The sequence below is a fragment of the Cutibacterium sp. KB22876 genome, assembly GCF_059728865.1.
Genome location: NZ_AP040858.1, coordinates 1,376,745 through 1,490,377 on the forward strand (window position 1 = coordinate 1,376,745; position 113,633 = coordinate 1,490,377).

The following is a 113,633-nucleotide window of genomic DNA, read 5'->3' on the forward strand; positions in this document are numbered from 1 at the left end:
TGCTTGCCGAGACCTCGGGATACACCGGCCCATATAAGGGCAAGCATTTGAAGTCCATTGAGACGCCAGACGACAAGACGATTGTCTTCCATCTGAAAGCTCCATTTGGCGACTGGCCATGGATCGTTTCTATGCCCGCGTTTGCTCCGGTTCCCCTCAGTGACAACCCCACGATTTACACCCGTGAACCGGTCGCATCTGGGCCTTATCGTGTGGCTGAGTACAAGCAGGGTGTGGCCGCAACCCTCAAGCGCAACCCGAAATGGACACCGTCCTCTGACGAGGTGCGTACTGCTCTACCTGACACGATTGTGTTTTCCTTGGGCCAGGACAGCCCGGTGATTGCTCAACGTCTCATCTCCGACTCTGGCAATGACCGCAACGCATTTGGGGCGGGGATGGTGCCCCCTGCCCAATTGCCTCAGGTGACATCCAACCCCCAGGCCAAGTCCCGGCTAGCCGTCGGTAGTGCTGGGCCACTGCAGTACTTGGCTATCAACGTTGAGCGCGTCAAAGACGTCAAGGTGCGCCAGGCCATCGCCTATGCGGTGGATCGCAAGGCCGCAGCCACCGCTCTGGGCGGAGAGATCGGTGCAGCCCCAGCGACGACGTACATCACTCCTGGCATCCCAGGACGCCAGGAATACGACCTGTACCCTGAGTCCACCGCAAAGGCTCAAGAACTCCTCAAGGGCAAAGCGGTGGGCCAGCTCGTACTGCTGGTAAGCAACGATGAGGGAACGTTGGCGCTCGCTCAAGCCGTCCAACAGGCACTTCAGAAGGTCAACATCTCCGTCAAGATCAATCCCGTTGAAAGTGAAACCTGGATTGAGAAAGCTACCCAGTCTGATGGTTCCGACTACGACTTGACCATTGCTTCGTGGAATCCCGACTATCCGTCGGCCAATGCCAATTTGCAGCCGCTTTTTGCCTCCAGTGAGATCGGATCAGGCGGCTTCAACCTTGGCCGCTACCACAATGCCGAGGTGGATCGGATGCTTGCCGAAGCGGCCGCCCTATCGATGGATGAGGCCAAGGAGAAGTGGGCGAACATTGATCGACGCATCGCCCAGGACGTTCCCGTCGTTCCGTTGGTGTTCCGGCGCAATGCCTTCCTGCACGGATCAGGTGTGAGTGGTTTCTTCGTCGATCCCTTCCCGGCTTACCCGAACTACCTCGTCGTGGGAGTGCAGAAGTGAGGGGCCAACCCCGACGGAAAGACGCTCCTACCCGGGTGACCGCACAGCAGGATCGGCGGCTAGACGCAGTCCTGAGCCTGCGAGATGTCACGGTGAGATTCTCCGGGTCGCCGGTGGCGGCCTCGGAGGGAGTCGATCTGGATCTGGTGTCTGGACGAGTACTGGCTCTGGTGGGCGAGTCGGGATCGGGGAAATCCGTGACAGCCCTGGGCAGCCTCGGCTTGCTGCCCCAGGCCGCCACGGTCACGGGATCGGTGCTCCTGAGCCGAGATGAACCGGGCAGAAACGCCGGCGAGGCAGCCGTGGAACTGGTTGGGGCTGATAGGTCGGTGCTCGACGGTGTGCGAGGTCGGTTGGTCGGCACCATCTTTCAGGAGCCCTCCAGTGCGCTTGACCCTCTTCTGACCATCGGCGCTCAGATCCGTGAAGTCATCAGGACCCACTCTGACGAGGATCGGTCGCGTTCTCGAATTCGCGACCGAGTACATGAGCTCCTGGGCCGCGTCGGGCTGCCGGACGTAGAGCGGATCGCTGCCTCCTACCCGCATCAGCTGTCCGGAGGCCAGTTGCAGCGAGCATGCATGGCCCTGGCCCTGGCATGCAATCCGAGGGTGATCATCGCTGACGAGCCCACCACGGCCCTTGATGTCACAGTGCAGGCCGGGATCCTCGACCTCCTGCGTCAGCTGACCGATGAAGGTATGGCGGTGCTGCTCATCACGCATGACATGGCCGTCGTGGCTGACATCGCCGACGAGGCTGCCGTCATGAGAAAAGGGCACATCATCGAGCGGGGCAGTGTCGACGCGATCTTCAACGATCCGCAACACTCCTACACCCGCCAGCTCCTCGACGCCGTTCCCCAACTCGATGCGCTACGAGAACTCCATGATCCGCAAACCAATCCTGACGGGGCGAGCGCCGCTAGGTCTGAAACCAGTGATGACCCGGGAACCGTTGAGGTCGTCGGCCCGGCGATCCCTGACGCGACGAACCGAGAGCTGGACCCACCACTAGTTGAGGTTACCGACCTCGACGTCGTCCACCGTGCGCGACGACGCAAGTCTGTGCATGCGGTCCGCGGCGTGAGTCTGGCCATCGCGCCGGGGGAGGTTCTGGGACTCGTGGGGGAGTCCGGGTCGGGAAAATCCACGATCGCTGGCACCCTCACAGGGTTGGTGCCGGTGACCTCCGGGTCGGTGCGAGTGGCTGGGGTCGAGGTCGCCGGGGCCTCTCGGCGTGCGATGCTCCCCGTCCGGCGTAACACCGGAGTCGTGTATCAGAATCCGGCCTCGGCCCTTAATCCCAGGCGCACTGTCGGTGCGTCAATTGCTGAACCCTTGATGCTGCATTCCCCCCTCGACTCGTCGCGGAGGCGCGCCCGGGTGCGTCAACTCCTCGAGCAGGTGGAGCTGCCGGAATCGATGGCTGATCGGTACCCACATCAAATGAGCGGTGGTCAGCGTCAGCGGGTTGCTATCGCTCGTGCCCTGGCCCTGGACCCTCGGCTGGTGGTTGCCGATGAACCTACCAGCGCGCTCGATGTGTCGGTGCAGGCCAAGGTGCTCAGGCTCCTGACGGGTCTGCAAGCTGAACTGGGGTTTGCGTGCTTGTTCGTCTCGCATGATCTTGCGGTCATCGAGCAGATTGCAGCCCGAACAGTGGTGCTCAGCAAAGGTCGCATCGTCGAGGAAGGGCCGACGACGGAGGTGCTTTCGCATCCGCGGGAGGAATACACCCGTGCTCTGGTGAGTGCCGTTCCCATCCCTGACCCGGCGATACAGCGAACCCGCCGAGCCCGGGTGGTCGTTCAACGGTGAGGCCTGTCAGTCCAGGGTCGTGATGATGCGCGCCCCGCCCTTCTCGATGACGAGGGTTTGCTCGAACTGGGCACACCGTGAACCATCGTTGGTGAGGACCGTCCAGCCGTCGTCCCACTGATGATTGGACTGGTCACCGAGAGTGAGCATCGGCTCAATGGTCAGCGTCATGCCCTCCTCGAGTGTGACGTCGTAACGCGGCTCGTCGTAATGGAAGACGACAAGGCCGGAGTGGAAGGCACTGTGGACCCCGTGCCCGGTGTAGTCGCGCACCACGCCGTACCCGAATCGCTTGGCGTAGTTCTCGATGATGCGTCCGATGATGGAGATCGAGCGACCAGGCTTGACGGCCTTGATGGCCCGGTTCATGGACTCCTCGGTGTGCTTGATGAGGTCGAGGGACTCCTGATCGACGTTGCCGCACGGGAAGGTGTAGCAATTGTCGCCGTGCACGTCGTTCTTGTAGGCGGTGACGTCGATTTTGACGATGTCGCCGTCCTCCAGCGGGCGAGCGTCCGGGATGCCGTGGCAGATGACCTCGTTGACGCTGGTGCAGCAGGACTTGGGGTAGTTGCGGTAGTCGAGGGTCGACGGGTAGGCGCCGTGATCGCACATGTACTCGTGAGCGATGCGGTCGAGCTCGTCGGTGGTGACTCCAGGTGCCACAGCCTTGCCGGCCTCGTGCATGGCGCCGCACGCGATCCGACCGGCTTCCTCCATGGCGGCAATCGTCTCGGGAGTCTGCACGTGGGAACCGTCGTAGGTCTCCGGGACGTCTCCCAAACCGACATAGGGAGGGCGAGCAATGCTGCCGGGAACGTGGCGACGAGGACTCTGGGGATACGGCTTGATGGCACTCACGTCGGCCTAGTCTAGGTCGTCAGTGTCAAGACGCCGGATTGGTTCACGTGCGTGTGCCGATGTGCAACGGTCCGGATCAGTGCATGGTCTCGAAGAGTTCCTCGGCGGTCGGGTGGGTCAGGACCCGGTCATGACGATCATTCGCGAGAATGATGACGCGATCTGCGGTGGCTGCGATGTCCAGATCATGGGTGATCATGACCAAAGAGGTGCTGTCGGTCACGGTCTCGCGAAGCAGATCGAGGACGGTCTCCCGAGAGGCGACGTCGAGAGACCCGGTCGGCTCGTCAGCGAAGAGCACCTGGGGAGCCCGGACCAGGGACCGCGCTATCGCCACCCGTTGACGCTGTCCGCCGGACAGGTGGTTCGGGTACTTGTCGGCGCAGGCGGCCAGCCCGACGGTCTCCAGGGCGTGCATGACATCACGTCGGCGCGGCCTCATCCCTGCCAGTCGCGCAGGCAGGCGGACATTGTCACGGACGTTGAGGGAACTGATGAGGTTGAGGTCCTGGAAGATAACCCCGACGTGATCGCGTCGTATCCGTGCGAGTTCAGAACGACTAGCCGGACCGAGGTCGTTGCCGGCCAGGGTGATACTCCCGCCATCGGCGGCGAGGAGACCGCACAAGCAATACAGCAGCGTCGACTTGCCTGCCCCCGAGGACCCGGCGATGGCAACGAACTCGCCAGGATCAACCTCGAGATCGACCCCCTTGAGCACTTCGATCCGCTGGGATCCTTTTCCAAAACCTTTGCGTACCCCGACAGCACTGATCAACGGCGACATCAACGGCCTCCCATGACGATGGTGATGGGGTCCTTCCGCATGCCACTGCGGGTGACGACGAGAAGGAGGATCAAGGTGAGGGTGAACCCAAAGCCGACCACTGCACAGGCCGACCACCCAGGTGGCGTGGCCCTGACATCGGGGACCGGTCCTGCCGACAGCGCAGCCGCCATGGCCAGGTCGTTGACCGTGACAATGGTATAGGAACACACCAGGCAGACGGCTGCGTACACCAAGGCCTCCAGGACGGTCTTGGCGCGTACCAGACCCGGCGTCGATCCTGACACCAGCAACAGAGCATTGTCCTCGCGTCGGTGTGATGAAGTGGCCAGCACGATGGCGGACGCGCACACGCAGGCGACAATGACCGGACCCCCAGCAACAAGGCCATCTGGCGTGGCGGGGCCGACACCGATCCGGATCCGGGGGCGCGGGCTGCCATCACCGTCGTCACCAGGTGGATCCAGCTCGTCATCATTCCGATCGCGGCTGCTGCCAGACTGATCGGCATGACGAGGGCCTGGGTCAATCGCGGCCTGGCCGCTGCCTCACGGCTCGCCAGGAATCCGGGGGTGCCGCCGAGGCCAATGGCTCTGATGAGCGCGACAAGGCCACGGACGACCGGCCCGCAGATCATTGCGAAAACCAGACAGACGAGGAGCCCCATCCCCGGATACGCGGAGAGGACTCCGACGAGGTCGTCTGCGTCGGTGACTGGACTGACGTGGCCAATCGTGAAGTACAGGGTCACGGTTCCCGCGATGAGAAGCACTGTGACGACCACGAAGAGGACGCGGGAATGACGCGGTGAGGACTGTGTCGTCTCCGATGGGCGGACTGCAGTGACGACGTCACCCCGTGCGATCTGTTGCGCCGAGCCCAGACCAGACATCAGACTGACGACGGCCGTCGTCGCGACTCCCGTGATCATCGCCACGACGGGAATCGGATGGGTCAGCACATCACTGCGAGGCAGCCCGCTGGTGGCCACGAAGCCGGCGTACCACGGCCACACGGCCTCCGAGACAAGCGCACCAAGCAGTGCGGACAGGGCCGTGACGAGGAGGATCTCGACGATGAGGATCAAGCGTGCAGTCCGTGGCAGCACACCGACGATCTGCCACAAGGCGACGTCACGTCGTTGCAGGCGCACACAGGTGCCCACGACCAGTCGGAAGGAGGCAAATCCGGTCAGCACCGTGAATCCCAGGGCCACCCCGCCCATGGACGCGTAGGCCTGCTGCGCGTCGCCGCCGGCAGCCACCCCGGCGACTATTAAACCGATGCTCAGGGTGACCACCACCATGAGCACGACCGAGGCGACGATGAGGGAGAGCCAGGAGGATGCGCCCCGAATGACGGAGTTGACGGCGATCTTGAGAGTCATGGTTCAGGGTTTCACAGCGCGGATGGAAAAACGGGACGATCACTGACATCTAGGATGTGAGTCACGATACTGGAGGGGATCACATGGCTGACAAGACCGAATACTTCTGGTGTCTCAAACACCACACCGTCGAGACTGCCGATGACTGCAAGGCGGCCGATCACCTTGGCCCGTACCCGTCTCCTCAGTCAGCGGCGGAGGCTCTTGACACGGTGGCCGCGCGCAACGACTTCTGGGAGAACGATCCTCGTTTCAATGACGAGGAGGACGACGACTGAGCCGTCAGTCCACCTTGAGGGATTCGCGCGCGTGGTCGACGAGGGCCTGACGTGCTGAGTCCCCGATCGTGGCGGAGTTGAAGTACATCCCGAGGAAATCCGTCTGCCCGGTGTTGACCACGACGACGTCGACGACGTCGCCACGCACCTTCGGCAGGTTGGGCAGCGTCACGTAGATCTCGCTGCGCTTCCACCAGGCAGGATGCCCGTCAACGGTGAGGGCCTCCGAGCGAATCTCCTTCTCGCCGGTGTAGCCCATGTAGTAGTCGGAGCTGGCGAAGCAGGACATCATCATCGATGCCGCGGTCTGCGGATCGGAGAATCCTTCCGCGACCGGCAGACCACCCACTCCTGACACACTCATCCACCCGGGGTAGACGTCGTCAATCTGAGCCGACTGACCCATCACCCACGGCAAGGTGAGGTTCTGGCGGCGCCAGTTGGGAATGGATTCCACCGAGACGCCACCGCCATGCAACCGGTCGTCAGCGGTGTCCAGGTTGCCGGGACGCTGGCCTTGCGGGCACCTGACGGCCGATGAACTGGCCGACGGGGTGCTCGATTTCTCGTTCCAGGCAGAGACGGTCGGCGAGGAGGAGTTGAGATCGGGTTCCGCGTGGTGATCGGATGCGGTGCGCTGGCGCAGGCCGAGAGCAGCGATGACGGCGACGACGAGCACCACGGCGATGATCGCCCACACCCATCCGGAACCGTGGCCGCCGTTGTTGCCACGAGGACCCTTTCCGCCTCGCTGTGGAGAGGGCTCTGGGGAGGTGACGGTACGGTCCGTCCAGCGCTCGCCGTCGAACCAGCGATAGCGGTCCGGTGTGTCGTCGGGATCTGGATACCACCCTGCCTGAGGACCCGAAGCCATGTCGGCAGTCTACCGAGGTGATCCAGGGCGCTTGTTACTCACTCGAAACACGCGCCATGCACACTGGAAGGGTGAGCAGGCAGACTGATTTTGTCCTGCGTTCCATGGAGGAACGCAATATTCGTTTCGTGAGGCTGTGGTTCACCGACGTCCTGGGATCACTCAAGTCCGTCGCCATCGCCCCCGCTGAGGTCGAGGGTGCTTTTGCCGAAGGCGTCGGTTTCGACGGTTCGGCTATTGAGGGTTACGCCCGCGTCTACGAGGCAGACATGGTGGCCCATCCTGACCCGGCCACCTTCCAGGTGCTGCCGTGGCGCTCGGGCACCGGCACCGCTCGGATGTTCTGCGATATCACCAATCCCGACGGCACGGCCTCGGCAGCAGATCCGCGTCACGTTCTCAAGAAGACGATGGCCCGGGCCGCTGACATGGGGTTCACCTTCTACGTGCATCCGGAGATCGAGTTCTACCTGCTCAAGGAGGAACACCAGCCCGGTGGAGCACCTGTCTCCCTCGACAATGGCGGCTATTTCGACCACACCACCCTGGGGGCGGGTACCGATTTCCGTCGTGACGCCATCAACGTCTTGGAGCAGATGGGTATCTCGGTGGAGTTCAGCCACCACGAGGCCGCTCCCGGCCAGCACGAGATCGACCTGCGTTACGCCGATGCGTTGACGATGGCTGACAACATCATGACCTTCCGCGTGGTCATTCGGGAGATCGCCTCCCTCAAGGGCATCAAGGCCACCTTCATGCCCAAGCCCTTCACCAACCACGCCGGATCGGGAATGCACGCCCACGTCTCCCTGTTCGAGGGCGACACCAATGCCTTCTACGACGTGGCTGACGAGTTCCGCATGTCGCCGGTGGCCAAGCACTTCGTGGCGGGCCTGCTTCACCACGCTCCGGAGATCACCGCCGTCACGAATCAGTGGGTGAACTCGTATCGACGGCTCTCGGGCGGGGGGGAGGCCCCCAACTACATCTGCTGGGGTCGCAACAACCGCTCGGCCCTCGTCCGGATACCGATGTACAAGCCGGACAAGGCCTCGTCAGCTCGGGTGGAACTGCGTTCCATCGACTCGGCTGCCAACCCGTACCTGGCCTACTCTTTGGTGCTGGCCGCTGGTCTGGACGGCATCGAGAAGGAGCTGCCGCTGCCCGAGGAGGCCTCCGACGACGTGTGGCAGCTGTCGGCCCGGGAACGTCACGCTCTCGGTATCAAACGCCTGCCGCAGAGCCTGGGTGCCGCCATCCGGTGCATGGAGGAGTCGGAGTTGGTGGCCGAGACCCTCGGTGAGCACGTCTACGACTTCTTCCTGCGCAACAAGCGGGCGGAATTCGAGGAGTACAACCGGCAGGTCAGCCAGTTCGAGTTGGATCGTTACCTTCCCCATCTGTGAGCGGTTGACCGGTCAAGTCCCCGAGGCCACTGGTGCAAGCTAACTGTGTCAAAGCACCATCGCCGGCCTTGCCGGGGACACAAGGGGTCAAGCCCGATGATCGTGGTGATCGGGTACAGCCGATCAGTCCTCGGCGAGGATCTCGCGGAGGGCTCCGGCCATGTCCACCACGGGCAGAAGGTTGGCGACGTCGTCGACGTGGGATCCAGACGCCTGGACCCATCCCGCCTCGCGCATCTCCTCCCAGGAGGAGAAGCCGGTGGCCAGCTGCAGGAAGGTGACGGGATCCATCTCGGCCACATTGGGCGGGGTGCCACGGTGATGGCTGGGGCCCGACTCGGTGGCTGCCAGCTGGACTGCACATGCGGGCGGCACCCGCAGTTCGATGGTGCGTCCGCCATGGGTATCGTCAAGGACGGCCGACAGTGTCCGGCAGCTCTCAGTGATGGCTGGCGACGGAACGTCGACGCCGTCGTGGAGACCCATGGCCACCATGGCGAGCAGGGTTGCCCGAAGGTGATCAGTCATGCGAACCGGACCGATGAGGGATTCCACCGTCGCCGAGGGGCCAGGAGTGGCCAGCAGGACCGACTCGACCTCGCTGAGGAGACGCTGCGCCTGGCTGGCCAGACGGGTGGCAGTGTCATCGGCGATGACCTCGTGGCCGATCGCCGCCAGGGTCCCGGTCGCCTTGCTGCGCTCATCGATCACCCTGGCGAGGGTCATCGGCCTGATCGTCGTCGGGGCGGTGACGGTCTGCAGGGTGTCGGTGAGGAGGACCATGAGGTGGGCGATGTGGTGGCGTCCCCACAACCGTGTATCGGCCGACCCGAGGGTGGTGCTCCTGGCCGGGGGCAGCAACGAGCGAGCGGTGGCCACCCATGTCGTCGCCAACCGCCTCACGCCGCGTTCTGCGCGTGCCGCCATAATCGTCACCTCAAGAACACTAGGGGAAACTAGTTGCTGGGACCGTACACCCATTCGACACCGACGTGACGACTGAGCAACACGTCGGTGGCCCTCGTCGGCTAATGTGCCGTCGAGGGGGTGGTCACGGTGGATCGCAAGTCGAGCGTCACGGTGGACCTACTGCGGCTGGGAGTGATGGACACTGAAGCGGCCCTGGCCCACCATCAGCGGATTGCAGAGACGATCGGGGCTGACCCAAGCCGACTGGCCGGGTGGGAACATCACCTGGAAATGTCGTGTGACCCTGATCTGGCCCTCGACACCTTGGCAGATCTCTCACAGAGATCCCCACAGCTTGTCGTCGGCCTCCTCGATGACAACGACTCGGCATGCCGGCTCGTTCGGCTCCTGGGCGCCTCCAGCGAGCTGGGCCGTCACCTCGTCGCCCATCCCGACGACCTGGCCGAGATCGCCCACGATCCCGTGCGTCGCAGCCGTGACGAGATTCGCAACGACCTGCTCGAGGTCGTCGGAGCTCATGAGGATGGTGAGTTCCTGGTGGCCGAGAGGCCCACCGGCCCGGCAGCGGATCGGCTGAGGCTGGCCAATCGGCGTCATCTGGTGCGGATCGCTTCCCGAGATGTCGGCGCGGACGATCCGACCGAGGTCGTCGAGGACATCGCGGGAGAACTGGCAGACCTTGCCGACGCCGTCGTCGCCGCTGCCCTGGCCCTGACCCGCGCAGACTGTCCGGATCATGCCGACGCACGGCTCGCCGTCGTTGCAATGGGAAAGTGCGGGGCTCAGGAACTCAACTACATCTCTGACGTCGACGTCGTCCATGTTGCCGAGCCGGCCCGGGAGGACGTTTCAGCGGCTCGGGCTGTCGACATTGCCACGAAATTGGCAGCCTCGGTGGCGCGGATCTGTTCGGCCCACTCCGGGGCAGGGTCCATCTGGCAGGTCGACGCTGCGCTGCGTCCTGAGGGCAATGCCGGACCCCTGGTGCGAACCATGGACTCGATGCGCACCTACTACGAGAAGTGGGCGAAGAACTGGGAGTTCCAGGCCCTCCTTAAGGCTCGTCCGATGGCCGGCGACCTTGATTTGGGGCAGAGATTTGTCGAGATGGTCTCACCCATGGTGTGGCAGGTGGGAGAGGCGGAGGGCTTCGTCCCGGAAACCCGCGCTATGCGAACCCGGGTCGTCTCCCACATCGCCACCAAGGAGAAGGGCCGTGAGATCAAGCTGGGTGCCGGGGGGTTGCGAGACGTCGAATTCACCGCCCAGTTGCTGCAACTGGTTCACGGACGCCAGGACGAGTCGCTGCGGGTACGAGCCACTCTGCCGGCCCTGCGCGCGTTGGCCGCTGGCGGTTATATCTCCCGAGGTGCGGCCGAACGTCTCGAGGAGGCATACCGACTGCAACGAGTGATGGAACATCGGGTGCAGATGTTCCGGTTGCGTCGTACCCACCTCCTTCCCGACGACGAGCCAGGCTTGCGCAGGCTGGCACGGGCAGTGGGCCTGCACACCCCCGACGAGGTGCGAGGTGTGTGGACGGCGACCTCGAAGGCCGTCCTGCGGGCTCATGGCCAAGTGTTCTACTCGCCCGTGGTCGAGGCTGTGGCTCGCATCCCCACCGAGGATCTGCGGATGGGCCCGGAGGCGGCCAAGGTTCGGCTCGGGGCGCTGGGATTCCACGACGAGGACGCCGGCCTGCGTCACATCGAGGCCCTCACCAGCGGCACCAGCCGAGCAGTGCGTATCCAGACCGCTCTCATGCCGGCCATGCTCGCCTGGCTGGCCGACGGCCCCAGCCCCGACAATGGTTTGCTGGCCTTCCGCCAGGTCTCCGAGGCATTGGGGGAGTCTCCCTGGTACCTGCGCGCGATGCGTGACGAGGGGGCCATGGCCCAGCGGCTGGCAACGGTGCTGTCGACGTCGAGATATGCCGTCGACGTCCTCACCCGAGCCCCCGAGACCGTCCAGGTCCTCGTCGACGACGACCTGACTCCGCTGGACCGCGACGACCTCACCCGCCAGATGAACGCCGTCGCCAGGAGGCACCGCGACGTCGAGGAGGCGGTCGGGGCGATCCGTGCGGTGCGGCGTCGTGAACTGTTTCGGATCCTCGTCGCGAACATCCTCAATGTCACCGGCACGTTGCGCATCGGCCGGGCCCTCACCGACCTGACGGGAGCGACGATCGACGCTGCGCTGTCCGCAGTGTCGCGCGGGGTTGAGGACGCCCCGCCAATTGGCATCGTCGCGATGGGACGATGGGGCGGCCAGGAGCTGTCCTACGGTTCTGACGCCGACTGTCTCTTCGTCGTCGGTGACGGACCAGGTGCCGGGGAGAAGGCATTGCGCATCGTCACCAAGCTGCGGAATCTGCTCGGCAGGAACGGTGCCGATCCCGCGCTGATCTTGGATGCCGACCTGCGTCCGGAAGGGCGATCGGGCCCGATGGTGCGCAGCCTGGAGAGTTATCGCAAGTACTACGGGAAATGGTCGAGCACCTGGGAGTCCCAGGCCCTCTTGCGGGCGAACCACGGGGCCGGTGATCGAGACCTGACGACCGCGCTGCTCGAGTGCGTCGACAACCTGCGCTACCCGGCCGACGGCCTGACGGCCGGTCAGTTGGCCGAGATTCGCAAACTCAAGGCACGAATGGAGTCCGAGCGGATTCCGCGCGGTGTCGATCCCCGGCGTCATCTCAAGCTCGGGCCCGGAGGCCTGTCCGACATCGAATGGACTGCCCAGGTCATTCAGTTGCAGCATGCCGGCAAGGAGCCTGCTCTGCGCACGACCTCGACGATCGAGGCTCTCGACGCTGCCCTGGCAGCCGGTCACGTCGACGAGGAACAGCACCAGGAGCTGCGCGATTCCTGGTTAGCTGCCAGCCGGCTGCGCAATGTGATCATGGTGGTGCGGGGCCGTCCCAGTGACGTCATACCCTCCGACTCAATTGATCTCGACGTCATTGCCCGGGCCCTCGGGATGGGTCGTGGGGCATCTGAGCAGTTGATTGAGGACCATCTGCGGCACGGGCGACGTGCTTCCAAGGTGGTCGATGCCGTCTTCTGGAACCAGTGATCAGTCCTTCTCGGAGAACTTGAAGGCGTGTGGGCTGGGAATGGGGAGGTTGTGTGCCCACGCCGGGTCGGTGCACATCCGGGCCACCGCCAATCCGCAGGCGATGAGGACCAGGGTGAGAACGGCGTCGGCACCGAAGGTCAGCGCCTTCGCCATGTCCTGGGCGTTGAGCCAGTACACAGTGCGGTACATGGAGGCACCGGGCACCATGATGACGCAGGCGGGGACCGTCAAGGTGATGCGGGGCAGCTTAGTCCTGACCGACAACGGGCTGGCCAGGAATCCGATCGCGAGGCCGCCGACCCCGGCTGCCAACTGCGCTGGCAGGTTGGCACCAACCAGGGCCAGGCGGCAGAGATTTCCCACCACTCCCAGAGCGACTGCCCATGCCAGCATCCGCGGCGACGAGTTGAAGATGATGGCGAATCCGGCGACCCCACATGCCGTCGCTGCGGCGTAAGCCAGCCACGCCCAGGGATTCGGCAGCACCGTCTGCGCGGGCAGTGGTAACAGCCCGGTAGCAACCGAGAACACCCAGGCCGACAACGTCGCGGCAAGGATGAGACCAATCGAGTACATTGCGCGGCTCAGACCCGCCGTGAAGTCCATCCGGACCATGTCGAGGATGGAGGTAATCATCGGAAAACCAGGTACCAGGAAGAGCAGAGAGGCCACGTATCCGGGGCCGTGGATCGTGTGAAGCCCAGTGTTCGTGAGGAGGTCGGCGACCACCAGGTAGAGGAGACAGGCCGCTGCAGATGCGAGCGCCGCGACACCGAACTGGTTGAGCCAGCGACGGTTGAGTCGACCACGTACGAACTGGCCGGCACTTGCCGCCAGCAGCACGACGAGTGAGTCGGCCAGCGAGAACTTGTTGAGGATGGCGAATCCGGCGCAGGCAAAACCACCGGCGAGAATGGTCTGCCATTCCTTCCACTGTGGGCGGACGGTCCGGGAGATGTTGTCGAGTCTGGCCTCGACATCGCGGCCTGTCATCCCCTCGGGAAGGTTGTGGGCAAGCTCCTCGAGAGCGGATATCCGAGAGGAGTCGACGCGCACTCGGTACACCTCCCGGGCCACGGTGCGGAAGTTGTCGCCCCGGTGCGCGGTGACCGTGATCTCGGTGAGACCGACGGTGGCGTCGAGGCGGTCCATACCGAGGGCATCCCCTGTGTCCGTCATGGCCCTCTTCACCCGATAGGACCCGGTACCCGACGACAGCAGCATTGATCCCAGACGGATGACCGCCTCGGTGTCGTTGACGAATTCGTGGTCGTGGCGCAGGTCGTCGTCGGAAGTCACGGAATCAGTGCTTGTCACGTCCTGCTATTGTGCCACTGCAGCGCCGAGGGTCCACGGGTCGGTTCGGATGCCCAGATCTCGGCAGGGCAGACCGAGTTCCTCGTGAAGTCGGTGGGCCACGTCAGCACACCAGGGTGATTCGGATGCCCAGTGAGCCGTGTCGACGAGGGCTGGTCCGCCGGCCCGAAGATGCTCGTCGGCAGGATGATGGCGCAGGTCACTGGTGAGGTAGACGTCGGCATTGCTGGCTGCTGCGGCATCCAGCAGGGAATCTCCTGCTCCGGAGCACAGCGCGACGGTGTTGACCGGTTGGTCCGGGTCGCCAGCAGCCCGCACTCCCCAGACGGTACGGGGGAGTCGTTCGGAGACTCGCCGGGTGAAGGACCGCAGTGTCATCGGTTCGTCGAGATGGCCGACACGACCGATACCCGGGGTGGTGGGGCCGGGGCGCGCCCCCGAGTCAATGGTCGTCACGTCGTAGGCGGGCACCTCGTAGGGATGGGCGGCGACGAGAGCCGACCGCACCGCGGAGCGTGCCCAGGTCGGGGCGACGACGTGAATGCGCGCTTCCTCAACGGTCTCCACTTCATGGGCTGTGCCGATGGTGGGATGGGAGCCATCGAGAGGTCGGAACTGGCCGCGCCCGACGGTCTCGAAACTACACTTGTCGTAACCGTCGAACCGCCCGGCCCCGGCATCGAAGAGGGCATTGCGAAGCGCCTCCGAGGAGCCGAGGGGCACCTGGGCTCCCCACAGATCCACGGCTTGGGTGACGGGTTCGAGGGGACGCTCGACGACGACGCCCAGGAGCCTCGCGAGGACGTCATTGACACCACCGACCGCGGCGTCGGCATTGGTGTGGGCACTCATGAGGGCAATGCGATGACGGATGAGCTGGTGAATGATGCGTCCCTTGGCGGTGTCGGCTGCCACCGAGCTGACCCCACGCATGAGAAGTGGGTGGTGGACGACGAGCATGTCCGCGTGTGCTGCGATCGCGGCGTCGACGACGTCGTCGGTGGCTTCCAGAGCGCACACGATGTGATTGACGGTGTCATCAGGGTCACCGCACACCAGACCCGGGGCATCCCACGACTCCGCCAGGGAGGGCGGGTACCACTCATCGAGGATGTCGCGGACCCGACCGACGGTGACGAGGTCGTCGGCGGGTGAGGGGATGGCGGTGTGGGATGTATCAGCTGCCATGGGTTCACGGTAGCTTGAGGGTATGACCGTTCGCCGACCAGTGACGATGTTTGTGTGCCTGGCTGCCGTCGTGGCCGCAGCAGGGTGCGCCGAGAAGACTCCGACCGTCGCCGACATGGCGAACCAGTCCGGGGCGACTCCGATCGCCAATTCCGTTCCGCCCCAGCCGGTGCGGCCGAGACCGTCAAAAGGTGCTTCTGGTGCCAGTACTCCGGCCATGCCGACGTGCAAGGGGTCGACCCCGGTCCTCGAGATGTCTTCGATGAAGACAGGGGACGCGGGTAACTCTGTCGAGCTGATCGTCCGGAACTGCACCGAGAAACCGTTGACCCTGCCTGCCGTGCCGACGATCAAGGTGACGTCCGCAGGCTCGCCCATCAAGGTCGCATGGGAATCGCGCGGTGTCGTCCCGGGAGAATTGCTCAGCGGAATGGGGCGCAAGGTCACCTTGTCATGGCCTGGGCAAGGTGGTTGTGGTTCCCACAGCCAGGTGATGTCGGTTGAGATTGCCGGCGGGGTCGTGAGCGACGAAGGATGCTTCATCCCCACGGTGAAGCGATCGGTCACGCCGAAGCCCGGGGAAGCCGAGAATCCCGAACAGCTGGAATCTCCCCAACCAGTTCACGGATCGGTTGTCTGGTCAGGATGATGCCTTTCCTCTGCCACCGCAATGACGCGGCGGGCACGATACCTCGACGCTCAAGGGATAAAGGATGATCATCGGTCTGGCCGCATGCGTGGCGATCTTCGCCTGCTATGCCTGGTTGTTGGAACGACGCCCCGGTGCCTGGACGAATGGAATCGTGTTGGCTGTCGGCCTTGGGCTGGCGGGACTCACTGCTGTCGGAATTGTTGCGGGTACCGTCCCCGTCCTGGGTCTGGGTGTTGTCATAACCCTTGTGGTCCTTGCCGCCATCGGAACTGCCGTTGCGCCATTCGTGCTCATTGCCAACGGCATTGTGATGCGGCGTAAGGAGGGTGGATCCCTTTCCAACGTCCTGTCTGGCCTCCTCGGTGTGGGGCTACTGGTACTCATGGTGTGGTGTGTGAAGGGGCTTTTCTCCCCGTTTGAACCATGGGCTGTGGTGGGTATTTCGCTGACAATGGTTTTGGGATGGCTGTCTTTTGATTTTCTCGGATACCTGGCGTCGGTTCTGGCTGTCCATCGTGCCAAGCCACTACCGGGAGAGCATCAGATCATCGTCCTCGGGTCTGCTCTCGTCCATGGAAAGGTCCCCAGACTGCTGGCCAACAGGCTGGATCGCGGTATTGACCAGTGGCGTACCGACGACGCCGCCGGATTTCACTCCGTGATTATTCCTTCCGGCGGAAAAGGGGAGGACGAGCCCCGTGCCGAGGGAGAGGCTATGGCCAATTATCTCATCGAGCATGGTATTCCTGGCGAATGCATTGTTGTGGAAGACAAGGCAGCAAATACGGACGAAAACATTTCATTGAGTCGAGAGCTCATGCCAGCCGAGGTGGCTTCGACGTCAGTGCGTCGCACGATTGCGTCGCGTCAGAGTCACAATCCCCCCGTGGTCGTTGCGACGAGCTCCTATCACGCCGTGCGTGCGGCTGAATTGTGTCGTCGTCAAGGCGTGCGAGCTCGGGTCCTCGGGGCCCCGACGGCCACCTACTTCCTGCCCAGCGCGATGCTGCGAGAGTACATCGCACTGTTGATGTCACGGCCATGGATCAACAGCATCATGATGATTCTCGTGGCGGCCTTCTGGCCGATCGTGGCAGGGGTGTTCGGATGAAGGTCTGTCGTGTGCTTGCGGTGGCGGTTGCAGCCACGGCTGTGGCATCGGGGTGTTCACGACCGATCCCAGCGGTTCCCGAGGCTGTCGTACCGACCTCGTCGATGACCTCGACCCCGAAGTATTCCCCCCATCCTCGACCTCACACCAGTCGACCTCAGCCCAGCACATCCCCACAACGGGTGACCAGTGTCGGCGGCGGTGGGACGGCCTTGACATGCGAGCACGGCGAGAAAATAGCGATGGGGTTTGACGACGTCCAGGCGGCGTTGGGGGCACGAGTGACCCGGCTCATGATCCGCAACTGTGGCACGTCCACGCTGACCTTGCCCGTCATGCCGAAACTCCAACAGGCCACCGAGGTAGGGAAGTCCGTGCCGGTGGCATGGCGACCTTATGACTCGAGGACTGCGTCGAGACGGCTGGCTCCCGGAAAGGTTTCGGGTTGGGAACTGTCCTGGCATACCAATGGTGACTGTGAGCACCGCGGAGCACGACGGCTCGTCGCAACAGTGGGGACGACAACGGCCGTCATGGAGGGCTGTCTTGACCTGGGCGACGCCCACGCACTGACTGATGAATCCTCGACGGGGCCGGATGGTTCCGACGCCATCCCGATCCCTCAGGGGACCGTGCGGTTTCTGGACTGAAAAGAACCGCGCCCCACGATTCGCACGCTCTTCGTGTATCGGGCCCAATTCTCCACGACGTGACGAGGGGACGACCGAAGTCGTCCCCTCGTCACGGGATCACGTCACGCCGACTCAGATGTCGTAGTACAGGTCGAACTCGTAGGGATGCGGACGCTGCTGCAGAGCATTCAGGTCACCACGCTTGAGCCCGATCCAGGTCTCGATGAGATCCGGGGTGAACACGTCACCGGCAAGCAGGAACTCATGATCGTCCTCGAGGTGGTCGAGGGCGGCGCCGAGGCTGCCAGGAACGTGATCCATGGCGGCGTGCTCCTCCGGGGGCAGCTCGTAGATGTCCTTGTCAACCGGGGCCGGCGGCTCAATCTTGTTCTGGATGCCATCCAGACCTGCCAGCAACAGGGCGGCGAAGGCCATGTACGGGTTCGCAGAGGGATCGGGGCAGCGGAACTCGACACGCTTGGCCTTCGGGTTTGGACCGGTGATCGGGATACGCATGCAGGCGGAGCGGTTGCGCTGCGAGTACACCAGGTTGACCGGGGCCTCGAAGCCAGGAACGAGACGGTGGTAGGAGTTGGCCGACGGGTTGGTGAAGGCCAGCAGCGACGGGGCGTGCTTGAGGATGCCGCCGATGTAGTAACGAGCCATGTCGGATAGCTGTGCGTAGCCGGACTCGTCAAAGAAGAGAGGATCGCCGCTCTTCCACAGCGAGGAGTGGACGTGCATGCCCGAACCGTTGTCACCAAAGATCGGTTTCGGCATGAAGGTCGCCGTCTTGCCGTGCTGCCAGGCAACATTCTTGACGATGTACTTGAACTTCATGACGTCGTCAGCTGCGCGGGACAGGGTGTTGAAGCGCCAGTTGATCTCGGCCTGGCCAGCGGTGCCGACCTCGTGGTGGGCCCGCTCGACCTTCATGTCGAGGCCCTCCATGATGGTGACGATCTCGTCACGCAGATCACCGAAGTGGTCGGTGGGGGCCACCGGGAAGTAACCGCCCTTGTACTTCACCTTGTAACCGCGGTTGCCGCCGTCCTCAGTGCGTCCGGTGTTCCAGGCACCAGCCTCGGAGTCGATGGAGTAGTACGAGGTGTTCTGGCGAGTGTCGAAGCGAATGTCGTCGAAGACGTAGAACTCGGCCTCGGGGGCGAAAAAGGCAGTGTCTCCGATACCGGTGGAGGTGAGGTAGGCCTCGGCCTTGCGTGCGATGTTGCGCGGGTCGCGGCTGTAGGCCTCCTTGGTGATCGGGTCGTGGACGTTGAAGTTCACGATGAGCGTCTTGCGCTCGCGGAACGGGTCGATCCAGGCGGTCGTCGGGTCAGGTAGCAGGGCCATGTCCGACTCGTTGATCTTCTGGAAGCCCCGGATGGAGGATCCGTCGAAGGCCAGACCGTTCTCGTACTGGTCCTTGTCGAACTCTCGGGCGGGGACGGTGAAGTGCTGCATGACACCGATGAGGTCGCAGAAGCGGACATCGATCATCTCGATGCCTTCCTTCTTGACATAGGCGAGCAGGTCGTCGGGACCTTCGAACATCTTTCCTCCATCAACACGGCTGGTGATGTGTTCACGGTAGTTCGTGCGGGTTGCTCAGCCGTCACCGTTGTGTTTCGAGCGTGTAACAGGTGCTACCGGTAGGATTCCCTGGGTGAGTGGAACCGAGGCAGCGCCAGGCACCTCGATCGGACTGCCCCCGGAAGGGCGCGGATCGCTGGCGAGTTGGGGCAAGCGCATTGGCGCTCTCATCATTGACTGGGGAGCATCCATGGTGCTGGCCAGTGCCATCGTCGGGTCGGCAGTGATTCGCGGTGGAGGTTGGAAGATGTGGATGCCGATGGCGGTCTTCTTCGTCGAGTCGGTCCTCTTCACTGCGATGGCAGGCGGATCCTTCGGCCAGATCGTCGCCCGAGTGGCCGTGGTCCGACTCGATGACCTCGGCCCCATCGGATGGTGGCGATCGGCCGCCCGCACAGCGATGAAGTGCCTCGTCATTCCGGCCCTCGTCATCGGTGCAGAAAGGCGAGGTCTCGACGATCTCGTGCTGGGCACCGTCGTCGTCAATCGCAAGTGAGAGATATGCGCGTTATGGTTTTGGCTCGGGGGGCCCCGAGCCCGGAAGCTCCGCTACGTGGGATCTTCGAGTACGACCAGGCGGTGGCGCTGCGACAACAGGCCCATGAGGTGGTACTGGCCGTCCTCGACGCACGTTCGGCCCGGCACTGGCGGAAGTTCGGAACTCGTGTCGAGCACGCCGTGGAACGCGATGACGGCATCACGGTGGTGAGACTGGATGTCCCGGTGGGGGCCGTTTCCGCGCGGACTGATCATCGTGTTCACGCCTGGGCTGCGCGACGACTTCATCGAACCGTGACCTCCGAGTGGGGAACCCCCGACGTCATCCATGCTCATTTTGCGCGATTCGCGGCCGCTGCGACCCGTGCTGAGTGTCCGGAGCCACTGGTGTGGACCGAGCATGACTCCCACCTGGCGAATCCTGATCGGCGCCTGACCGAGGACATCTCGGTCGCCGGAGACAGGGCCGACGCGGTCGTCAGTGTCTCCCAGGGGCTGAGTTCGCGGCTGGCAGGGCATGGGATCACCTCGACGGTGATTCCCAACATCGTCGACGTCGATCTCTTTGACCGTCCTGCCCGTCGTCATGAGGGAACGGTGGTGGTCAGCGTCGCCACTCTCAACCCAGGCAAGGGAATGGTCGAGCTGGCCCATGCCGTCGAGCAGGTGCCCGGAGTTCAGCTGCGCATCATCGGGGACGGACCACAACGGAGGCCGTTGGAGACCATCGCTGCCAATAACCCGAATATCGTTCTGCTGGGTACCCAGCCGCGCGAGCGCATCGCGGAAGAACTCGCTGGTGCCGACGCCTTCGCCCTGGCCTCCCACTCCGAGACCTTCGGGGTGGTCTGCGCCGAAGCGTTGGCGGCAGGCCTACCAGTCCTGACGACGGAGTGTGGTGGTCCGCAGGAGTTCATCGACGACAGCAACGGCATGGTCGTCCCGGTGGGGGACGTCGACGCGTTGGCAGATGGCCTGCAACAGGTGCTTGGTCGGTCGTGGGACCGAGCGGCGATCGCATGGCAGGCCCGCTCCCGATTTGCGGCCGGGCCCGTCATCGATCAATTGGAGGCGGTCTACCGACAGGCGATCTCCAGCCATGTGACGACCGGTTGAGCCTGGGTGGAAGACTGGCAGGTATGGATCTGACCGCATGGATGGCGAGCGTCAACGGCGTCATCGCGGCCAATGCCTCCCATCCCTGGGTCGTTGCGGCGTTGGGGGGACTGTGCGTCATCGATGGGTTCTTCCCACCCGTCCCCAGCGAATCCCTCGTCGTCGCCCTGGCAGCAGTAGGACACCCGCCGTGGTGGGTCATCGTCCCGGTGGCAGCGCTCGGTGCGATGTGTGGGGACAACATCGCATACTGGATTGGGCATCAGCTCGGCCACACCAAGCTTTTCAACGGTGGACCGAAACGGCAGAGGACCGTCGCCTGGGCCACTCACCAGTTGCTGGTGCGCGGGCCGCTGTGCATCCTGGTCGCCCGATACATTCCTGGTGGACGTGTCATCGTCAACGCCATGGCGGGGGCCACTCGCTTTTCCTATCGCGTCTTCCTCCCCGTCGACGCGTTGGCCGGGGTCCTGTGGGCTGGATATGCCACCGGGATTGGTGCCGGCGCGGCAAGTTTTCTGGGCAACAACCACATCCTCGCCGCGACGGTCGGGATCATCGGTGCAATTGTCATCGGCGTCATCCTGGACCAGGTTCTGCGACGAGTGATGCCCGCTCCGCAGAACGACTGAGGGCAATTGCGGACGACGCCCCCGGCTTGCTTGTGCCGGGGGCGTCGTCACGAGGTGGGGAGGGGTGGGATCAGGCCCGGCCCTCCTTCTGGGCGTTCTCCTTGCCGGTGGACTTGTTGGCGGCGAGCTGAGCCTCGTCGAAGACGCTGGCCCCGGCGTTGGACTCGTCACCCTCCTCCTCGCGGCCAGGGGTGCGCAGATTCCACTTCGTGATGACGAATCGGAACACCACGTAGTAGATGACGGCATAGACGAGACCTATGAGGATGAGCAGCAGGACCTTTCCTGCACCGCCGGACAGTTCAGCAGCTCGTCCGAAGTTGATGATGTAGTCGGTCAGACCGGCCGAGAATCCGAACCCATCCTTGATGCCCAGGGCGTTGCACAGGGCCAGGGAGGAGCCGGTAAGCAGGGCGTGCACGAGGTACAGCGGGAAGGCCACGTAGGCGAAGGCGTACTCGAGGGGCTCGGTGATACCGGTGAGGAAGGCGGTCAGACCGACCGAGAGCATGACGCCACCAGTGATCTTCTTACGCTCCGGCTTGGCGGTGTGGTAAATGGCCAGGGCAGCACCGGGCAGGGCAAACATCATGATCGGGAAGAAGCCGGTCATGAAGGAGCCAGTCCAGGCATTGGTGCCAGCAGTGCCGCTGAAGAAGCAGGTGATGTCGCCGTGCAGGGTCTCGCCAGCAGCGTTGGTGCAGTTACCGAGCTGGAACCACGGCAAGGAGTTGAGCAGGTGGTGCAGGCCGAAGGGGATGAGCAGACGGTTGATGGTGCCGAAGACGAATCCGGTGGCCGGGTTCGACCCGTGGGCCATGATGAATCCGCCGACCTGCTTGTTGAACAGCCAGTCGAAGGCAGGGTAGATGAGGGCCATGATCACACCGGCGACCACCGAGGCCGCAGCAGTGACGATCGGCACGAAGCGACGTCCACCGAAGAAGGCCAGGTAGGTCGGCAGCTTGGTGCGGCGGTACTTCTCGTACATCTTGGCGGCGATGATGCCGATGACGATGCCGCCGAGGACACCGTAGTTGATGACTCCGGTGTCCTTGGCGAAGTACGGGGCCAGTGCGTGCAGGACGCCACCCTGGGTCTTGTCGGAGGTGCCTGCGCCTGTGAAGGTGAGGTAGCCGATGAGGGCGGCCAGTGCGGTGGAGCCGTCGGCCTTCTTGGCGTAACCGACGGCCACGCCGAGGGCGAAGATGAGGGGCAGGTTGTCGAAGATCGCGCCACCGGCGCCGGCGAGTACGTCAGCGACTGGCTGCATCCAGGATGCGTGCTTGGCCACGCCGTCCGCGCCCAGCACGTCGGCCGCTCCGAATCGCATGAGCAGGGCCGCGACCGGCAGGGATGCGATGGGCAGCATGAGGGAGCGTCCGATGCGTTGCATCTGGGAGAACCCGGGTATCTGCCGTTTCTTCTTCGTGCTGGTGGCAACAGCGTCTTTCGCCATGGAGTTCCTCCGCAGTGAGTTCTCATGTCCGACGCCTTCGCCCACGTCGGTTCGGCATCAGGTGGTCCGTGGGGTGGTATGGACCACTTGCGGAAGTATAGGCCACCGGTACTGCCATCACAAGAGGGTGCGCAGAATGTGTGAACGTGAACATTCCGGTCGGGGTTGATCCCCCAACCGGTGGTCAGCCCTGCACCCGGGGCATAATTCACGCATGAAGTACGTGACCGTGCGGGACTACCTCGTCGAGCTCATCGACACCGGTCTGTCGGTCGGGGATGTCGTTCCCAGCGAGCGTGAGCTTGCCGAGCGTTTCGGAGTCTCGCGGATGACGGTCCGCCAGGCGGTGGACTCGCTGGTCAGTAGCGGACGGCTGGAACGTCGCCGGGGGAGCGGGACCTACGTCCGGGCTCCGAAGGTTGATGTCCAGTCACGGATCTCGTCCTTCAGCGAGGAGATGCGTCAACGCGGGATGATTCCCGATACTCGGGTGCTGCGCGGGGAGGAACTGCCGGCAACCCCAGACGTGGCTGTCTGGCTGGGGATTGAGCCTGGGGAATCCGTCCACTTCATCTATCGGGTGCGGCTGGCCGACGGAGTTCCGATGGCAGTCGAAAGAACCTGGATCTCCACGCGAGTGATGCCGGATCTGCTGGCGAATGGCGTACCTACGAGCATTTACGGGGCTTTGGCTGACGCTGGACTGGTCCCCACCTGGGGAGAGGATGCTATCGAGGCCGTCAGTGGCGATGCGGTGATCTGCGAACTGTTGCACCTCCCGGTGGGATCTCCCCTGCTGGCCATCAACCGTCGTACCTATGCCGACGATCTTGCTGTCTCCTACTCCCGGTCCTGGTACCGGGGAGACCGTTACAAACTGTGGGTGCCGATCTCCGGGCCACGCAGGACCCTGTATCCACCTCGAGGAGGTGCGCGATGAAGCGTGTTGAACACATCTTGGCGGCGTTGGGGGGAGTCGACAACGTGGTGTCGATCGAGCCGTGCGTGACCCGCCTGCGCTGCCAGGTCCGAAACTGCGAGCAGGTTGACGAGCAGGCTCTGCGTCGCGCTGGCGTCCACGGTGTGACGATTCAGGGGCAAAGCGTGCAGGTGATCGTCGGGCCTGATGCTGACCTGCTCGCCTCCGACCTGGAGGATCTGTGGGGAGAGGATCACGAGACCTGACCGCTTCTTGACCCTGACCGTCTCTTGACACCGGGCGGCCCGATGGAGTTCAGTGTTAGTTGTCTGGACCACTTGGAAGGTGGGCCAGTATTTGTTCGAGAATCCTCCATGGCGGAGTCCATCTCGAACCAGGACAAGGAGACATCATGAGCAAGGCAGAACAGATCTTGGCGGCCCTCGGTGGTGACGACAACATCGATGACCTTGAGGCCTGCATCACCCGGTTGCGCGTCGAGGTTGACGACCCCGACCTCGTCGACGAGGCCGCCCTCAAGGCAGCCGGTGCATTCGGCGTCGTACAGCAGGGAACTTCCGTACAGGTGGTCGTCGGCCCCGAGGCCGACACCCTCGCTGAGGACATCGAGGACCTGCGCTGATGACCTCAATCGTTTCCCCCCTCAACGGCACCCTGATGACGTTGTCCGAGGTCCCTGATCCGGTGTTTGCACAGGGTCTGGTGGGCCCCGGTGTCGCCCTGCAGCCCACCGGAGACGGCGATGTCACCGCCGTGGCCCCGGTGGCGGGACGCATCGTCAAGCTGCACCCGCATGCCTTCGTCCTTCAGGCGGACGGTTTCGGGGTGCTGGTGCATCTGGGCATCGACACCGTCCAGCTGGAGGGGGAGGGATTCACCCTCCACACCGAGGAGGGGGCAGAGGTTTCCGTCGGGGACGAGCTCATCACGTGGAACCCTGCCCGTATTGTCGAAGGCGGTCGCAGTGCGGTCTGCCCGATCATCATCCTCGACACGACTCATGACAAGCTCGGTGATGTCGCCGCTGCTGGCACGTCGGTGAACAGCGGTGATCAGTTGTTCACGGTGGCGTGATTGAGCGTTATGGGTTTGGGGCGGGCCGGAGACGGTCCGCCCGCCTCATGTCGTGTGACTGATGCATGGTTGTTCCGGGCCAAGGCGAGGAGAGACCCGATACCAAGGATCTCGTAAGGGTCGGTGAGGATTTTCTGCCACCACGGCGCAGCAATTTCTAGGTCATTACCCGCTGGGAACCACCAGACCATCCATGTCAGGGCGGCGAAGGCCCAGAGGAAGGCGAGAATGTGCCGGTCGCGGCGTCGGTCTGCCAGCCCTGCGACGATGAGTAGAGGTGCCCACACCCAGTGATGAGACCATGACACCGGGCTTACCAGACACCCGCAGAGTCCGGCACACAGCAGGGACCACACCTGGTCAGCATCCCCCTGCTGCCACAGCCGACGTGAGGAAATCCCAGCGAACAGGCAACAGACGGCGACGAGAACGAGCCAGATCAGCGTGAGGTCTCCCAGCCCCAGCCGCAACAACATCCCCGAGAGGGATTGGTTGCCGGCCCAAGTGAGCCCGCCCAGCCGCTTTGGGGTGATCATGTAATGGGTCCAGTACTGCCACGACGCCGTGGGTGCGATGGCGAAGCCGAGAGCAATCGTTGCCACTCCGGTGCCAGCGGCTCGCAAGGCTGCCTTGAACTGGCCGGTGACGAGGTACCAGAGTGCGAAGATGCCGGGAGTGAGCTTGAACCCGGTGGCCACACCAACTCCGACACCGCGCCACTTTCGGGGAAGAACGAAGACGTCAAGGACGACCAGGAGAGCCAGCTGAAGATTGACCTGGCCGCAGGCAAAGCTCTTGCCGATCGGTTCGCTAGCCACCAGGATCACGGCGACGACAGCCGTCAGGATGCCCGAAGGTCGACGTCCGCAGCGGCGCCACACCACGTCGATCATGATGACGAGAGCAGTCGCGCTGACAGCATAGTGAAGGATCGTCGCGGCGCGGAACGGCAGGAGGGTCAGCGGGATGAGGGCGATCGCGGCGAAGGGCGGATAGGTGAATCCCAGACCGCTGACCGAGGTGGCGGTGTACAGCGTCTCCGGGGCGTGCAGCATCGCTCGCACACAGTCCCGGTAGATCCTGAGGTCGATCGGGGTAGGAATGATGAGCACCCACGCCACCGTGATGACGAGGGTAGCAATCGTCGGCCACAGCACGGCCAAGGATCTGCGGGGCCGGGAGACGTTGGTGTCATCGTCGTGCAGCGTCACGGATTCTCCACGATGTCGGCGGCCTCCAGCCATTGCTCCTCGAGGTCGGACATCCGTTCGTCGAGGTCATTGGCCTTCATCTGCAAATCGGCGAGGGCCTGGTAATCGTCGGCCTTGGCAGCCATCTCCTCGTGCAATGAGGCGAGTTCGTCGCGGACCTTGCCCATCTGGCGGTCAATCCGGTCCATGTCCTTGCGAGCCTGACGCAGGGCCGCAGTGTTGACCTTCTGCCGGGACCCCTCGGTGCCCACCCGACTCGACTTCGACGGACCGGTCTCACGATTGCGACGGTGCTCCAGGTACTGGGAAACGCCTCCTGGCAGCAGGGCAACCGTGCCGTCTCCCACGAGGGCCCAGACCACGTCGCAGACCCGCTCCAGGAACCACCGGTCGTGCGAGACGACGATCAACGTCCCCGGCCAGGAGTCGAGGTAGTCCTCGAGCAGGCGCAAGGTGTCGATGTCGAGGTCGTTGGTCGGCTCGTCTAGCAGCAACACGTTCGGCTCGTCCATGAGGAGGCGTAACAGCTGCAGACGACGACGCTCCCCACCTGAAAGGTCGCCGACACGGGTGACGAGCTTCTGCCCGGTGAACCCGAATCCTTCCAGCAGGTCCGCGGCGGAGGCGTCCCGGCCGGTGGCCAGTTTCGTCCTGGCCTTGACGTCGTTGACCGACTCCAGCACCGTCACCGTCGTGTCGAGGTCGTCAACCTCCTGACGCAGATGGGCAAGTCGCAGGGTCTTTCCCTGCTTGACGCGGCCCGAGTCGGGTTGCCGGGATCCATCAAAGAGATTGAGTAGGGTCGTCTTGCCAGCACCATTGACGCCGACCAGACCGATCCGGTCACCTGGGCCGATTGACCATGTCACCTTGTCGAGCAGGGTGCGCTCACCCAGCTCGTCGGAGGTCACGGTGACGGTGACGTCTTTGAGATCGAGCACGTCCTTGCCCAGCCGGGTAGCGGAGAAGCGCGCCAACTCCAACTTGTCGCGGGGCTCGGGGACATTGGTGATGAGGGCGTTCGCGGCCTCGACGCGGTAACGAGGCTTGGAGCTGCGGGCGGGGGCACCGCGACGCAACCATGCCAACTCCTTGCGCGCCAGGTTTTGACGCTTGGCCTCGTTGCTGGCAGCGATGCGGGCGCGTTCCACCCGGGCGAGGGTGTAGGCGGAGTATCCGCCCTCATAAGCCTCGACGGTGGCGTCGTGAACCTCCCAGATGTCGGTGCAGATCTCATCGAGGAACCAGCGGTCGTGGGAGACGACGAGCATTGCGACGCCACGTTCCTGGAGGTGGCGGAGGTGGCCTGCCAACCAAGCGACGGCCTCCACGTCGAGGTGGTTGGTGGGCTCGTCGAGGACGAGCAGGTCATGGTTTGCCAGCATAATTGAGACCAAGGCGGCACGTCGCCGTTCACCACCGGACAAGTCGGTCATGGGGCGATCGAGGTCGATGTCGGAGAGCATGTCCTCGACGATGGGGCGAGCTTCGCGATCCGCCGCCCAAACATGATCGGGACGGCCACCGACGACGAGGTCACGGACAGTCTCGTCACCCGTGGGGGTCTCCGCCTGGGCGAGTACCCCGATGGAAACCCCATTGGTGCGCGTCACGACCCCGGAATCGGGCTCCAACGAGCCCGTGAGAAGGGCCAGGAGGGTCGATTTTCCGTCCCCGTTGCGACCCACGACACCGATGACATCTCCCGTTGAGAGTCCCAGGGACACCTCTGAGAGGACCGTCCGGGTGCCCCAGGACTTCGAGATCCGATCGGCGTTGACGAGGTTTGTGCCGGTCAACGGAGGCTCAGCGTCCTCGCATGGCGGCGCGGGCGCCCTTCATGGAGCTGGGCATCGGGCCCTTGGGCAGCGGCACCTTCGGACGCATCGCGTCGAGGGCCTTGAGGCGGTTGATGACCTCGTCCACCTGGGCGGTGTTGAGGGCCTTGGGAAGCTTCTTGATGTGCTTGTCGAGGTCCTCCAGCGGAACTTCACCCTTGCCGTCGCCCATGATGATGGAGGTCACCGGAGTGCCATAGGCGACCTGCTCATGACGTTTGGTCTCGGTGGCCAGCAGATTGCGCAGACCGTTGCCGTGTCCCTCGCCGATGAGGACAATTCCGGCCGGTCCGACGGCGCGGTGCACGACGTCCTGTTGGCGGGTGAAGGCAATCGCCGGGGTGGAGGTCCACTTCTTCTTGTCGAGCAGGGAGAGAGCGACCTCGGCCGATCCGGTCTGGCCCTTGAACCGGGCGTACATGGAATGCTTGGCGCGCCACTGGAACACCCACATGGCGGCAGCAGCACCGGCAAAGATGCCGACGATGAGCCATGCCCACCACAGATCGGTCAGGATGAGACCGAGGACGGTGAACACCACAACGCCCAGGACGAAGGCGCCAATGACCCACCAGAGGAGCCGGGGATCAGCCTGGCGAGTCAGCTTGAAGGTCTCGACGAGCTGCTTGCCGGTGCTCCAGTCCTTGGGATTGTCGGAGTTCTTGCGACGCTCCTTCTCGGCCTTGGCCTGGGCCTTCTGCTTGGCGGCGAGTTCCTTGGCTGCCTGGCTCTTGGGCATTGACACGCTCCCGACGACGTTAATGGACGGACTCCGCGGCATTCTACCGGTTTCGCGACGGTGGCCCTACTTTGGCGTGGTTTCGCTGTATGTACCTCGCGGCGCCGCTGGAATCCTCCTCGTCAGGTTGATCAGGTGTCTCTGATTATTCCTTGGTCGCGAATGGAGCCGGCTTCTCCCCGTCTCGGTACCCGGTGACGATGGTGACCGGCTTCTCCCCGCGAGCCTCCATGGCCTGACGGTAGAGACGTCCGGCGCGGTAGGAGGAGCGCACCAGCGGGCCACTCATGACACCGACGAATCCGATCTCGCGGGCCTCCTCGGCCAGCTCGTCGAACTCCTGCGGGGTCACCCAGCGGTCGATGGGGTGCAGGTAGGCATTCGGCCGAAGGTACTGGGTAATCGTCAGCAGGTCGGTGTTGGAGTCATGCAGGGCCTGCATGGCCTCCGAGATCTCCTCACGAGTCTCTCCCATGCCGAGGATGAGGTTCGACTTGGTGATGAGTCCCGCCTCGTGGGCCGAGTTGAGGACGGACAGCGAACGGTCGTAGCGGAATCCGGGGCGGATGCGCTTGAAGATGCGGGGGACCGTCTCGAGGTTGTGCCCGAAGACTTCCGGGCGTGCCTCGAAGACGACGTCGAGGAGATCCTGCTTGCCGGAGAAGTCCTGAGCCAGCATCTCGACGCCGACTCCCGGATTCACCTGGTGGATCTGGCGGATGGTCTCAGCGCACAGCCAGGCTCCCTCGTCCTCGAGGTCGTCACGGCAGACCGAGGTGACGGTGGCATAGCGCAGTCCCATCTGCTTGACGGATTCGGCGACGCGGCGGGGCTCGTCCCGGTCGTATTCCTCCGGCTTGGCCGATTCGATCTGGCAGAAGTCGCACCGACGAGTGCAGTGGTCACCGCCGATGAGGAAGGTGGCCTCGCGATCCTCCCAGCACTCGAAGATGTTGGGGCAACCAGCCTCCTGGCACACCGTGTGAAGATCACCGTCGATCATTCGGCGTCGCATGTCACGGTACTCAGGGCCCATCGTGGCCCGGGTGCGGATCCAGCGGGGTTTGTCCTCGATGGGGGTCTGGGAGTTCTTGACCTCGACTCGGAGGAGCCTTCTACCGTCTGCTTCGACACTCACGTCGGTCAGTTTAACTGTGTGCACCGAAGTTGCGAAGTCTCAGTGAATGGGTGACGACGAAGAGGCTCGACAAGCTCATGGCTAGCCCGGATATCAGTGGGTTGAGGAGCCCGGCGGCTGCGATCGGGATAGCTGCGATGTTGTAGACGAAGGCCCATGCGAGGTTGCCACGGATGGTGCGCAGGGTGCGTCGTGACAGCCCGATGGCGTCTGGGACGACCCCAAGATGGTGACGCACACAGATGATGTCTGCGCTGCGCATCGCGATGTCGGTGCCGGTGACCATCGCCAGGCCGAGATCAGAGCTGGCCAGGGCCGCGGCGTCGTTGATGCCGTCACCGACCATGGCGACGACGCGACCTCCGCCCCGTAGTTCGTCGATGACCTTGGCCTTCTCGGTGGGCAGGACGTCTGCGAGCACCTCGTCGGTACCGAGTTGGGAAGCGACGGCGTCCGCAGCGGCCTTCGAATCACCGGTGAGGAGGACGGTTCGCAGCCCCATACCCTTGAGCTGAGCGATGACCGCAGGAACCTCGGGCTTGACGGTGTCGGAAATGACGAGTGCTGCCGAGGCCCGGCCATCGATCGCGACGAGAATAGTGGAACGGCCAGTACTGGCGGCCTGATCGACGGTGTCGGTGAGCTCGCCGGGAATGGTGATGCCGGCCTCGGTGAGGAAGGCGGGATTGCCGACCATGACGTCGTGCCCATCGACCTCGCCCTCAGAGCCACGACCGGCGACGGCGAGCGGGCTGGAGCACTCCGGAATCGTGCCCTCGACAGCGGCGACGATGGCCTTGGCCACCGGGTGGGTGGAGTGCTGATCCAGGGCGGCAGCGTAGCGGTGGGCTCGGTCGATGTCCTGTCCGTCGGCGGCGATCCGTTCGGTCAGGGTCATGTCGCCGGTGGTGACGGTACCGGTCTTGTCGAGGACGACGGTGTCGATGCGTCCTGACGCCTCCAGCGCTTCCGGACCCTTGATGAGGATTCCCAGTTGACCGCCGCGTCCCACCCCGACCATGAGCGCGGTGGGGGTGGCCAGACCCAGGGCGCAGGGACAGGCGATGACGAGCACGGAGAGAGCCGCTGACAAGGCATGACGGATTCCTGCCCCGGCGATCCACCATCCGAAAAAGGTGAGGACAACCACGGCCAGCACGGCCGGCACGAAGATCTCGACGACCTTGTCGACCAGACGCTGGACGTTGGCTTTGCGGGCCTGGGCCTCCTCGGCCATGACCGCCATCTGGGCGAGTTGGCTGTGGGCTCCCACGCCGGTGGCCCGCGCCACGATGCGTCCGGTGAGGTTCATCGTTCCGCCCAGAACCGTCGATCCGACGGTGGTGTCGACCGGCATCGGCTCGCCAGTCATCATCGAGGTGTCAACACTCGACGACCCTTCGACGATCTCCCCGTCGGCGGCGAGGGTTTCACCAGCCAGGGTGACGAAGAGGTCACCCTTGTGCAACTTCTCGATGGGCACGAGGGTCTCGACCCCGTCGCGCAACACGCGCGCATTTCTGGCCGCCAACTGGCCCAGGGCCGTCAGCACCGAGCGAGCTGACCTCTTGGCCCGGGCCTCGAAATAGCGCCCGGCCAGTAGGAAACAGGTCACCCCGGCAGCGACGTCGAGGTAGAGGGTGTCGGCGCCAGCAGGGGTGATGCCGTAGCCCAGCCAGTATCCCTCCTCGTCCTGGGCGCCGATGAGGATGGAGACGAAGGACCACCCGAAGGAGGACAACACGCCCAGTGAGACCAGGGTGTCCATGGAGGTCATGCCATGGCGCAGGTTTGACCACGTCGCCTTGTGGAAGGGCCACGCCGACCAGAACACCACCGGCAGGGAGAGCACGACGAGCAGCCAGTCCCAGGCGGGGAAGCGCAGCTGTGGCTCGAGGGCCAGTACCAACCCGATGTCCATGAGGGGCAGGGTCAGCAGGACGGCGACGATGAGACGGCGTCGCAGCATCGTGATGCGTCGCTCTGCCTCGACGGCCAGATCGACGTCAGACAGCGGAGCGGCGGTGTAGCCGACATCCTTGACGGCCGCGATGGCGTCCTCGACGTCGATACCAGTAACCGTCGCCCGCTCGGAGGCGAAGTTGACGCTTGCATGTACGCCGTCAATACGGGCCAGGCGCTTTTCGATGGTGTTGGCGCACGCCGCGCAGGTCATCCCGCCGATCTGGAGCTGGACCGGTGGATGGAGGACCGGCTCGTCGTCACCCTGCTCATCGGTTGTCACCGCGGTCATGGCCGGTTCTCCGGGTCCTGCGGCTTGATCTCCTGGCCAGCCATCCGAGCCAACATGTCATTGTAGGCGGCGAGGGACTCGTCGAGGCTGGCATCCTCGGAGGCGTCGACCCGGCGCTGGTCGCGCCGATCGGAGACGAACCACTGCACGCACAAGGCGATGAGCACCAGGGCCATCGGAATCTCGCCGGTTGCCCAGGTGATCTGGCCGCCGAGGTTCTGGTCGTCGCGCAGATTGGTCACCCACGGGATCGACAGGGCCTGATAGAAGTCCTTGCCAATGATCTGGTGGGCATTCATCGTGATGACGGCGAAGAAGGAGTGGAAGGGCATCGCAGTGATGACGAAGCCCAGCCGACCGATGTGAGGCAGGGAGGCGGGCAGGTCGTCCAGGCCGATGACGTACTCGAAGAGCATGAACCCGGCCATGAGGAAGTGCAGCAACATCCACTGGTGTCCCCAGTGGTAGCGCATCAGGTAGCCGAAGATCGGGGTGAAGTACACTACGTAGAAGCTGGCGATGAAGACAATCCATGCTGCGAATGGGCCGAATAGGATCTTGGTGGGACGCCATTCCAGAGCAGCCATGAGGCAGTCGTGGGGGCCGTTGAGGCCGTCGTCGATGCCATCGCCGGTACGGAAGACCTCCCTCATGAGAGTTACCGGCGCTCCCAGCACCAACAAGGCGGGAACCAGCATGTTGAAGGTCATGTGGACCAACATGTGCCAGCTGAACTGCATCGAGGAGTACTCCCACAGGCCAACGCTGGCCAGGTAGATCACGATGACCCATGCCCCGATCCAAGACCCGATGCGAGCGCCGGACCATTTTTCGCCGCGGTGCTTGATGATGCTCACCGCGAAGAGGTATCCCGCAATTCCCAGGATCGACAGGGTCCAGAAACCGATGTTGGGACGGCCCGGGGCCAGCAGGACACCAGTGGTGGGCGCCGGTGGCAGCTCGTAACCGAGGTAGTTGACGGCGGGGGTCTGCCCGATGAGGTAGCGCGGGGGCACCAGCTGGCTGCTGGCTCCCAGGACGGTCAGGACGATGGTGACCATCCCGAGACGAAGCCACCCACGTACCCGAGACCGAGGCAACCAGCTGAGGACCACCCAGACCGTTGATGTGATCACCAGGACGACCCGGGCCACCCCCCATCGGTCCGACAGCCAGGAATGCCCGGCCTGACCCTGCCAGGTGACGACGATTCCGCCGGCAAGGGTGATGATGGCCCCGACGCGTTCCTGCCAGGACACCCGACAGGTGACAGCGGGGTCGGGCCCATCGAGGACCTCGACGAGAACGCACGCCGCTGCAATCGTCATACCGATGGCGGCAAGAGCCCCGGAGTCGGTGGCGAAGTCGTGGTTGAGACCCACCGAGATGGCTCCGGTCACCGGTATCGGCAGGGCAGCCAGAACCGTCACCAACGTCGCCATGACGAGGCCACCAAGGTGCGTGGCGAGCAGGGCGAGTAGTGCCACCACCAGGCCCAGCACGGCGACGACGAGCCAGGCCGTCACAGAGGGGGTCGAGGTGATGTAGGTCGGCAAGTCGACGGTGGCCTGTTCGAAGGTCAGACCGGCAGAGTCGGCGGACTCCAGCGGGATCATGAGCAGGGCCAGCAACGCCCACATCTGGGCTGCCAGCCAGGCCCGGCGTCCGCGGGTACGGGTGGGATCGACAACATCCCGGTGGGGAGAGCAGAGGGTGGCGCGAATGAGTTCGGCCAGGGTCCACACCAGAGCTGCCCAGAACAGGGTCCCGACGACGGCATGGAGGACGCTGGTGAGTACGTCCGGATTCTCCCTACCCAACAGACGAGGCTCCAGGGGCCGGAGCTGACCGATCACGGCGGCGATGACGGTCATGACGAGACCCGTGACCGCCAGCAGCGGTCCAGTGGCGCGGGCACGGGTGGGATGCGTCACCAACATCTCCTTTGGGGTGGGGTAGGGGGAACTGTAGCCGGGATGACGGACAGATTCACGACATCGGGTGGAGGAACGCCGGGTGCCCCCGCCGCGGGATGTCCGGGCTCATCTCGTAGGGCTGGAAGGACATCATCTCGGTGAGGATGGGCTCGAGCCTGTCCGCCACCTCTAGCATGGACGGCACCTCAGCGTCGGGGCCATGCAGGCGTCGCAGTTCGCGTCCCATGCTGGTGACGTCAGCATCGGAGATACCACAGGGAATGATGTTGTCGAACCCTGCGGTGTCGGGGTCGATGTTGAGGGCGAATCCGTGCATCGCCGTCTGACGAGAGACCCGGATACCGATGGCGCAGACCTTGCGCTCCGGTCCGACGCCGTCGGAGGGGAACCAGACTCCGGTGCGTCCGGGGACGCGACCGGCCTTCAACCCGTATTCGGCGACGAGGCGGATGATCGACTCCTCCACGCGACGTACGTAGTCCACGACACCGATGCCGCGCTGCAGGAAGACAATGGGGTATCCGACCAGCTGTCCCGGACCGTGCCAGGTGATCTCACCGCCACGGTCCACTGGGACGACAGGGGTGCCATCGAAGGGGTAGGCCTCGGGACGGGTCCGTCGCCCGGCGGTGTAGACGGGGTCGTGCTCGACGTAGATGACCGTGTTGGGACGCTGATGGCTGGAGACCTCGGCGTGGACCTCACGCTGGTGGGCCCAGCACTCGTTGTACTCGGTGCGTACCGGGGGGTTGTCCGCGATGCCCAGATACTCGAATTCCAAGCCAGCGGGATGGTCCACCCATCCCTTCGGGGCCACCCCGGCAATGACCTGGGGTGTGGTGGGCTGCGGGGTCGCCTGGGCTTCGTCGCGATCGCAGGAGTGATTCTGGGCGTCTGTCACGCTGACCCATGGTAGTCCGGACACGCGACGGGGTCCGGTGTGGAATTCCACACCGGACCCCGTCATGAGGTTCGAATCAGAACTCTCCGGCGAAGTCACCCTCCTCCAGGCGGGCCTTGATGCCCGACAGGAAGCGGGCCGCCACGGCACCGTCGATGAGGCGGTGATCGTAGGACAGCGACAGGTACATCATGTCGCGAATGGCCATGGTGTCCTCACCGAACTCGTTGGTGACGACGACCGGGCGCTTCACCAGGGCACCAGTGCCGAGGATGGCAACCTCGGGCTGATTGACGATCGGGGTGTCGAAGAGAGCACCGGCCGAACCGTAGTTGGTGATGGTGAAGGTGCCACCGGCCAGCTCATCGGGAGTGACCTTGTTGTCACGGGTGCGAGCAGCGAGGTCGCCGATCTGGTGAGCCAGTCCAGCGATGTTGAGGTCGCCGGCGTTCTTGATGACCGGAACCAGCAGGCCACGCGGGGTGTCGACGGCGATGCCGATGTTCTCGGAGGCGCCGTAGGTGATCGTCCCGGCCTCGGTGTCAATGTTCGCGTTGAACTTCGGGTTGGCCTTGAGAGCCTCGACGACAGCCTTAGTGATGAACGGCAGGTAGGACAGGCCGACTCCCTCGCGAGCCTTGAAGGCAGCCTTCTCGGCCTTGCGGATACGGGAGATGGCGGTCATGTCCACCTCGACGGTGGCAGTGAGCTGGGCGGACACCTGCAGGGACTCCACCATACGGGAGGCGATGACCTTGCGAAGACGGCTCATCTTCTCGGTGGTGCCACGCAGGGCGGCAGCCTCCGGAGAGACTTCCTGAGAGGCCTTGCGAGCCGAACCAGCGGGCTTCGGGGAGGCCGGAGCCGGAGTGGCGGAGGGAGCCGGAGCGGGGGCCGGGGCCTCCTCAGACTTGGCAGCGGCCAGCACGTCCTGTTTGCGGATGCGACCACCGACACCGGTTCCGGTGATGGTGGACAGGTCCACGTTGTTCTCCTTGGCCAGCTTGCGGACCAGCGGGGTGACGTAGACGTCGGAGGACGGGTTGGTGGCGCGCGGGGCGACCTCGTTGGTGCCAGTCGGCATCGGGGCCTCAGGGGGCTTCGGGGCAGCCGGGGCGGGGGCCGGGGCCTTCTCGGCCTTGCTCTTCACCGGCTCGGGCTCGGCCTTCTCGGCGGGCTCAGCCTTGGGCTCGGTGGGCTCAGGAGCCGACTCGGCGGTGGAGGGGTCGCCGATGATGGCCAGCACGGCGCCGACCTCGGCGTCTTCGTCCTCGGGGACCTTGATCTCGAGCAGGGTGCCGGAGGCGGGGGAGGGGACTTCGGTGTCGACCTTGTCGGTGGACACCTCGAGTAGGGGCTCGTCAGCCTCGACGGTGTCTCCGACGGCCTTGAGCCAGCGGGACACGGTGCCTTCGGTGACGGACTCGCCCAGGGCCGGCAGGGTGACCTCAACACCCTTGGCCGTACCACCAGTAGCCGGAGCAGGCTTCTCCTCGGCGGGGGGTTCGGGCTCAGGCTCCGGCTCGGGGGTCTCGTCATTTCCGCTGGTGGCCTCAGTTGGGGCGGAACCGGACTCGGAGGAGTCGCCGATGATGGCCAGCACGGCGCCGACCTCGGCGTCTTCGTCCTCGGGGACCTTGATCTCGAGCAGGGTGCCGGAGGCGGGGGAGGGGACTTCGGTGTCGACCTTGTCGGTGGACACCTCGAGTAGGGGCTCGTCAGCCTCGACGGTGTCTCCGACGGCCTTGAGCCAGCGGGACACGGTGCCTTCGGTGACGGACTCGCCCAGGGCGGGAAGAGTGACTTCGGTCGACATGTGTTGGAGCTCCTTTGCAAGCCGCGACGGATTCGTTGCAAGCCTAGCCGGACTATGGGCAAATGTGCAGTTGGTCCCATTTCTGAAGTCAGAAAAATCTCATCCGAACGTGGCGGAGGGCAGGGTCCGTGGACCCTGCCCTCCCGACGATCGAGTTGATCAGTCAGCCAGATTGGCGGCGAGCTGTACCAAGGTGCGCACTCCGAATCCGGTTCCCTGGATCGGGGTGTAGTCGTGCGGCGTGGCGTTGTTGTAGGCCGGGCCGGCGATGTCGAGATGGGCCCAGTCGATTCCAGGGGTCACGAAGCTCTGCAGGAAGGCGGCGGCGAGCATCGCCCCACCCTCACGACCACCGGAGGACTTGACGTCGGCGACGTCAGAGTGCAGGTGCTCGCGGACCTCGTCCGTGATGGGAAGTTCCCAGAAGTCCTCGCCGGCGGCCTCGGAGGCGTCCAGCAGGGTGTCGGCAGCCTGTGCGCCGGAGGTCATGACTCCGGCAGTGTGGTTGCCGAGGGCGACCATGCAGGCGCCGGTGAGGGTGGAGATGTCGACGAGGTAGTCCGGTTCGTCCTCACAGGCACGAGCCAGGCCGTCAGCCATGACGATGCGGCCCTCGGCGTCGGAGTTGCCGTTCTCGACGGTCTTGCCGCCATACATGGTGACCACGTCGGAAGGGCGCCATGCCGATCCGGACGGCATGTTCTCAGCCATGCAGCCGTAGGCGATGACGCGGACGTTGAGGCCCAGACGCGCGACCGCGCCCACGGTGGCGAGCACCGCGGCAGCACCACCCATGTCGCACTTCATGGTGTACATGCCGGCGGCGGTCTTGATGTCGAGGCCGCCGGAGTCGAAGGTGATGCCCTTGCCCACCAGGGCCAGGGTGGTGGTGGCGCCCTCCGGGGCGTACTCGACGCGGACCAGACGCGGGGAACGGGCCGAGCCGCCGCCGACGGCCAGGATGCCCCCGAATCCGCCACGGACGAGAGCCTTCTCGTCGAGAACCTCGACGTTGACGTCCTTGAGGTCCTTGCACCACGACTGCACCGAGGCGGCGAAGGTCTTCGGGTAGAGCAGGTTGGCCGGGGCATCCACCCAGTCACGAGCGGTGTAGACGGCATCGGCGAGGATCCGGGCCTTGTCGAGCTCGGGCTTGGCGCCACGAGCATTGGAGACGATGGTCACCGTGGAGACCTCAGGGACATCCGGGTTCGCGGTGACGACAGGCACCTTGTAACAACCGAGCAGGGCACCCTCGGCAGCGATACGAACCTGCTCAGCGGAGCCGGTTCCCATGTCGACGGCGACCTTGAGGCTGGTTCCGTGCGACAGGGCCGCGGCAGCACGGGCGCCGGCGCCGGCAGCCTTGCGTAGGGCCTCGCCGTCAAATCCTTCAGCTCCGCAGCCGACCAGGACGAGGCTGTTCCCGGACCAGGGCAGCACCGCGGTGGACCCAAGCTCCGTCGAGCCGCCAGCGCGAATGGCAACCTCGGCCAGCGAAGCGCCGAAGGTCTCCTCGGCCTCCTTCACAGCTCGCGGTGCAAGCCCCTGGACGACGGGGCCCTGGGAGCTCTCGACCAGACCGGCAATCACGACGTCGGCGCCGTTGGCATTGCGGGAGACCTTGAGATCGGGACGCGGACGGATGGGTAGCTCGGTGCTCTTGGCCACGAGGATTCCTCTCATTCGGGGGTCGGTTCAGGATGGGCCCGGTCAGACTCGGGCCGACGCCTCGTCTGAAGCCTAGTCGAGGTGCGTCGAGCGCGGGACGGTGCGGTACGAATGACACGCCGTTATGGTGTGCTCGTGAACTCAACCACCCCGGCCAACCAGGACACGGCGCCTTCTCGTCGTGCCAGCCATCCCACGTTGCGGATGGCCTTGGACATCGTCACCGTCATGGCCGGAATTGCCCTGCTTGTGTGGGGCATCGTCGTGATGGCCTCGCCGACGATCTCGTGTCGTGGCGTCGAGATGCATCCGGGAGACACCTGCCACAAGGCCACCTACACCGCCACCCGCACGGACACGGTGCAGACATACGAGCAACGACGTCAGTCCATTGCCCAGTCTCGCCCCACGGTCACAGGTCTTGGGGTTGCAGTAACGGCTTTCGGGGTCGTGATGAGCTGGCAGACCGTCAAGGCCCGTCGCTGGGATCACTCCTCGGACAGCCCCATCGGGCCGTAGACGACGTCCTCGTCCTGCATGAGGGTGACCTCGTCGACACCGGCATCCTGCAGTTCGGGCCAGGTCTCGGAAAGCCATGCCTCGGCTTCCTCCTGAGATTCGAACTGCTGGCCAGCACCGATCTCGCCGAGGTGTTCAGCTCCCTTGACGGTGACGCGAGACTGTTTGAAAACCCACGAGTAACTCATACCTACAAGACAACCACGCCCGTGCCACGGAAGGGACACGGACGTGGCAACGACGCAGAGTTTGGTCTGGAGATCAGTGTCAGTGGATCTTTTCACCACGCTCGATGCGCGGTTCCGGGTTGCGCCACCGGCGCACGGTCATCGCCCGGTTGTTGAGGTACGCCCACAGACCGCGCAGAGGAGCATTGGGGTAGCGGGCACGGATACCCTTCTTGGCCCCATGCCACAGTCGCCAGGAGTCGACCAGCCACAACAGCATGACCATCAGCATGCCCAAGGACATGGCGTTGATGGCGCCGACCGCGGTGGGGGCGATGAAAAGCATGGCCAACCAGATCACCATGACGGCCAGGAAGATCGGCATGATGAACTCGCTGAACGTCCAGCGCGAGTCGACGTAATCGCGGATGTAACCGCGCTCGGGTCGTCGTTCGGCAGCCTCCATGGCGGCGGCCTGACGCTCTCGCTTGGCCAGACGCTCGCGCTTTCGGGCTTCCTTCTTGCTCAGGGTCGGGTTGAGGCGCTCACGGCGGGCAGCCTCGGCCTTGGCGCGGGTCGGGGTCGGACCCTTCTTCGCGATGTGGCGGGGCTTGGGCTGTGCCGCGGGCGTTGACTGCGCAGCTGCGCGGTGTTCCTTGGCGGCGCCGTTGCCCTTGTTAGCGTGACGCCTCTTCTCGGGCTGCTTCTCCTGTCCGGTGTTCGCCGCATCAGAGGTGGGCCTTGGAGCAGCGGTGGCCGAGGACGGGGAGGACTCGGTGCTGGGCACCGGCTCTGCCGTGACGGTCTCGTCCGTCGATTCGGCCTTCTTGTTGTCTCCCTGCTCGTAGGGGCGGAACAGTCCCACGATCCATCCTCTTTTTGTGTCGTACTCGTGTCCGCGGTGGCCAGTTCCAGCCGGGGCGACCCTGTCTGGGCTGAGAAGATTGTACGGGTATTGCTCTGGGTTGTTGTTGCGCGGTCCCGTACTCTGATGGTCAGGCAACCGCAATGCTGACGACTTCCCGGAGTCATCAAGCACCGAAGGGGAAGGATACGACTCCACCTATGGCTGGCATATTTGCACGACTTTCGACGGTTTTCCGTTCCAAGGCGAACAAGGCCCTCGACAAGGTTGAGGACCCGCGCGAAACCCTCGACTACTCCTACCAGCGTCAGCTCGACATGTTGCAAAAGGTGCGCAGGGGCGTTGCCGACGTCGCCACGAGCCGCAAGCGAGTCGAGTTGCAGATGAACCAGCTGCAGGCCGACGTCGACAAGATGCAGAATGCGGCTGCTCGCGCCCTCGAGCAGGGCCGCGAGGATCTGGCTCGCGAGGCACTGACCCGCAAGGCCACCCTGCAGGCCCAGCTCAACGACCTGCAGACTCAGCACGCCACCTTGCAGGCTGAGGAGGAGAAGCTCATCCGCGGTTCCCAGCGTCTCCAGGCTCGTGTGGATGCCTTCCGCACGAGGAAGGAGACCGTCAAGGCCACCTACTCGGCGGCTGAGGCTCAGACTCGTATCAATGAGGCCTTCACCGGTCTGAACGAGGAGATGGGCGACATCGGCATGGCGATCACGCGTGCCGAGGACAAGACCATGGAGCTTCAGGCCCGTGCAGGAGCCGTTGACGAACTCATGGCCAGTGGAGCCATCGAGGATCCCACCCGTAGCTATGGCGACGACATCACTCGCGAGCTCGACAACCTTGCCAGTGACCATTCCATCGACGCCGAGCTGTCCGCCCTTAAGGCGCAGCTGGATACCGGCCACGACAATTCCACTCCGGAGCTCGAGTCCGGTTCCGGTACGGGGATGAATCCGGAAACCGGATCGCGTGCTGTGCGACGTCAGGAGGGCCAGTCATGATCATTCGTATCGTTGGTGAGGGCCAGTGGCAGGTGCCCGACACCGAGATGAACCATCTCAACCGGATCGATTCCCGCGTCGAGCACGCCATCGAGACCACCTCGCAGAGTGAGCTCACCGAGGCCCTCTCTGAGCTGGTGACGACCGTCCGCACGATAGGTACCCCGATCGCCGACGACAACATTGTCGACTCGGACCTCATCGTCCCCGACGTCTCGGCGACGATCGAGGAGGTCTCGGTCTGGCTCTCGGAAAACCCTGCCGGAGACGGTCTCATTCCTGGCTGACAGAGGTGAAGCATCCCTGTTCCGCTGCGCGCTTAATCGGCACAGTTCGATGTCGACGGTGCGCTGCGGATACAGTGGACGACGCGACGGGACGACATACCCGCCCGATCCACCAGGATCGAACACCCGGGTCATCCCCCGGGACCGTCCATCACACGTTCTTGGAGTCCACATGACCGACACCGTCAACGCCCCCACCACCGATGGAATCGTCCTCACCGATGCCGCTGCGGCCAAGGTGAAGTCCTTGCTCGATCAGGAGGGACGCGACGACCTCGCCTTGCGTCTGGCCGTGCAACCCGGCGGTTGCTCGGGTCTGCGTTACCAGCTCTTCTTCGACGAGCGCCACCTCGACGGTGACGTCGTCAAGACCTACGGCGGGGTCAATGTGGTCACCGACCGAATGAGCGCTCCCTACCTCGCCGGTGCCACGATCGACTTCATGGACACCATCGAGAAGCAGGGTTTCACCATCGACAACCCCAACGCGACCAGCACTTGCGCTTGTGGGGATTCCTTCCACTGAGCCGATTCTGACTACCGGGATCACTTCCCCGACAGACCTTCTGGGGTCATTGAGGCGTTTCGTCCGTCCGACTGGGCGGACGAGGCGCCTCGTTTTCGCTATTGTTCGGTGTGACAGACACAACAGTCACCTGTCCCCGCCGTCGGGTCGGGGCGGGCTTGCAATGTGGAAGGGTGAGCCGTGGGACGCAGACTCAGCTGGCGACACGACCTAGACCGGGACGTGCCCCGAAGTGGCAGCGGTGTTGCCGGGAAGGTCGGTGGTGCCTGTGCGGCGACGGTTGCGGTACTGGCACTGAGCGGCTGCGGCGACACCGGACCTGGGCGTGCAGCTCGTCTCGGTCTCGTTGATCCGGCGTCCGACCGTGCCGCGCACATGGGAAGCATGTGGATCGGTGCATGGGTCGCGGCGCTCGTCATCGGCGTGTTCGTGTGGGGCCTCATCGGATACGCAGCCTTCAAGTTCCGCCGTAAGGACGGAGATCCGGTGATTCCACGGCAGTCGCGGTACCACCTTCCGCTTGAGGTGCTGTACACCATCGTTCCGTTCCTCGTCATCGGCGTGCTGTTCTTCTACACCGTCCGTACTGAGAACAAGGTGCTCGAGAAGGATCCCGAGCCTCAGCACGTCGTCAACGTCGTCGGACAGAAGTGGTCCTGGACGTTCAACTACATGGAACAGAAGAACCCGGATGTCGACGGTGCCGTCACCCATGAGGTGGGCACCATCGAGAAGATCCCGGATCTCTACCTTCCCGTGAACGAGTCGGTGCGCTTCCACCTCAATTCCGCCGATGTCATCCACTCCTTCTGGGTGCCGGCCTTCTACTTCAAGATGGACGTCATCCCAGGTCATCCCAACCAGTTCGACCTCACCCCGACGAAGATCGGCGTTTACGACGGCAAGTGCGCCGAGTTGTGTGGTACCTACCACGCCAACATGATCTTCAAGGTGCACGTGGTGTCGGTCGAGGACTACAACAAGCACCTCCGGCAGCTCAAGGCTCAGGGCGACACCGGTGAGGTCAAGCCTCCGAACTCCGTCGCCGCCCTCACCACCGCCGAATCGAAGGAGGGGGAGAAGAAGTGACCAGCGCATCTATCGCCCAGCGAACCGCGGTGCGTCCTGCAGTGACACGCGAGGAGCGTCGCAAGACGAGCTTCGGCGCTCTCGTCTGGGATTACATGACGACCACTGACCACAAGAAGATCGGACGGCTGTACTTCGGCACGTCGCTGTTCTTCTTCGCCTTTGGTGGCATTCTCGCCCTGCTCATCCGAGCCGAGCTGGCCTATCCCGGCATGCAGTTCATGCACCAGGAGACCTTCAACCAGCTCTTCACGATGCACGGCACGATCATGCTGTTGATGTTCGCCACCCCGCTGTTCTCCGGGTTCGCGAACTTCTTCATGCCTCTCCAGATCGGTGCCCCCGACGTTGCCTTCCCTCGTATCAACCAGTTCGCGTACTGGCTGTACCTCTTCGGCTCGCTGATGGCCTGTGGCGGCTTCATCACCCCCGGCGGCGCTGCCAGCTTCGGTTGGTTCGCCTACGCCCCGCTCTCGGACGCCATCAACTCCCCGGGAGTCGGCGGTGATCTGTGGGTTATGGGCCTGTACCTGCTGGGCCTGTCATCCATCCTGGGTGCCGTCAACTTCGTGACGACGATCATCCTCATGCGTACTCCGGGTATGACGATGTTCCGGATGCCGATCTTCTCCTGGAACATTCTCATCACCTCGATCATGATCCTGGTCGTCTTCCCGGTGCTGTCCGCCGGTCTGCTCGTCCTCGAGGCTGACCGAGCTCTGGGAGCCCACATCTTCGATGCTGCGAATGGCGGACCGATCCTGTGGCAGCACCTCTTCTGGTTCTTCGGACACCCTGAGGTTTACGTCATCGCCCTGCCGTTCTTCGGCATCATCACCGAGGTGCTCCCGGTCTTCAGTCGCAAGCCAGTGTTCGGTTATGTCGGTCTGGTGTTCGCCACCCTGGCCATCGGCGGTCTGTCGGTGTCCGTGTGGGCCCACCACATGTTCGTGACCGGTGCGGTCTCCCTGCCGTTCTTCTCCTTCATGACCTTCACCATCGCCGTTCCTACGGGCGTGAAGTTCTTCAACTGGATCGGCACGATGTGGGGCGGGTCGTTGAGTTTCGACACACCGATGCTCTTCGCCATCGGCTTCCTGACGACCTTCCTCTTCGGTGGTCTGACCGGCGTCATGCTCGCCAGCCCGCCGATGGACTTCAACGTCTCAGACACTTACTTCGTGGTGGCCCACTTCCACTATGTGCTGTTCGGCACCGTGGTGTTCGCGATGTTCGCCGGCTTCTACTACTGGTGGCCGAAGATCACCGGGCACATGCTCAACGAGACCTGGGGCAAGATTCACTTCTGGACCCTCTTCGTCGGATTCCACACCACCTTCCTCGTCCAGCACTGGCTCGGTGTAGAGGGCATGCAGCGTCGTATCGCTGACTATGGCTCCTGGGAGGGCTTCACCCTCCTGAACCAGGTGTCGACCTTCGGTGCCTTCCTGCTGGCCATCTCGATGCTGCCGTTCGCCTGGAACGTCTGGATCACCCGTCATGACCCGAACATCGAGGTCGATGATCCGTGGGGTTGGGGCCGTACCCTCGAGTGGGCCACCTCGTGTCCGCCGCCTGCCCACAACTTCACCAAGATGATTCGCGTTCGTTCCACTTCCCCGGCCTTTGACATCAACCATCCGGAGGCCGCCCTGGCTACCGAGACCGAGGAAGCTAACCCGCGTGAACTCGTCCACTCCGGCAAGGAGGATGCCTGATGAAACCGGAACGTTGGGTCTTCGGCGGGCTTGGTCTGTTCTACCTCGTCGTCACCCCGATCTACTGGTTCACCGCCCATGAGGTCGCCGGCACCTGGGTGCTGGGGCTGTCGGGGGCCATGGCCCTGATGGTGTTCTTCTACGTCCAGGTCGTCGCCAAGAAGATCAACCCGCGTCCCTCCGATGAGAAGGATGCTGAGGTGATCGACGGAGCTGGACCAGTGGGATTCTTCCCGCCGCAGAGCATCTGGCCCTTCTGGTGTGCTCTTGTCGTGGCAATCATGTGCCTCGGTCCGGTCTTCGGGTGGTGGATCTCACTGCTCGGTCTGGGCATCGGCATCTGGGCTGCTTCGGGTTGGGCATTCGAGTACTACCGCGGGGACTACCAGCACTGACCGCGTCTCACCGACAATGTGAAGGCCGGGACCGTCATGATGACGGTCCCGGCCTTTTCTGTTTTTTCGTCGGAGGATACTGCTGCGTGGTCCTGGCTCAGATGGCCTCTGCAATGGGCTGAGAACCGTCACGGAAGCGAATGAACCGGCCAACCGTGGTCTCGTCGTCCAGACAAGCCAGAGCCGCCTGAGCGACGGCCTCACGGGACACAGTGGCGTCCTTGTAGTCCTCGCCCTCCTCCAACACATGGATGCCGGTGGCGGGATCGTGGCTGAGGGTCACCGGGCCGAGGATCGTCCATTGAACCGTCGAGCGCATGGTGTGGCGGTCGGCATCGGCCTTTGCGTCGGCATAGGGGAAGAAGTCGTTGTCGGAGGGGACACCGTGGTCGGGGCTTCCGCACCACGAGATGAGCACGAACCGCGGTCCGTGGGGGGAACGCGCAATGGCGTCGACGAGGTGCTTGCAGGCATCGCGATCGACGGCGTAGGTGTCCTCGGGGCTGCCCTTACCACCGGCCCCGGCCGACCACACCACGGCGTCATGGCTGTTGACGAGGTCGTCCCACTGGGAAGGCCGCAAGGAGGTCACATCAGCGACGATGGGATTGCCGCCCCACTTGACGACGTCAGCAGCCTGGTCCTCACGCCGAATGACGGAATCGACGTGGCGTCCCTTCTCGGTGGCGTGCTGAGTGAAGTGCTTGGCCACGTGCCCGTGGCCACCAATGATGAGGATTCGATCTGCTGTCATGTCACTCACCCTAGAACCGACCGAGGTCGGCAAGGGTGAGTGACGTGGACAGTTCGCCAGCAGCTCAGGTCCAACTGCGCTGCAGAGGACGTCCCTCCTCGTACCCCGAGGGGGACTGCACGCCGATGACGGCCTTCTCGTGGAACTCCTCGAGGTTGGCTGCGCCGGCGTAGGTGCAGGAGGATCGCACTCCGGAGGTGATGAAGTCGACGAGGTCCTCAACTCCAGGACGCTGGGGATCCAGGTACATCTTCGACTGGGAGATCCCTTCCTCGAACAGGGCAGCGCGGGCCCTCTCGAAGGCGCTGCGCTGGCGGGTGCGGTGACGCACTGCCCGGGCCGAGGCCATTCCGAAGGACTCCTTGTACAGGAGGCCATCGTGATCGACGAGCATAGCTCCGGTGGACTCGTGGGTGCCGGCGAACCACGAGCCGATCATGACCGATCCGGCTCCGGCCGCCAGGGCGAGGGCGACGTCACGGGGGTGACGGACGCCTCCATCAGCCCAGATGGCCCCGTCGGCCTCGGTTGCTGCCTCAGCGCACTCCAGAACCGCGGAGAACTGAGGACGCCCGACGCCGGTCTGCATACGGGTGGTGCACATGGCGCCCGGCCCAACACCGACCTTGATGATGTCCGCCCCGGCCTCCAGCAGGTCCAGGGTGCCGCGCCGGGTGACGATGTTGCCAGCCACGATAGGGATACGGCGTCCGGTTTTCTCCTGGAAGGCGGTGCGAACCTCGTCTGCCACGCCAATGGCCCGGATCATGGGGTCCTGGTGGCCGTGAGCGGTGTCCATGACGAGGACGTCGGAACCGGAGTCCAGAGCGCTACGAGCGCGACCGGCGACGTCGCCGTTGATGCCGATGGCAGTGCCGATCATGAGGTGACCGTCGGGATCGACGGCAGGGCGGTAGATCTCGGTGCGCAGCGCGCCACGGGACGTCATGATGCCGACGAGGACGCCGGTCTCGTCGACGGCCACAGCGACCTTCTGGTGACGCTCTGCGAGGGCCTGGAAGACGTCGTCCGGACTGGCGTCAGGGCCGACCAGGGTGAGGTCGGTGGTCATGACCTCATGGCACTGGGCGAAGCGGTCGACGCCCTCCGCCTCGGCAGGGGAGACCAGTCCGACCGGGCGATGGTCCTCGATGACGAGGACGACGCCGTGGGCGCGCTTGTTGAGCAGACTCATGGCCTCGCCGACGGTCGTCGTGGGATTGACGGTGACCGGGGTGTCGAAGCGGGTGTGGGCACCCTTGACCCGACGTATGGACCTCGCGACGAAGTCAGCGGGGATGTCCTGGGGCAGGATGGCGATGCCGCCGCGGCGGGCGATCGTCTCGGCCATCCGTCGTCCGGAGATCGCGGTCATGTTGGCCACGACGAGGGGCAGGGGAGTGCCTAGCCCGTCGGTCGACGTCAGATCGACATTCATCCGAGATCCGACCGAGGAACGGTTCGGGGCCATGAAGACGTCGTTGTACGTCAGGTCGTAGTTCGGCTGCTCGTTGAGAAAACGCACGTCCTTATTCTCCCACGTCGTCATTCTCCAGTCATGTCCTGACGGGTCGCGGCACACTGGTGTCGTGAGCTCGATCATCGATGACGTATTGGCCGCGGTGGAAGCCCTGCCGCCGAGAACGGTGGTGTCCTACTCCGACCTTGCCGAGCTCGTCGGAACCTCCCCACGACGGGTCGGCACGATCATGGCCGGTCACGGTCATGAGGTGGAGTGGTGGCGAGTCACCAACGTGCGTGGGACCTTGCCCGATCACCTCATGGAAGAGGCTCGCCGTCACTGGGACGACGAAGGGTTGGGTGGAGGAGTCGATATGCTGCGCGCCCATGCCCCCGATCCGCAGGAGTGGGAGCTCAACTGGCAGAGATTGCGCATCCAGGCATGACGAAGGCCCCTCGGTTGAGGGGCCTTCGTACGGGTTCAGAAGGGATCAGTTGGTGATCTCGGCATTGCCCGCGGAGTGACCGGAACCGATCTCGGTGTGGTGGCGAGCGGCCTCCAACTCCTCACGGGTGACCTTGGGAACGTTGTCACCGAGGAACCATTTCATCCAGCGAGCGCGCTTCTTACTGACGCGACGGCCACGGTCGTCAATGGAACCAGCGGTGAGGACTGGGTAGGTCTTCTGCTGGGTAAGGGTCCAGGCCTCCTCCTCGCTCACCGGCACGTGAGCCTCGTGGAAGGCGCCCTCGGGCTCGCGGATGATCTCACCCGAGGGCGACCCGTGCAGCAGGCGCTGACGGTCAGCACGCTGCAGGGACACGCAGATCCGCTTGGTGATCTGGTAGGTGATGATCGGGACGATGAAGATCGCACCACGCATGAAGTACGTGATCGAGTTCAGCGACAGGTGGAAGTGGGTGGCGATGATGTCGTTAGCACCCGACAACCAGAACATGGCGTAGCAGCTCATGGCAGCGACACCGAGGGCGGTACGCGTCGGGACGTTGCGCGGACGGTCGAGCAGGTGATGCTCCGACTCGTCACCGGTGATCCACTTCTCGACGAAGGGCCATGCCACCAAGAGGGTGAACAGCACACCCATGAGGCACACACCGGGCAGGAAGATGTTCCAGCTCCAAGTGGTGTGACCGATGTGCCACTCCCAGTTCGGTGTGATACGGACAGCACCCTCGAGCCAACCCATGTACCAGTCAGGCTGGGATCCAGCGGTGACCTCGCCCGGGTTGTAGGGGCCGAACTTCCAGACCGGGTTGATCTGCATGAAGGTGCCCATGAGGGTCAGGACGCCGAAGACCACGAAGAAGAAGCCACCGGCCTTGGCGGCATACACCGGGAACAGCGGGTAGCCCACGACGTTCTTCTCCGTCCGTCCGGGGCCCGGGTACTGGGTGTGCTTGTGGTACACGACCAGGGCGAGGTGCGCGGCCACCAGGCCCAGCAGCAGGGCCGGGATCAACAGGATGTGCACCATGTAGAGACGGGGCACGATCGCGGTGCCGGGGAACTCGCCGTTGAAGACGAAGAACTCAACCCACGTGCCCACCAGCGGGATGGCACGCATCAGACCGTCGGCGAAGCGGAGACCGGTGCCCGAGAGCAGGTCGTCAGGCAGCGAGTATCCGGCGAAGCCCTCAACCATGGCCAGCATGAAGAGCCCCAGGCCGATCAGCCAGTTGATCTCACGAGGCTTGCGGAAGGCACCCGTGAAGAAGATGCGCAGCATGTGGACGGTGGCTGCTGCCACGAAGAGGATGGCTGCCCAGTGGTGGATCTGGCGGACCAGTAGGCCACCACGCACCTCGAAGGAGAGGTCCAGGGTGGAGGCGAACGCCTCCGACATGGGCGTTCCCTTGAGCAACTGGTACGGACCGTTGTAGTCGACCTCGGCCATCGACGGCTTGAACCAGATGGTGAGGAAGACACCCGTGAGCAGTAGGACGACGAAGGAGTAGAGAGCAATCTCGCCCAGCAGGAAGGACCAGTGGTCAGGGAAGACCTTGCGCAGGTTCTCCTTGCCCATTTTGGCAAGACCCAAACGGTCGTCGTGCCAGTTGACGATCCGCATCCCGCGGCCCGAGGGCTTGTCGTCAGCCGTCGCAGTGCGCAGGGTGGGTGATTCCTCGGCGATGCCAGTTGGCCGGGCCATCAGTTGTCACCCTTCTTGTAGTCGTGACGAGAATCTCGTTCGAAGTAGGACGGGCCCACCGGAACGGTGAAGTCGCTGCGAGCGACCAGGTAACCCTTGTCGTCGACGGTGATGGGCAGCTGCGGCAGCGAGCGTCCGGCAGGACCGAAGACGACGACACCGGAGTCACCGAGATCGAAGGTCGACTGGTGGCAGGGGCACAGCAGATGGTGGGTCTGCTGCTCCCACAGGTTGACGGGGCAACCGACGTGGGTGCAGATCTTGGAATAGGACAGGATGCCGCCGACCTGCCAGTCCTTGCGGGACTCGGGGATCTTGATGGAATCAGGATCCATCCTGACGATGAGGATGGCGGCTTTGGCCTTCTGACGCTGGAACTCAGCGCCCTCGAGATCCTTGAGGTTCTCGGGCTCCGCGTTGACCAGCTGGCCGATCTCGAGGTCGGAGGCCTTGATCGGCTGGAAGGTGATGTCGTTGACGAGTCGGACGCCCTCGGCCCAGATGGTGCGCTCGATGGTGGCGCGACGCATTCCGGGGCCGGGCTTCGGGCCGAGGTCAGCAAGGGTGACGATGGCCGGGACAGCCATGATGCCGATGGCACCACCAAGGGCGCTGCCGATGAGCTTGCGTCGGGAGAGCCCGGACTGCTCGGCGCCGATGCGCCACTGCTTGGCGAACTCCTCGCGATCAGCGGTATCGGAATTGACCGGGTGCCGCTCCTGAACGATCTCCTCGTCGCCCATGACCTGCTTGGCCCAGTGGATGCAGGCGATGCCGATGAACAGCACCGCGAGGCCGGCACACAGACCCAGCGCGAAGGTCGAGGCGTTCATGTGGAGCGGCCCGATCTCGATGGTGGAGTCGCGGGGGATCGCGAAGTAGAAGACGACGAAGGCGATGGCGAGAACGGGGACCAGTCCCAGCAGGGTGATCACCTGGAGGTAGGCCCGGTTTCCGGCCTTCGGATTGGCGTCGGTGTACCGCTCGACGTGGGGCTCGACGCCCGGGTTCTCGACCGGCAGGTCGTTGCGTTCGGTGTACTTGTCGCTCACTTCGCGCGAGCCCCCTTCCGTGCCAGCCATCCGGCGACCAGGACGAGGCCGCCAATGCCGATGATCCAACCGAACAAGCCCTCAGTGACCGGGCCGATGCCGCCGAGGGCGAATCCGCCGTTGTTGGGCTCAGAATGTGCGGTCTGGAGGTAGCCAATGATCTCTCGGGCGTCCTGGTCGGTGATGACCGACTTGGAGAACACCGGCATCTGCTGCGGGCCGGTGCGCATGGCCTCGTAGATGTGCTTGTCGGACGTCTTCATAAGGGAAGGCGCGTAGGCACCTTCCGGGAGCGCTCCACCGCGTCCCTCGATGTTGTGGCAGGCTGAGCAGTTGGTCTTGAACAGCTCAGCGCCCCGAGCCAGTTCCCCAGCACTCAATCCCGAGGTGTTGAGGGTCTGGGAGGAGGGGACCTTCGGGCCGGGGGTCAGAGAGGCGACGTAGGCGCCGACCGAAGCGATTTCCTTATCGGTGAACTTCGTGCTCTTGGAAGGGGCCTGAGCCTCGGGACGAGCCATCGGCATGCGGCCGGTGCCCATCTGGAAGTCGACGGCAGCCGCGCCGACACCGGCCAAGGACGGACCCTGGGTGGTTCCCTCGCCGTTGAGGCCATGACAGGAGGAGCAGTTCTGCTGGAAGATCTCCTTGCCCTGGGCCGTCTGGGTCGACGCATTGGCGTCAGCCTGCCCAGAAGCCGCGGGGCTCACGAAGGCGTACACACACCCCACCAGCACCAAGGCCAGGAGCAGCAGCACGGGTTTGGCTGCCCGGCTGTGCCGTTTCGTGGAGAGGAATCTCATCACCACAGTCACCTTTCTCGGGTTGGGGGGTCAGCGCACGATGTAGATCACCGAGAACAGGATGATCCACACGACGTCAACGAAGTGCCAGTAGTAGGAAACGACCATTGCCGTGACCGCCTGCTCGTGGGTGAACCGACGAGCCATGTAGGTGCGGGCAAGGGTGAACAGGAACAGGACCAGGCCGCCGGTCACGTGCAGGCCGTGGAAGCCGGTTGCCAGGAAGAAGGCCGAGAAGTAGACGCTCGAGGAGATGGTGTGACCCTCGCCGATGAGGGTGATGTACTCCGCGACCTGTCCAGCGATGAACACCGCGCCCATGATGAAGGTCAGGGTGTACCACTCGCGCATGCCCCAGGAGGTGATGGCGCCGAGGCCCTTGGTCCGCTTGACCTGGCCATGCTCCGCGGCGTGAACACCCATCTGACAGGTCACCGACGACAGCACCAGGATGAGGGTGTTGATGGCGGCGGCACCGACGGCCAGGTGACCGGATTCGGTCTGCCAGAGGGTCTGCTGCCCAGCCGTTGCCAAGTCGCTCGTCGTCTGGCGAATCATGAAGTAGGCCGCGAAGAGAGCGGCGAAGAACATGAGCTCGCTCGCCAGCCACACCCAGACACCCATGGGTAGGGCATTGGGACGACCCGCCGGCGCGTTGAGCCGCGTCGGCGCGATCGGATGGATGGCGCCCGTCGGTCGTTGTGAAGTCTGCGCTGAAGTGGCCACGGCCTCATTATGGCCGGAAATGTGTCATTGGTCATGTCGTTTCGCCGTTCCAGTTCGATCCGAGGTTGATTCTCTGGGGCCAGATGGCAAAATGCAGCGCTTTGTCCGAAGGTGTGATACCGGTCGTCTCAGTAGTCAGAATGGTCTCAGACCCAATGAGGCGCCGTAGGCTGTAGCATCACTCGTGTTGCATCCGGCCTGCTGGTGGCCGGCAGCTCAGTCAGTCCCACACAGTCGAGGGAAAGGGCCGCTCATGGGTGACAAGCACGGGGAGCCGTCGGGGGCTCTCAAGATTCTCGTTTACTCCGATGATCGCACTGTTCGTGAGCAGATGAAGGTCGCGTTGAGCGGGACGATCGCCTCGGACCTTCCGCGTGCCGAGGTCATTGAGACAGCTACCCAGGCCTCGGTCGTCGATGCCGTGAGCAGCGGTCACTATGACGTTCTGGTTGCTGACGGCGAATCGACTCCGTACGGCGGGATGGGGGTGTGCCATCAGCTCAAGGATGAGGTTGAGGATTGCCCCCCGGTCGTCCTCCTGGTGGCTCGCATCGCCGATGCGTGGTTGGCGTCCTGGTCCCGTGCTGACGCCGTCGCCACCCATCCTGTCGATCCGGTGGCCCTGCCCCAGACGGTGGCGTCAGTGGTTCGTGTTTCCCGTGGCGAGACTGCGAAGCCTGCCGCACAGACCATCTGACTCGAAGGAGTTTCATGTCCGAGGATCGCATCGACGAGTTCACCTGGGCTGACCTGCTGACCGATCTCGTTGCGAGGCGCGACATGGATCGTGGCACCGCTGCCGCGGCGATGGAGAGGGTCCTATCCGGAGAACTGACTCCAGTACAGGTTGCGGGCTTCGCAGTGGCACTGCGGGCCAAGGGTGAAACCGCCGATGAGATCGCAGGCATGGCGGAGGGGATGATTTCCCAGGCCACACCGGTGGAATTGGATCGCGATGCCGTTGACATCGTCGGTACCGGTGGCGACCGCGCCAATACTGTCAACATCTCGACGATGGCGGCCCTCGTTGCCGCTGGCGCCGGGGTCAAGGTCGTCAAGCACGGCAATCGCGCCGCCAGCTCTGCCTGCGGAACGGCAGACTGCTTGGAGGCTCTCGGCGTTGGAGTCGACATTGATCCGGAGCGCCAGGCGGATGTTCTTGACGAGGTGGGCCTGGCCTTCCTCTTCGCCCCGCGCTACCACGCTTCCTTGCGTCACGCCGCTCCGGCCCGCAAGGAGCTCGGCATCCAGACCACCTTCAACCTCCTCGGCCCGCTGACGAACCCGGCCCGCCCGCATGCTGCGGCGATCGGTATCGCAGATGGTGCCATGGCTCCGCTGGTCGCCGACGCCTTGGCGGCGCGAGGTACTCGCGGACTGGTCTTCCATGGCGAGGATGGTCTCGATGAGCTGACGACCACGACGACGTCGCAGGTCTGGGTTATCTCCGACGGCAAGGTTGTCGAGACCGAGATTGATCCGGCCGCCTTGGGCTTGACTCCGGCTGCTCCGGCTGACCTGGTGGGTGGGGATCCGCAGTTCAACGCTGGAGTCGTTCGCAAGGTCTTGGCGGGGGAGCACGGCCCGGTGCGCGACATCGTCTTGCTGAACGCGGCGGCAGCCTTGCTGGCCCATGACGGGCCGACGATCGACGAGGAGCTCGTCCCGCAGCTGGCTCAGGAGCTGGAACGTGCTGTCCAGTCCATTGATTCCGGGGCTGCCAGTGGTCGCCTCGATCGCTGGATCGCTGTTACCTCAGACTGATTGCAAGCGCTACCCACGGCCCGGCCCACAAGGCCGGGCCGTATGCAAATGCTGATCCCCATGGTGAGGGTCGGCATCGGCGGATGAGTGTCGTCACGATCGCCATTACCGCTCCCAGCACGGTTGAGGCAAGCAAAGTCGTCATGCCAGCCTGGAAGACGTCTGGGTGAGGGGCAAGGGCGCCCGTGGTCGCACCGAGAAACCCCGTCCCGGCTGACAGCCTGACGTCCCCATACCCAAGGGAGGAGCTCAGCCGCCACATCAGCCAGAAGAAACCTGTTGATACTGCTGCCACGGCAACGCATCCGGCCAGGGCTGGTAAGTGCGGTGGTCCCGTGATAGCCATACCTGCGACGAGTGCGACTGCTGATTCGGCGACACATCGACGCCACAACTTCACCGGCAGGAAAGTGGTTGCTTGATCGACGGCTGCCAGGGTCGCGACCGATCCGGACCAGACCCACCAGGGTCCCCAACTCCACCGTGGAGCAAGGGTTGAGGAAAATCCACATACCGCGGCTGTTGCGATGACGATAAGGGTCCGGGCCGGTGTGGCCAGGGAGTCATATCGCGGTTTGATGGCCAGGATCTCGTCACCCACCACCTCGACAGTTGGTTCTGCCAGCCGGGGGACGGTGATGAGAAGATGCCACAGCGCGAGCCCGCAGGAGATTGCAATCCCGATGACGGCCCACATGAGGATGGCTCACAAGGATGTGATGGGCTCGGGGGTGGCGATCAGGCCACGGGCCTCGCATGCCGCTCGACCCCGAAGTCGCGTCATCTCGGTGCACATGTCTTCCTCTCCGTCGAGGAGGGCCTGAGCCTGGGGGATCGTCACGTCGAGCATGGCGGCGATGTCCTCGACGTCACAACCAGTTTTCCGAAGGGCGAGAGCCCTGGTCCGGGTACTTCCGGCTGGTACGACCCTTTCGCGTGCTGCCTCGACATCATCGACACTGACCGTGAGGATACGCATGGCATCGATGACGCGAATCCGTTGCAGGGGCCGGTCACCCTGCCCGGCGAGCCGTCGGACGGTCTGGCTGGGGACGTGCGCGAGGAGGGCGATGACTCGCCATGGGATGCGACATTCATGAACGAGGGAACGGACGTGAAGGGAGAAATAGCGGGCGTCGACCCATGCTGTCGACGCTGCCGAGGACTGTAGATCGGGTCCAATCATGTGACAGGCCTTTCTGTCGTGGTGTGCCCCGAGGGACGTTGAACACTCATCTAATGGGCATAAGTGCCACCACAGAAGCCCAATGTGACATCAAAACTATGTTGTTACATGACTGTTACATTGCGGGCCATGCAACGACACTGGATTACACAAATGGGAATCGGGTACGTGAGTGGAGCCGTTTCACCTCCGCGAAACGTTCGATACACACGACGACGGGGCCCGTCGAGTGACGAGCCCCGTCGAAATCGTGGAATGAGAACTCAGCGCTGGGCCTTGGTAAACCCGGCAGCCTGGGCGGCCTCCTCAGTGGCGAACCACACGTCGGCGATGGTGCGGTCGTAACCGCCCGAACCGGGGACATGGTACTTCATCGAGCGGTCATTGCCCTTGATGACGTAGCCTTCCGGCGGGTTCTCACCGACGTACGAGGTGGCCTTAGGCTCCTCGTCCTTCTTGCTCTCCTCGGGAGCCTTGGTGGCGCCGTCCTTGGTGGTCGTCTCAGAGCGAGCGCCCTCGTCGACGAAGATGGTGGTCTCAGCGGTCGTCTCGGGAGCAGCGGCTGCGGGACCACCCTCGTCAGCCATGGCGGCGACGGGGTCGGCCGGAACTGACTTGTCCTTCTTCTTCGGCTCGGGCTTGGCAACCGGCTTGGAACCGTGGCTGGCCTCAGCCTTCTCGGCAGACTTGTCCTGAGACTTCTCCTCGGCCTTGGTGGCCGGCTTCGGAGCGGGCTTGTCAGCCATCTCCTCCTTGTCTCCTGGAGTCCAGGAGTAGGTGACCTTGGGCTCATGGGCAGTCCAGCCATCGTCGGAGGAGCTCATGAAGCGCCGGCTGGCGACGACGGCAGCAGCTGAGATTCCGCCGAGAATGGCGAGGGTGCCGAGCACCTTGCCGAACTTGCCGCGGCGCTTGGCCTTCTTGACCGACTTCGTCTCGATGCCAGCCTTGGCGGCCAGCTCAGTCGACTCGCCCTTGAGGGCGGAGACGGCGGCCTGTCCGCGACGGGTGGCCTCCTCGACGGCGGGCAGGGCAGTGACCTTCTCGGCACGCTCCTCGAGTCCGGGAAGGATGTCCTTCTGGAAGGTGTCATAAGCCTGGTGGAGAGTCGGGACAACCTTCTCCTGGGCGTACTCCTTCGAGACGTCAAGGGCCTTCTTGCCAGCCTCGACGGCCTGGTCGGAAATGGGTCCGAGCTTCTCCGAGATGGGGCCAATCTTGTCCGAGAGCTGGTCGGTCAGCGGCCCGAGCTTGTCATTGACCTGCGAGGCCAGCGGAGCAGCCTTGTCCTGGGCGGCTGTGAGGTATGCGGCGGCGATCTCCAGCGCCTGTGCACGCTGCTCCTTGAGCGTGCTGGGGCTGCTTGCGGCGGCGGTCTTGCGGGAAGCCTTCTTCTTGCAGGACACGGTTCCTCCAATTCGTATGGGATAAAGCTCGTGATCGAGCACTCCCCACGGTATCCATCAAATGGCCCTCAGACCAGGGAACCGCAGTTCCTGATGTTCACCGGAGAGTCAATTCCGGTCAGTCCAGTGTGAGACTCAGTAGTCTGGGATCGACCACATCGTTTCTCATAGGAAGGCAGGCAGGTGGCCTCTACCGCGACTCTGCACACCAACCACGGCGACATCGTCCTCAATCTCTTTGCCGATCAGGCTCCCAAGACCGTCGAGAATTTCGTCGGCCTGGCTGGCGGCACCAAGGAGTACGTCGACCCGCACACTGGTCAGCCGACCACTGGCAAGTTCTACGACGGCTTGACCTTCCACCGTGTCATCGACGGGTTCATGATCCAGGGCGGTTGCCCCCTCGGTACCGGAACTGGCGGCCCCGGCTACCAGTTCGCTGACGAGTTCCACCCCGAGCTCGTCTTCTCCAAGCCCTACTTGCTGGCCATGGCCAATGCAGGGCCGGGCACCAACGGTTCCCAGTTTTTCATCACCGTCGCCCCGACCCCGCACCTGAACCGTCGTCACACCATCTTCGGTGAGGTTGCGAACGAGGAGTCCCGCAAGGTCGTTGACGAGATCGCTCAGGTTCGTACTGGCCGTATGGATCGTCCGGTCGAGCCGGTCGTCATCGAGAGCGTCGAGCTGTCCTGACGCCTAGTGCCCTGGTCCCCGCGGGCTTGTTCGCGAGAACCAGGGTGCCTGCCCCGAGGTGGCCGCACCTCGGGGCATTTCCACCACTGTCGCCTTTCCCCGTCATCGACGGCTTTGGACCGGAGGAGATTCATGCCTGACCGATGGAGTGAGCACCCCGTCCGCCCCGCCCCGGCACTGTGTCCGGCGTCGCTGGCCCTGGCCGTCGTGACCGTGCTGGTGGCTATTGCGGCACAATTCACCCCCTTGTCGTCGATGTTGGCCTCTGGAGCCGTGAAGGCCTATGACTTCCAGATCTGGCGGCCGCTGGTCTTCTCCTTGACGACGTCGTCCATCTTCGGTGCCGTCCTGAGCGGTTTGGTCCTGGTGCTCATCGGCCATCAGATCGAGCCGATGACCGGTTCGGTGCAGTTCGCCTTCCTGTACCTGCTGTGTGGGGTTGGTGGATCGACGGCGATCAGCCTTGCGGGGGCGCCGTACTGCTTCGAAGGATCCCTGTGTGGCTTGTTTGGCTTGATGGCGGCATCGGCGGTCGTCAAGTACGTCCAGAAACAGGACGTTCGCGCGGACGTTGTGTTGCTGACGATGTTCATCATCTGGGCCATCGTGATTGGGTCGTACACCTGGATCGCCGATATCGGCGCAGTTGTCGTTGGAGCGGTGTCTGGCTGGGCATGGCTGCAGACCCGGTGGTCCTCACACCGTCGCCAGCTCGGGGCGGGATTGGCAATCCTCGCGGTCTGTCTCGCCGCCCTCGTCGTCACCTGGGTGGTGTGAGGCGGCTACTCGCACGGCGAGTTCTTCCGTGGCCATCCAACAGTGGGCTGGCCATGACCATTCCCCGGTGATGTCAACGAGCCGGACCCCAGGCTCTTCAAACCACGATGCAACCAACTCGGCTTCCTCGACGGTGCATGCCGGTAGACCTGCTGGGGGAGGGGCGACGCTCTCCGCCGTTGCGCAAATCGCATCGATGGTGGGCATGGGGTCGGCTCCTGTGCGGCATCGTCCTGCTCCAACCAGTCGGCCATGTCGGACGACGTGAATCTCCCAGAAAGCGGCTTCCCGCCGGGCCGCCACAATCTGGGGACAGGACGCCAAGGACGCCAACCGGGCACGTCGTCGGGTGGCCCTCAGTACTTCTCGGGCGTCCTCGGTGTATTCCGCGGCCTCCTCGAAGCGCTCGGCGTCGGACAGGTGGGCGATTCGTTCCGCAAGCCGATCTGTGAGATCACGGACGTCCGAGGTCATGGCCGTGCGAGTGCGGTCGACGATTGCTGAGTAGTCCGTGGCAGGATTCAGGCAAGGGGCTGAGCACCGTCCCATCTCCGCCAACGGGCACCCGTCAGGATGACGTGACAGTGATCCGCTGCACTGTCGAAGGCCAAACGCTTCAGCGAGGACGATGGCGGCGCGAGTTGCCGCTCGACGACTCGTGAATGGTCCCCACGGCGGCTGTGAGTCGCGATGGGCCTGTTGCACCACAGAGGGGCGGGGATGAGCTTCGTCAGTGAGGGTGACCCACCACACCGACCCTTGGCGACGCGAACGACGGTTGTACCGCGGCTGGTGGGCGTCAATGAGACGTAGCTCTCGCACTCCCGCCTCAAGACGAGTCGAGCATTCTCGGGCTTGCACCCCTGTTGCGACCCGGACCATCTCGTCCATCCGGCGCCGCGTCTCGGAGGCTGTGAAGTACTGCGACACCCGTCGTCGAATATTGACCGACGTGCCCACGTAAAGCACCTCGGGCGGGGAGGGTGCTGGTTTGTCGAGGCAGAACCAGTACACGCCAGGTCCTTCCGGGAGGCCCTTGGCCCACACCCGGCGGCGTCGCCGAACTCGGGGGACCCGGTGAGTCATCTCCAGCAGGTCTTCTAAGGTGGTGACGCCGAGGTTTCCCACTCGTTCGATGAGACCGTGCAGGACGTCGACAGTCGCACGAGCATCAGCCAGTGCGCGATGAGACGGCGTCGTCGTGGTCCGAAACAACTGGGACAGGGTGCCCAACTTGTAGTTGCGAATCTCGTCACGGGGGAGCACGGAGCGAGCCAGCGCGAGGGTGTCCACGACAGCAGGGTTTTCCCACGAGTAGTCGTGCTCGGCATAGGCCCGCTTGAGGAAGCTGACGTCGAAGCGGGCGTTGTGGGCCACCAGCACCGTACCCCGACTGAACTCTGACCAACTTGGCAGGACGGCGTCCAGTGGTGGTGCAGGCCGGACCATGGCGTCCGTGATACCGGTGAGGACCTGGACGGAAGCCGGAATTGGTCCGGACGGGCGGACGAGGGTCTGGAACTCACCCTCGACGTGACCTCCGCACACCTTGATCGCCCCGATCTCGGTGATCTGGGCATTGTCGCCAGTGCCGGTGGTCTCGAGGTCGACGACGCAGAAGGTGACGTCGGGTAGAGGAGTGCCCAGATCGTCGAAGGAGGGCTGGAGAGGTGCGGTCATGATCGGGACGGTAGACACTCCCTGTGACAGGATGTGTTGCACATGGGCGAGACCGATGGAGAACAGCCGTGTCAGAGCCGTGGCGCGCCCGGATATCGGCGATGGACGCGCACTGGTGTGAGCGTTTTCCCCGAGGAGTTGCCCAGCCCCTGAGGACCACATAAGATTCTCTCAGTCGGCAGGGATGGTCCGGGCTCGACGGCCAAATCACAGTTGGACGGATGATTCGGTCCCACCGCGTCATGATGCGGTCGGACTGGTCAGGTGATGGTGAAGGGTAGACAGTGGAGCGCAGATTTGGAGCTTCTCAGATGAGTGGTGGCACCTCTCGACGTGGACGGGGCGTCGCAGTAGCTGCGATGACGGGAGCGATCATCCTCGGCACGGTGGGATCGGTTGAGCTTGGGGCTCAGGCTGCTCCTGACCCCATCGATCAGGCGAAGGTCCGCCTGGCTCAGCTCGACGAGCAGACCGCCAAGGTGCAGGAGGACTACACCAAGGCCCAGGCTGCTCTCGACAAGACTCAGAAGGATCTCAATCGTTCGCAGAAGGACCTCGGTGCGCAGTCTGCCAAGGTGGCGACTATGCGCAAGGCCCTCGGTCGTGTTGCTCTGAGCGACTACCAGAGCGGCCGCGGTGTCTCGACGACCACCCAGCTCGTGACCAGTAGTGACTCCGGCCAGTTCCTGTCCAAGCTGGCAACCGTCCAGAACGTCACCGATCGCACCACTGAACAGTTCCAGGACTTTCAGGCTCAGCAGGCCCGGTTGGCTTCCCTGGAGTCGCAGGCCCAGACTGACCGAGCCACCATCAAGGCTCAGCGTGACCAGCAGGCCAAGCTGCTGGCTGACGCCAAGAAGAAGGAGCAGGAGGCCAAGGAGGTCGTCGAGCGCCTCTCCGCACAGCAGCGTGCCGAGCTCGAGCGTCGCCAGGCTGCGGACGCGGCTGCTTCGACCGCCAACGTCGTGTCCCGGACTGCGGGACGTTCTGCTGCCTCGTCAGCTCGGCAGACCGCTCAGAACGCGAAGGGTGATCAGGTCTCGATCCCTGCTCCTTCGGAAAGTGTCTCTTCCCGTGCTCAGGCCGCTCTCAGTTTCGCGATGGCCCAGCTCGGCAAGCCTTACATCTGGGGCGGAACTGGACCGTCCGGGTATGACTGCTCCGGTCTCATGATGGTCGCGTGGGGCAAGGCTGGCGTCGGTCTTCCGCGAACCGCAGCCGCTCAGTACGCGGCAGGTCGCCCAGTGGCGACGTCCGACTTGCAACCGGGTGACCTCGTCTTCTTCTACCCGGGCATCACCCACGTCGGCATGTACATTGGTGGCGGCAAGTTCGTTCACGCATCCAGCCCGCGAACCGGCATCAAGATCTCCGTCCTGGCGGGACAGACCTCGTACCAGGGTGCGCGCCGCTTCGGCTGACCTTCCTTGCTTAGCGTCGGTATAGACATCGGCGGCACGAAAGTTGCCGCTGGTGTCGTGGATGAAAATGGCCAGATCGTTCGGCGTATCCAGTGCCCGACTCCTTCTCGTAGTCCGGAGGCCGTCGAGGACGCGATCGTCGAATCAGTTCGCGAGTTGTCTTACGACCTCCCGATTTGCGCGGTCGGTATCGGGGCTGCGGGGTGGATAGACACCGAGCAGGCGCTCGTGCGATTTTCCCCGCACCTGGCATGGCGTAACGAGCCGCTGCGGGATCGTCTTTCCGAGCGCATCACCGTCCCCGTTCTCGTCGACAATGACGCCAACGCAGCCGCCTGGGCCGAGTTCCGGTTCGGAGCTGGCAAGGGATCGCGTGTCATGGTGTGTCTCACCCTGGGAACCGGCATCGGTGGGGCGCTGGTCATCAATGGGCGGATGTTCCGTGGTCGTTATGGCATGGCCGGTGAATTCGGCCATATGACGGTTGTTCCAGACGGTCACTGGTGCCCGTGCGGCAACCGTGGCTGCTGGGAGCAGTACGCGTCCGGAAACTCTCTCGTGAGGGATGCTCGCGCCCTCCTGGCGGAAGGAGCTCCCGGGGTCCAGGATCTGTTGTCCTATGTCACCGATCGTGATCCTGATAACCTCGTCGGCCCTGATGTCACCCGCGCGGCCGTGGACGGCGACCGGTTGGCCATCGAACTCATTGCAGACATCGGTATCTGGCTGGGCCGTGGCATGGCCAACCTTGCCGCCGCCCTCGACCCTGATCTCTTCGTCGTTGGCGGGGGCGTCAGTACTGCCGGGGACCTGCTGCTCGAGCCCGCCCGCACGGTGTATGCCCGCACCCTCACCGGTCGAGGTTTCCGGCCCATGGCTGACATCCAGAAGGCTCATTTCGGCAACGACGCAGGGTTGATCGGTGCTGCCGATCTCGCCCGTCACTCCATCAATGAGCCTCCGGGCCTGGCGCGCGGTTTCTGGCCGCGCCGACGTACTGCCGTCCGCAAACCACGTCGCACACTGCGTCAAAGTCTCACTGAGACCCTTACCGGGCCCGTCGTCCGGGACAGATGAGCGGCTACAGCCGAGAATGATTGCCCCACGGGCCGGCGTCGTCGCGTTCCCGCCGGGTGATGGCCTGCCAGATGAGCAGAATCGCTCCGGCTCCTCCTGACGTCATCGCCAGAATGAGCGCTGTTCCGGGGATGTTGATCCCTCCCATCGACAGCAACACCGTGACGATGCAGATCGCCACCAGGATGAGTCCGACCTTTGTGACCGGGCTCGTCGGAGATGGTGATCCGACGGGTGATGGCTCATCAATCTCGTCGGGATCGGGTGCCGGCTCGAGGGGAATGGGAGCCGGGGCACGCCGTGCCGGTCGGTCATGGGGAGGAGGGCGACCCGGGGCGGTGACAACCTCTCCGAATTCGCGACCAATGAGCTCCTCGAATGCGGCATCGACATCGTTGTCGTCGCTGTCCATCATCCCTCCGCCCGTCAGGGAACTCGAGGTGCCGCTAGGCTTGGTCGCCGAGGAGGCCCCATGTGGTACGAGTTCTTCAAGTATGCGCTCTTCGGACCAGGAGTGCGAGCCCTGTGGCACCCCCGTGTCATCGGTGAGGAAAACATACCCGCCGAGGGTGGGGTGATCCTGGCCTGTAACCACATTGCGGCCCTGGACCCCATTATCGTGGCGTCCATGATTGATCGGAAACTCACCTATCCGGCCAAGAAGGAGCTTTTCGCCGGGGATCGTGGATTCTGGTCGAAGGTGGTCGCGTGGTTCCTGCGCGCGGTTGATCAGGTGCCGCTGGATCGCTCGGGTGGCCGCACCAGCGTCAACGCCATGGGGCCGGTGGAACGCCGACTCGCCGAGGGCGGCCTGGTCGGCATCTTCCCGGAAGGAACTCGCTCGCCTGATGGCCGACTCTATAAGGGTAAGACGGGTGTTGCCCGGATGACCCTGGGCTCGGGAGCTCCGGTCGTGCCGGTGGGTATCAGCGGTACCACGGTGAGGCGCAAGGTTCTCGGCATCCCGTTGCTGGAGCACCCGACCATCGTCTTCGGTAAGCCCATGCACTTCGACGTGCTGGCTGATCGCACCGAGGAGACTGCGGTACTGCGGTGGGTCACCGATGAGGTGATGGGAGCGATCAGCGATCTCACCGGCCAGGGATATGTCGACGTGTATGGCTTCCGGGTGAAGCACGGCAATCTCCGGGGCAAGGATGTCTCGAAGTTCGTCAAACCCCGACCAGGTGGAAAGCCCGTTCCGCCGCCCCGCGTGGCGAAGGCCTGATGGTATGAATTGGTTGCGTCGATCCCATGGCGAGGTGACAGGCCAACCGTTGCCCGCTCAACCAGTGATCGTTGCGGTTCATCTGCGTCGTCGCGGAGATCTGGTGACGGCCGAGCAGTGCCTGTCAGGAGCGAAACGCAAGGTCTACCGGATGTCCGGACGTCGGTCCAGGGGCGAGCAATGCCATGGCGAGGCACGAGAACACCTGTCTCAGGGTTGCGTCGTCGTCATGGCACCTGAGGGGGTGCACAGTTGGGCAGGGCAGATCCATCGGGTTGACGTCGAGGTTGCCCGGTTGGCGCTTGCTGCCGGGGCCCTCGTCGTGCCAGCTCAGGTCACCGACGGAGGGCTTGTCCTCGGTGATCCTGTCGACCTGTCTCGCCATGCCGCCACGCCGCACTCCCACGCGGTCCTGAGAGCGGCTGCCGACGACATCGCTCTGGCTCTGTGTGATCTCACGGGACTGACCTACCAGGACCATCCGGCGGTGAGGGGAGATCTTCGGCCGCGCCCACTCATCTGGATCTCACGTATGCGCAAGCTGAGGCGGGATCGCAAGAGGCGCCGTCAGGCCGAGGAGGAACAGTTGAGCCAGGAGAACGCCCGCGACGCCGAGGAGCTTGCCCGCGAGGAGGAGAAGGCCCGACTGGCTGCTCAGCTTCAGGCCCGCAAGGCCTCGCTGGCTGATCGGTTGGCAGAACACGGCATTCACCCGGGCCGGTGAGAGCCGGGTCGAGCACGGGCCTGAGTGAGACCCTCACTGTGCGGAACGGAAGCAATGATGGCGGTGAGGGGAAGTAGACTCCCGGCCATGTCCCAGAGCGTTCCCAGTCTTGAGGCCCTTAACGCCCTGCCCCGGGTCCAGCAACCGAGTTACCCCGATCCCCAGGCGACTGGCGAGGTGATCGAACAGCTTCGCGCTCTGCCTCCACTGGTGTTCGCAGGGGAGTGCGATGACCTTCGCGCCCATCTGGCAGCGGTTGCCAATCGCGAGGCCTTCCTACTGCAAGGTGGCGACTGCGCGGAGACCTTCGCCGGCGTCAATGCCGCCAATATCAAAGGAAAACTCCGTGTGCTGCTGTCCATGGCAGTCGTCATGACCTATGCCGGTCAGCTCCCGGTGGTCAAGGTTGGCCGGATCGCCGGGCAGTACGCCAAGCCGCGCTCCAAGAACATCGAGACCCGACGCGGCCTCACGCTGCCCAGCTACCGGGGTGACGCCGTCAATGGGTTTGAGTTCACCCCGGATGCACGCGTGCACGATCCCAAACGTCTGGTCGGGGTGTACAACGCGTCAGCAGCGACCCTGAACCTGGTGCGGGCGTTTGCCACCGGTGGCTTCGCCGACCTGCGTGGCATCCATGCGTGGAATGCCGACTTCGTGCGTAACTCCAACGTCGAGGCCCGGTACGAGGCGTTGGCATCGGAGATTGAGCGGGCACTGGTCTTCATGATGGCCTGTGGAGTCGAGGACGATCAGCTCTCCACCGTCGACTTCTACGCCAGCCACGAGGCCCTGTTGCTCGACTACGAGCACGCCATGACGAGGATCGACTCACGCTCCCAGCTGCCCTACGACTGCTCGGGTCACCTGCTGTGGATCGGCGAGCGGACCCGTCAGCTCGACGGCGCCCATGTCGAGTTCCTGCGTCATGTACGCAACCCATTGGGGGTCAAGCTCGGCCCGACGACGACAGGGGAGGATGCCGTCGCCATCGCAGACTCTCTTGACTCGGACCACGAGCCCGGACGTCTCACCTTCATCACCCGGATGGGCAGCAAGGCAGTACGCACCAACCTGCCAAAGGTCATCGAGGCGGTCGAGGCCACCGGCCGCAAGGTGGTGTGGAGCTGTGACCCGATGCACGGCAACACCTTCGAGACCGACAACGGTTACAAGACGCGGTCGTTCGCTGATGTCTGCGACGAGGTCAATGGCTTCTTCGACGTCCACGAAGAGCTGGGCACCTGGCCAGGGGGCGTGCACATCGAGTTGACCGGTGACGACGTCACGGAGTGTCTGGGCGGCATCGACATGCTCGCCGAGGCTGACCTGGCAAATCGGTACGAAACTGCGTGCGACCCGCGTCTGAACCGAAACCAGTCCTTGGAACTGGCGTTCATGATTGCCGAGAGGCTGGCTGACGGTCGTCTCAAGCGCAATGCCGTCAGCCCGCTGGCGAGGTTCCGCGGCATCGATCTGTGATGAGTCAGGTGGGCGAGTTCAGCGGCGAATGTCGCTGAACTGGTTGCCGTCGGCTGGTGGCGGCGGAACACTAGAGACATGAGAATCACGCATCTGGGGCACTCCTGCATCCTCGTCGAAGCAGCCGGGCAGCGGATCCTCGTCGACCCTGGCAACTTCAGCCAGGCTTGGCACGGGCTGACCGGCCTGGACGCCATCCTCGTCACCCATCGACACCCCGATCACGTTGATCCTGATCACGTTGGTGCTCTGGTCGACGCCAACTCCGGGGCCGTCGTCCGTGCTGAGGAGGGTGCGTGCCACGAGGTCCCTGCCCTTGACGCCGATCCCATCTCTCCAGGTGACGTGTTGCAGCTCGGTGAGGTAAGGATCGAGGCTGTGGGTGGTCATCACGCGATCATCCATCGGGATCTCGAGCCGATCGGCAACGTCGGGTACCTCATCGGTGAGGGACTCGGCACGATCCTCTTCCATCCCGGTGACGAGCTGGACGAGACTCCGCGAGGAGTCGACGTCCTGGCTTGCCCAGCCCATGGTCCATGGGCGGCTATGAAGGAGACCCTCGACTTCGCAAGGTCTGTGGGGGCCCGTCATGGATTCCTCATCCATGACGGCTTGCTCAACGAGCGAGGCTGGCAGCTGTCCTTCGATCGTCACCAGGAGATGGTCCCGACCATCTTCCACGATCTACGCGGTGGCCACCCCTGGGAAGTTCCCGAGGACTGACTTTTAAAGGATTTAGAGCATTCGGTCCATGCCGAACCTCGGAGCCCAGGCCGGATTGACCTGGGACGCCGGAGGCTCGGTGTGGTGCTGAGGTGCACCGCGACGACGACGAGGCGGGCGGACGGCGAGGACCATGGCGGCCAGGATGGCGATACCGCCGATCGTGATACGACCGGTGAGGGTCTCGCCGCCGAGACCGATGGCGAAGATGGCTCCCCACAGCGGCTCGGTGCACATGATGACGGCGGCACGGGTGGACTCGACGCGGGCTTGGCCCCAACTCTGCATAAAGGTCGTCAGGGTGCCGCAGATGACGGCGAGGTAGGCCAGGGCGAGCCAATCCTCCATGTGGGTGGGAGCACTCAGGCCACCGGGCAAGGCCGCAATGGTACAGACGACGGCGACGGTGATGGTCTGGTAGAGGCCCAACGACGCGACATTGGACGGGTTGGCGAAACGTCCGGTCGCCACGATGTGGCCGGCGTAGGCCAGGGCGGACGCCAGGGTCAACAGCTGGCCGACACCACCGAACCCGCTCCCGATGGAGGACGGGTCAAGGGCCAGCACCCCCATACCGACGGTCGCCAGGGCAACAGCTCCCCACACGGCATTGGGCGCCTTCCTGCGGAAGATGACGGCTGCCAGCAGCGGGGTGAAGACGACGTACAGGCTGGCGATGAATCCGTTCGTCGCGGCCTCGGTGCTGCTCAGCCCGATGGACTGGAGCAGCTGTCCGGCAGCGAAGAGGACGCCGAGGATGGCTCCCTTGGTGATGGTGCGCATGTCCGTACGCCAAGCCTTGGGAAAGAGGATCCCGAAGGCGGCCGCAGCGAGGGCAAAGCGACAGGCGAGCAGGTTTTCCGGGCTCATGTGGGCGTAGACGCCCTTCATGACGACCAGGGTCGATCCCCAGAGAGCAGCCATGAGAAGAAGTGCGGGCACAGCAAGGCGCGAAGAACGAAAACCAACCACGAATCAGATGATACGCGGGAGAATCTTCGCTCTGCAACCCAAAATGACGTCAAATATTTTGTGAGACGGTGTGCACTCCGGATGATTCGTTGTGAACGGCTGTTCGCGCGACCGGATTTGCTCCTGGAAGGCCGCTCGCGGAGTACTGGGAGGACGCGAAGTGGAAGACCAGATATGCGCACAGCACCGCCACTAGGACGATGAAGACGGTCGCGATGACCCCACGACGACGGCGATGGACGGCATCCTGCGCCAATCGGGAGTGGAGGGTTGGCTGGTTTGTTGGTCGATGTGCAGGACGCGGTCGACCACGGTTGACGGGTGCGGCGGGCCGGCTTGGTCGGGGAGCGGGGTGCCGATCCATCGGTGACGATGGCGAATCCGGTGTCGAGACGGGAGTGTGCGGGGATACCGGTGTGGCGTTGCTGCGTGACCACGGTGGTACCGACGCCGTCCCGGGGTGAATCGGCTCACCACGACGGCGGGTGGAACGATCAGTGGATCCTTGGGGAGCATGTGCCACGGGATCGGTGATGACGACACTGGGCCGGGATGCGCGTGCCTGCAGGGCGGCCAGAGCCGGGTCGTCACTTCGCCCCGTCGAGAGGGCGTGGCGAACACGACGCATCAGGTCGAGAAGGGCTCGTCCATCGGAAGGACGCTTGGCTGGGTCGCGCGATGTGCATGCCCGCACCAAGCCGTCGAGGTAGCCCGGAATGAGCCAGGCGATGTCTCGCTCAGCACGGGTGCCATTGGCCAGGTACTGGGAGGGAGCGGGCACGTCCTTGTTGACGTGCGCCCATGCCACCTGAATGGGGGAGTCCCCGGTATGGGGTTTGTGGCCGGTGAGCATCTCGAAGAGCACGATACCGGCGGAGTAGATGTCCGAGCGCTCGTCGGAACTGCCTCGTGTCACCCTTTCAGGAGGAATGTAGGACACCGTCCCGATCAGCTGCCCGGAGGTCGCGGACATCGTCTGGTTGCCGACGGCACGTGCCAGACCGAAGTCAGCGACCTTGATCTGGCCGCGGTCCGAGATGAGGACGTTCTCGGGCTTGACGTCGCGATGCACCAGCCCGTCCTCATGGGCGCTGGCCAGGGCAGACACCACCGGCTCGAGGAGATCAAGGGCCCGCACCGGGGTGAGGGGCGCCTCCTGGGTGATGATGTGGCGCAAGGTGCACCCAGGCACGTATTCCATGACGATGAACGGGCGCTCCCCATCCATCCCCTGGTCGAAGACCGACACCACATGGGGGTTGACGAGCCGCGCTGCCGCTTTGGCCTCGGAGTCGAATCGTTCCGCAAGTTCCGCGTCGAGTCCCTCGTGCATGACCTTGACCGCGACGATGCGAGGAAGGCACAAATCCTGGGCTCGATAAACGGTTGCCATCCCGCCACGAGCGATTTTGGACACGATCTCGTAGCGACCCTCGAGGATGTGACCCACCAAGGGGTCAGTGCTCATGGTCATGCTCACGATTACGCCTCACGCACGGTCGGGGAAGAAGGGGGTGCGGCCCACCTCGAAGTGTATGCGCAGTCCCCATGAGGGAATTGGAGGGTGACCCGGCGAGTCCTTAGGCTGAACTTATGACTGTCGCGCATTGGCTTCGTTCCCGCCGCTGGTCTGTCTGGCTCGTCGCTCTGCTGTCTGCCGTAGTCATGGGCTGTTCTGCCCCCTCCAGTCCAGCTTCGAGTTCCACGCCAACCTCTTCGCGGGCGACCATCTCGGCGACCGCACGGCCCTCTGACGGCCTTCCCACCATCAGGGAGGACCAGCTCCCATCGGAAGCTCAGCACACCCTTAATCTCATCAATGCCGGCGGACCGTTCCCATTCCGACGTGACGGCATCGTCTATCACAACAACAGCGGGGCGTTGCCCCATCACGAGGATGGGTGGTATCACGAGTACACCGTCGTCACCCCGGGAGTCAGCGGTCGCGGCCCGCGTCGCATCGTCTGTGGCTCTGACGCGGCATGCTTCTGGACCGCCGACCACTACTCAACGTTCCGGAGGATCGTCCGATGACAACCGAGAATGACGTCCAGGCAGGTCCACAGGCCGGAGGCCCCGTTGGGTCCGGGATCGTACTCGTCGACCCGGCAAGTGCTTCTGATCCATCCGAGGTCGCACGAGTATGGCGCAACGCGGGATGGCGAATCTTCCACATGGCCGGAGGGGCAGACCTTGATGCCGTCCTGACGGGCTTCGGGAACACCCTGTCCTTTCCGAATTGGTACGGCCACAACCTTGACGCGTTGCGTGACTGCCTGGCTGATGTCGAGGGCGACACCGCCGTGTTGTGGACGGGCTGGCAGCCCTTCCAGCGCGACAATCCCCAGGACTGGGGACGGTTGGTCGACGTCATCGGGCAGCGTCTCGACGAGGACGAGCTCGACGGCTTCGCCCTCCTGCTGAGCTGAGACAGTTACCTCAGAAGCGACGCTCGACGCACTGGCGTGCCAGCTCGCGCAGAGCGGTCCTACCTGCCTCGGCCATCTCAGCGCCATCCAGTGCTGCCACAGCGCGTCGGTGGCACTCGTCGATGGTGGACTCGACGGCATCCTTGGCCCCGCTGCTCTCAATGATGTGGCGGGCCGTGGCGACGTCGGAGTCGTCGAGGTCGGGGCGACCGAGGAATCCTTCCAATCGGGCGGCGTCCTTGGCGTCAGCCTGGTCGAGGGCATGGGCGACGAGTACTGTGCGCTTGCCTTCTCGCAGATCGTCCCCGGCCGGCTTGCCGGTGAGCACGGCGTCACCAAAGATGCCGAGCAGGTCATCGCGGTACTGGAAGGCCCGCCCGATGGGGGAGCCGAAATCGGCCATCGTCTGCTGGAGGCGATCTGAACCTCCTGCCAGGGCCACCCCGATCTGGCAAGGACGCACCACGGTGTAAGAGGCACACTTGTACTCCACGACCCGGCCGACGAGATCAAGGGCTGACTCGGAGTCCGACCCTGCCATTCCTGACTGGGAGGTGACGTCGAGGACCTGGCCGCAGGTGACCTCGGTGCGCATGGCGTCCAGGAGAGGCGTGGCGGCAGCGAGCTTGCTGGCCTCCAGGGAAGCAGAGGTGAACATCTGGGCTGACCACATCAGCAGCAGGTCACCGAGCAGGATGGCGATGTCGAACCCGAATTGCTCGGAGGGGCCGTCACCCTTGGCCTCGGCATGAGCAGCCTCGAAGCGACGATGAACCGACGGGAGACCGCGCCGGGTGTCGGAGTGGTCCATGAGGTCGTCATGCACCAGGGCCGACACGTGCAGCAGCTCGAGGCTGGCGGCGGCCTGCAGCAGCCCGCTCGGTTCCGCGGGCTGTCCTGCGGCAGCCACATGGCCCCAGTAGCAGAAGGCGGGACGAAGCCTCTTGCCGCCACCGGTGTAGTCGCGGGCAGCGTCAAGGACAGGGGACAGCTCGGCACCGATCGCGTCGACAACCCCCTTCTCGCCATCGAGGAAGGTGGCGATCCTCGCACCCACAGACTCTCGGAAATCGGCGCTGACCGGAGCGGACGGGTCAAAGGGGAACATGAAGCCAGCATAGGGCGGTCTGATGGCTGCAGACGAGTCCGCAGGCTGGACAGGAGGCTCATCGGATGGACGCGCCGCCTAGCCTGACGCCATGCAGACCCAGAAGCCGACCATTGCCGACCTGCTGGCCGCGGGGGATCGCCCCCTACACTCGTTCGAGTTCATGCCGCCGCGCAGCGAGGACGATGTCTATCGGCTCTGGAGTGCCACCGACGCTCTCGTCCCGATGGCTCCTGACTTCATCTCGGTGACCTATGGGGCAAACGGGTCACGACGTGATCGCACCCTCCGCTGCACCCAGCACATGGTCTCGACGGGGTTGCGAACCGTCGGTCACCTCACCTGTGTCGTCCAGTCGGTGTCCGACCTCGAGCAGATGGTCGCTGACTATGCCGAGTCGGGGGTCAACCACATCCTTGCCGTCCGAGGAGACATGCCCGGTGGGGCCGGGCAGCCCTGGGTCGCCCATCCCGAGGGTCTGCCCAACGCCACCGAGCTCGTCCGGCTCGTCAAGCGGGTTCACCCCGAGGCATGCGTGGGAGTCGGGGCCTTCCCGGACGGTCATCCGGAGTCCGCCGACATCGACCTCGACGCGCGCATCCTTGTCGACAAGGCCGAGGCGGGGGCATCCTTCGCCATCACCCAGCTGTTCTTCCTCCCCTCCCACTACCAGCGACTCGTGGATCGGGTGCGCGCAATGGGCTGTGACATCCCGATCATCCCGGGAATCATGCCGATCACCTCGTACGGCCAAATCCGTCGATTCGCCGAATTGTCCGGCACCGACGTCCCGGCCGAGCTAGTGGCCAGGATCGAGGCCGTCAAGGAGGACAAGGCAGCCGTGCGGCGCATTGGTCTGGAGGCCGCCGTCGACATGTGCTGTGAGCTCCTCGACAGCGGCGCTCCCGGTCTGCACTACTACACGCTTAACAGGTCTCGTGCGACCACAGAGCTTCGGACCATGCTCGCCCGGCGTCGGCCGCAGCTGGCTGGTCTGCCTGCAGATTTCGAGGCGACTCCGGCCGCCTGAGCCCGACGACTGCCAGACGCTGGGTCGGACGGGTGAGGGCGACATAGAGCACCCGGACGCCGCTCGTGGGGTTCCCCGTCTCGGAGACGATGCGTTCCGGATCGACGACGACTGCGCCGTCATACTCGAGTCCCTTGGCCTGCATCGTCGTCACCGGGATGATGCGCGGATCCGTGGCGAGGTCGCCAGCCTGGTCGACCAGGCTCGCCGGGCAGACCAGACCAATCGTCCCGTCAACCTCCTGAAGCATCTCGTCGAGCTGGGAGCGCGCTTCGGCCCACAGGGCATCGGTACGCACCACGGTTGGCTGCACCCCCACCGAGCGCACCGCCTGAGGAAGGTCGGCATCGGGCTGGACGGTGACGACGACCTCCGCGGCAAGGTCGAAGACCTCCGCCGGGGATCGGTAGTTCTTCGTCAGCGTGAAGGTTCGTGAGGGAGCATTGCCCACCAGTTCGTCGAGGGCAGACCGGGTCTGCTCCGGGTGGGGGAAGGCCGACTGGGCCGGATCCCCGACGATCGTCCAGGAGGCTTGCGGGCCACGTCGCCCAATCATTCGCCACTGCATCGGCGAGATGTCCTGGGCCTCGTCGACGAGGACGTGGGCGTAGGTGTCTCGCGGCTCGTCCTCATCGATCTGACGAGCATCATGGAGGCGGTCGCTCAGGGTGACGAGCTCCTCGGCGTCCCCGCCCTCGATGAAGACTGGGTCCTCCGCATCAGGCTCGGGCGGAACTGGACCCAGCAGAGCGGCCAGTTCATCCAGCAGGGCCATGTCTGCCACCGACCAGTCACGGCGTCCACGCCGGTCCACCTCGGTGGGGATGGAGTTGACGACGAGCTGACAGGTCTCGTCATCCCAGTCCGGAGCGACCGCCTTGACGACCGCCGGGTCAGCCAGCCGGGCCAGGACGTCCGTGGCCGACAGGGTCGGCCACCAGGCATTGAGGAACATTCGCCAGGACGCCTGGGAGGAGACCAGGTCGTCGAATTGCTCCTTGCTCAGGTCATGGGCGGAGCTGACGTCTTCAGGAAGGATGTTCCACAGCTGATCCTTGAGCGAGGCCTCAACAGCTTCGCGACCGTCGTTGTATCGGTTGCGTTTGAGGATGTGATGGCGGGTGGCGGCCAGGGCGTGAGAACCCAGGGTGAGCACCTCACCCTTGACTGTGACTCGAAGGCGCATCGGATCCGGTTCGGCCGACATCGGTAGGTCGATCAGCCGGGTGAGCACATCGACCATGTCAAGGCTGCCCTTGATGTTGGCCGTGCGGGGCTCGTCGAGGCGATCGGAGGAGAACCTCAGGATGTCAGAGGGTACCTGGCCGACGGAGCGGAGGGTGACGGAGTCCTCGCCGAGACTGGGGAGCACCCGCTCGATGTAACTCATGAAGACCGAGGACGGTCCGATGACGAGTACCCCGCCGTTCTCCAGCCGGGCTCGATGGGAGTACAGCAGGAAGGCGGCACGATGCAGGGCGACGACCGTCTTGCCGGTTCCAGGCCCGCCCATGATCGTCGTCACGCCCTGGTAAGGGGCGCGAATGGCCTCATCCTGTTCTGCCTGGATGGTCGAGACGATGGAGTGCATCTGGGTGTCGCGAGCCCGTGAGAGGGCGGCCATCAGGGCTCCCTCCCCGACGATCGGCAGGTCGGCCTGCGAGGTGGAGTCCAGTAGGTCGTCTTCGATGCCAAGGACCTTGTCGTCCCGGCAGCGCAGCACACGACGACGGATCACACCCATCGGATCGGACGGGGTGGCGCGATAAAAGGGCTCGGCGGCGCGGGCGCGCCAGTCGATGACGAGGGGCTCGTAATCAGCGTCACGCACGCCGATACGCCCAATGTGACGCACCTCGTCATCGTCAGCGAGGTCAAGTCGACCGAAGACCAAACCCTCGTGTTCGGCATCGAGGATTGCCAACCTCTTGGCCGCGTTGTATGAGAAGGCATCGCGTTCGAACATCGCCGTACCGTCCTCTTCGCGGACCCAACTGGTGCGATCGGAGCGGTACATGTCCTGGCCAGCCGTGGCCAGCATGCGAGCCTTGTTCTCGTCGATCTCCAGTTGAGCGCGGACCCGGTCGACATGGGCCTGTTCCTTGGCGATCTCAGCTTTCACAACGCGAGGATCAGTGGTCGAAGTGCCGTGTTCGGTCAAAGTCGTCCTTCACGAGAGTCTGCCTCGGACTCGGTGTCGCGGGGCTAACGGGCAAGTTTACGCGCGGAGGCCCCATTGGTGGAACCACGCCCTCGCCGCGGACGACCCGCCGCACCGATGGCCTTGTTGGTGGGGCGAATGTCCTCTCCGGTGAGACGTTCGTGGGTGAGATAGGCCGCCAGAGCCCCGGTCAACAGTTGCGCCCAGGGTTCCGGGCCGCCATGGGAGGCGGGGGAGGCGGGCAGGGTTGGAACTGATCCGTGCAGACTCCATGCCATGGGGGGACGATCCCGCCACGCCGACCACACAGTGCCCATACCAGGGTCGGCGACCGGGTGGGTGTGGTCGTGGCGGATCCGGTGCGTCTGGGTGCCGTCCCACCAGGTCCATGTCTCGACGAGTCCCTCGGGCCGCCATTCCATCCTGTGATCCATGTTGTCGTGAGCGGGCCGCTCGTCATTGGTGGTGACGGTGACGGTGGGGGATGACCAGGGACGAGGTGCGCGACGCCACCAGGAACGGCGAGGGGGTGGGGGGATGGTGTCGATGATGGCATCCGGGGTCGGTGTCGGGGCCGGATCGATTTTCACTCCGCGTCTGATCAGCCTCTGGTCGAGGAGGTCCAACAAGGGCTGAAGGTCGGTGGGACCCTGGGGGCCGACGAGATTCCAGCATCCGAAGACGCGCATGACGGCGAGCTGGGTCTCATCTGCGGACAGTTCGGCAAGAGGCGAGCACAGATCGACATGGATGGGCTCCGGGAGAGGGGTGGGTCTTGAGGTCACTGCGTCCTCGACTCCGTTGCGACGGCGAGCTTGCCAGACGTCATCGGCGTGGTCGAGGACCTCACGCCATTTGTTCGCCATGCACTCGCCGTAACGGTCCCGGACGGTGTGGATCTGCGCCCCCCGTTCCGTCGGCATCATCACCGTCTCATCTCCTGCCAGGACGTGGCGATCAGGTTCTTCGACCAGATCGATGCCGATCCCAGCCAGTTCTGCCTCCATCGCGCGTCCGGATTTTGCGAAGAGGTCCCGCCATGCGGAGGGCAACTCCAGGGTGGCGCCAATCTCGGGCGCCAATGGACGTTCGGCGTCAGCTCGCCACCGCGGTGAGGAGGTGACGACGGTGACGTCGTGTCCGACCCGGGCCAATCTCAAGGCGGCGGCCAGAGCCACGAGTCCGTCCCCGGGGATGTGAACCGTTCCCATGTGCTTGTGCCTCCTGTGGTTGTGGGGTCGAAATACCGGTCGCAGGTATCGTGCCAGAGGTGAACACGGATCTTCCTGTCGTCGCTGTCCATGGAATCACCAGTTCGCCAACCACCTGGGGCGGGTTGGTGCTGGCATTCAATGTCGAGAGAGTTCCCGTCCATCAGTTGTCTCTGCTGGGCCATGGGCCCATCGATACTCGTCGGGGAGTGGGAACTGACTATCCTCTCGAGGCCTTCGCGACCGACATCATCGAGCAGATGGATGCCCGCAAGATCGAAAGGTGTGCCCTGGTTGGCCACTCCTTGGGGGCCTTGGTGGCGTCAATGGTTGCCCAACGTCAGCCTGAACGATTCGATCGCGTGCTGCTGGAGGACATGCCGGTGCTGCGACGGGTTCGACAGGATCCTCCGCCCATGAGGAGATACGTAGACACTCTGATCATGGAGGTGGCGGCTCTGGCTGGCCGCAAGAGGTTCGATCCCAAGATGGTGTGGAAGGTCAGCCGCGAATTACTCAAACCCAATCCGCAGTGGTGGAACGGATGTGCCCGAATGGCGATGCCGGTTCTCATCATCGGGGGAGGGAAGTCGTCATACCTGCGTCAGGACAGGCTGCGGGACGTGGCGAAGGCTCTACCGGATGCCCGATTGACCACCATTGAGGGAGGTCACCGCACCCACATCACCAAGGGGGACGAGTTCTGCGACGTCGCAGTTCCCTTCCTCACTAACGGTCGACACATCAATCGAAGGTACAACGGAGTTCAGGACATGTGAGCCTTGAGCGAACTACACGCAACCCTCTTGTTGAGTCGGGGTGACTCATGGTTAAACTTGAGTCATCGCGACTCAGACTGAGTCGATGCAGGAAACTGCTGAATCCACAGGAGTGTTGACATGGCTCGTACCTTTGACCCGTTCCGTGAGATGGATCGTCTGCTCTCCGACGTCACCAGGACGCCGGCGGCCGTGGCGGTTCCCATGGATCTTTACCGAGACGGCGACAACTACATGGTGGCTGTGGACCTTCCGGGAGTGGACCCGGCGTCCATTGACATCGACGTCGACGATCGCACCTTGACCATCCGCGCCGAGCGCGCCGCCAAGGTGTCCCAGGAGGTGCAGTGGCTCTCCCGAGAGCGCGCCATGGGCACCTTCGCCCGCCAGCTCACCCTTGGGCATGGATTGGCCACTGATCAGATCACGGCCGAGTACACCGATGGTGTGCTGACCTTGACGATCCCGGTCGCCGAAGCTGCCAAGCCGCGCAAGGTGGAGGTTAAGCATGGCTCGACCACCATCGACGCCGCGGTCGACCAGGCTCAGGTCGGCTCGGGTGATCATCAGGAGCAGTGAGTCCTCGAGGACTGACACGACGGCCGGTTCCCGCGTTGGGGGCCGGCCGTCGTGTGTTGTCGCGCAGGTGTGGTCAGATGATGACGGAGACCAGCAGTACGAGCAGCAGGCCACAGACCGACAGCACCGTCTCCATGAGGGACCAGCTCTTGATGTTCTCGCCCACGGAGATGCCGAAGTACTCCTTGATGAGCCAGAAGCCGGCGTCATTGACGTGGGAGAAGAAGACCGAACCACAGCCGATGGCGAGCACCAGCAGGGCGGCCTGGGTGGGCGGCAACGTGGCAGCCACGGGCTCCAGGATGCCCGCGGCGGTGACCGTTGCGACTGTTGCTGAACCGGTGGCCAACCGAATGACGACGGCCACCAGCCAAGCCATCAGCAGCGGGGAGACGGAGGATCTGGTGATGCCAGCGGCCAGCAGCTTGGCGATGCCGGTGTCGACGAGGACCTGCTTGAAACCGCCGCCGGCAGCGACGATGAGAAGGATGCCAGCGATCGGGGGGAGGGAGGCCCCGATGCAGTCGCTGATGGCCTCCTTGTCCATTCCCGAGGTCTTGCCCAGGGTGAAGATCGCCAGCAGGGTCGTCAGCAGCAGGGCGAACATCGGCTGGCCGAGGAAGTCCAGGGCGTTACGGATGACGGTGCCCTTCGCGGCGAAGATGTCGGCGAGGGCCTTACCCATCATGAGAATGACGGGCAGCAGGACCGTCATGAGGGTGACCGAGAATTTCGGGTGACTGGGGGCGATGCCGGACCGCCCGTTTTCGTCAGAATTGAGGAAGAGGTCAGGGGCGTCGACGGGTACCCAGCGGGCAGCCAAGCGAGAGAAGAGCGGACCGGCGACGATGATCGTCGGGATCGCGATGAGGACGCCCAGACCCAGAGTCACTCCGAGGTCAGCCTTCAGCAGGCCGATGGCAGCCAACGGGCCAGGGTGCGGCGGAACCAGGGCGTGCATCGTCGACAGGCCGGCCAGGGCCGGGATGGCGACCCTCATGAGGGGCAACTTGGACCGGCGAGTCACCAGCAGGATGACGGGGACGAGCAGCACCAAGCCAATCTCGAAGAACATCGGCAGGCCAATGACGGCGCCGATGAGGGCCATCGCCCACGGCAGGGTGGCTGGGGATGCCTTGGACACCAGCGTGTCGACGATTTCGTCGGCGCCGCCGGAATCGGCGAGCAACTTGCCGATGATCGCGCCGAGGGCGATGAGGACGCCGACTGACGCCACCGTCGATCCCACACCCGTGGAGTAGGACTCCAATATCTCTTCGAGGGAGAGCTGGGCGATCGCCCCGACGGCCAGGGCGCCGATCGTCAGGGAGAGGAAGGGGTGGAGCTTGAACTTGGTGATGAGGGCGATGATGATGGCAAAGCCGATGATGGCTGCCGCGATCAACTGGCCGGTGCCGGCCGTTGTCTCGAGGATGACGGGCATTGACTCCTCCTTGAGTCCGGGGGTAGTGATGTCAGTCGAGGTTGGCCAGCCAGGCGGCTGCCTCGTTGGTGAGTTCTTCTCGGGAAGCGTCGAAATTGAGCGTGATGCCGGCCTCGTCGGCGGCGAGGGGTTCGAGGGTGGCGTACTGGGAGTCAACGAGGCTGGCTGGCATGAAGTGGCCGGCCCGAGCCTTCACCCGTTCAATGACGACCTCCCGATCGCCTGCCAAGTGGACGAATACGAGGTCGAGGCAGGCTTGCCTCAGCTGATCGCGGTAGATGCGCTTGAGAGCCGAGCACGCCACGACAGCGCCGTCACTACTGCGCTCTGCCAGCCAGGCGGCGATATTTGCCAACCAGGGGCGCCGATCGTCGTCGCTGAGGGGGTGTCCAGAAGCCATCTTGTCGATGTTGGCCTGGGGATGGAGATCGTCGCCGTCCATGAATTCCACGTTCAGGCGTGTGGCGAGCATGGCTCCGATGTCCGTCTTGCCAGCTCCAGCCACACCCATGACAACGATTGGTGGCACGCGGTGGCGCGATTGGATGACGCTCATGAAGGTCCCCTCGGAAGTCTCGGTCATCGTTGACGGCATCGAGTGTACGCGTTGAGATCAGATCTGTACAGGGAATTAGGGTTTGAAATCACATCCCGAAAAGAGGGTCATGACGTCGTTGTGTGCCAGGTGTGCGCGGGTTGGTATCGCTAGGGTTGTGGCCATGTCAGATTCCTCTATGGCCATCACGGTCTCGAACGTCATCGGGGCTCGGATCGTCAGTGGCGACGTCGCTCCTGGAACAGCGATGAGGCTCGAGGAACTTGACGCAGAATTCGGAGTTTCCAGGTCTGTCACCCGAGAAGCGGTCAAGCTTCTCGAGGCCCTTCACATGGTGCGTGCCCGGCGACGGGTTGGCATTGTCGTCACGGATGAGTCAGAGTGGGACGTCAGTTCCCCCGCCGTCATTGAGTGGTTCCTGGCTGGTCCCAGAAGGGACGAGGAGATCACCTGGATCAGTGAGCTGAGGTCGGCCGTCGAGCCGCTGGCGGCCGAGTTGGCCGCCAAGCGCGCTACCCGAGACGAATCGGCGACGATGTCTCTGGCCGTCACTGGGATGATCGCGGCCGCCGCTGATGGTGATCTTGACGAGTATCTGCACTGCGACATAGGTTTTCACACCGCTCTACTTCAGGCTTCTCACAATCCGCTCGTCGCCTCTCACGTCAATATTGTCGCCGCCGTCCTGAAAGGACGTACTCACCTCATGCCCTTCGAGCCTAGACAAGAGGCGATTGGATTCCATCGCAACATTGCAGATGCGGTTGCTGCCCATGATCCAGAGGCTGCTGCGGACGCCATGAGGGAGATCGTCGCGGAGGCTCACCAGGCAATGAGTTCGCGGTGATCACTGCCTCGAAAAACCTCAAAGGATCTCAGGAAAGGCACAGCTCGAAGAAATCCCGCGTCGGCGGGGTGTAAACATCCTATGTGTGTAAACATCTTATGAGGGGATGAAAACCGTTGTTACGCGGCACTGTCGATACCAATTGGTGAGCTTTCCCAAGGGGGAATCGGGCCGTGTTGGGAGACATGCGTTATCGTTCCTTTCATGCCTCAGGAATTCCTCGCTTCATCGGTCGCGAGCCGCTTGGGCGCACGCTGGGGGTGTAGAGCACGGTGCGGCTCCGGTTCAAGGCGGCGTAGATCTTGGCGTCGTTGTCGGAGCGCGGCCCCCAGTAGGTCAGCAGGTCGTGAGCCTTCTCGTAGTGTGCGTAGCGGCGCGCGGAGAGTGTCTCTCCTACGCCGGCTGATCCGAAGCACAAACCGATAGTGTGCCCGCGGCGCACGGCGTCGGCGAACTCGGTGAAGCGGCGGTGCTCCTTGGTGACGATGAAGCGCTGGCTCACCTGAAGTCCTCCTTGTAGATCTTCAACGCCGACCTCGGCGCCGGAGTCGGTGCTTCGGTGATCCGTGGTGTCTCGGTAGGTGCGGCCACGAGGGCGATGCGTTCGTTGATGCCGGCTCGCAGCGCTCGGCGGCGGCCGTTGCGCGCGGCCTGGATCTCCTTGAGGCTGACCTTCTGGTCGTGGTGTTCTTGGTTGACGGCCTTGCAGACGAATTCGTCGTGATCGAAGACGCGGATTTCGGTGATGTCGCGGGGGTCGTAGCGGATCACGACCGAGCGTCCGACGTAGCCGGCCAGAGTTGGCGAGACGTAGCGCAGGCCCTGGAAGTGGATGCCATCGCGGCGCACGACGCGGGTCTTGGCGACGGTCAACAGCAGTCTGTCGAGGTCTTCCAGGGTCTTGGGCATTCGGGGCAGCCAGCCATCGGCAATCCACGCGCTGCGCGGGGAGGTTCCGAGCTCGCTGTGCGTGCGGTCGTTGTAGGTGGCCACGAACGCCTCCAGGGCGCTATCGAGGGCGGCCAGGGACAGTTTCGGTGTCGGCCAGGGGTGCCCTTCGGTGTTGTGTCCGGGCAGGGTGGCGAGTAGCTCGGTGTTGATGGTGCCGAAGAACCGCTCGATCTTGCCCCGTCCCTGGGGTCGGGCGACGGTGGAGTGGATCAGGCGGATGTGGAGGTCGATGGCGGTGTGGGCGAGCTGGTCACTGGTGAAGTCGCTGCCGTGGTCGACGTAGAGCACGTCGGGCAGGCCGCACATCGGCCAGGCCGGGTCGGTCTTGTGCCAGATCGCTTGGCGCAGCGCCAGGGCGGTGTTCATCGCCGACGGTGCGCCCAGGAAGACTGTGTAGCCGCAGACCGCCCGGGAGCAGTCGTCGAGGATCGTTGTCAGCCATGGCCGTGCGGGCTTGCCGTCGGTGCCCACCACCAGGATGTCGAGCATGGTGTGATCGGATTGCCACATCGCGTTGGGCAGCTCTGCTTGCCGGCGGAGTACCAGCTCGTGCTTGTCGCGGTAGGACGCTGCGCCCTCCAGGGCGAGGGTGACCATGCCGGGATCCAGGGTCCGCACGATGTCCCACACCACGGAGTAGGAGGGGACCGGCCACCTCCGGGCGGCGCAGATGCCGGTGACTTTGCGGTGGATGGTGGCGATGGCCGGCCGCGGCTTGCTCAGTGCCAGGCCCTGGATCAGGTGGACGAGGTCGGGCGGAAGGCGGCGGGAGCCGGTGTCCGCTCGTGAGGCTGTCTCCAGTCCGGCGTAGCCGTCGGCGCGGTAGCGGGCGTGCCAGCGCTCCAGGGTCCGCAGCCCTACATCGGTCTCGCGAGCTAAGCGCGCGAGGGGCACCTGGTCCTCGACGTGGAGCCTGGGGATTCGCCACCGCGCTCGAGCGTCCACGACGCACCTACTGCAAGGCGTTCTCGCGCCCGCGCTCGGCGCGCTGAAGGGCGCGGTAGACCGTGGAGCGGCCCACGCTGAACAGTCCAGCCAGCTCGCCCCCGGTGTGCTCGTCGGCAGCATGTAGCTGGAGGAGGTGAGCTTCTTGCCGGGGGGTGAGTTTCGGTGACTTCCCGCGCAGCCGGCCCGTGGCCTTGGCGACCTTCATCCCCTCGCGGGTGCGGGCACGGATGAGGTCGGCTTCGAACTCGGCGACCATCGCCAGCACGTTGAACAACAGTTTCCCCATCGGGTCGGTCGGGTCGTACACCGATCCGGCGATGCTCAGCTTCACTTCCCGCGCCGCGAGGTCGTCGGCGATCTGGTGGGCACCACGGACTGAACGCGCCAGCCGATCGAGCTTGGTGACCACGAACGTATCGCCGTCCCGACAGGCAGCCAGCGCCTGCCGCAGGCCCTCACGGTCGGCGTTGCGGCCCGTGAGCCCGTGATCGACGTAGATGCGCTTGGGATCGACGCCGAACGCCGCGAGTCCGTTACGCTGCGCGGTCAGGTCCTGCTCGTCGGTGGAGACTCGGGCATAGCCGACCTTCAAGGGGGACATGCTCCCCAGCGTGTCATATAGCCTCCCTTCACCGGACAGTTCACCGGACGGGTCTTACGGGACAGCCCGCCAGGCGTGCCGTCGTTCCTCTCGATAAGTAGCGGTGGTGTCCGGTGAGGGCTCCCCTTACGGGCATGCGATCTGGGCTGACGCCTGTGACCGAGTGTTCAGTGCGCGTTGTATAGTTCAGTCCATGCTGACTATTGCTTCGCGTCTCGACGTGATGAACCGCCTGGGTCGTGCACTGGCCGACCCCACTCGATCCCGGATCATCTTGACCCTGCTCGACCATCCCGCTTATCCGGCGGAACTGGCCCGAGATCTGGACCTGACACGCCCGAACGTGTCCAACCACCTGGCATGCCTGCGCGATTGCGGGATCGTCGTCTCCGAGCCCGAGGGTCGTCGGACACGATATGAGATCGCCGATTCGCACCTGGCGCAGGCGCTGACGGCACTGGTCGATGCCACCCTGGCAGTGGACGAAGACGCCCCGTGCATCGATCCCGCCTGCTCGCTTCCCGGATGCGACGCAGCTGGGGAGAGCGCATGATCCTCACCTCGGTCTTGCAGGCGATGGGCCTGTTCGCAGCGACCAACATCGACGACATCATCGTGCTCTCCCTCTTCTTCGCGCGAGGGGCAGGCCAGCGCGGCACTACCGCCCGCATTCTGGCCGGCCAGTATCTCGGATTCGCCGGCATCCTCGGTGCCGCGGTCCTGGTGACCATCGGTGCCGGAGCATTCCTGCCCTCGGCAGCCATCCCGTACTTCGGTCTCATCCCCCTGGGCCTCGGCCTCTGGGCCGCATGGCAGGCCTGGCACGGAGACGGTGACGACGATGACGACGAGGCCAAGGTTGCCGGCAAGAAGGTCGGCATGTGGACAGTCGCAGGCGTCACCCTTGCCAACGGCGGCGACAACATCGGCGTCTACACCCCTGTCTTCTTCAGCGTGGAACCTCTCGCAGTAGTCGCCTACTGCATCGTCTTCCTCGCGCTCGTCGCGGTCCTGGTGGCCCTGGCAAAGTTCGTCGCCACCCGCCCCCCGATCGCCGAAGTGCTCGAACGCTGGGAGCACATCCTTTTCCCCATCGTTCTCATCGGCCTCGGCATCGTGATCCTCGTCAGCGGCGGAGCCTTCGGACTCTGACGTAGCGGCAGCGATCCAAACGGCCCCGACCGGGCGCACCCCTCTCGGTTCAGACCGCGACACCTACCTGCAGCCAGTCCTGCGTGATCGCGGCAACAAGACCGCCACGGAGCGCTGCAAAAACCCCGCCACCAAGCGAACGAAGCCACATATTGCGCTGGAACCCACTGCGGCTCGACTCGCGGCCGAACGTGCTGACGGGGCCGACCTCAAGTTGTTGCAGGACGCCGTGTCCGGCATGACAGAGGCCATTCGTAATGGTGATTCCAAGGGCCTCGCCCATCACGACCATGTTTTCCACCGTGGCCTTCTCGCGGCGACTCGCAATCCGTTGTATGTCGCTCACGTCCCGATGATGCTCAGGTACCTTGCTGAGCAGTACGAGGACCGAGAGCTGACCGAGGAGGATCGCGCCAACCTGGTCCAGCATCGTGACATTCTCGATGCCATCACGATGAGCGATCTCGACGCTGCCGAGCGTGCCACCCGCGCCCTCGTCCTGGGGAGTGGCAGGGTCATCTCGCAGGCAGCTTTCTGACCCACCCCGAGCCGCGAGGCTGCTCCGCACCCTGACGAGCAACTGGCCGGGGCCCGATCCACACGGATCGGGCCCCGGCCAGTTGTGATTCTGATCGGTCCTCCGACGAATCAGTCCTCAAATGCCTCGGGAGGCGGACAGGTGCACACCAGGTGGCGGTCTCCGTAGGTGTTGTCGACTCGGCCCACCGGAGGCCAGTACTTGGCCTGGATCCGGGTGAAGGCGCTGACGTCCAGCCCGCGTTCCTGATCGCGCTGCACGCCCAGACGCATGCCGGGATAGCAGCCCAACTCGCGAGAGTAAGGATGGTTCCACTCGACGGCCACTAGGCGGGCGGCCGGATGCGGAGCATTGACGAGCGGGTTGTCGTCGGCAGGCCAGTGACCTGATTGCACCATTCGAGCCTCCTCCACAATCGCTAGCATCGCGTCGCAGAAGCGGTCCAGCTCGGCGAGGTCCTCCGACTCGGTCGGCTCGACCATGAGGGTTCCGGCAACCGGGAAGCTCATCGTCGGGGCGTGGAAACCGTAGTCGATGAGACGCTTGGCGACGTCGTCAACGGTGATACCCGTCTCGGCCGTCAGCGGGCGCAGATCGAGGATGCACTCATGAGCCACGTAACCGTTCTGGCCGGTGTAGAGGACCGGGATCTTGTCCTGAACACGATGCGCGATGTAGTTGGCGTTGAGGACTGCCACCTCCGTCGCGAACTGCAGGCCCTCGAGACCCATGAGTCGCAGGTACGCCCAGGAGATGGGCAGAACTGACACCGATCCATAGGGGGCTGCGGACACCGCGTGACCGTCATGGGTCACCGACCCTCCGCCATTGAGTGGGTGCTCGTTGCGCGGGTTGAGCGGGTGACCTGGCAGGAACGGAGCCAGGTGTGCCTTGGCCGCCACCGGACCAACACCAGGACCGCCGCCACCATGGGGGATGGCGAAGGTCTTGTGCAGGTTGAGGTGACTCACGTCGCCGCCGATGCGGCCGAACTGTCCCCATCCGACCAGGGCGTTGAAGTTCGCCCCGTCGATGTAGACCTGTCCGCCGGCCTGGTGGACCATGTCACAGACCTGACGCACACCGTCCTCGTAGACGCCGTGGGTCGACGGGTAGGTGATCATGATCGCGGCGACGCGACCCTCGTTCTCGGCGATCTTGGCAGCCAGGTCGTCCCGGTCGATGGTGCCATCGTCATTGGACTTGACGACGACGACCTTGAGACCGGCCAGAGCCGCCGACGCAGCGTTGGTGCCGTGTGCCGAGGCCGGGACGAGGCACACATTGCGCTCGGTGTCCCCGCGGGACAGGTGATAGCCACGAATAGCTGCCAGACCGGTGTACTCACCCTGGGAACCCGCGTTGGGCTGCAGGGAGACGGTGTCGTAGCCGGTGAGTTCGGCGAGCCAGATCTCCAGGTCACGGATGAGTCGCAGGCTTCCGGCCTGGTCCTCCACCGGAGCGAACGGATGCATCTGGCCGAATGCCGGCCAGGTCATGGCATCCATCTCGGCTGCCGCGTTGAGCTTCATGGTGCACGAGCCGAGCGGAATCATGCCGCGGTCCAGGCCGTAGTCACGATCTGCCAACCTCTTGAGGTAACGCATCATGGCGGTCTCGGTGTGGTAGCTCGAGAATACCGGGTGAGTCATGAAGTCGGTCGTGCGGCGCAGATCCTCCGGCCAGATGTCGTCCGTCGGTGACTCGAGGCTGTCGCTGTCGCCGCCCAGCAGTTGGGCGAGCTCGCGCAGCTCGTCAGGAGTGACCGTCTCGTCCACGGCGATCTGGACGGTGTCCTCGTCGACGAGATCGAGGGTGTATCCGCCTTCACGTGCTCTGTTCCACAGCTTCTTGGCACCACCCTTGGCGGTGATGCGGATGGTGTCGAAGAACAGCTCGTTTGAGAGGTCGAGACCACCGGCACGCAGGGCCGAGGCGAGCTGCTGAGCGCGATCTCGTACCTGCGTGGCGATCCGGGTGAGTCCCTTCGGACCGTGCCAGATGGCGAAGGCGGCAGCGACGACGGCAAGGAGCACCTGGGCAGTACAGATGTTGCTGGTGGCCTTGTCGCGCCTGATGTGCTGCTCGCGAGTCTGGAGGGCCAGACGGTAGGCAGGATTGCCGTCGGCATCCGTGGAAACACCCACCAGACGTCCGGGGATCTGACGCTCCAGGCCAGTGCGCACCGACATGAATGCCGCGTGCGGTCCGCCATTGCCCATCGGAACTCCGAAGCGCTGCGAGGAACCAACGGCGACGTCTGCGCCGAGTTCTCCGGGAGGAGTCATGAGGGTCAGGGCCAGTACGTCGCACTCGGCGATGGCGATACCGCCAGCCTGATGGACGGCCTCGAAAACCTCGGAGGGGTTCCACAGTGCACCAGTGCTGTCCGGGTAGGGGGCCAGCACGCCGAAACAGCCAGCCTCGACCTCGGGTCGCCAGGATTCCGGGTTGCGCAGGTCCGTCTCGACGACCTCAATGCCCGCCGCCTCAGCATGTCCGAGGACGACGTCTCGAACCTGGTCGAAGACGTGGGTGTGGACGAGGAAACGGTTGGACTTCACCTTGCGGGACGCGCGGCGGGCCAACAGCATTCCCTCGGAGGCCGCAGTGGCCTCGTCGAGCAAAGAGGAGTTCGCCAGAGCCAGACCGGTGAGATCTGTGATGAGCTGCTGGTAGATCGTCAGGACCTCGAGACGACCCTGGGAGATTTCCGGCTGGTACGGGGTGTAGGCGGTGTACCAGGAGGGGTTCTCCAGGATGTTTCGACGGATGACCGGCGGGGTCAGGGTTCCGTAGTAGCCACGTCCGATGAGGGCGCGGGTGACACGGTTACCCTTTGCGATGTCAACGAGCTCGGCCCGGGCGGTTGCCTCATCGGCGGCGGGCGGCAGACTCGGGGTGTGGACGGAGGAGCCATTCCTGTCGGAGTTGAGGACGGAAGCCGGGATGGCGTCGCGAACGATCTGTTCGCAGCTGGTCACACCGACCGTCTCGGCGATGTGACGCAGGTCCTCGACAACGGATCCGACGTGGCGGCTCGAGAAGGGGCGCGGCCCCTCGAGGCCGCGCCGATCCCCAGCGTGGTCTGTCATCGTCATCACTTGGTGGTGAGCTTGAGGTAGGCGTCGCGGTCCATGAGTTCATCGGCGAGCTGTCCGCCGGAGACCTTGAACAGCCATCCTTGGCCGAAGGGGTCAGAGTTGACGAGTTCGGGCGAGTCGGAGATGGCCTCGTTGACCTCGGAGACGGTACCGGACACCGGGCTGAAGAGGTCTGATACCGATTTGGTGGACTCGACCTCGCCGATGGCCGATCCGGCCTGGACCTCGCTGCCGGCCTCGGGAATGTCGACGAAGACGACGTCGCCCAAGGCCTCGGCGGCGTAGTCGGTGATGCCGACGGTTACGGTGTCGCCGTCAACGGCGACCCACTCGTGCTCGGCGGAGTACTTGAGATCGGACAGTTCCATGTCTGCTCCTAAAGGGTTGTCTGGGGGCGGGTTGGTGGACGGTGTCAGGAACGCTTGTAGAAGGGCAGCTCGACGACGGTGACGTCGAGGGCCTTGCCTCGCACGTCGACGCTGAGCGAAGTGCCAACCGCGGCGACACCGGGATCTACGAAAGCCATTGCGATCGGGTGGCCCAGGGTGGGGGAGAGGATGCCGGAGGTGATGGACCCGACCTCCTTGCCCTCATTCATGACGGCGTAGCCAGCGCGCGCCGCGCGCCGTCCCTCGCCAGCCAGACCGACGAGAACACGGTCATCAGTCGTCTCGCGGTTCTCGAGGGCAGAGCGACCGACGAAGTCACCCTCCTTCTTGAAGTTGACGACTCGCCCAAGGCCGACCTGGGAGGGATGGATGTCGATTCCCAGCTCATGCCCGTAGAGGGGCATGCCGGCTTCCAGACGCAGGGTGTCGCGACAGGCGAGCCCACACGGGGTGAGGTCATCGCCGCCGGCCTCCATGAGAAGATTCCAGAGGTGTTCGGCGGCCTCGGCCGGTACATAAAGCTCGTAACCGTCCTCACCGGTGTATCCAGTACGGGCGACGAGCGTGGGGGAGCCGTCGAGCTGTCCGGTCAGGCAGCGGTAGTACTTGACGTCGCGGACCTCGTCGGAATCGAGGGTGGTGTCGGCCTTCGCCAGGGTCGCCAGCACGATCTCGACGGCTTTGGGTCCCTGCACTGCGACGAGGGCCGTCTGAGCTGACTCGTCGGAGACGGTGACGTCGAAGCTGGCACACCTCTTGGAGAACTCGGTCAGATCGGTTTCGGTGTTGGCAGCGTTGGCAACGACGAGATAATCACCGTCAGGCAGGTGGTAGGTCACGAGATCATCGACGACGCCCCCGTCCTCGGTGAGCATGAGGGAGTATTTCGCGCGGCCCTCCGCGACGGCTGAGAGTTTGCCTGCCAGGGCGTAGTCGAGAGCTGCCCCGGCATCGGGCCCGGAGACCCTGATCTCGCCCATGTGAGACAGGTCGAAGATGCCGGCATTCTTGCGGACGGCGTGGTGTTCAGCCAGGTCTGAGGAGTACCGCACGGGCATGTCCCAGCCCGCGAAATCGGTGAAGGATGCTCCGAGACTCTCGTATACGGCCGCCAGTGGTGTACGTCGAAGCGTGGTCATGCTTGGAAGTATGGCATGACGCGGGACCGCGTGCTTGCCCGCAGCCAGAACTGAGGAAGTAGACTTGGTGACGTACGAAGGAGTTCACCCCGCAAGCTCCGTGGCAGGTCAGGTAGGAGTTCGAGATGCCCTTGTCAGCAGAGGAGCAGCGGCGCCTTGCCGAGCTCGAGGAATATCTGTCCACCGACGATCCTGACTTTGCCCGATCGTTCTCGCGGAAGGCCTCGGCGACCCGTCGTCCCCATCCCGCCGGGGATGCCCTGGAGCAGCGGCGGAGACGGCATCGTCAAGCCCGTCGCCGTCAGATCCTCCTTGGCTCAGGCATGATGGTGCTGGGTCTGGCAGGGGTCGTCGGCGGGGTCGTGATGAGCAGTGGCCTCCTCGCCGTCGTCGGTTTCGTGATCATGGCCGTTGCGGTCGGAATTCTGCTGTCCACGGGCCAAGGCACGATGCCGGGCAGCAATGGCATTCGGCCGCGTGGTGGGGGCCGTGAGAGCAATCCGGACTCCTTCACCGCTCGGATGGAGGAGAGGTGGCGTCGACGTCAGTCGCGATGAGACGCGGTCGTCAGCCGTGGTGATTCTCACCTCATGAAGAGGGATGTCGGCATCCAGACAGCCAACCAGTGTGGTTTGGGGGTGTGCATCTTTCCGAGCCAGTCCTTGGCCGTCATGAGGTCGGAAGCCATCGAGTCGTAACGACCTTCCCTGCCCGACCAGCGGTCCCTTTCCTCGGCCAAGGCCAGCCGATTCACCGCCTGCGCAGTGGACTCGTCCATGTCCTGGGTCAAGGCGGTCGCCTGGTGGCGAGGCGTGCCATCGGGCCAGGGCAATCCATGGTCAATCCACAGTCCGCGTAGCTCCTGCCAGGTGTCGGCTGCCGACCCGCTCGAGATTCGGCGTCGCGAGATGAGGATGCGGGTGAGCATCGGCAGGACGAGCAGGAGCAGGACGATCAGCGCTCCGAGGAGGAGCGGCCAGTTAACGCCGCCGTGTTCAGTGCTGCTGACGGGAATCGGGCTGCTCGACGCTGTCGGGGTGCTGGACGCCGTGGGAGGCGGCGTCGATGACGTCGATGCGGATGACTGGGCCGAGGGAGTCGGGCTGGTCGACGGGGTCGGAGTGGGAGACTGTGTGGCTGCGGCCTTACGGGTCCAGGCCGGTGCCGGGGCCACCGCGGCAGTCGGCTCGAACCTCACCCATCCGTAGTCCTGGAAGTACAGTTCCGGCCACGCGTGCATCTGGTTGGCACGCACCTTCCAGCTGTCGCCCTTGTGACTCCCGGGGAGGAATCCGATGGAAACCCGTGATGGAATCCCCTCGATGCGGGCCATGAGAGCCATCGACGCGGCGAAGTGAATGCAGTATCCCCGGTGGGTCCGCAGCAAGAAGGTCTCGAGCACCTGGAAGCCATTACCCTCGGGGGCGTTGATGTCGTAATGGAACCGGGAGTCGTCACGTAACCAGTTCTGGATGGCGATGGCCTTGGCCACCGGGGCGGTCTTCCCCCTGACGATTCGGTGTGTCAGCTCCTTGATGTCAGTAGGCGCTGCGTCCGGGACATCGGTGTAGACCGTGCCGTCAGGAATGCCGGCCTTCGCCTCGTCGAAGGTCGCTGGATCAGGGTCCGGCTCCTCGGCGGAGATGCTGTACTGCATGTCGTCAGTCGCGTGGTCGCGATCGGCAGAGGTCGAGACGATCGTCAGACTGTCGGGGTCCCAGGCCCAGGTCTGGTCGACGTCAGCATCGATCGGACCGTAAGGAGCCGGAAGGTACTGCGATGAGAAGCCGTTGACGGTGACGTCGACGGTGCGGGTCTGCGAATGACCGGTCAGTCCCGGAACCTTTCCGGGAGCAGAGTGCTCCAGGTTGACCGGGACGAGTCCCCACCCTCGATCCGTCATCTTGGGCAGAGAGGTCATGCGCAGGTACTCGCCGTCACGACTGTTGGTGATGTAGTCGATCACCGATGCCGTTGACTTGTTGTGGAGGTTGCGGCGCAGATCGATGGTGGGATCACTCATGTGCACCGGGGCCGAGGAGGCTCCTGACGGGCGAGCCAGGTCGACGTGGCCCCACACCGGGGCGATGGTCGCGAGAACCGTCGCGAGGGCGATGGTGATGGCTCCGACGATGACCGCTGACGGTCCGGTCAGTCGGCCGCCGTCGCGCAGTGCGTGATCGACGGCGAGGATGAGGAGCCAGCTGCCTGCGACCAAGGTGAAACTCCACCACGGGGCGTCGCTGGTGGCTGTCAGGACAGCGGGGAGATGTGTTGCCAACAGCGGGGCGAGGGACCAGCCCGGGCTCTCCAAGGTGATGGTGAGCAGATCCGTCACGACGGTGAGGACGCCGACCACTGTCGTCACCAACCAGATGACGCCGATCGACGGAGGCAGCGGGCCGTCGGTTGTCTGGATGAGGGTGATGGTGTCTCGGTAGAGATGCAGGAAGTTGAACGGGAAACTGCCTGACGAACCGGCAGTGGATGCGCAGATTCCTCCCATCACGGCGGCGATGACGAGGACGAGGACGGCTTGTACGCCTTGCACCTCGGCGTGGTCCCAACGATGACGTCGGCACAGCAGGGCTACGGCTTCGATGACGACGATGATGGCCGTCGGTCCGACCCAGTACCAGGGGTCGGCGGTGAGACCCGACAGCGACAGGGTTGCCAGAATCATGGCTAGCGCGACCGCAAGATGGATCGCCACCCCGTGGGAGTACTCGGGTGGCTGCTCGACCGGTCCGAGGAATTCCGAGAGCCGGGATTCAGGCTGGGTAGCGCGACGTGGATTGCTCATGAGATAGCCGTCCTCCCGTCGTGGAGCAGCTGGCGCCATGCTGTCTCGACGGAGGTGCGGGAATTGACGGGGACAACCGTCCACCCGGCGTCGGACAGCTCGGTCAGGGCTCGTTCGTGTTCCGCGGCCTGCTCGACGGTTCCTCGGAACCGCCGGGCCGTGAAGGTGTCGGCGTCGAGGACAAGAGCGAGTCCAGCAACGCGGTCTCGTCTCAGGTCCACGAGATCTGCGACGTCAGCCGATTCCAGCCTGCCGAGGATCGCGATGGCTGGGCCGTCAATTCCACGGCAGGATTCGACCGCCTCATCAAGAGTGATGTCGGGACGTAGCGGTTCGTCGACGAGTGCCTCGAGGAGATCACCGGTGAGAGGACCGGACGAATCGCAGACGTGAGTGACGTATCCGTCCGTCTTGAGCCGAGCGGCTATGGACGCCACTGAGTTGACGGCCCACTCGAAGGAGGCGTTGGGGCCGGTGCCGGCGTGGTGATGAGCGCGGGAGTCCAGCACGACCACCACCGACGGATTCCAGGCCTGCTCCTCACGACGAACCATGAGGTCGCCGCGGTGTGCCGTGGATCGCCAGTGGATACGTCGCACCGAGTCCCCGGTGTGCCAATCGCGCACCATGGCGTCGTCGGGACCACGCCTACCGGCATTGACGGCGGAGGATCTGGCGGCGAAGCCCTGGCTACCGAGCTCTCCAGAAGTGCCCAGATTGACGATTCTCGGTGTCACGACGACTTCCGCTGTCTCCCCGAGGTCGGAGTGGCGACAGGCCATGCCGAAGGGGTCGACGGTACGCATCATGACGGGCCCGATGGTGAATCGGCCACGAGTGGTGGGCACGACGAGCGTCTGAATCATTCCGGCTGACCACCGAGCCTGGCCCAGGGCGGCGGGCAGAGTGTCAGTGAATCGTGCCGCTCCCAGCGGCAATCCTCCACGACGCTCCACCGTCACCGTCTCGACGGCCTCGGACCCCAACGGTATCTGCACCGGAGCCAGACTCCGCGCGGTTCGGACCCGTGGACAAAACCATGCCACGACAGCAATGGCGACCAAGGGCAGCAGGATGAGGAGTATGCCGATCCGGGCCAGGTCCCGTTGATCAATGCTCAAGCCGATGACCGCCAGGACGATGCCGACGATTCCGACGGCACGACCCCTTGCGGTGAGAATCCCCCAGCGGCGAGGGGAGTTCGACGCCGACGGGAAATTCATCGGTCCTGATGGGTTCGCTCGGGCAACGGCACCTGACGCATGATTGAGTTGACGAGGGACTCGGCTGCTCGAGCAGTGTCGTGGCTCGCAACCCCGCTGCGTCCTGAGAGCACCAGACGGTGAGCCAGGACCAGGGCGGCGAGGGCCTGGACGTCGTCAGGAATGACGTAGTCACGACCATTCATGGCAGCGCGAGCGCGACAGGCCCGAACCAGGTGGAGGGCCGCGCGTGGAGACGCCCCCAACCGAATGGATTCGTGACTGCGGGTCGCAGCGACAATGTCCAGGACGTACTCATGGATGTCGGTTGCCACGTGGACTCCGAGAACAGCCGAGATGAGACCCCGAACCGTCACGGCGTCGGTGACCGGGGTGACCTCGTCGAGAGGTGAGGCTGCACCGTGGTGTTCGAGCATGGCGAGCTCGGCGGGGCGAGTCGGGTAGCCCATGGTGATGCGGGCCATGAAGCGGTCTCGCTGAGCCTCCGGCAGGCGGTAGGTGCCCTCCATCTCGAGGGGGTTCTGGGTGGCCACCACCATGAAGGGGGCGTCAAGGACGTGAGTCTGACCATCCGCCGAGACCTGACGCTCGGCCATCGCCTCGAGGAGAGCGGACTGGGTCTTGGGGGAGGCCCGGTTGATCTCGTCACCGACGACGATGTTGGCGAAGATTCCTCCGGGTTTGAAGACGAACTCCCTCTTCTCCTGGTCATAGACACTGACGCCGGTGATGTCGGAGGGCAGCAGGTCCGGAGTGAACTGGATGCGGTGCACGGTGCAGTCAATGGCGCGGCCGAGCGCACAGGCAAGCATCGTCTTGCCGACGCCGGGTACGTCCTCCACCAGGAGATGGCCTTGGGCGAGCAGCACCACGAGGGCGGTGTCGATGCGTCCGTCCTTGCCCTCGATGACCCCGGCCACAGCCGAGCGGATGGCATTCGTGGCGGCCACCACGTCGTCAATCGTCGCTGTTGGGGCTGCGACGTCGCCGAGGGGTTGGGCATGGGCCGGATGGACCGGCTGCAGTTCTTCGTGGCTCAACGGAATCCTCCTTGCGTGCACGGCAGTGGCCGGAGCCCATGCTATCCGGGCCTTCTGACGGTGATGCCCCTCTCGCTGTCGCGGTCCTCCAAACAGGGGCGAACGACTTTCTCGGACTCACATTGACATTTCTGACACCCACTTCACCGCGTCATCACGCGGTGGGAGTGGTGGGAAGTGGAGGTCGAGGAGTTGGGATGGTGACTTAGTGGAGCATTGTGGAGTATGGTGGAGGCAAGTGGAGGAGATCGCCCCGATCGTGGAGCAAGGAGGTGCCCGGTGTTCCTGGGTACGCACACTCCAAAGCTCGACGAAAAAGGCCGCTTCTTCCTACCGGCGAAGTTCCGCGACGAGTTGGACGACGGGTTGGTCATCACCAGAGGCCAGGACAGGTGTCTGGCGATCTACCCGACCGAAACCTTCGTGGAGACGACCCGGGAGATCGCTAAGGGTTCGGTGAGTGTCAAGAAAGTTCGTGACTACCAGCGCATGTTGGCAGCCGGTGCCAGTGACACCACTCCGGACAAGCAAGGGCGGGTCATGATTCCGTCGATGCTGAGGCGCTACGCCGGTCTCGACAAGGAGATCGTCGTGGTGGGTGCGATCACCCGTGTCGAGGTGTGGGACGCCACCGAGTGGGAGAAGTACTCCGAAGCCCAGGAGGAGATCTTCGCCGACATGAACGAGGAGGTCTTCGCCGAACAGTGATCGCGTGATCCGCGGCTCCGGTCCGACCGGGCCCCCTGACACAACTTCCCCTGTGCCAGGTGGTCCAGCCGGAACGGAACCCCGGACCACGGGTCGTCGACACCGGTCGAAGACGTTGCTGGCAGACCATGCCGGGGAGGGGATGCTCATGGCGACCGATGCCATTGCCGGCGATGCCGTTCACATCCCTGTCATGCGCACCCGCATTCTCGACCTTCTCTCCCCAGCCCTCGAGGGCGAGAACCCCGTTCACCTTGATGGCACCCTTGGTATGGGAGGTCACGCCGAAGCTGTTCTGAAACAGTTTCCTCACGTGCGGCTCGTCGGTATCGACCGGGATAAGCAGGCCCTGGCCATGGCGGGTGCGCGACTCGAGCCGTTCGGGGATCGCGTCCATCTCGTCCATGCCGTCCATGACGAGCTCCCCGAAGTCCTCGATGACCTTGGGCTGGGGCACGTGAATTCGGTGCTGCTCGATCTGGGGCTGTCCTCCCTGCAGATCGACGAGGTGGGCCGCGGGTTCTCATACTCCGTCGATTCCCGGCTGGACATGCGCATGGACCAGTCCGGTGGACGTACTGCCGCCGAGATCGTCAACGCATCCGCCCCAGGCGACCTGGTGCGGATCCTGCGCGAGTACGGCGAGGAGAAGTTCGCCGATCGCATCGTGCGGGCCATTGTCGCAGAGCGGGATCGTCAACCCATTGAGACCTCCGGACGCCTCGTCGACATCATCACCGAGGCGATCCCCGCCGCTGTTCGGCACAAGCGCTCGGGGCATCCCGCCAAGCGCACCTTTCAGGCACTGCGTATTGCCGTCAACCGCGAGATGGAGACCCTTCCAGCGGTACTTCCCCGAGCACTCGACCGGCTCGCCGTCGGCGGCCGGATGGCAGTTCTCGCTTACCACTCCCTGGAGGATCGGCCAGTCAAGGAAGTCTTCCGGGACGCTTGCGCCGACACCGCGCCAGCGGGTCTGCCGATGGTCCCGGAGTCAATGGCAGCCAAGTTCAGCCCTGTCACTCGAGGAGCTGAACGTCCTGACGCCGACGAGGTGTCCACGAATCCACGATCCGCGTCAGCACGGTTGCGGGTCATTGAGCGGGTCCGTCCTGGATTCGTTAGTTCTCAGCATGCGACGAAGGAGAGCCGATGAGCGCCGAACCAGCACCGCGTCCCCACCCGGCCAAGGTTGCCGCAGCGCGTACCGCCCCGCTACGTCCGGTGCTGCGAGCCCTGCCACGGCGGGTTCAGCAGCAGAGGATGGGACGGCTCGGCTTCGCCATCCTCATCGTCGTCATGCTGGCTGCCGGGTTGGCCGGTCTCCTGGTGCTCAACACCACAATCCAGGCACAGTCCATGCAGATTGCCCAGGAGACGCGCAATCTCAACGTCCTGCAGCACCAGCAGGCCGTGCTCGGGGCTGAGGTCGATCACTTGCGAGGACCGCAAAACCTGCAGGAAGAGGCCAAGAAGCTCGGCATGAGGCCGAATCCCTACGGCTCTTACATTGATCTGCGCACTGGCAAGGTGATGGGAACCCAGACGAGGGTTGACGGCAAGGAAGCACCAGGACTCATCGGTGAGACGGCCAAGCCAGAGCTGGGTCAGCCGTGAGCGATTTCCGGCGTTCCACGGGTCCGACCCGGCGTCCCGGTTCCGCCCGACCGCCTGCGCCCGGGCGTGGATCCGCGCCATCGCGCCCCGGTTACCGTCCGGGTCGTCCTGCGTCGAGCGCGAGGCCAGCCCCACGGATGGCCTCCCAACGAGGCCGTCTGACGATCATCATGGCGGCATTCCTCGTGCTCGCGATCGGTCTGGCCAGCCGCGCTCTGCAGTTGCAGGCCATCGAGGCTCCTGCGTACGCGGCCTCGGCGGCCGCGCGGATGAAGTACACATACGACCTGCAGCCCGACCGCGGACGGCTCACTGATCGCAATGGCACCGTCATGGCGCAGACTCAGCCGGCCGTGTTGGTATTCGTCGACCCTCGCATGATCTCGCGCAATGGCGTTGACGAGCGGGTCACCATGAGTCGTACCCAGCGGGAGAAAGCCGCTGCAGCCCCCAAGGCGATTGCCAAGATCCTGGCCAAGCACCTCGGCGGACGTCCGGAGGATTACCGCAAGGCTCTCACGGCCACCGACTCCAAGGGCAATCTCAGCCGCTACTCGGTGGTGCGTCACCACGTCGACAGCTACACCTTCGACCTCATCAAGAAGGACATGAAGGAGGGGGAATGGTACGGGATCTTCAGCTCGAATGACCCGATCCGCACCTATCCCTCCGGGAAGGTGGCGTCCAATGTCGTCGGATTCGTCAATGCCGAGGGCAAGGGCGCTGGCGGCTTCGAACACAGCCACGACAAGGCCTTGGCAGGTGTGCCCGGAAAGGAGTCCTACGAAGCTTCGACGTGGGGACGCATCCCGCTGGGATCCAACACCCTCGTTCCTGCCGTCAATGGCACCAGTTACGCTCTGACCCTTGACGCACAGCTACAGCTCATGGCCCAGCAGGCACTGGGCACGGCCATCAAGAACGCCAAGGCCAAGAGTGGCGAGATCATCATGATGGACGTGACGAATGGCGAGGTACTCGCCATGGTGTCGATGCCCACCTTCGACTCGAACAAGCCGGGGAAGGCCAAGGAGAGCCAGACCCGCAATCGGACCATCCAGGATGCCTACGAGCCGGGGTCGGTCCAGAAGGTACTGACGATGGCCGCCCTCACCGACCAGGGAGTCCTCACTCCCGATACCCACATCGTCGTTCCTCCGGCCTTGTCCTCCGGGGGCGGCAAGATCACGGATGCCGAGCCCCACGGCACCGAGCACCTGACCGCTCGCGGTGTTTTCGTGCACTCCTCGAACATCGGGACGACCCTCTTCGCCCGAAACCTCGACAAGGGGACGATGGCCTCCTACCTCAAGTCCTTCGGCCTAGGGGCACCTACCGGGATCGGTCTTCCCGGCGAGGCCCACGGCCAGATTCCCAAACCGGACATGCCCGACTACACCCGTGACCAGGTGGCCTTTGGCCAGGGGTTGTCGGTGACCGCGATCCAGGAGGCTGCTGCGGTGGCTGGCATCGTCAACGGTGGTGTATACCACTCCCCGACGATCATCAAATCAGCTGTCGACGGTCACGGTGAACCTGCTGAGATCCCTGACACGACGACCCGCCGAGTGATCTCCCAGCAGGCTTCCGAGCAGGTCCGCGACATGATGGAGAACGTCGTCTCGACGGCCAAGGGCCGACCGATCCCGGATTACCGAATGGGGGGAAAGACGGGTACTGCGCAGCGTGTTGACCCGCAATGCCACTGCTATCGCGGTTACATCTCCTCATTCATCGCCGTCGCTCCCATCGAGAAGCCGCGTATTCTCACCTATGTCGTCATCAACCAGCCCACCAACGGACACACAGGTACGGAGGTGGCGCAGCCGGCGGCGCGGCAACTGATGTCCGTCGCCCTGCCGCGCTACGGTGTGCAACCGTCCACCGACAAAGCGCGCAAGGAACCCTTGGAGTACCAGCCGTGAGCCCTGAACCCACTCCCACCCTCACATCACCTGCAGACACCGCCCTGCGGCCTTCGGAGGTGAATTCCATTGCGTGGGGTGATCTGGTGGCCGAGCTCGACGGGTGTCGGGCCGATGAGAACGGTCCTGCGATCAGCGGGATCACCCTGGACTCCCGTCAGGTACGTCACGGCGACTTGTACGTCGGTCTGCACGGTCTCCACGCCCATGGGGCTCGATTCGCTGGCTCGGCAGCACAGTCCGGTGCGGTGGCAGTCCTCACTGACGACGAGGGTGCGACCCTCGCTGCGGATGCCGGTGTGCCGATCATCGTCGTCCCGGATCCCCGGGCTGCGATGGCGGTCGCGGCTGCCAAGATCTTCGGCCATCCCGCTGATGCCATGACGATGTTCGGTGTCACTGGTACCAATGGCAAGACGACGACGGCCTTCCTGGTGGAGGCAGGTCTGCGAGCTGCTGGACGCCACGTCGGGACGATCGGGACGATTGGGTTCCAGCTCGACGGTGTCGAGTTGCCGAGCGCTCGTACCACAGTGACGACCCCGGAAGCTCCGGATCTCCAAGGTCTCTTCGGCGCCATGGCTGAGAGGGGAGCGACCGACGTCGTCATGGAGGTCTCCTCCCACGCCCTCGCCCTGCAACGGGTCGACGGCACCCGTTTCGATGTCGCTGCCTTCACCAACCTCGGTCGCGATCATCTTGACTTCCACAAGACCCTCGATGATTACTTCGAGGCCAAGGCTCGTCTGTTCACCTCGAACCTGGCCCGGCTCGGCGTCATCAACGTTGACGACCCGCGTGGACGTCAACTCGTCGAGAGGATGCAGGCCAGTGGCGTCACGGCCGTGACGACGTCGATCCACGAACCCTCCGACTATCAGGTGACGTCGTGGCATCCGGGACCGCACGGGGCCGTCCTCGAGGTCACGACCCCGTCGGGGGAGCGCACTCTCGAATTGTCCCTGCCCGGTGAGTTCAACGTCCGCAACGCGGTCATGGCCCTGGCAATGCTGGAGGCCGCAGGGCTCTCCTTCGACGAGGTTGCGCACGGATTGTCGTCTGCTCAGGTGCCAGGTCGGATGGAGCGCGTCGACCTCGGCCCTGACTCACCGACCGCTCTGGTCGACTTCGCGCACACTCCGCAGGCGATTGCCTCCGCCCTTGATGCGGCACGGTCCTCGGTCGACGGGGGGCGTCTCATCGCCGTCCTGGGTGCTGGGGGAGACCGTGACGCCGCCAAGCGTGGCCCCATGGGTGATGTTGCGGCTGAGAGGGCCGACGTCGTCATCATCACCGACGACAACCCACGTACTGAGGATCCGGCAACGATCCGCGCAGCGGTGTTGGAGGGTGCCCACGAGGCCGCCGAGGATGGTGTCATCGTCGTCGATGGCGGACGCCGTCGTGAGGCGATCAACGAGGCCTTGAGAATGGCCGAGGTCGGAGACGTCATCTGCGTGCTCGGCAAGGGGCACGAGACCGGACAACATGTTGGCGGCGAGGTGCTGCCATTCGACGATCGTGAGGTCATCCGAGCTGAATGGCGCACCATGGCTCGGCAGGCCGAGGAGGATCAGACCCGATGAGAGTTGTCGACATTGCCACCCTTTCCCCATGGGTCGGGGCCGAACCGGTTGACGGCTCTGCACAGGTGGGCCCCGACGTCGTCATCGACACCCGTGAGGTGACTCCGGGGGCTCTCTTCGTCGCTCTGCCTGGCGCCCGGGCGGACGGACACGACTTCACGGAGGCTGCTCAGGAAGCTGGCGCGGCTGCCGTGATGGGTACGCGCGCCACCGACGCCCAGTTGCCGCACCTCATCGTTGACGACGGCCAGGCCGGACTGTCTCGATTGGCCCGTCACGTCGTGGGCACCGAACGATGCCGTGGTCTGCGGACCATTGCTCTCACTGGGTCCAGCGGCAAGACGAGCACCAAGGACATGCTGGCCCAGGTTCTCGAGGCCTTTGGCCCGACGGTGGCTCCGGTGGGGTCGTTCAACAATGAGATCGGCGTGCCCCTAACGGCATGCCGCGTCAACGAGGAGACCGCATTCCTCGTCTCCGAGATGGGGGCTCGCGGACTCGGCCACATTTCGTGGCTGACCTCCATCGTCACCCCCGACGTCGCCATGGTCCTCAACATCGGGACCGCCCACCTGGGCGAGTTCGGATCCCGTGAGGTCATCGCCCGGGCCAAGGGCGAAATCGTCGAGGCTCTCAGCTCTGACGGCTGGGCTGTCCTCAATGCTGCCGATGAACTGGTGGCTGGGATGGCCCCGCGGACCAGTGGCCATATCGCATGGTTCAGCCCTGATGCCGATCACCGGCGCCCGGATGCCGAGGTCGAGGTGTGGGCGGAGTCGATCACTTCTGACGATCTGGATCGTCACTCCTTCACCCTGGGTGTTCGCAGGGGCGAGTCGACCTGGACCAGTCGGGTCCGGTTGACGACGATGGGGGCCCACCAGGTCGCCAATGCTGTTGCCGCCACTGCTGCAGCGCTGGCAGCTCTGGAGCTCAATGGCGCTGTCGACGGGGACACTGTCGGTCGCATTGCCGAGGCCTTGAGCAAGGCTGTGTCGCGGTCTGCCATGAGGATGCAGTTGCGTGAGCGAGCTGATGGCCTGGTGCTGGTTGAGGACTGTTACAACGCCAACCCTGACTCGATGGCTGCTTCCTTGAAAGCCATGGGTCACGTCCTCGCGACTCGCCGGGCCGCTGATCCCCAAACCCGTGGCATCGCTGTGCTTGGCGACATGCTTGAGCTCGGCAAGGATTCCCCTGAACTCAATGCCGAATCAGGTCGACGTGCTGCTCAGGTCGGGTTTGACGTCGTCATCGCGGTCGGTGACGAGGCCGAGAACATTGCTGCCGGCGCGTGCGCAGAAGGCGCACATGTGTTCGTCACCACCGTGGAAGAGGCTGCTGAGTCGCTAAGTTGGACCTCGCACGATGTCGTTCTCCTCAAAGCATCCCGAGGCCTGGCGCTGGAACGGGTGGGGCGCGCTGTGTTCGAGGATAGGGAGGCTCAGGCGTGAAGAACATCCTGCTCGCCGGCGCGGTGTCGATGATCGGCACCCTTGTCGGCACGCGATGGTTCATCCACTGGCTCGCCGCAAGAGGATACGGCCAGTTCATTCGCGACGACGGCCCGACCACCCACAAGACGAAGAAGGGCACCCCGACCATGGGCGGTGCCGTCATCATTGTGTCGGTCCTGTTTGCCTACATCGTCGCGCATCTGGTGACCTGGACCCACCCGACTCTCTCAGCCGTAATGGTCCTCTGGCTCTTCGCCGGTCTGGGATTCATCGGATTCCTCGATGACTGGACGAAGATCTCCAAACAGCGCTCATTGGGCCTCAAACCCAGGGGAAAACTGCTTGGACAGGCGTTTGTTGCCGTCACCTTCGCCATCGGAGTGATGTACTTCCCGGATACCCACGGAGTCACTCCGGGTTCCTCGGCGATCTCATTCCTGCGCGACATCTCCTGGCTTCATCTGCCTGTCTGGTTGGGCATCATCTGGGTGATCCTGCTCATTGCTGGTAGTTCCAATGCGGTGAACCTCACCGACGGCCTGGACGGGTTGGCGACGGGGGCCACCACCATGGTCTTCGGCGCCTACACCTTGCTGAGCATCTGGCAGTTCAACCAGTGGTGTTCGCGTCCGACTACTGCCGGCAACCATTGCTACGCGGTGCGTGATCCGCACGACATCGCCGTGGTGGCCATTGCCATCGCAGGAGCCTGTTTCGGTTTCCTGTGGTGGAATGCGAAGCCGGCCAAGATCTTCCTTGGTGACACCGGGTCCCTGGCTCTCGGTGGCGCTGTTGCGGGTATGGCTGTCGTCAGCCGTACCGAATTGCTGTTGGTCATCATCGGCGCACTGTTCGTCATCGAGACGATCTCGGTGATGCTCCAGGTGAGTGTGTTCAAACTCACCGGTGGAAAACGAGTTTTCAAGATGGCCCCGTTGCATCACCACTTCGAGTTGAAGGGGTGGGCTGAGGTGACCGTGGTCATCAGGTTCTGGATCATTTGCGGTCTGGCCGTGTCGGCCGGCCTGGGAATCTTCTACGCAGAATGGGTGGCGGGACAGTGACGTTCTCCGGAAAGGTTGATCTGAGCTCGGCCGACCGGCTGTTCGACTGGTCGGGAGTACACGTCGTCGTCGCCGGTCTGGGTACTTCTGGTTACGCCGCTGCCGACGCCCTGCTCGAGCTCGATGCCACGGTGCTCGTGCTCGACGACTCCGACGACGATGGTCATCGCGACAAAGGCGGGCTGCTCGAGGTGCTCGGTGCCGAGGTGCGACTGGGGGCCGGGGCGGCAGCTGAACTTCCTGAGGGCACCGACCTCGTCATCGTGTCCCCGGGGTGGCGTCCGATCCAGTCCTTGGTGGCCAGTGCTCTACTCCAGGGGATTCCAGTCTGGGGAGAGCCAGAACTGGCCTGGCGTCTCATGCATCCGGACCGCGTCGTCCCGTGGCTTGCCATCACTGGCACCAATGGCAAGACGACGACCACCCAGATGACCGAGTCCATTCTCAACGCGGCGGGGTTGCGAGCCTGCGCCGTCGGTAACATCGGTCGGCCCATCCTGGAGGCGATGGCCGACGAGATCGACTACGACGTCTTCGCCGTGGAGCTTTCCAGCTTCCAGCTGCACTGGTCGAATTCCCTCTCCCTGCACTCGGCTGCCGTCCTGAATCTGCAGCAGGATCATTTGGAGTGGTATGCCCACGAGGATGACCCCTTCGCCTCCTATGCGGCTGACAAGGCTCGGATCTATCACCAGGTGACGAATTCCTGCGTCTACAATGTCGCCGACCCCGCGACCGAGCACATGGTCGAGGAGGCAGATGTCGTCGAGGGAGCTCGCGCCATCGGCTTCACTACCGGAATCCCCGGCCCCTCCATGATCGGTGTCGTCGATGATCTCATCGTCGACCGTGCCTTCGTCGACCAGCGGGCGACCTCCGCCATGGAGCTGGCCCACCTCGATGACGTCCGTCCTTTCGCCCCACACAATGTCGAGAACGCCTTGGCGGCAGCTGCCCTGACTCGCTCCTTCGATGTGCCGGCCCGCGCCGTGGGTCAGGGTCTGCGCGACCTCCACCTTGGCGGGCACCGGATCGAGACCGTCCATAAAGCTGGTGGCATCACCTGGGTCGACGACTCCAAGGCCACCAACCCTCACGCCGCGAACTCCTCGATGCGCGCCTTCGAGCACATCGTGTGGATCGCCGGAGGCCAGGCCAAGGGCACCAACTTTGACGACCTGGTCACCACCCACGCCGAGAAGCTGCGCGGAGCCATCGTGCTGGGAACCGACCGTGACGTCGTCGCCAAGTCCTTGGCCGAGCACGCCCCGCATGTCCCCGTCGTCGTCATCGATGACATGTCGCGAGAATGCATGGCCAAGGCAGTTCGCGAGGCGGCCGAGATGGCCCGCGCCGGCGACACCGTCTTGATGGCTCCGGGGTGCGCGAGCCTCGACATTTGGCCTGGATATGCTGCCCGCGGTGACGACTTCGTCAGCGCGGCACGACAGATTGACGGGCCGGATGCTGATGGCTGAGAAGTCGGTCGACACCCGGACTCCTCGGCAGATGAATGGAGCCCGACGCCGGACCCCCGCCAGCTGGCTGACACACTTCCTGCGACTCGACAGCGGTGACGGATCCTCAGGTGGCTTGCTGACTCAACCCTTCCTGGATTACTACGTCATCCTCGCCACCACCGTGCTGCTGTGCGGCATCGGAGCGTTGATGGGGTTGTCCTCGTCCTCGGTGTACTCCCAGTCGCTCGGACGCGGGCCCTACCACTTCGCCATTCGCCAGATCCTCTTCCTCGTCGTCGGAGCGATTGCCTCGGCGGTGGTGTCCCGGTTGTCGGAAGCACATCTGCGCCAACTCGGCGGGCTGACCTACGCCGTCGTCTGCCTGATGCTCGTAATGGTGCTGACCCCCCTGGGATCGGACGCTGGCAAGGGGAACCAGTCGTGGCTGGCTCTCGGCCCGGTCAGCCTGCAGCCCTCGGAGTTCGCGAAGTTCGCGCTGGTCCTCATCGGGGCCAGCTACATGGCGTCGCGTCGAGACGAGATGGCGACGTCCAAAGGCGTGGGCATTTATCTTGCGCTGTATGGGGTCATCGGGTTGCTGGTCGTCGCTCAGGGAGACCTTGGGACGACGATGATCATCGGACTCATCATGTTGGCGCAGATGTGGGGATTCGGCGTGCCGAAACGTTATTTGGGCGCTCTCATCGGTCTGGGCCTGCTGGCGATCCTGATGCTCATCGCGATCACTCCCTACCGAGCTCAGCGCGTGCTGTCCTTCCTGCATCCTGACAATGGCGCGACGACCTCCCAGCAGCCGCTCTCGGCGATCTACGCCCTGGCGACCGGTGGCTGGTGGGGGGTCGGCATCGGTGCGTCCCGTCAGAAGTGGGGAGGACTCTACGACGGTGCGCAGAACGACTTCGTCTTCGCCGTCCTCGGTGAGGAGATGGGTCTGCTCGGCACCCTCGGCGTGATCCTGCTGTTTACCCTGCTCGTGTGGGCAGGAGTGAGGACGGCGATGCGCCAGGACTCTCTCTTCCGTCGTTCGGCCGCATCGACGGCCACCGCATGGATTGCGGCCCAGGCGATCATCAACATGTCTGTCTCACTGAATCTGTTGCCGGTCGTCGGCGTGCCGCTTCCTTTCATCTCTATCGGTGGATCGGCCTTGGTGTCGGTGTTGTTGGCGGTCGGCATCATCTTGGCGTGTGCCCGTACCGAGCCAGACGCTCGGCGCAGTACTGAGGCTTCCCGACGCACTGAGCCCGCCCGTGTGACGAGTGTCGTCGACGGAGGTAATCGTGGCTGATCTCGACGCCATATCCCATTCCCCCGAGGAGTACCCATGGTGAACGTTGTTCTGGCTGGCGGAGGAACGGCTGGCCACACATCTCCCCTTATTGCCACCGCGAAGGCTCTGCAGGAGCGTGGCGTCACGGTCTCCTGCATCGGGACGCCGAAGGGTCTTGAGGGACGAGTGATCCCCGAGGCCGGTCTCGAGCTCGACATGATTCCTCCGGTGCCGCTGCCGCGCACGGTGAACGCGGATCTGTTCAAGGTTCCTGGTCGGTTGGCCGGAGCGGTACGGAAGGCAGGTGCGGTGCTCAAGCAGCGCCGGGCTGATGTGGTCGTTGGCTTCGGCGGTTACGTCTCGTTGCCTGCATACCTGGCTGCCAGGAAAGCCAGGATCCCCGTCGTCATTCACGAGCAGAACGCTGTTCCCGGGCTGGCGAACAAGATCGCCGCGCGGTTTGCGGTTTTCGTCGGTACGGCGTTCCCCGACACCCCGTTGCCGAAGGGCACCTTCGTCGGTATGCCGCTGCGCACGCAGATCACTGACCTGGCAGACTCCAGCGACGCGGATCGAGCCGGGCGTTGTGCCCGCGCTCGCGCCGATCTGGGACTGGACACCGACCGTCCCACCCTGCTTGTCTCCGGAGGATCTCAGGGAGCGGTCGCCATCAATGACGCCGTCGTCGCAGCACGTGACACCCTCCTTGCCGACGGTGTGCAAATCCTCCACGTCGTGGGCCCGAAGAACATCAAGGGCAACACCAAGATCGTTGATGAAACGACGGGAGCTGCCTGGCTGCCGGTCGGATATGTTGACGACATGGCCAGTGCGTACGCGGCTGCCGACCTGATGGTGGCTCGTTCCGGAGCTGGAACAGTGGTGGAGACCGCGACCGTCGGCCTGCCGACGATCTACGTTCCATTGCCACACGGCAATGGCGAACAGGCGCGCAATGCCACCTCGGCCGTTGACGCCGGGGCTGGTGTCGTCGTCACGAACGCGGAACTGGATGCCCAGCGGCTCCTCGCCGAGACCGCGCGTATCCATGACGCCGATGCGCTGACCAGAATGTCAGCTGCCGGACGGGGACTCATGCCTGCCCATGCCGCTGAGGAGATGGCGGCACGGGTGATCTCGGCCACCAATTCGAAGTGATCGACCCGACGACTGTTCGAGGAGAAAACTCATGTCATTGCGGGAACCTGTCGAGCTGCTCGGCCCCAGCACCATTGGGCCGGTTCACTTCATCGCCATCGGCGGAGCCGGAATGAGCGGTGTGGCGCGGATCTACCACGACATGGGAGTGGACGTTCGCGGCTCCGACCAGGTCGATTCAGCCAACCTGCGTGATCTGGCAGCTGCTGGGGTCCAGACCTGGGTGGGCCATGACCCTGCCCATCTGGCCGGGGCTCGCACGGTCGTGGTCTCCTCGGCGATCCGTCCTGACAATCCGGAGCTGGTGGAGGCCAATCGTCTCGGCCTGCGCGTCTGGCACCGCTCGGCCGCTCTGGCTGCCCTCATGTTGGGTCGTGAGGGTGTCTCGATCGCCGGTACCCATGGCAAGACGACGACCACCGGAATGGTCGCCACCATGCTCGATCATGCCGGAGCTGATCCGTCCTACGTCATCGGTTCACCGCTGGCATCCACCGGAGAGTCGGCCCACCTGGGTGGGGGGGAGGTCTTCGTCGTCGAGGCTGACGAGTCCGACGGCTCCTTCCTGCAGTACCCCAGCCAGATCGTCGTCGTCACCAATGTGGAAGCTGACCACCTCGACAACTGGGGCACCCCGCAGGCTTACTTCGATGGCTTCATCTCGATGGCAACCCGCCCCGAGGTGCGCTATGTCGTCACCAATGTCGATGATCCGGGGGCGGCCGAGCTGGCGGTTCGCCTGGAGAGCACCGGAACGGTCAAGGTGGTCACCTACGGTGAGTCGGAGCAGGCAGAGGTCCAGCTCGTCGACCTCGACCTGGAGGGCACGACGGCCTCGGCCACCCTCGTCCACGGGTCCACCCGGGGTCGCACCGAACTCCAGGTTCCCGGCCGCTACAACGTCTCCAACGCTGCTGCCGCCTACTGCGTCGGCTCCCTGCTGGGGATTGACCATGACGAACTCCTGACGGGAATTGGCGCCTTCACAGGTACCCTGCGGCGCTTCCAGCTGGTGGGATGCGTCGGTGACGTGGCAGTCTTCGACGATTACGCCCACCATCCGACCGAGCTGCGCGCCACTCTCGGGGCTGCTCGCCGCGCAGTGACCGGACAGGGGAGGGTCATCGCCTGTTTCCAGCCTCATCTGTTCTCCCGTACCCGGGACTTCGCCGAGGAGTTCGGCCAGGCCCTCACCCTGGCTGACCGCGTCATCGTCTCTGACGTGTACCCCGCCCGGGAGGACCCGATTCCTGGGGTCACGGGCGAGATGGTGCACGATGCGGTCATCGCGGCAGGTGGTGATTCCCGCTACGTTCCTGACAAGCAGGACCTCCCGGAGGCTCTTGCCGAAGAGGTGCGGCCCGGCGACCTCGTCATCACCCTGGGAGCTGGAGACGTCACCTTGGTGGGTCCAGTTCTGGTGGGATTGCTGGAGGACAAGTCCTGATGCCGGTTTCCGACATCAACGTTGCCATCGAGTTGCGACGCCGACGCCGCCGACGTCGCAACCAGATCATCGCAGGAATCGTCGCTGCGGTGGTGGTCCTCATCCTGGTGGCGATCTGGGTGGTGCGCAGTTCCTCCGTGTTCAGCGTCGACACCGTCGAGGTTCACGGAACGCATCTGGTCACGGTCTCCCAGGTCGAGCAGGCCGCCAAGGTGCAGAAAGGCCAGCCCCTGGCGCGGGTCAACACTGACGAGGTCGTTGCTCGCGTCACCTCGATGGACATCGTCCACCAGGCTGAGGTGCACCGGAAGTGGCCTCACACCCTCGTCATCGACGTCACCGAGTTGAAGGTCTCGTATCAGGTGAAGACTCCGGGGGGATACCTGTGGATTGACCCCACCGGGGCGATCTTCAACCGGACGGCCAAGCCGACCCCGAAGGTGGTGTGGGCCACGACGTCGTCGGGCAATCGTGCCCTGCTGCGCGACGTCGCAACCGTGGCTGATTCCTTCCCCGTCGAGCTGAGGCGACAGGTCGACCACGTCGAGGCCAAGTCTCGTGACGCCATCGTCGTGGTGTTGTCCGGTAAGCGGACGGTGGTGTGGGGATCGGCGGATCAGTCCGAGCTCAAGGGCAAGGTCACCGCCGCGATGCTCAATGTCAAGGCAACCCGTTTCGACGTCTCATCCCCGGAGCATCCGACCTCTCGGTGAGCAGTCTCAAGCCGGGGTTGAGGGTCGAGGTCAAGGTGGCCTACGGCGTTGGACACCCCTCTGACGTGCTCATACCCTTGCCCTAGACCGGTCCGTCAGACAAGAGTGAGGCAGAACTCCAGTGGCTATTCCATCCCAGAACTACCTCGCCGTGATCAAGGTCGTGGGGGTAGGCGGTGGCGGCTGCAATGCCGTTAACCGCATGATCGAGGCGGGACTCAAGGGAGTTGAGTTCCTCGCCGTCAACACCGATGCCCAGGCCCTCCTCACGAGCGATGCCGACGTCAAACTCGACATCGGCAGGGACCTCACCCGAGGACTGGGTGCAGGTGCGGACCCTGACAAGGGACGTCAGGCTGCCGAGGATCACGCTGACGAGATCGAGGAGTCCCTCAAGGGCGCCGACATGGTCTTCGTCACCGCCGGTGAGGGCGGTGGGACTGGCACAGGTGCTGCTCCCGTCGTCGCCAAGATTGCTCGTTCCCTCGGGGCCCTGACCATTGGTGTCGTGACCCGCCCGTTCTCCTTCGAGGGCCACCGCCGTTCGTCCCAGGCCGAGTCCGGTATCGGCAATCTGCGCGACGAGGTCGACACCCTCATCGTCATTCCCAACGACAAGTTGTTGGATATGACGGACCAGCAGATCGCCATCCTGGACGCCTTCAAACAGGCCGACCAGGTGCTGATGCAAGGTGTTTCCGGCATTACCGACCTCATCACGACGCCGGGTCAGATCAACTTGGACTTCGCCGACGTCAAGTCGGTCATGTCGAACGCCGGATCGGCCCTCATGGGCATCGGACGTGCCTCTGGCGAGGACCGCGCCCGTGCTGCCGCCGAGATGGCCATCTCGTCCCCGCTGCTCGAGGTGTCCATCGACGGTGCTCGCGGCGTACTGCTGTCCATCGCCGGTGGCTCCGACCTCGGTCTGTTCGAGGTCGCCAGTGCGGCCAATCTCATCGAGGCCGCCGCTCACGACGAGGCCAACATCATCTTCGGCACCATCATCGACGATGCCCTCGGCGATGAGGTGCGCGTCACGGTCATCGCGGCCGGGTTCGAGAATGGCCAGCCCACCAGCACCAAGCAACCTGGCATCAGCCAGCGTCCGGCCTCCCGTCCGGCAATGAGTAATCGTTCCTCGGCAGGAGTCTTTGGTACCGGGGCAGCCCCGTCCGGATCTGCCTCCAGCGCGAACCGTCAGGGCAGCGGCAACCAGCAGCCGACCCCGATTCGTCCGCAGACCCAGGGCAGCCCGTTCGGTCATCGTCCCTCCCAGCCGGAGCAGTTGAACCAGCCGGTCCAGCAGCAGGACGAGCGTCCGCAGGTCGATGAGCCCGAGGATGATCTGGATATCCCCGACTTCTTGAAGTGACGTGCTGAGATTCGTCATCGACCCCGACGCCAACAATGGCGTTGGGGTCGCCTTCACGGATCGCGTCGACCCTGCCGGCCGGGGCCTGGGGGGTCACGGTTTTGACGGGTTCAATCTCGGACGCACTGACGAGGATCCCGCCGTTCTCGAGCACCTGGAGGCGCTGCGTGCCCGCCTCGGTCTTGGTCCGGTGATGGTCTGTCATCAGGTGCACGGCAAGGACGTGTGGCGAGTCGGGGCTGACGACGTCGAGGGGTGGACTCCGCAACGCTATCTTGGAGACCGCGTCGCAGGCCAGCGGAAACTCCCCGTCGCTGATGCCATGGTCACCGTCCTCCCCGGGGTCGCACTGGCCATTCGGGTCGCCGATTGCATGCCCGTCGTGCTGGCTGACCCGAAAACTGGTGTCATCGGAGTTGCTCACGCCGGTCGAGTGGGATTCCTGGCGGGGGTCCTTCCGGCCACCGTCAGCGCCATGCGAGACATGGGAGCCACTGACCTGCTGGCATGGGTGGGGCCTCATATTTGCGGCAACTGTTATGAGGTCCCCGCTGACATGGCAGAGCAGGTGTGGGCCGAGTACCCGGCAACCCGGGCCGTGACTCGTCGAGGGACTCCGGCCCTTGATTTGGGTGCCGGCGCCCTGGTCCAGCTGGAGTCCCTGGGCGTGGCAGCAGTCGGGCTTGACCCATGTACTTTTGAGGGACAAGATCTGTTCTCTCACCGGAGGGATCACGGTGCGGGACGTCTTGCCGGCCTGGTGTGGAGGACTTCCAACCCTCGGTGAGGACGGATCGCGCCGGTCCATGATGTGTCAGCAGTTCGCGTGTCTCGTCAAACCGTGGCAATATCCGTGGCAGGCTTGAATGGTGAGATCCCCGTCTTGGGGACGCACCCACGAGAAGGAGCTCCAGATGGCAGGAATCGGCAGGAAGATCGCCTCGTACGTCGGCATTGTCGACGATCGTCGCTACGACGAGGAGGATCTTCCGGACGAGGAGCTCACCACGGAGGTCTACTCCGACGACGGGTACGAGCCATCTTCGGAGGTGACCCAGTTGCATCATCACGACTCCACCGGGCAGCGCGGCAGGGAACACAAGGCGGTCCAGCAGCGTCGCCCGGAACTCGAGGAGCCGAGCATCGCCGACATCAACCGCATCCTGACCGTCCATCCGCGCAATTACAACGAGGCTCGGACGATTGGCGAGCAGTTCCGTGACGGCATTCCCGTCATCATGAACCTCACCGAGATGGACGACGCCGACGCTAAGCGCCTGGTCGATTTCGCTGCCGGTCTCATCTTCGGTCTGCGCGGAACCATCGAGCGGGTGACGAGCAAGGTCTTCCTGCTGTGCCCGCGCAATGTCAATGTCACCCCGGAGGACAAGGCCCGCATCGCCAGTGGCGGGTTCTTCAACCAGTCCTGACGGAGTCAGCCATGATCCTGGCCGGGACCATTCTCACGTGGCTCATTCAGATTTACACGGTGTTGCTCATCGTGCGGATGCTCATGTCTTGGGTGCCGTTGCTGGTGCGCGATTTCGAGCCGCACGGCGCATTGGCAGTGGTGTTTGAGATCGTCTACACGATCACGGATCCGCCGATCAAGTTCTTTGATCGACTTGTGCCGCCGGTGAGGTTCGGCAATGTCGGATTCTCGGTTGGGTTCATCATCGTTTTCGTCCTGCTGGCTGTCCTTCAGAGGCTGGTTGTCGCCCTCTTCTGGTGAGGGGGTATTGGCCATACCCCGAAGGTGAGGTTGAGCCTCCCGAGTGACGCGAGCGCCGCGGTGGAGTAACCTTGTCGGCATCTCGTGTCCACCCCGGACCATACGGTCCGCCTCACGGGTCCTGACTGTTCCCGACATCTTGGAGTGCACAATGACGCTGACCCTCGAAGAGGTGCGCAAGGTTCGTTTCCCGATGGTCAAACGCCCCGGCGAGGGCTACCGCGCCATTGAAGTCGATGATTTCGTCGACAAGGTTGAAGCGGCGTTCATGACCCTCACCGACGAGAATGAGCGTCTCAAGGCCCAGGTCGAGGCCCTTAGGTCCGGCGACCAGGGTGAGCAGAAGGCCGATCAGGAGCTCGTCGACGAGAACGAGCACCTCCGTGCCCAGATCGAGGAGCTGCGCTCCCAACAGAATGATCGTCCGGCGGTTGATTCCGGTGAGGTCGATCGTGCCAAGGCCGCCCAGCAGGAGGCCGAGAACCGCGCCCACCAGATCGAGCAGGAGAAGGCTTCCCTGCAGTCCGAGATCGAGGAGCTGCGTCGGGCCACCCAGCGCCCGGGCCAGGACATCGACCCGGCCGAGGTTGCCCGCCTGCGCAGCGAGAACGAGCGTCTTGGCGCCCAGCTGCGTGATGCCCAGGCCCTTGCCTCCCGTAGCCGTACTTCCTCGGTCGCCCAACAGCAGCCGACGACCACCGAGGATGGCGTCCAGAAGCTTGTCGTGACCACCAGCGCTGAAGCCTCTCCGGCCGTGGTCCGCATGGTTGAGCTGGCCCTCGCCGACGCCGAGCGTGTCGTCCACGAGGCTGAGGAGGAAGCCGGTCGCAAGGTTCAGGCTGCCGAGACCAAGGCTCACGAGCTCACCGTCGATGCCCAGACCCGTGCCGAGCGCATCGAGTCCAGCGCCCGCGTCAATGCCGAGAAGATGACCTCGGACGCCAAGAGCAACGCTGACAAGGTCAATGCCGATGCCCAGACCCGCCGCACCGAGCTCTTCCGCGAGCTCGAGGCCGAGCGTGACACCTTGGCAGGCAATGTCGACCACCTGCGCTCCTTCGAGGCGAGCTACCGCGATGCCCTCACCTCCCACCTGCGTGCTCAGGCTGACAACCTGGAGAATGGTGTCTTCGAGCCCGCCGAGCTGCCCGAGCTGCTCAAGTCGGAGAACCGCGTTGCTCCGGGTGATTCCTCCACCCCGCGTCTCGACGCTCTCATTGGCCGCGGCCAGCAGCAGAACTGACGCGACACACTTTCTAAGACGCCGTGCCCCGGTCATGTGACCGGGGCACGGCGTCGTTCATCTGGTGGCCAACCTCGGAGCCGGCGACGAGGATGACGGGTGAGTGGCATGGGTGTAATGTCTGCCCACAGTTCATGCACCTCCCACGTAGGTGATGACATGAGCGGCACACACCACCAAGCCGGGGACGATCCCCGCATGACGATGGAGAGTTCCATGTCAGATCATGATGCCGAGGCCATCGCCGCCTCCCTGCCGGTGCGCGACGGCGATGAGCCATGGACGGCCGATGAGGTTCGCGAGATCATCGACGCCCTGGAGTCGGATGTCCACAGGATGGGTACCGCCCTCGCCAAGGCCGAGAATGACCTTGCCGATCTCATGAAGCAGGGCAACGACGGTGCCGGCATGGACACCATCGACGTTGGTTCCTCCCAGTTCGAGCGTGACCAGGAGATCTCCGTTACCCGCAACGCCCGTGCCGTCTACGACCAGTCGAAGCTCGCTCTCCGGCTGCTCGACGAGGGTACCTGGGGTACCTGCGAGTCCTGTGGCAAGGCCGTTGGAAAGGCTCGTCTGCAGGCCTTCCCGCGAGCCACCATGTGCGTCAAGTGCAAGCAGCGCGAAGAGCGCCGGTGATCTCTCCCACTGATCCGACTACGCTGACAGGAGCGCAGCTCAGGCGTTGGCGTCTGGTGATGGTCGTCATCGCGGTGGCTGGCTATGGCCTTGACCAATGGACCAAGGCGAAGGCCGTCGCTCATCTTGATCCCGACGATCCGCCGAGCTGGTTTGGCGGTTTCTTCACGCTGCGGTTGTTGCGTAATCCTGGTGCTGCCTTTTCCATGGGATCGACGGCGACCGTCCTCATCAGCCTCTTTGCCATCGCGATGCTCATCGTCGTGTGTGCGTGGGGGGTCCCGAAGGCTCGTCATCGTTGGTCCCTGATCGCCTGCGGAATGCTCATTGCTGGTATCTGCGGGAACCTCACCGATCGCATCTTCCGGGAGCCTGGGCCATTGCGTGGCCATGTCGTCGACTTCATCAGCCTGCCGCATTTCGCGGTCTTCAACGTCGCAGACATCTTCATCACCGGTACGGCGATCCTCGTCGTGCTGGTGTCGATCTTCGGCCGCCACGACGGTGAAGGCCATGCGACGGATGACAATGTACGAGGGGAGCGCGACGAGAAGGAGGAGATGTGAGCGTCCTGCTGGTACCTGATGGTCTTGACGGAGAGAGGGTTGATGCCGCTGCTGCTCGGATGAGCGGGGTGTCGCGATCCCGGATTGCCGATCTCATCGAGGAAGGGTTGGTCTTCCTGGACGGGCAGAAGGTGTCCCGGGCGTCTGTTCGCGTCGCCATGGGACAGATGCTCGACATCGATCTGTCGGATCCCGTCGCCACCCCGTCGATCACCCCTCAGATCGTCGAGGGGATGAGAATCGTTCACGATGACTCTGACATCGTCGTCGTTGACAAGCCGGCTGGTGTGGCCGCTCACCCGTCTCTGGGTTGGGATGGTCCCAGCGTCGTCGAGCATCTGGCGGCCGCTGGATTCGCGATCTCCACGAGTGGGGCGCCGGAGCGTCAGGGCATCGTGCAGCGCCTCGACGTCGGAACCTCCGGTCTTATGGTGGTCGCCAAAAGTGAGCACGCCTACACCTTGTTGAAGCAGGCCTTTCGGGACCGAACCGTCGACAAGGTGTATCTCGCCCTTGTCCAGGGACATCCCGATCCGTTCACGGGAACGATCGATGCCCCCATCGGTCGTGATCATCGTCACGACTGGAAGATGGCGATCGTCGACGG

The 113,633-nt window shown here is 64.1% G+C and carries 108 protein-coding genes and 3 pseudogenes (2 of these 111 cut by a window edge); 63 read left to right on the top strand and 48 right to left on the bottom strand.

What is annotated here, in order from left to right; translation table 11 throughout:
- Positions 1-1,199, top strand: partial view of an ABC transporter substrate-binding protein gene (locus AC6I1W_RS06200; RefSeq protein ID WP_221268885.1) — the 3' portion only. Its footprint begins 472 nt before the window's first position; the window shows 1,199 of its 1,671 coding nt (coding positions 473-1,671); the start codon falls outside the window, past its left edge; it ends in the stop codon at positions 1,197-1,199.
- 35 nt (positions 1,200-1,234) lie between these two features.
- Entirely contained in the window at positions 1,235-3,019 is a 1,785-nt protein-coding gene (locus AC6I1W_RS06205; protein ID WP_270235686.1) for a dipeptide ABC transporter ATP-binding protein, read from the top strand.
- Between the two features lie 6 nt (positions 3,020-3,025).
- On the opposite strand, the gene map is transcribed toward AC6I1W_RS06205, so the two are convergent.
- The 3 genes from map to AC6I1W_RS06220 all read right to left on the bottom strand — a co-directional run bounded on the left by map (position 3,026) and on the right by AC6I1W_RS06220 (position 6,054).
- On the bottom strand, positions 3,026-3,766 hold the full coding sequence (map, locus tag AC6I1W_RS06210; RefSeq protein ID WP_270236129.1) for a type I methionyl aminopeptidase: 741 nt from the start codon (positions 3,764-3,766) through the stop codon (positions 3,026-3,028).
- Positions 3,767-3,956: 190 nt separating this feature from the next.
- Entirely contained in the window at positions 3,957-4,667 is a 711-nt protein-coding gene (locus AC6I1W_RS06215) for an ABC transporter ATP-binding protein (protein WP_493537006.1), read from the bottom strand.
- A 70-nt stretch (positions 4,668-4,737) separates the two neighbouring features.
- Positions 4,738-6,054 carry an FtsX-like permease family protein gene (locus AC6I1W_RS06220; protein ID WP_270235691.1) on the bottom strand — a complete coding sequence of 439 codons (1,317 nt, stop codon included), beginning with the start codon at positions 6,052-6,054 and terminating at the stop codon, positions 4,738-4,740.
- A gap of 83 nt (positions 6,055-6,137) precedes the next feature.
- On the opposite strand from AC6I1W_RS06220, the gene AC6I1W_RS06225 reads away from it, so the two are divergent.
- The gene (locus AC6I1W_RS06225) at positions 6,138-6,332 is read left to right on the top strand and encodes a hypothetical protein (protein ID WP_004811898.1); all 195 of its coding nucleotides are present in this window, start codon (positions 6,138-6,140) and stop codon (positions 6,330-6,332) included.
- 4 nt (positions 6,333-6,336) lie between these two features.
- Here AC6I1W_RS06225 and AC6I1W_RS06230 read toward each other — a convergent pair whose 3' ends face one another.
- Together AC6I1W_RS06230 and AC6I1W_RS06235 are read right to left on the bottom strand one after the other, a co-directional pair.
- A complete protein-coding gene (locus AC6I1W_RS06230; RefSeq protein ID WP_036910431.1) occupies positions 6,337-6,738 on the bottom strand; it encodes a hypothetical protein in 402 nt (133 codons plus the stop codon).
- Positions 6,739-7,134: 396 nt separating this feature from the next.
- Positions 7,135-7,206, bottom strand: a pseudogene (locus AC6I1W_RS06235) (hypothetical protein); the annotation flags it as partial.
- Positions 7,207-7,310: 104 nt separating this feature from the next.
- Between AC6I1W_RS06235 and glnA (AC6I1W_RS06240) the strand changes: the two are divergent.
- Complete coding sequence (glnA, locus tag AC6I1W_RS06240) at positions 7,311-8,612, top strand: type I glutamate--ammonia ligase (RefSeq protein ID WP_036902328.1); 1,302 nt, start codon at positions 7,311-7,313, stop codon at positions 8,610-8,612.
- Between the two features lie 123 nt (positions 8,613-8,735).
- Here the strand turns inward: glnA (AC6I1W_RS06240) and AC6I1W_RS06245 are convergent, their stop codons facing one another.
- Positions 8,736-9,539, bottom strand: a complete 804-nt coding sequence (locus AC6I1W_RS06245) for a sterol carrier family protein (protein ID WP_065674113.1) — start codon at positions 9,537-9,539, stop codon at positions 8,736-8,738.
- 129 nt (positions 9,540-9,668) lie between these two features.
- On the opposite strand from AC6I1W_RS06245, the gene AC6I1W_RS06250 reads away from it, so the two are divergent.
- Positions 9,669-12,620, top strand: a complete 2,952-nt coding sequence (locus AC6I1W_RS06250; protein WP_462553461.1) for a bifunctional [glutamine synthetase] adenylyltransferase/[glutamine synthetase]-adenylyl-L-tyrosine phosphorylase — start codon at positions 9,669-9,671, stop codon at positions 12,618-12,620.
- Here the strand turns inward: AC6I1W_RS06250 and AC6I1W_RS06255 are convergent, their stop codons facing one another.
- Positions 12,621-13,847: a threonine/serine exporter family protein gene (locus tag AC6I1W_RS06255; RefSeq protein WP_065674166.1), complete on the bottom strand. Its 1,227-nt coding sequence runs from the start codon at positions 13,845-13,847 to the stop codon at positions 12,621-12,623.
- Positions 13,848-13,946: 99 nt separating this feature from the next.
- Positions 13,947-15,128, bottom strand: coding sequence for a Nif3-like dinuclear metal center hexameric protein (locus AC6I1W_RS06260; RefSeq protein WP_270235696.1), 1,182 nt, complete (start codon positions 15,126-15,128; stop codon positions 13,947-13,949).
- Between the two features lie 22 nt (positions 15,129-15,150).
- Here AC6I1W_RS06260 and AC6I1W_RS06265 point away from each other — a divergent pair, with 22 nt between their 5' ends.
- From AC6I1W_RS06265 to AC6I1W_RS06275, 3 genes are all read left to right on the top strand, one after another.
- Positions 15,151-15,777 carry a hypothetical protein gene (locus AC6I1W_RS06265; protein WP_270235698.1) on the top strand — a complete coding sequence of 209 codons (627 nt, stop codon included), beginning with the start codon at positions 15,151-15,153 and terminating at the stop codon, positions 15,775-15,777.
- A 64-nt stretch (positions 15,778-15,841) separates the two neighbouring features.
- A complete protein-coding gene (locus AC6I1W_RS06270; protein WP_065674110.1) occupies positions 15,842-16,891 on the top strand; it encodes a YdcF family protein in 1,050 nt (349 codons plus the stop codon).
- 242 nt (positions 16,892-17,133) lie between these two features.
- Positions 17,134-17,541 carry a hypothetical protein gene (locus AC6I1W_RS06275; protein ID WP_117189318.1) on the top strand — a complete coding sequence of 136 codons (408 nt, stop codon included), beginning with the start codon at positions 17,134-17,136 and terminating at the stop codon, positions 17,539-17,541.
- A gap of 114 nt (positions 17,542-17,655) precedes the next feature.
- Here AC6I1W_RS06275 and glnA (AC6I1W_RS06280) read toward each other — a convergent pair whose 3' ends face one another.
- Complete coding sequence (gene glnA, locus AC6I1W_RS06280) at positions 17,656-19,077, bottom strand: type I glutamate--ammonia ligase (protein WP_065674107.1); 1,422 nt, start codon at positions 19,075-19,077, stop codon at positions 17,656-17,658.
- A gap of 112 nt (positions 19,078-19,189) precedes the next feature.
- On the opposite strand from glnA (AC6I1W_RS06280), the gene AC6I1W_RS06285 reads away from it, so the two are divergent.
- Genes AC6I1W_RS06285 through AC6I1W_RS06295 form a run of 3 tightly spaced genes read left to right on the top strand, consistent with a single transcriptional unit; the run spans position 19,190 to position 21,362 of the window.
- On the top strand, positions 19,190-19,612 hold the full coding sequence (locus AC6I1W_RS06285) for an RDD family protein (RefSeq protein WP_065674106.1): 423 nt from the start codon (positions 19,190-19,192) through the stop codon (positions 19,610-19,612).
- A 5-nt stretch (positions 19,613-19,617) separates the two neighbouring features.
- Positions 19,618-20,730: a glycosyltransferase gene (locus AC6I1W_RS06290; RefSeq protein WP_270235703.1), complete on the top strand. Its 1,113-nt coding sequence runs from the start codon at positions 19,618-19,620 to the stop codon at positions 20,728-20,730.
- Positions 20,731-20,753: 23 nt separating this feature from the next.
- Positions 20,754-21,362: a DedA family protein gene (locus tag AC6I1W_RS06295; protein WP_065674105.1), complete on the top strand. Its 609-nt coding sequence runs from the start codon at positions 20,754-20,756 to the stop codon at positions 21,360-21,362.
- Between the two features lie 70 nt (positions 21,363-21,432).
- Here the strand turns inward: AC6I1W_RS06295 and AC6I1W_RS06300 are convergent, their stop codons facing one another.
- Complete coding sequence (locus AC6I1W_RS06300) at positions 21,433-22,821, bottom strand: PTS transporter subunit EIIC (RefSeq protein WP_117189315.1); 1,389 nt, start codon at positions 22,819-22,821, stop codon at positions 21,433-21,435.
- A 214-nt stretch (positions 22,822-23,035) separates the two neighbouring features.
- On the opposite strand from AC6I1W_RS06300, the gene AC6I1W_RS06305 reads away from it, so the two are divergent.
- From AC6I1W_RS06305 to AC6I1W_RS06320, 4 genes are all read left to right on the top strand, one after another.
- On the top strand, positions 23,036-23,761 hold the full coding sequence (locus AC6I1W_RS06305; RefSeq protein WP_016667252.1) for a GntR family transcriptional regulator: 726 nt from the start codon (positions 23,036-23,038) through the stop codon (positions 23,759-23,761).
- Positions 23,758-24,006 (top strand): PTS sugar transporter subunit IIB, encoded by a 249-nt coding sequence (locus tag AC6I1W_RS06310; protein WP_016667253.1) that lies wholly within the window; start codon positions 23,758-23,760, stop codon positions 24,004-24,006. The genes AC6I1W_RS06305 and AC6I1W_RS06310 overlap by 4 nt, the downstream gene beginning before the upstream one ends.
- Before the next feature lie 146 nt (positions 24,007-24,152).
- Positions 24,153-24,383, top strand: a complete 231-nt coding sequence (locus AC6I1W_RS06315; protein ID WP_004811882.1) for a PTS sugar transporter subunit IIB — start codon at positions 24,153-24,155, stop codon at positions 24,381-24,383.
- Complete coding sequence (locus AC6I1W_RS06320; RefSeq protein WP_016667254.1) at positions 24,383-24,835, top strand: PTS sugar transporter subunit IIA; 453 nt, start codon at positions 24,383-24,385, stop codon at positions 24,833-24,835. Before AC6I1W_RS06315 ends, AC6I1W_RS06320 begins: the two co-directional genes overlap by 1 nt.
- Here the strand turns inward: AC6I1W_RS06320 and AC6I1W_RS06325 are convergent.
- From AC6I1W_RS06325 to AC6I1W_RS06365, 9 genes are all read right to left on the bottom strand, one after another.
- Positions 24,814-25,938 (bottom strand): glycosyltransferase 87 family protein, encoded by a 1,125-nt coding sequence (locus AC6I1W_RS06325; RefSeq protein WP_270236132.1) that lies wholly within the window; start codon positions 25,936-25,938, stop codon positions 24,814-24,816. The two genes, AC6I1W_RS06320 and AC6I1W_RS06325, sit on opposite strands and share 22 nt — an antisense overlap.
- Before the next feature lie 104 nt (positions 25,939-26,042).
- A complete protein-coding gene (locus AC6I1W_RS06330; RefSeq protein WP_270235708.1) occupies positions 26,043-27,845 on the bottom strand; it encodes an ABC-F family ATP-binding cassette domain-containing protein in 1,803 nt (600 codons plus the stop codon).
- Between the two features lie 7 nt (positions 27,846-27,852).
- Positions 27,853-28,623, bottom strand: coding sequence for a DUF4191 domain-containing protein (locus AC6I1W_RS06335; RefSeq protein ID WP_270235711.1), 771 nt, complete (start codon positions 28,621-28,623; stop codon positions 27,853-27,855).
- 145 nt (positions 28,624-28,768) lie between these two features.
- Positions 28,769-29,761 (bottom strand): lipoyl synthase, encoded by a 993-nt coding sequence (gene lipA / locus AC6I1W_RS06340; RefSeq protein ID WP_270235714.1) that lies wholly within the window; start codon positions 29,759-29,761, stop codon positions 28,769-28,771.
- A 10-nt stretch (positions 29,762-29,771) separates the two neighbouring features.
- Positions 29,772-32,015: a heavy metal translocating P-type ATPase gene (locus tag AC6I1W_RS06345; RefSeq protein WP_284950419.1), complete on the bottom strand. Its 2,244-nt coding sequence runs from the start codon at positions 32,013-32,015 to the stop codon at positions 29,772-29,774.
- Positions 32,012-33,955: a cytochrome c oxidase assembly protein gene (locus tag AC6I1W_RS06350; protein ID WP_171048583.1), complete on the bottom strand. Its 1,944-nt coding sequence runs from the start codon at positions 33,953-33,955 to the stop codon at positions 32,012-32,014. The genes AC6I1W_RS06345 and AC6I1W_RS06350 overlap by 4 nt, the downstream gene beginning before the upstream one ends.
- A gap of 49 nt (positions 33,956-34,004) precedes the next feature.
- On the bottom strand, positions 34,005-34,769 hold the full coding sequence (lipB, locus tag AC6I1W_RS06355) for a lipoyl(octanoyl) transferase LipB (RefSeq protein WP_171048596.1): 765 nt from the start codon (positions 34,767-34,769) through the stop codon (positions 34,005-34,007).
- A gap of 160 nt (positions 34,770-34,929) precedes the next feature.
- Complete coding sequence (gene sucB / locus AC6I1W_RS06360) at positions 34,930-36,669, bottom strand: 2-oxoglutarate dehydrogenase, E2 component, dihydrolipoamide succinyltransferase (protein ID WP_117189313.1); 1,740 nt, start codon at positions 36,667-36,669, stop codon at positions 34,930-34,932.
- Between the two features lie 159 nt (positions 36,670-36,828).
- A complete protein-coding gene (locus tag AC6I1W_RS06365) occupies positions 36,829-38,355 on the bottom strand; it encodes a leucyl aminopeptidase (protein WP_065673605.1) in 1,527 nt (508 codons plus the stop codon).
- On the opposite strand from AC6I1W_RS06365, the pseudogene AC6I1W_RS06370 reads away from it, so the two are divergent.
- Positions 38,315-38,859 (top strand): annotated as a pseudogene (locus AC6I1W_RS06370) (hypothetical protein). The gene AC6I1W_RS06365 and the pseudogene AC6I1W_RS06370 overlap by 41 nt on opposite strands.
- On the opposite strand, the gene AC6I1W_RS06375 reads toward AC6I1W_RS06370, so the two are convergent.
- Together AC6I1W_RS06375 and AC6I1W_RS06380 are read right to left on the bottom strand one after the other, a co-directional pair.
- Entirely contained in the window at positions 38,829-39,047 is a 219-nt protein-coding gene (locus AC6I1W_RS06375; RefSeq protein ID WP_004811869.1) for a hypothetical protein, read from the bottom strand. The pseudogene AC6I1W_RS06370 and the gene AC6I1W_RS06375 overlap by 31 nt on opposite strands.
- 79 nt (positions 39,048-39,126) lie before the next feature.
- Positions 39,127-39,891: a DUF3043 domain-containing protein gene (locus AC6I1W_RS06380; RefSeq protein ID WP_065673607.1), complete on the bottom strand. Its 765-nt coding sequence runs from the start codon at positions 39,889-39,891 to the stop codon at positions 39,127-39,129.
- A 200-nt stretch (positions 39,892-40,091) separates the two neighbouring features.
- Between AC6I1W_RS06380 and AC6I1W_RS06385 the strand changes: the two genes are divergently transcribed.
- The 6 genes from AC6I1W_RS06385 to AC6I1W_RS06410 all read left to right on the top strand — a co-directional run bounded on the left by AC6I1W_RS06385 (position 40,092) and on the right by AC6I1W_RS06410 (position 44,910).
- Positions 40,092-40,895, top strand: coding sequence for a PspA/IM30 family protein (locus tag AC6I1W_RS06385; RefSeq protein WP_036975854.1), 804 nt, complete (start codon positions 40,092-40,094; stop codon positions 40,893-40,895).
- Complete coding sequence (gene pspAA, locus AC6I1W_RS06390; protein ID WP_004811866.1) at positions 40,892-41,182, top strand: PspA-associated protein PspAA; 291 nt, start codon at positions 40,892-40,894, stop codon at positions 41,180-41,182. The genes AC6I1W_RS06385 and pspAA overlap by 4 nt, the downstream gene beginning before the upstream one ends.
- 172 nt (positions 41,183-41,354) lie before the next feature.
- On the top strand, positions 41,355-41,708 hold the full coding sequence (gene erpA, locus AC6I1W_RS06395; RefSeq protein WP_004811865.1) for an iron-sulfur cluster insertion protein ErpA: 354 nt from the start codon (positions 41,355-41,357) through the stop codon (positions 41,706-41,708).
- Between the two features lie 180 nt (positions 41,709-41,888).
- Positions 41,889-42,797 (top strand): aa3-type cytochrome oxidase subunit II, encoded by a 909-nt coding sequence (gene ctaC / locus AC6I1W_RS06400; protein ID WP_429830895.1) that lies wholly within the window; start codon positions 41,889-41,891, stop codon positions 42,795-42,797.
- Positions 42,794-44,515, top strand: coding sequence for an aa3-type cytochrome oxidase subunit I (gene ctaD / locus AC6I1W_RS06405; protein WP_117189311.1), 1,722 nt, complete (start codon positions 42,794-42,796; stop codon positions 44,513-44,515). The genes ctaC and ctaD overlap by 4 nt, the downstream gene beginning before the upstream one ends.
- Complete coding sequence (locus AC6I1W_RS06410) at positions 44,515-44,910, top strand: cytochrome c oxidase subunit 4 (protein ID WP_004811862.1); 396 nt, start codon at positions 44,515-44,517, stop codon at positions 44,908-44,910. Before ctaD ends, AC6I1W_RS06410 begins: the two co-directional genes overlap by 1 nt.
- Positions 44,911-45,007: 97 nt before the next feature.
- Here the strand turns inward: AC6I1W_RS06410 and AC6I1W_RS06415 are convergent, their stop codons facing one another.
- Positions 45,008-45,664 (bottom strand): NAD(P)H-binding protein, encoded by a 657-nt coding sequence (locus tag AC6I1W_RS06415; RefSeq protein WP_117189310.1) that lies wholly within the window; start codon positions 45,662-45,664, stop codon positions 45,008-45,010.
- A 64-nt stretch (positions 45,665-45,728) separates the two neighbouring features.
- Entirely contained in the window at positions 45,729-47,213 is a 1,485-nt protein-coding gene (locus AC6I1W_RS06420; RefSeq protein WP_117189309.1) for a GuaB1 family IMP dehydrogenase-related protein, read from the bottom strand.
- Between the two features lie 40 nt (positions 47,214-47,253).
- Between AC6I1W_RS06420 and AC6I1W_RS06425 the strand changes: the two genes are divergently transcribed.
- Positions 47,254-47,571, top strand: coding sequence for an MGMT family protein (locus AC6I1W_RS06425; RefSeq protein WP_016667272.1), 318 nt, complete (start codon positions 47,254-47,256; stop codon positions 47,569-47,571).
- 45 nt (positions 47,572-47,616) lie between these two features.
- On the opposite strand, the gene qcrB is transcribed toward AC6I1W_RS06425, so the two are convergent.
- The 4 genes from qcrB to ctaE are packed head-to-tail and all read right to left on the bottom strand — an operon-like array spanning position 47,617 to position 51,874.
- Positions 47,617-49,296 (bottom strand): cytochrome bc1 complex cytochrome b subunit, encoded by a 1,680-nt coding sequence (qcrB, locus tag AC6I1W_RS06430; protein WP_065673611.1) that lies wholly within the window; start codon positions 49,294-49,296, stop codon positions 47,617-47,619.
- Positions 49,296-50,378 carry a cytochrome bc1 complex Rieske iron-sulfur subunit gene (qcrA, locus tag AC6I1W_RS06435; protein ID WP_036975857.1) on the bottom strand — a complete coding sequence of 361 codons (1,083 nt, stop codon included), beginning with the start codon at positions 50,376-50,378 and terminating at the stop codon, positions 49,296-49,298. Before qcrA ends, qcrB begins: the two co-directional genes overlap by 1 nt.
- Complete coding sequence (gene qcrC, locus AC6I1W_RS06440) at positions 50,345-51,148, bottom strand: cytochrome bc1 complex diheme cytochrome c subunit (protein ID WP_138237647.1); 804 nt, start codon at positions 51,146-51,148, stop codon at positions 50,345-50,347. The genes qcrA and qcrC overlap by 34 nt, the downstream gene beginning before the upstream one ends.
- Before the next feature lie 30 nt (positions 51,149-51,178).
- Positions 51,179-51,874 carry an aa3-type cytochrome oxidase subunit III gene (gene ctaE / locus AC6I1W_RS06445; RefSeq protein ID WP_428991950.1) on the bottom strand — a complete coding sequence of 232 codons (696 nt, stop codon included), beginning with the start codon at positions 51,872-51,874 and terminating at the stop codon, positions 51,179-51,181.
- Between the two features lie 253 nt (positions 51,875-52,127).
- On the opposite strand from ctaE, the gene AC6I1W_RS06450 reads away from it, so the two are divergent.
- Positions 52,128-52,571, top strand: a complete 444-nt coding sequence (locus AC6I1W_RS06450) for a response regulator transcription factor (protein ID WP_016667277.1) — start codon at positions 52,128-52,130, stop codon at positions 52,569-52,571.
- Positions 52,572-52,585: 14 nt separating this feature from the next.
- Positions 52,586-53,638 carry an anthranilate phosphoribosyltransferase gene (gene trpD, locus AC6I1W_RS06455; protein ID WP_016667278.1) on the top strand — a complete coding sequence of 351 codons (1,053 nt, stop codon included), beginning with the start codon at positions 52,586-52,588 and terminating at the stop codon, positions 53,636-53,638.
- Here the strand turns inward: trpD and AC6I1W_RS06460 are convergent.
- The 3 genes from AC6I1W_RS06460 to AC6I1W_RS06470 all read right to left on the bottom strand — a co-directional run bounded on the left by AC6I1W_RS06460 (position 53,625) and on the right by AC6I1W_RS06470 (position 56,230).
- On the bottom strand, positions 53,625-54,335 hold the full coding sequence (locus tag AC6I1W_RS06460; RefSeq protein ID WP_016667279.1) for an A24 family peptidase: 711 nt from the start codon (positions 54,333-54,335) through the stop codon (positions 53,625-53,627). The genes trpD and AC6I1W_RS06460 overlap by 14 nt on opposite strands.
- Positions 54,336-54,344: 9 nt before the next feature.
- Positions 54,345-54,824, bottom strand: coding sequence for a hypothetical protein (locus AC6I1W_RS06465; protein ID WP_016667280.1), 480 nt, complete (start codon positions 54,822-54,824; stop codon positions 54,345-54,347).
- A gap of 263 nt (positions 54,825-55,087) precedes the next feature.
- Positions 55,088-56,230: a sunset domain-containing protein gene (locus tag AC6I1W_RS06470; RefSeq protein WP_016667281.1), complete on the bottom strand. Its 1,143-nt coding sequence runs from the start codon at positions 56,228-56,230 to the stop codon at positions 55,088-55,090.
- 183 nt (positions 56,231-56,413) lie between these two features.
- Here AC6I1W_RS06470 and AC6I1W_RS06475 point away from each other — a divergent pair, with 183 nt between their 5' ends.
- Both AC6I1W_RS06475 and AC6I1W_RS06480 read left to right on the top strand, forming a co-directional pair.
- Positions 56,414-56,926, top strand: coding sequence for a peptidylprolyl isomerase (locus tag AC6I1W_RS06475; protein ID WP_016667282.1), 513 nt, complete (start codon positions 56,414-56,416; stop codon positions 56,924-56,926).
- 198 nt (positions 56,927-57,124) lie between these two features.
- Entirely contained in the window at positions 57,125-57,703 is a 579-nt protein-coding gene (locus tag AC6I1W_RS06480) for a rhomboid family intramembrane serine protease (protein ID WP_036910428.1), read from the top strand.
- Here AC6I1W_RS06480 and AC6I1W_RS06485 read toward each other — a convergent pair.
- Complete coding sequence (locus tag AC6I1W_RS06485; protein WP_021108674.1) at positions 57,623-59,383, bottom strand: DEDD exonuclease domain-containing protein; 1,761 nt, start codon at positions 59,381-59,383, stop codon at positions 57,623-57,625. The two genes, AC6I1W_RS06480 and AC6I1W_RS06485, sit on opposite strands and share 81 nt — an antisense overlap.
- 311 nt (positions 59,384-59,694) lie before the next feature.
- On the opposite strand from AC6I1W_RS06485, the gene AC6I1W_RS06490 reads away from it, so the two are divergent.
- Positions 59,695-60,804, top strand: coding sequence for a C40 family peptidase (locus tag AC6I1W_RS06490; protein WP_016667285.1), 1,110 nt, complete (start codon positions 59,695-59,697; stop codon positions 60,802-60,804).
- 6 nt (positions 60,805-60,810) lie between these two features.
- A complete protein-coding gene (locus tag AC6I1W_RS06495; RefSeq protein ID WP_036975861.1) occupies positions 60,811-61,881 on the top strand; it encodes an ROK family glucokinase in 1,071 nt (356 codons plus the stop codon).
- A gap of 4 nt (positions 61,882-61,885) precedes the next feature.
- Here AC6I1W_RS06495 and AC6I1W_RS06500 read toward each other — a convergent pair whose 3' ends face one another.
- A complete protein-coding gene (locus AC6I1W_RS06500) occupies positions 61,886-62,293 on the bottom strand; it encodes a hypothetical protein (RefSeq protein WP_016667287.1) in 408 nt (135 codons plus the stop codon).
- A 60-nt stretch (positions 62,294-62,353) separates the two neighbouring features.
- Here AC6I1W_RS06500 and AC6I1W_RS06505 point away from each other — a divergent pair, with 60 nt between their 5' ends.
- The 4 genes from AC6I1W_RS06505 to AC6I1W_RS06520 all read left to right on the top strand — a co-directional run bounded on the left by AC6I1W_RS06505 (position 62,354) and on the right by AC6I1W_RS06520 (position 66,041).
- Positions 62,354-63,109, top strand: coding sequence for a lysophospholipid acyltransferase family protein (locus tag AC6I1W_RS06505; protein WP_016667288.1), 756 nt, complete (start codon positions 62,354-62,356; stop codon positions 63,107-63,109).
- Between the two features lie 151 nt (positions 63,110-63,260).
- Positions 63,261-63,833: a 1-acyl-sn-glycerol-3-phosphate acyltransferase gene (locus AC6I1W_RS06510; protein WP_171023513.1), complete on the top strand. Its 573-nt coding sequence runs from the start codon at positions 63,261-63,263 to the stop codon at positions 63,831-63,833.
- A gap of 63 nt (positions 63,834-63,896) precedes the next feature.
- Positions 63,897-65,315 (top strand): class II 3-deoxy-7-phosphoheptulonate synthase, encoded by a 1,419-nt coding sequence (locus AC6I1W_RS06515; protein WP_171023512.1) that lies wholly within the window; start codon positions 63,897-63,899, stop codon positions 65,313-65,315.
- Positions 65,316-65,393: 78 nt separating this feature from the next.
- Positions 65,394-66,041: an MBL fold metallo-hydrolase gene (locus AC6I1W_RS06520; protein WP_016667291.1), complete on the top strand. Its 648-nt coding sequence runs from the start codon at positions 65,394-65,396 to the stop codon at positions 66,039-66,041.
- Positions 66,042-66,053: 12 nt separating this feature from the next.
- On the opposite strand, the gene AC6I1W_RS06525 is transcribed toward AC6I1W_RS06520, so the two are convergent.
- Together AC6I1W_RS06525 and AC6I1W_RS06530 are read right to left on the bottom strand one after the other, a co-directional pair.
- Complete coding sequence (locus AC6I1W_RS06525; RefSeq protein WP_261795789.1) at positions 66,054-67,013, bottom strand: DMT family transporter; 960 nt, start codon at positions 67,011-67,013, stop codon at positions 66,054-66,056.
- A 49-nt stretch (positions 67,014-67,062) separates the two neighbouring features.
- Positions 67,063-68,487: a protein kinase domain-containing protein gene (locus AC6I1W_RS06530; RefSeq protein ID WP_117189302.1), complete on the bottom strand. Its 1,425-nt coding sequence runs from the start codon at positions 68,485-68,487 to the stop codon at positions 67,063-67,065.
- A gap of 119 nt (positions 68,488-68,606) precedes the next feature.
- On the opposite strand from AC6I1W_RS06530, the gene AC6I1W_RS06535 reads away from it, so the two are divergent.
- Together AC6I1W_RS06535 and AC6I1W_RS06540 are read left to right on the top strand one after the other, a co-directional pair.
- On the top strand, positions 68,607-69,047 hold the full coding sequence (locus tag AC6I1W_RS06535) for a guanyl-specific ribonuclease (RefSeq protein WP_333490116.1): 441 nt from the start codon (positions 68,607-68,609) through the stop codon (positions 69,045-69,047).
- A complete protein-coding gene (locus AC6I1W_RS06540) occupies positions 69,044-69,442 on the top strand; it encodes a barstar family protein (protein ID WP_069101636.1) in 399 nt (132 codons plus the stop codon). The genes AC6I1W_RS06535 and AC6I1W_RS06540 overlap by 4 nt, the downstream gene beginning before the upstream one ends.
- A 10-nt stretch (positions 69,443-69,452) precedes the next feature.
- Here AC6I1W_RS06540 and AC6I1W_RS06545 read toward each other — a convergent pair whose 3' ends face one another.
- A complete protein-coding gene (locus tag AC6I1W_RS06545; protein ID WP_117189301.1) occupies positions 69,453-70,550 on the bottom strand; it encodes a polyprenyl synthetase family protein in 1,098 nt (365 codons plus the stop codon).
- Positions 70,551-70,641: 91 nt separating this feature from the next.
- On the opposite strand from AC6I1W_RS06545, the gene metF reads away from it, so the two are divergent.
- Positions 70,642-71,580 carry a methylenetetrahydrofolate reductase [NAD(P)H] gene (gene metF, locus AC6I1W_RS06550; protein WP_016667297.1) on the top strand — a complete coding sequence of 313 codons (939 nt, stop codon included), beginning with the start codon at positions 70,642-70,644 and terminating at the stop codon, positions 71,578-71,580.
- Here the strand turns inward: metF and AC6I1W_RS06555 are convergent.
- Positions 71,477-73,702: a HelD family protein gene (locus tag AC6I1W_RS06555; RefSeq protein WP_171048579.1), complete on the bottom strand. Its 2,226-nt coding sequence runs from the start codon at positions 73,700-73,702 to the stop codon at positions 71,477-71,479. The genes metF and AC6I1W_RS06555 overlap by 104 nt on opposite strands.
- A gap of 83 nt (positions 73,703-73,785) precedes the next feature.
- On the bottom strand, positions 73,786-74,952 hold the full coding sequence (locus AC6I1W_RS06560; protein WP_117189299.1) for a carotenoid dehydrogenase: 1,167 nt from the start codon (positions 74,950-74,952) through the stop codon (positions 73,786-73,788).
- Between the two features lie 50 nt (positions 74,953-75,002).
- On the opposite strand from AC6I1W_RS06560, the gene AC6I1W_RS06565 reads away from it, so the two are divergent.
- Entirely contained in the window at positions 75,003-75,731 is a 729-nt protein-coding gene (locus AC6I1W_RS06565; protein ID WP_117189298.1) for an alpha/beta fold hydrolase, read from the top strand.
- A gap of 120 nt (positions 75,732-75,851) precedes the next feature.
- Complete coding sequence (locus AC6I1W_RS06570; protein WP_004811828.1) at positions 75,852-76,310, top strand: Hsp20/alpha crystallin family protein; 459 nt, start codon at positions 75,852-75,854, stop codon at positions 76,308-76,310.
- Between the two features lie 73 nt (positions 76,311-76,383).
- Here AC6I1W_RS06570 and AC6I1W_RS06575 read toward each other — a convergent pair whose 3' ends face one another.
- Together AC6I1W_RS06575 and AC6I1W_RS06580 are read right to left on the bottom strand one after the other, a co-directional pair.
- Positions 76,384-77,754, bottom strand: a complete 1,371-nt coding sequence (locus AC6I1W_RS06575) for a GntT/GntP/DsdX family permease (protein ID WP_065673920.1) — start codon at positions 77,752-77,754, stop codon at positions 76,384-76,386.
- A 31-nt stretch (positions 77,755-77,785) separates the two neighbouring features.
- Complete coding sequence (locus AC6I1W_RS06580) at positions 77,786-78,310, bottom strand: gluconokinase (protein WP_270235759.1); 525 nt, start codon at positions 78,308-78,310, stop codon at positions 77,786-77,788.
- A 157-nt stretch (positions 78,311-78,467) separates the two neighbouring features.
- On the opposite strand from AC6I1W_RS06580, the gene AC6I1W_RS06585 reads away from it, so the two are divergent.
- Positions 78,468-79,157, top strand: coding sequence for a FadR/GntR family transcriptional regulator (locus tag AC6I1W_RS06585; RefSeq protein WP_117189297.1), 690 nt, complete (start codon positions 78,468-78,470; stop codon positions 79,155-79,157).
- Positions 79,158-79,359: 202 nt separating this feature from the next.
- On the opposite strand, the gene AC6I1W_RS06590 is transcribed toward AC6I1W_RS06585, so the two are convergent.
- From AC6I1W_RS06590 to AC6I1W_RS06600, 3 genes are read right to left on the bottom strand one after another with little or no spacing between them, the layout of a single operon-like run.
- A complete protein-coding gene (locus tag AC6I1W_RS06590; RefSeq protein ID WP_249361227.1) occupies positions 79,360-79,659 on the bottom strand; it encodes a hypothetical protein in 300 nt (99 codons plus the stop codon).
- Positions 79,656-81,053, bottom strand: a complete 1,398-nt coding sequence (locus tag AC6I1W_RS06595; RefSeq protein ID WP_270235765.1) for a TnsB C-terminal domain-containing protein — start codon at positions 81,051-81,053, stop codon at positions 79,656-79,658. The genes AC6I1W_RS06590 and AC6I1W_RS06595 overlap by 4 nt, the downstream gene beginning before the upstream one ends.
- A 7-nt stretch (positions 81,054-81,060) precedes the next feature.
- On the bottom strand, positions 81,061-81,657 hold the full coding sequence (locus AC6I1W_RS06600) for a recombinase family protein (protein WP_117189296.1): 597 nt from the start codon (positions 81,655-81,657) through the stop codon (positions 81,061-81,063).
- Positions 81,658-81,850: 193 nt separating this feature from the next.
- Here AC6I1W_RS06600 and cmtR point away from each other — a divergent pair, with 193 nt between their 5' ends.
- The 3 genes and pseudogenes from cmtR to AC6I1W_RS06615 form a co-directional block, all read left to right on the top strand.
- Entirely contained in the window at positions 81,851-82,210 is a 360-nt protein-coding gene (gene cmtR / locus AC6I1W_RS06605; protein WP_065673922.1) for a Cd(II)/Pb(II)-sensing metalloregulatory transcriptional regulator CmtR, read from the top strand.
- A complete protein-coding gene (locus tag AC6I1W_RS06610; protein ID WP_016667307.1) occupies positions 82,207-82,809 on the top strand; it encodes a cadmium resistance transporter in 603 nt (200 codons plus the stop codon). Before cmtR ends, AC6I1W_RS06610 begins: the two co-directional genes overlap by 4 nt.
- A 151-nt stretch (positions 82,810-82,960) precedes the next feature.
- A pseudogene (locus tag AC6I1W_RS06615) lies at positions 82,961-83,347 on the top strand (FadR/GntR family transcriptional regulator); the annotation flags it as partial.
- 110 nt (positions 83,348-83,457) lie between these two features.
- Here AC6I1W_RS06615 and gcvP read toward each other — a convergent pair.
- Genes gcvP through gcvT form a run of 3 tightly spaced genes read right to left on the bottom strand, consistent with a single transcriptional unit; the run spans position 83,458 to position 87,979 of the window.
- Complete coding sequence (gene gcvP / locus AC6I1W_RS06620; RefSeq protein WP_270235773.1) at positions 83,458-86,448, bottom strand: aminomethyl-transferring glycine dehydrogenase; 2,991 nt, start codon at positions 86,446-86,448, stop codon at positions 83,458-83,460.
- Complete coding sequence (gene gcvH, locus AC6I1W_RS06625) at positions 86,448-86,819, bottom strand: glycine cleavage system protein GcvH (RefSeq protein WP_065673924.1); 372 nt, start codon at positions 86,817-86,819, stop codon at positions 86,448-86,450. The genes gcvP and gcvH overlap by 1 nt, the downstream gene beginning before the upstream one ends.
- Before the next feature lie 44 nt (positions 86,820-86,863).
- Positions 86,864-87,979 (bottom strand): glycine cleavage system aminomethyltransferase GcvT, encoded by a 1,116-nt coding sequence (gene gcvT / locus AC6I1W_RS06630; protein WP_117189294.1) that lies wholly within the window; start codon positions 87,977-87,979, stop codon positions 86,864-86,866.
- A gap of 125 nt (positions 87,980-88,104) precedes the next feature.
- Here gcvT and AC6I1W_RS06635 point away from each other — a divergent pair, with 125 nt between their 5' ends.
- Positions 88,105-88,536: a DUF3040 domain-containing protein gene (locus AC6I1W_RS06635; protein WP_065673926.1), complete on the top strand. Its 432-nt coding sequence runs from the start codon at positions 88,105-88,107 to the stop codon at positions 88,534-88,536.
- 26 nt (positions 88,537-88,562) lie between these two features.
- On the opposite strand, the gene AC6I1W_RS06640 is transcribed toward AC6I1W_RS06635, so the two are convergent.
- From AC6I1W_RS06640 to AC6I1W_RS06650, 3 genes are read right to left on the bottom strand one after another with little or no spacing between them, the layout of a single operon-like run.
- On the bottom strand, positions 88,563-90,782 hold the full coding sequence (locus tag AC6I1W_RS06640) for a transglutaminase TgpA family protein (RefSeq protein WP_117189293.1): 2,220 nt from the start codon (positions 90,780-90,782) through the stop codon (positions 88,563-88,565).
- On the bottom strand, positions 90,779-92,005 hold the full coding sequence (locus AC6I1W_RS06645; RefSeq protein WP_270235780.1) for a DUF58 domain-containing protein: 1,227 nt from the start codon (positions 92,003-92,005) through the stop codon (positions 90,779-90,781). Before AC6I1W_RS06645 ends, AC6I1W_RS06640 begins: the two co-directional genes overlap by 4 nt.
- Positions 92,002-93,045, bottom strand: a complete 1,044-nt coding sequence (locus AC6I1W_RS06650; RefSeq protein ID WP_416241588.1) for an AAA family ATPase — start codon at positions 93,043-93,045, stop codon at positions 92,002-92,004. Before AC6I1W_RS06650 ends, AC6I1W_RS06645 begins: the two co-directional genes overlap by 4 nt.
- 279 nt (positions 93,046-93,324) lie before the next feature.
- On the opposite strand from AC6I1W_RS06650, the gene mraZ reads away from it, so the two are divergent.
- The 20 genes from mraZ to AC6I1W_RS06750 form a co-directional block, all read left to right on the top strand.
- Positions 93,325-93,753 carry a division/cell wall cluster transcriptional repressor MraZ gene (mraZ, locus tag AC6I1W_RS06655; protein WP_015583001.1) on the top strand — a complete coding sequence of 143 codons (429 nt, stop codon included), beginning with the start codon at positions 93,325-93,327 and terminating at the stop codon, positions 93,751-93,753.
- Positions 93,754-93,895: 142 nt separating this feature from the next.
- Positions 93,896-94,909, top strand: coding sequence for a 16S rRNA (cytosine(1402)-N(4))-methyltransferase RsmH (rsmH, locus tag AC6I1W_RS06660; RefSeq protein ID WP_065673930.1), 1,014 nt, complete (start codon positions 93,896-93,898; stop codon positions 94,907-94,909).
- Between the two features lie 107 nt (positions 94,910-95,016).
- A complete protein-coding gene (gene ftsL, locus AC6I1W_RS06665; protein ID WP_036976532.1) occupies positions 95,017-95,370 on the top strand; it encodes a cell division protein FtsL in 354 nt (117 codons plus the stop codon).
- Positions 95,371-95,507: 137 nt separating this feature from the next.
- Entirely contained in the window at positions 95,508-97,295 is a 1,788-nt protein-coding gene (locus AC6I1W_RS06670; protein WP_021108643.1) for a peptidoglycan D,D-transpeptidase FtsI family protein, read from the top strand.
- Entirely contained in the window at positions 97,292-98,881 is a 1,590-nt protein-coding gene (locus tag AC6I1W_RS06675) for a UDP-N-acetylmuramoyl-L-alanyl-D-glutamate--2,6-diaminopimelate ligase (RefSeq protein WP_463668665.1), read from the top strand. The genes AC6I1W_RS06670 and AC6I1W_RS06675 overlap by 4 nt, the downstream gene beginning before the upstream one ends.
- Positions 98,878-100,335, top strand: a complete 1,458-nt coding sequence (locus AC6I1W_RS06680) for a UDP-N-acetylmuramoyl-tripeptide--D-alanyl-D-alanine ligase (protein WP_270235785.1) — start codon at positions 98,878-98,880, stop codon at positions 100,333-100,335. Before AC6I1W_RS06675 ends, AC6I1W_RS06680 begins: the two co-directional genes overlap by 4 nt.
- On the top strand, positions 100,332-101,402 hold the full coding sequence (mraY, locus tag AC6I1W_RS06685) for a phospho-N-acetylmuramoyl-pentapeptide-transferase (RefSeq protein ID WP_270235786.1): 1,071 nt from the start codon (positions 100,332-100,334) through the stop codon (positions 101,400-101,402). Before AC6I1W_RS06680 ends, mraY begins: the two co-directional genes overlap by 4 nt.
- Positions 101,384-102,880 (top strand): UDP-N-acetylmuramoyl-L-alanine--D-glutamate ligase, encoded by a 1,497-nt coding sequence (murD, locus tag AC6I1W_RS06690; RefSeq protein WP_270235788.1) that lies wholly within the window; start codon positions 101,384-101,386, stop codon positions 102,878-102,880. Before mraY ends, murD begins: the two co-directional genes overlap by 19 nt.
- A gap of 115 nt (positions 102,881-102,995) precedes the next feature.
- Positions 102,996-104,171, top strand: coding sequence for a putative lipid II flippase FtsW (ftsW, locus tag AC6I1W_RS06695; protein ID WP_171048592.1), 1,176 nt, complete (start codon positions 102,996-102,998; stop codon positions 104,169-104,171).
- Positions 104,172-104,207: 36 nt separating this feature from the next.
- Positions 104,208-105,311: an undecaprenyldiphospho-muramoylpentapeptide beta-N-acetylglucosaminyltransferase gene (murG, locus tag AC6I1W_RS06700; protein ID WP_065673933.1), complete on the top strand. Its 1,104-nt coding sequence runs from the start codon at positions 104,208-104,210 to the stop codon at positions 105,309-105,311.
- Between the two features lie 31 nt (positions 105,312-105,342).
- Positions 105,343-106,758 (top strand): UDP-N-acetylmuramate--L-alanine ligase, encoded by a 1,416-nt coding sequence (gene murC, locus AC6I1W_RS06705; RefSeq protein ID WP_117189290.1) that lies wholly within the window; start codon positions 105,343-105,345, stop codon positions 106,756-106,758.
- Positions 106,758-107,471: a cell division protein FtsQ/DivIB gene (locus AC6I1W_RS06710; RefSeq protein WP_004811798.1), complete on the top strand. Its 714-nt coding sequence runs from the start codon at positions 106,758-106,760 to the stop codon at positions 107,469-107,471. Before murC ends, AC6I1W_RS06710 begins: the two co-directional genes overlap by 1 nt.
- Before the next feature lie 121 nt (positions 107,472-107,592).
- Entirely contained in the window at positions 107,593-108,846 is a 1,254-nt protein-coding gene (gene ftsZ, locus AC6I1W_RS06715) for a cell division protein FtsZ (RefSeq protein ID WP_004811797.1), read from the top strand.
- Between the two features lies 1 nt (position 108,847).
- Positions 108,848-109,633: a purine nucleoside phosphorylase YfiH/LACC1 family protein gene (locus AC6I1W_RS06720; protein ID WP_015582988.1), complete on the top strand. Its 786-nt coding sequence runs from the start codon at positions 108,848-108,850 to the stop codon at positions 109,631-109,633.
- A gap of 127 nt (positions 109,634-109,760) precedes the next feature.
- On the top strand, positions 109,761-110,276 hold the full coding sequence (locus AC6I1W_RS06725) for a cell division protein SepF (RefSeq protein WP_065673936.1): 516 nt from the start codon (positions 109,761-109,763) through the stop codon (positions 110,274-110,276).
- Between the two features lie 11 nt (positions 110,277-110,287).
- The gene (locus tag AC6I1W_RS06730) at positions 110,288-110,578 is read left to right on the top strand and encodes a YggT family protein (protein ID WP_065673937.1); all 291 of its coding nucleotides are present in this window, start codon (positions 110,288-110,290) and stop codon (positions 110,576-110,578) included.
- A gap of 151 nt (positions 110,579-110,729) precedes the next feature.
- Complete coding sequence (locus AC6I1W_RS06735; RefSeq protein ID WP_065673938.1) at positions 110,730-111,821, top strand: DivIVA domain-containing protein; 1,092 nt, start codon at positions 110,730-110,732, stop codon at positions 111,819-111,821.
- A 159-nt stretch (positions 111,822-111,980) separates the two neighbouring features.
- Complete coding sequence (locus AC6I1W_RS06740; protein ID WP_462552439.1) at positions 111,981-112,460, top strand: TraR/DksA family transcriptional regulator; 480 nt, start codon at positions 111,981-111,983, stop codon at positions 112,458-112,460.
- 59 nt (positions 112,461-112,519) lie between these two features.
- On the top strand, positions 112,520-113,026 hold the full coding sequence (locus AC6I1W_RS06745; RefSeq protein ID WP_065673939.1) for a signal peptidase II: 507 nt from the start codon (positions 112,520-112,522) through the stop codon (positions 113,024-113,026).
- A protein-coding gene (locus AC6I1W_RS06750; RefSeq protein ID WP_462552441.1) for an RluA family pseudouridine synthase crosses the window boundary here: on the top strand, positions 113,023-113,633 show its 5' portion. The gene runs 310 nt beyond the window's last position; the window shows 611 of its 921 coding nt (coding positions 1-611); it begins with the start codon at positions 113,023-113,025; the stop codon falls past the right edge of the window. Before AC6I1W_RS06745 ends, AC6I1W_RS06750 begins: the two co-directional genes overlap by 4 nt.

Bases quoted from the DNA above. Each gene is read 5' to 3' on its own strand.
- AC6I1W_RS06540 (WP_069101636.1), top strand. From the start codon at position 69,044: ATGACAACCGAGAATGACGTCCAGGCAGGTCCACAGGCCGGAGGCCCC.
- trpD (WP_016667278.1), top strand. From the start codon at position 52,586: ATGTCCGAGGATCGCATCGACGAGTTCACCTGGGCTGACCTGCTGACC.
- AC6I1W_RS06460 (WP_016667279.1), bottom strand. From the start codon at position 54,335: ATGTGGGCCGTCATCGGGATTGCAATCTCCTGCGGGCTCGCGCTGTGG.
- AC6I1W_RS06420 (WP_117189309.1), bottom strand. From the start codon at position 47,213: ATGACGACGTGGGAGAATAAGGACGTGCGTTTTCTCAACGAGCAGCCG.
- gcvT (WP_117189294.1), bottom strand. From the start codon at position 87,979: ATGACCACGCTTCGACGTACACCACTGGCGGCCGTATACGAGAGTCTC.
- AC6I1W_RS06260 (WP_270235696.1), bottom strand. From the start codon at position 15,128: ATGGCAGCTGATACATCCCACACCGCCATCCCCTCACCCGCCGACGAC.
- ftsL (WP_036976532.1), top strand. From the start codon at position 95,017: ATGGGACGGCTCGGCTTCGCCATCCTCATCGTCGTCATGCTGGCTGCC.
- glnA (WP_065674107.1), bottom strand. From the start codon at position 19,077: ATGTTCGAAGGTCCCGACGACCTGCTCGCCTATGTCAAGAAGGAAGGC.
- AC6I1W_RS06610 (WP_016667307.1), top strand. From the start codon at position 82,207: ATGATCCTCACCTCGGTCTTGCAGGCGATGGGCCTGTTCGCAGCGACC.
- AC6I1W_RS06640 (WP_117189293.1), bottom strand. From the start codon at position 90,782: ATGAGCAATCCACGTCGCGCTACCCAGCCTGAATCCCGGCTCTCGGAA.
- AC6I1W_RS06570 (WP_004811828.1), top strand. From the start codon at position 75,852: ATGGCTCGTACCTTTGACCCGTTCCGTGAGATGGATCGTCTGCTCTCC.
- erpA (WP_004811865.1), top strand. From the start codon at position 41,355: ATGACCGACACCGTCAACGCCCCCACCACCGATGGAATCGTCCTCACC.
- AC6I1W_RS06670 (WP_021108643.1), top strand. From the start codon at position 95,508: ATGGCCTCCCAACGAGGCCGTCTGACGATCATCATGGCGGCATTCCTC.
- pspAA (WP_004811866.1), top strand. From the start codon at position 40,892: ATGATCATTCGTATCGTTGGTGAGGGCCAGTGGCAGGTGCCCGACACC.
- AC6I1W_RS06245 (WP_065674113.1), bottom strand. From the start codon at position 9,539: ATGGCGGCACGCGCAGAACGCGGCGTGAGGCGGTTGGCGACGACATGG.
- AC6I1W_RS06545 (WP_117189301.1), bottom strand. From the start codon at position 70,550: ATGTTCCCCTTTGACCCGTCCGCTCCGGTCAGCGCCGATTTCCGAGAG.
- AC6I1W_RS06255 (WP_065674166.1), bottom strand. From the start codon at position 13,847: ATGCTGCTGTCGTCGGGTACCGGGTCCTATCGGGTGAAGAGGGCCATG.
- AC6I1W_RS06735 (WP_065673938.1), top strand. From the start codon at position 110,730: ATGACGCTGACCCTCGAAGAGGTGCGCAAGGTTCGTTTCCCGATGGTC.
- qcrB (WP_065673611.1), bottom strand. From the start codon at position 49,296: ATGGCCCGGCCAACTGGCATCGCCGAGGAATCACCCACCCTGCGCACT.
- AC6I1W_RS06230 (WP_036910431.1), bottom strand. From the start codon at position 6,738: ATGGGTCAGTCGGCTCAGATTGACGACGTCTACCCCGGGTGGATGAGT.
- AC6I1W_RS06350 (WP_171048583.1), bottom strand. From the start codon at position 33,955: ATGTTGGTGACGCATCCCACCCGTGCCCGCGCCACTGGACCGCTGCTG.
- AC6I1W_RS06320 (WP_016667254.1), top strand. From the start codon at position 24,383: ATGACCTCAATCGTTTCCCCCCTCAACGGCACCCTGATGACGTTGTCC.
- gcvH (WP_065673924.1), bottom strand. From the start codon at position 86,819: ATGGAACTGTCCGATCTCAAGTACTCCGCCGAGCACGAGTGGGTCGCC.
- AC6I1W_RS06680 (WP_270235785.1), top strand. From the start codon at position 98,878: ATGAGAGTTGTCGACATTGCCACCCTTTCCCCATGGGTCGGGGCCGAA.
- glnA (WP_036902328.1), top strand. From the start codon at position 7,311: ATGGAGGAACGCAATATTCGTTTCGTGAGGCTGTGGTTCACCGACGTC.
- AC6I1W_RS06510 (WP_171023513.1), top strand. From the start codon at position 63,261: ATGTCCGGACGTCGGTCCAGGGGCGAGCAATGCCATGGCGAGGCACGA.
- AC6I1W_RS06520 (WP_016667291.1), top strand. From the start codon at position 65,394: ATGAGAATCACGCATCTGGGGCACTCCTGCATCCTCGTCGAAGCAGCC.
- AC6I1W_RS06645 (WP_270235780.1), bottom strand. From the start codon at position 92,005: ATGAATTTCCCGTCGGCGTCGAACTCCCCTCGCCGCTGGGGGATTCTC.
- AC6I1W_RS06275 (WP_117189318.1), top strand. From the start codon at position 17,134: ATGGGGTTTGACGACGTCCAGGCGGCGTTGGGGGCACGAGTGACCCGG.
- AC6I1W_RS06375 (WP_004811869.1), bottom strand. From the start codon at position 39,047: ATGAGTTACTCGTGGGTTTTCAAACAGTCTCGCGTCACCGTCAAGGGA.
- murD (WP_270235788.1), top strand. From the start codon at position 101,384: ATGGGTGGCGGGACAGTGACGTTCTCCGGAAAGGTTGATCTGAGCTCG.
- AC6I1W_RS06535 (WP_333490116.1), top strand. From the start codon at position 68,607: ATGACTGTCGCGCATTGGCTTCGTTCCCGCCGCTGGTCTGTCTGGCTC.
- AC6I1W_RS06635 (WP_065673926.1), top strand. From the start codon at position 88,105: ATGCCCTTGTCAGCAGAGGAGCAGCGGCGCCTTGCCGAGCTCGAGGAA.
- AC6I1W_RS06415 (WP_117189310.1), bottom strand. From the start codon at position 45,664: ATGACAGCAGATCGAATCCTCATCATTGGTGGCCACGGGCACGTGGCC.
- AC6I1W_RS06745 (WP_065673939.1), top strand. From the start codon at position 112,520: ATGGTCGTCATCGCGGTGGCTGGCTATGGCCTTGACCAATGGACCAAG.
- AC6I1W_RS06215 (WP_493537006.1), bottom strand. From the start codon at position 4,667: ATGTCGCCGTTGATCAGTGCTGTCGGGGTACGCAAAGGTTTTGGAAAA.
- AC6I1W_RS06490 (WP_016667285.1), top strand. From the start codon at position 59,695: ATGAGTGGTGGCACCTCTCGACGTGGACGGGGCGTCGCAGTAGCTGCG.
- AC6I1W_RS06220 (WP_270235691.1), bottom strand. From the start codon at position 6,054: ATGACTCTCAAGATCGCCGTCAACTCCGTCATTCGGGGCGCATCCTCC.
- cmtR (WP_065673922.1), top strand. From the start codon at position 81,851: ATGCTGACTATTGCTTCGCGTCTCGACGTGATGAACCGCCTGGGTCGT.
- AC6I1W_RS06225 (WP_004811898.1), top strand. From the start codon at position 6,138: ATGGCTGACAAGACCGAATACTTCTGGTGTCTCAAACACCACACCGTC.
- AC6I1W_RS06410 (WP_004811862.1), top strand. From the start codon at position 44,515: ATGAAACCGGAACGTTGGGTCTTCGGCGGGCTTGGTCTGTTCTACCTC.
- AC6I1W_RS06315 (WP_004811882.1), top strand. From the start codon at position 24,153: ATGAGCAAGGCAGAACAGATCTTGGCGGCCCTCGGTGGTGACGACAAC.
- AC6I1W_RS06710 (WP_004811798.1), top strand. From the start codon at position 106,758: ATGCCGGTTTCCGACATCAACGTTGCCATCGAGTTGCGACGCCGACGC.
- AC6I1W_RS06310 (WP_016667253.1), top strand. From the start codon at position 23,758: ATGAAGCGTGTTGAACACATCTTGGCGGCGTTGGGGGGAGTCGACAAC.
- AC6I1W_RS06600 (WP_117189296.1), bottom strand. From the start codon at position 81,657: ATGTCCCCCTTGAAGGTCGGCTATGCCCGAGTCTCCACCGACGAGCAG.
- AC6I1W_RS06345 (WP_284950419.1), bottom strand. From the start codon at position 32,015: ATGACCGCGGTGACAACCGATGAGCAGGGTGACGACGAGCCGGTCCTC.
- AC6I1W_RS06740 (WP_462552439.1), top strand. From the start codon at position 111,981: ATGAGCGGCACACACCACCAAGCCGGGGACGATCCCCGCATGACGATG.
- AC6I1W_RS06335 (WP_270235711.1), bottom strand. From the start codon at position 28,623: ATGCCCAAGAGCCAGGCAGCCAAGGAACTCGCCGCCAAGCAGAAGGCC.
- AC6I1W_RS06725 (WP_065673936.1), top strand. From the start codon at position 109,761: ATGGCAGGAATCGGCAGGAAGATCGCCTCGTACGTCGGCATTGTCGAC.
- AC6I1W_RS06295 (WP_065674105.1), top strand. From the start codon at position 20,754: ATGGATCTGACCGCATGGATGGCGAGCGTCAACGGCGTCATCGCGGCC.
- AC6I1W_RS06580 (WP_270235759.1), bottom strand. From the start codon at position 78,310: ATGAGCGTCATCCAATCGCGCCACCGCGTGCCACCAATCGTTGTCATG.
- AC6I1W_RS06385 (WP_036975854.1), top strand. From the start codon at position 40,092: ATGGCTGGCATATTTGCACGACTTTCGACGGTTTTCCGTTCCAAGGCG.
- AC6I1W_RS06265 (WP_270235698.1), top strand. From the start codon at position 15,151: ATGACCGTTCGCCGACCAGTGACGATGTTTGTGTGCCTGGCTGCCGTC.
- AC6I1W_RS06300 (WP_117189315.1), bottom strand. From the start codon at position 22,821: ATGGCGAAAGACGCTGTTGCCACCAGCACGAAGAAGAAACGGCAGATA.
- sucB (WP_117189313.1), bottom strand. From the start codon at position 36,669: ATGTCGACCGAAGTCACTCTTCCCGCCCTGGGCGAGTCCGTCACCGAA.
- AC6I1W_RS06575 (WP_065673920.1), bottom strand. From the start codon at position 77,754: ATGCCCGTCATCCTCGAGACAACGGCCGGCACCGGCCAGTTGATCGCG.
- murC (WP_117189290.1), top strand. From the start codon at position 105,343: ATGTCATTGCGGGAACCTGTCGAGCTGCTCGGCCCCAGCACCATTGGG.
- qcrA (WP_036975857.1), bottom strand. From the start codon at position 50,378: ATGGCTGGCACGGAAGGGGGCTCGCGCGAAGTGAGCGACAAGTACACC.
- murG (WP_065673933.1), top strand. From the start codon at position 104,208: ATGGTGAACGTTGTTCTGGCTGGCGGAGGAACGGCTGGCCACACATCT.
- AC6I1W_RS06450 (WP_016667277.1), top strand. From the start codon at position 52,128: ATGGGTGACAAGCACGGGGAGCCGTCGGGGGCTCTCAAGATTCTCGTT.
- AC6I1W_RS06530 (WP_117189302.1), bottom strand. From the start codon at position 68,487: ATGACCATGAGCACTGACCCCTTGGTGGGTCACATCCTCGAGGGTCGC.
- qcrC (WP_138237647.1), bottom strand. From the start codon at position 51,148: ATGAGATTCCTCTCCACGAAACGGCACAGCCGGGCAGCCAAACCCGTG.
- AC6I1W_RS06305 (WP_016667252.1), top strand. From the start codon at position 23,036: ATGAAGTACGTGACCGTGCGGGACTACCTCGTCGAGCTCATCGACACC.
- AC6I1W_RS06270 (WP_065674110.1), top strand. From the start codon at position 15,842: ATGATCATCGGTCTGGCCGCATGCGTGGCGATCTTCGCCTGCTATGCC.
- gcvP (WP_270235773.1), bottom strand. From the start codon at position 86,448: ATGACGATGACAGACCACGCTGGGGATCGGCGCGGCCTCGAGGGGCCG.
- AC6I1W_RS06365 (WP_065673605.1), bottom strand. From the start codon at position 38,355: ATGAGAGGAATCCTCGTGGCCAAGAGCACCGAGCTACCCATCCGTCCG.
- AC6I1W_RS06465 (WP_016667280.1), bottom strand. From the start codon at position 54,824: ATGATTGGACCCGATCTACAGTCCTCGGCAGCGTCGACAGCATGGGTC.
- AC6I1W_RS06730 (WP_065673937.1), top strand. From the start codon at position 110,288: ATGATCCTGGCCGGGACCATTCTCACGTGGCTCATTCAGATTTACACG.
- rsmH (WP_065673930.1), top strand. From the start codon at position 93,896: ATGCTCATGGCGACCGATGCCATTGCCGGCGATGCCGTTCACATCCCT.
- AC6I1W_RS06560 (WP_117189299.1), bottom strand. From the start codon at position 74,952: ATGGGAACGGTTCACATCCCCGGGGACGGACTCGTGGCTCTGGCCGCC.
- metF (WP_016667297.1), top strand. From the start codon at position 70,642: ATGCAGACCCAGAAGCCGACCATTGCCGACCTGCTGGCCGCGGGGGAT.
- AC6I1W_RS06485 (WP_021108674.1), bottom strand. From the start codon at position 59,383: ATGACCGCACCTCTCCAGCCCTCCTTCGACGATCTGGGCACTCCTCTA.
- AC6I1W_RS06290 (WP_270235703.1), top strand. From the start codon at position 19,618: ATGCGCGTTATGGTTTTGGCTCGGGGGGCCCCGAGCCCGGAAGCTCCG.
- AC6I1W_RS06505 (WP_016667288.1), top strand. From the start codon at position 62,354: ATGTGGTACGAGTTCTTCAAGTATGCGCTCTTCGGACCAGGAGTGCGA.
- AC6I1W_RS06500 (WP_016667287.1), bottom strand. From the start codon at position 62,293: ATGGACAGCGACGACAACGATGTCGATGCCGCATTCGAGGAGCTCATT.